The organism is Lysinibacillus sp. GW821-FHT14F06 (assembly GCF_058803665.1).
In genome coordinates this window covers 1-115343 of sequence record NZ_JBXAPF010000003.1, presented here as the reverse complement: position 1 = coordinate 115343, position 115343 = coordinate 1, and the positions used below count along the sequence as shown (strand labels likewise).

Annotated in this window: 118 protein-coding genes, 2 pseudogenes, 1 riboswitch and 1 other annotated feature (1 of these 122 running past the window's edge); of the genes and pseudogenes, 95 read left to right on the top strand and 25 right to left on the bottom strand. The window is 35.6% G+C overall.

The features are described from left to right. The 19 genes from alaS to mtnN form a co-directional block, all read left to right on the top strand. Window positions 1-1001 carry the final stretch of an alanine--tRNA ligase gene (gene alaS / locus AC1RNS_RS04310; protein ID WP_492991020.1) on the top strand. It extends 1660 nt beyond the left edge of the window, so 1001 of the gene's 2661 nt are visible here — the last part of the coding sequence; its start codon lies beyond the left edge, outside the window; the stop codon is at window positions 999-1001. Between the two features lie 87 nt (window positions 1002-1088). Beyond that, a complete protein-coding gene (locus tag AC1RNS_RS04305; protein WP_024363117.1) occupies window positions 1089-1355 on the top strand; it encodes an IreB family regulatory phosphoprotein in 267 nt (88 codons plus the stop codon). 2 nt (window positions 1356-1357) lie between these two features. After that, the gene (ruvX, locus tag AC1RNS_RS04300; RefSeq protein WP_492991019.1) at window positions 1358-1774 is read left to right on the top strand and encodes a Holliday junction resolvase RuvX; all 417 of its coding nucleotides are present in this window, start codon (window positions 1358-1360) and stop codon (window positions 1772-1774) included. 19 nt (window positions 1775-1793) lie between these two features. Next, complete coding sequence (locus AC1RNS_RS04295) at window positions 1794-2102, top strand: DUF1292 domain-containing protein (protein WP_492991018.1); 309 nt, start codon at window positions 1794-1796, stop codon at window positions 2100-2102. Window positions 2103-2406: 304 nt separating this feature from the next. Continuing rightward, entirely contained in the window at window positions 2407-2934 is a 528-nt protein-coding gene (locus AC1RNS_RS04290) for a DUF1292 domain-containing protein (protein WP_492991016.1), read from the top strand. A gap of 272 nt (window positions 2935-3206) precedes the next feature. After that, window positions 3207-4016: a MetQ/NlpA family ABC transporter substrate-binding protein gene (locus tag AC1RNS_RS04285; RefSeq protein WP_492991015.1), complete on the top strand. Its 810-nt coding sequence runs from the start codon at window positions 3207-3209 to the stop codon at window positions 4014-4016. Between the two features lie 41 nt (window positions 4017-4057). Continuing rightward, window positions 4058-5137 (top strand): methionine ABC transporter ATP-binding protein, encoded by a 1080-nt coding sequence (locus AC1RNS_RS04280; RefSeq protein ID WP_492991013.1) that lies wholly within the window; start codon window positions 4058-4060, stop codon window positions 5135-5137. Further along, on the top strand, window positions 5130-5732 hold the full coding sequence (locus tag AC1RNS_RS04275; RefSeq protein ID WP_492991190.1) for a methionine ABC transporter permease: 603 nt from the start codon (window positions 5130-5132) through the stop codon (window positions 5730-5732). The genes AC1RNS_RS04280 and AC1RNS_RS04275 overlap by 8 nt, the downstream gene beginning before the upstream one ends. A gap of 14 nt (window positions 5733-5746) precedes the next feature. Beyond that, the gene (locus tag AC1RNS_RS04270) at window positions 5747-6583 is read left to right on the top strand and encodes a MetQ/NlpA family ABC transporter substrate-binding protein (RefSeq protein ID WP_492991012.1); all 837 of its coding nucleotides are present in this window, start codon (window positions 5747-5749) and stop codon (window positions 6581-6583) included. 14 nt (window positions 6584-6597) lie between these two features. Next, window positions 6598-7944 (top strand): LLM class flavin-dependent oxidoreductase, encoded by a 1347-nt coding sequence (locus AC1RNS_RS04265; RefSeq protein WP_492991010.1) that lies wholly within the window; start codon window positions 6598-6600, stop codon window positions 7942-7944. Continuing rightward, window positions 7941-9128 carry an acyl-CoA dehydrogenase family protein gene (locus AC1RNS_RS04260; protein WP_492991009.1) on the top strand — a complete coding sequence of 396 codons (1188 nt, stop codon included), beginning with the start codon at window positions 7941-7943 and terminating at the stop codon, window positions 9126-9128. Before AC1RNS_RS04265 ends, AC1RNS_RS04260 begins: the two co-directional genes overlap by 4 nt. A gap of 152 nt (window positions 9129-9280) precedes the next feature. Then, the gene (mltG, locus tag AC1RNS_RS04255) at window positions 9281-10408 is read left to right on the top strand and encodes an endolytic transglycosylase MltG (RefSeq protein WP_492991008.1); all 1128 of its coding nucleotides are present in this window, start codon (window positions 9281-9283) and stop codon (window positions 10406-10408) included. Between the two features lie 281 nt (window positions 10409-10689). Beyond that, entirely contained in the window at window positions 10690-11322 is a 633-nt protein-coding gene (locus AC1RNS_RS04250; protein WP_492991006.1) for an O-methyltransferase, read from the top strand. 5 nt (window positions 11323-11327) lie between these two features. Then, window positions 11328-12260 (top strand): peptidase U32 family protein, encoded by a 933-nt coding sequence (locus tag AC1RNS_RS04245; RefSeq protein WP_492991005.1) that lies wholly within the window; start codon window positions 11328-11330, stop codon window positions 12258-12260. A 14-nt stretch (window positions 12261-12274) separates the two neighbouring features. Beyond that, a complete protein-coding gene (locus tag AC1RNS_RS04240; RefSeq protein WP_492991004.1) occupies window positions 12275-13555 on the top strand; it encodes a peptidase U32 family protein in 1281 nt (426 codons plus the stop codon). Further along, the gene (udk, locus tag AC1RNS_RS04235) at window positions 13555-14193 is read left to right on the top strand and encodes a uridine kinase (protein WP_427544272.1); all 639 of its coding nucleotides are present in this window, start codon (window positions 13555-13557) and stop codon (window positions 14191-14193) included. The genes AC1RNS_RS04240 and udk overlap by 1 nt, the downstream gene beginning before the upstream one ends. A gap of 186 nt (window positions 14194-14379) precedes the next feature. Beyond that, window positions 14380-14868, top strand: coding sequence for a transcription elongation factor GreA (greA, locus tag AC1RNS_RS04230; RefSeq protein ID WP_492991002.1), 489 nt, complete (start codon window positions 14380-14382; stop codon window positions 14866-14868). A gap of 163 nt (window positions 14869-15031) precedes the next feature. Further along, window positions 15032-15700: a YrrS family protein gene (locus AC1RNS_RS04225; protein WP_492991000.1), complete on the top strand. Its 669-nt coding sequence runs from the start codon at window positions 15032-15034 to the stop codon at window positions 15698-15700. 58 nt (window positions 15701-15758) lie between these two features. Continuing rightward, window positions 15759-16451 (top strand): 5'-methylthioadenosine/S-adenosylhomocysteine nucleosidase, encoded by a 693-nt coding sequence (mtnN, locus tag AC1RNS_RS04220; RefSeq protein WP_492990999.1) that lies wholly within the window; start codon window positions 15759-15761, stop codon window positions 16449-16451. Between the two features lie 468 nt (window positions 16452-16919). Here the strand turns inward: mtnN and sigK are convergent, their stop codons facing one another. Next, a complete protein-coding gene (gene sigK, locus AC1RNS_RS04215; protein WP_283868838.1) occupies window positions 16920-17627 on the bottom strand; it encodes an RNA polymerase sporulation sigma factor SigK in 708 nt (235 codons plus the stop codon). A gap of 86 nt (window positions 17628-17713) precedes the next feature. Further along, window positions 17714-18214: a CDP-diacylglycerol--serine O-phosphatidyltransferase gene (gene pssA, locus AC1RNS_RS04210; RefSeq protein ID WP_492991189.1), complete on the bottom strand. Its 501-nt coding sequence runs from the start codon at window positions 18212-18214 to the stop codon at window positions 17714-17716. A 136-nt stretch (window positions 18215-18350) separates the two neighbouring features. Between pssA and AC1RNS_RS04205 the strand changes: the two genes are divergently transcribed. From AC1RNS_RS04205 to AC1RNS_RS04165, 9 genes are read left to right on the top strand one after another with little or no spacing between them, the layout of a single operon-like run. Then, window positions 18351-19133 (top strand): phosphatidylserine decarboxylase, encoded by a 783-nt coding sequence (locus AC1RNS_RS04205; RefSeq protein ID WP_492990997.1) that lies wholly within the window; start codon window positions 18351-18353, stop codon window positions 19131-19133. A 36-nt stretch (window positions 19134-19169) separates the two neighbouring features. Next, on the top strand, window positions 19170-19691 hold the full coding sequence (locus tag AC1RNS_RS04200) for a YqeG family HAD IIIA-type phosphatase (protein WP_492990996.1): 522 nt from the start codon (window positions 19170-19172) through the stop codon (window positions 19689-19691). After that, window positions 19688-20791 carry a ribosome biogenesis GTPase YqeH gene (gene yqeH / locus AC1RNS_RS04195; RefSeq protein WP_492990994.1) on the top strand — a complete coding sequence of 368 codons (1104 nt, stop codon included), beginning with the start codon at window positions 19688-19690 and terminating at the stop codon, window positions 20789-20791. Before AC1RNS_RS04200 ends, yqeH begins: the two co-directional genes overlap by 4 nt. Window positions 20792-20824: 33 nt before the next feature. After that, on the top strand, window positions 20825-21655 hold the full coding sequence (gene aroE / locus AC1RNS_RS04190) for a shikimate dehydrogenase (protein ID WP_492990992.1): 831 nt from the start codon (window positions 20825-20827) through the stop codon (window positions 21653-21655). Window positions 21656-21660: 5 nt separating this feature from the next. Then, window positions 21661-21963, top strand: coding sequence for a ribosome assembly RNA-binding protein YhbY (gene yhbY, locus AC1RNS_RS04185; RefSeq protein ID WP_492990990.1), 303 nt, complete (start codon window positions 21661-21663; stop codon window positions 21961-21963). Between the two features lie 9 nt (window positions 21964-21972). After that, on the top strand, window positions 21973-22563 hold the full coding sequence (locus tag AC1RNS_RS04180) for a nicotinate-nucleotide adenylyltransferase (protein WP_492990988.1): 591 nt from the start codon (window positions 21973-21975) through the stop codon (window positions 22561-22563). Then, the gene (yqeK, locus tag AC1RNS_RS04175; protein ID WP_492990986.1) at window positions 22532-23104 is read left to right on the top strand and encodes a bis(5'-nucleosyl)-tetraphosphatase (symmetrical) YqeK; all 573 of its coding nucleotides are present in this window, start codon (window positions 22532-22534) and stop codon (window positions 23102-23104) included. The genes AC1RNS_RS04180 and yqeK overlap by 32 nt, the downstream gene beginning before the upstream one ends. Continuing rightward, a complete protein-coding gene (gene rsfS / locus AC1RNS_RS04170; protein ID WP_054771089.1) occupies window positions 23101-23445 on the top strand; it encodes a ribosome silencing factor in 345 nt (114 codons plus the stop codon). The genes yqeK and rsfS overlap by 4 nt, the downstream gene beginning before the upstream one ends. Further along, on the top strand, window positions 23446-24186 hold the full coding sequence (locus AC1RNS_RS04165; RefSeq protein ID WP_492990983.1) for a class I SAM-dependent DNA methyltransferase: 741 nt from the start codon (window positions 23446-23448) through the stop codon (window positions 24184-24186). A gap of 172 nt (window positions 24187-24358) precedes the next feature. On the opposite strand, the gene AC1RNS_RS04160 is transcribed toward AC1RNS_RS04165, so the two are convergent. After that, complete coding sequence (locus AC1RNS_RS04160; protein ID WP_492990981.1) at window positions 24359-26944, bottom strand: polynucleotide kinase-phosphatase; 2586 nt, start codon at window positions 26942-26944, stop codon at window positions 24359-24361. After that, window positions 26941-28236, bottom strand: a complete 1296-nt coding sequence (locus AC1RNS_RS04155) for a methyltransferase domain-containing protein (protein ID WP_492990980.1) — start codon at window positions 28234-28236, stop codon at window positions 26941-26943. The genes AC1RNS_RS04160 and AC1RNS_RS04155 overlap by 4 nt, the downstream gene beginning before the upstream one ends. A 216-nt stretch (window positions 28237-28452) precedes the next feature. On the opposite strand from AC1RNS_RS04155, the gene AC1RNS_RS04150 reads away from it, so the two are divergent. The 3 genes from AC1RNS_RS04150 to AC1RNS_RS04140 all read left to right on the top strand — a co-directional run bounded on the left by AC1RNS_RS04150 (window position 28453) and on the right by AC1RNS_RS04140 (window position 32081). After that, on the top strand, window positions 28453-29100 hold the full coding sequence (locus AC1RNS_RS04150; RefSeq protein WP_492990978.1) for a helix-hairpin-helix domain-containing protein: 648 nt from the start codon (window positions 28453-28455) through the stop codon (window positions 29098-29100). 123 nt (window positions 29101-29223) lie between these two features. Further along, window positions 29224-29793, top strand: a complete 570-nt coding sequence (locus tag AC1RNS_RS04145) for a ComE operon protein 2 (protein WP_492990976.1) — start codon at window positions 29224-29226, stop codon at window positions 29791-29793. A 149-nt stretch (window positions 29794-29942) separates the two neighbouring features. Continuing rightward, window positions 29943-32081: a DNA internalization-related competence protein ComEC/Rec2 gene (locus AC1RNS_RS04140; RefSeq protein WP_492990975.1), complete on the top strand. Its 2139-nt coding sequence runs from the start codon at window positions 29943-29945 to the stop codon at window positions 32079-32081. A gap of 33 nt (window positions 32082-32114) precedes the next feature. Here AC1RNS_RS04140 and AC1RNS_RS04135 read toward each other — a convergent pair whose 3' ends face one another. Beyond that, complete coding sequence (locus tag AC1RNS_RS04135) at window positions 32115-32252, bottom strand: YqzM family protein (protein ID WP_283868825.1); 138 nt, start codon at window positions 32250-32252, stop codon at window positions 32115-32117. Between the two features lie 165 nt (window positions 32253-32417). Here AC1RNS_RS04135 and holA point away from each other — a divergent pair, with 165 nt between their 5' ends. Continuing rightward, window positions 32418-33428 (top strand): DNA polymerase III subunit delta, encoded by a 1011-nt coding sequence (holA, locus tag AC1RNS_RS04130; RefSeq protein WP_492990973.1) that lies wholly within the window; start codon window positions 32418-32420, stop codon window positions 33426-33428. A gap of 105 nt (window positions 33429-33533) precedes the next feature. Here the strand turns inward: holA and rpsT are convergent, their stop codons facing one another. Continuing rightward, the gene (gene rpsT / locus AC1RNS_RS04125) at window positions 33534-33782 is read right to left on the bottom strand and encodes a 30S ribosomal protein S20 (protein WP_492990972.1); all 249 of its coding nucleotides are present in this window, start codon (window positions 33780-33782) and stop codon (window positions 33534-33536) included. A 163-nt stretch (window positions 33783-33945) separates the two neighbouring features. On the opposite strand from rpsT, the gene gpr reads away from it, so the two are divergent. From gpr to AC1RNS_RS04065, 12 genes are all read left to right on the top strand, one after another. Continuing rightward, window positions 33946-34962 (top strand): GPR endopeptidase, encoded by a 1017-nt coding sequence (gene gpr / locus AC1RNS_RS04120; RefSeq protein WP_492990970.1) that lies wholly within the window; start codon window positions 33946-33948, stop codon window positions 34960-34962. A 53-nt stretch (window positions 34963-35015) separates the two neighbouring features. Further along, the gene (gene spoIIP, locus AC1RNS_RS04115; protein ID WP_492990968.1) at window positions 35016-35849 is read left to right on the top strand and encodes a stage II sporulation protein P; all 834 of its coding nucleotides are present in this window, start codon (window positions 35016-35018) and stop codon (window positions 35847-35849) included. Between the two features lie 453 nt (window positions 35850-36302). Continuing rightward, the gene (locus AC1RNS_RS04110; RefSeq protein ID WP_492990967.1) at window positions 36303-38201 is read left to right on the top strand and encodes an acyltransferase family protein; all 1899 of its coding nucleotides are present in this window, start codon (window positions 36303-36305) and stop codon (window positions 38199-38201) included. Window positions 38202-39321: 1120 nt separating this feature from the next. Beyond that, a riboswitch (cobalamin riboswitch) is annotated at window positions 39322-39518 on the top strand. Between the two features lie 178 nt (window positions 39519-39696). Then, on the top strand, window positions 39697-40431 hold the full coding sequence (locus AC1RNS_RS04105) for a DUF4430 domain-containing protein (protein ID WP_492990965.1): 735 nt from the start codon (window positions 39697-39699) through the stop codon (window positions 40429-40431). A gap of 79 nt (window positions 40432-40510) precedes the next feature. Then, window positions 40511-44407: an S-layer homology domain-containing protein gene (locus AC1RNS_RS04100; RefSeq protein ID WP_492990964.1), complete on the top strand. Its 3897-nt coding sequence runs from the start codon at window positions 40511-40513 to the stop codon at window positions 44405-44407. Between the two features lie 69 nt (window positions 44408-44476). Continuing rightward, the gene (locus AC1RNS_RS04095) at window positions 44477-46018 is read left to right on the top strand and encodes an S-layer homology domain-containing protein (protein WP_492990963.1); all 1542 of its coding nucleotides are present in this window, start codon (window positions 44477-44479) and stop codon (window positions 46016-46018) included. A 1-nt stretch (window position 46019) separates the two neighbouring features. Then, on the top strand, window positions 46020-46892 hold the full coding sequence (locus tag AC1RNS_RS04090) for a DUF4430 domain-containing protein (RefSeq protein WP_492990962.1): 873 nt from the start codon (window positions 46020-46022) through the stop codon (window positions 46890-46892). Then, complete coding sequence (locus AC1RNS_RS04085; RefSeq protein WP_492990960.1) at window positions 46889-47770, top strand: energy-coupling factor transporter transmembrane component T; 882 nt, start codon at window positions 46889-46891, stop codon at window positions 47768-47770. Before AC1RNS_RS04090 ends, AC1RNS_RS04085 begins: the two co-directional genes overlap by 4 nt. Then, window positions 47743-49395, top strand: coding sequence for an ABC transporter ATP-binding protein (locus AC1RNS_RS04080; protein ID WP_492990959.1), 1653 nt, complete (start codon window positions 47743-47745; stop codon window positions 49393-49395). The genes AC1RNS_RS04085 and AC1RNS_RS04080 overlap by 28 nt, the downstream gene beginning before the upstream one ends. Further along, window positions 49374-50069: an ECF transporter S component gene (locus AC1RNS_RS04075; RefSeq protein WP_492990958.1), complete on the top strand. Its 696-nt coding sequence runs from the start codon at window positions 49374-49376 to the stop codon at window positions 50067-50069. The genes AC1RNS_RS04080 and AC1RNS_RS04075 overlap by 22 nt, the downstream gene beginning before the upstream one ends. A 133-nt stretch (window positions 50070-50202) precedes the next feature. Continuing rightward, window positions 50203-50407, top strand: a binding site (T-box leader). Window positions 50408-50439: 32 nt separating this feature from the next. After that, window positions 50440-50778 carry a class I SAM-dependent methyltransferase gene (locus tag AC1RNS_RS04070; protein ID WP_492990956.1) on the top strand — a complete coding sequence of 113 codons (339 nt, stop codon included), beginning with the start codon at window positions 50440-50442 and terminating at the stop codon, window positions 50776-50778. A 5-nt stretch (window positions 50779-50783) separates the two neighbouring features. After that, the gene (locus tag AC1RNS_RS04065; protein ID WP_492991188.1) at window positions 50784-50984 is read left to right on the top strand and encodes a hypothetical protein; all 201 of its coding nucleotides are present in this window, start codon (window positions 50784-50786) and stop codon (window positions 50982-50984) included. 514 nt (window positions 50985-51498) lie between these two features. Here the strand turns inward: AC1RNS_RS04065 and AC1RNS_RS04060 are convergent. After that, the gene (locus AC1RNS_RS04060; RefSeq protein WP_492990954.1) at window positions 51499-52251 is read right to left on the bottom strand and encodes an SMI1/KNR4 family protein; all 753 of its coding nucleotides are present in this window, start codon (window positions 52249-52251) and stop codon (window positions 51499-51501) included. 615 nt (window positions 52252-52866) lie between these two features. On the opposite strand from AC1RNS_RS04060, the gene AC1RNS_RS04055 reads away from it, so the two are divergent. Further along, window positions 52867-53643, top strand: a complete 777-nt coding sequence (locus AC1RNS_RS04055; protein WP_492990952.1) for a DUF4085 family protein — start codon at window positions 52867-52869, stop codon at window positions 53641-53643. A 370-nt stretch (window positions 53644-54013) separates the two neighbouring features. On the opposite strand, the gene AC1RNS_RS04050 is transcribed toward AC1RNS_RS04055, so the two are convergent. Continuing rightward, window positions 54014-54220 (bottom strand): helix-turn-helix transcriptional regulator, encoded by a 207-nt coding sequence (locus tag AC1RNS_RS04050; protein ID WP_402758515.1) that lies wholly within the window; start codon window positions 54218-54220, stop codon window positions 54014-54016. Between the two features lie 453 nt (window positions 54221-54673). On the opposite strand from AC1RNS_RS04050, the gene AC1RNS_RS04045 reads away from it, so the two are divergent. The 3 genes from AC1RNS_RS04045 to AC1RNS_RS04035 all read left to right on the top strand — a co-directional run bounded on the left by AC1RNS_RS04045 (window position 54674) and on the right by AC1RNS_RS04035 (window position 55563). Then, the gene (locus tag AC1RNS_RS04045) at window positions 54674-54883 is read left to right on the top strand and encodes a hypothetical protein (RefSeq protein ID WP_492990951.1); all 210 of its coding nucleotides are present in this window, start codon (window positions 54674-54676) and stop codon (window positions 54881-54883) included. 204 nt (window positions 54884-55087) lie between these two features. Next, a complete protein-coding gene (locus AC1RNS_RS04040) occupies window positions 55088-55225 on the top strand; it encodes a hypothetical protein (RefSeq protein WP_492990949.1) in 138 nt (45 codons plus the stop codon). A gap of 5 nt (window positions 55226-55230) precedes the next feature. Continuing rightward, window positions 55231-55563 carry a hypothetical protein gene (locus AC1RNS_RS04035; RefSeq protein ID WP_492990947.1) on the top strand — a complete coding sequence of 111 codons (333 nt, stop codon included), beginning with the start codon at window positions 55231-55233 and terminating at the stop codon, window positions 55561-55563. Window positions 55564-55594: 31 nt separating this feature from the next. Here AC1RNS_RS04035 and AC1RNS_RS04030 read toward each other — a convergent pair whose 3' ends face one another. Next, window positions 55595-56806, bottom strand: a complete 1212-nt coding sequence (locus tag AC1RNS_RS04030; RefSeq protein ID WP_492990945.1) for an HNH endonuclease — start codon at window positions 56804-56806, stop codon at window positions 55595-55597. A 334-nt stretch (window positions 56807-57140) separates the two neighbouring features. Here AC1RNS_RS04030 and lepA point away from each other — a divergent pair, with 334 nt between their 5' ends. Next, on the top strand, window positions 57141-58967 hold the full coding sequence (gene lepA, locus AC1RNS_RS04025; protein WP_492990943.1) for a translation elongation factor 4: 1827 nt from the start codon (window positions 57141-57143) through the stop codon (window positions 58965-58967). A 103-nt stretch (window positions 58968-59070) separates the two neighbouring features. On the opposite strand, the pseudogene AC1RNS_RS04020 reads toward lepA, so the two are convergent. From AC1RNS_RS04020 to AC1RNS_RS04010, 3 genes and pseudogenes are all read right to left on the bottom strand, one after another. Further along, a pseudogene (locus tag AC1RNS_RS04020) lies at window positions 59071-59226 on the bottom strand (tyrosine-type recombinase/integrase); the annotation flags it as partial. 212 nt (window positions 59227-59438) lie between these two features. Next, on the bottom strand, window positions 59439-59912 hold the full coding sequence (locus AC1RNS_RS04015) for a hypothetical protein (protein ID WP_492990941.1): 474 nt from the start codon (window positions 59910-59912) through the stop codon (window positions 59439-59441). A gap of 109 nt (window positions 59913-60021) precedes the next feature. Next, window positions 60022-60366: a hypothetical protein gene (locus tag AC1RNS_RS04010; RefSeq protein ID WP_492990940.1), complete on the bottom strand. Its 345-nt coding sequence runs from the start codon at window positions 60364-60366 to the stop codon at window positions 60022-60024. A gap of 32 nt (window positions 60367-60398) precedes the next feature. Between AC1RNS_RS04010 and AC1RNS_RS04005 the strand changes: the two genes are divergently transcribed. The 4 genes from AC1RNS_RS04005 to AC1RNS_RS03990 all read left to right on the top strand — a co-directional run bounded on the left by AC1RNS_RS04005 (window position 60399) and on the right by AC1RNS_RS03990 (window position 62164). Further along, window positions 60399-60602, top strand: a complete 204-nt coding sequence (locus AC1RNS_RS04005; protein WP_492990939.1) for a hypothetical protein — start codon at window positions 60399-60401, stop codon at window positions 60600-60602. 46 nt (window positions 60603-60648) lie between these two features. Next, window positions 60649-60777, top strand: coding sequence for a CD1375 family protein (locus tag AC1RNS_RS04000; RefSeq protein WP_492990937.1), 129 nt, complete (start codon window positions 60649-60651; stop codon window positions 60775-60777). Window positions 60778-61375: 598 nt separating this feature from the next. Next, window positions 61376-61600 carry a PepSY domain-containing protein gene (locus tag AC1RNS_RS03995; RefSeq protein ID WP_492990936.1) on the top strand — a complete coding sequence of 75 codons (225 nt, stop codon included), beginning with the start codon at window positions 61376-61378 and terminating at the stop codon, window positions 61598-61600. Window positions 61601-61933: 333 nt separating this feature from the next. After that, window positions 61934-62164: a hypothetical protein gene (locus tag AC1RNS_RS03990; RefSeq protein ID WP_492990935.1), complete on the top strand. Its 231-nt coding sequence runs from the start codon at window positions 61934-61936 to the stop codon at window positions 62162-62164. A 354-nt stretch (window positions 62165-62518) separates the two neighbouring features. Here AC1RNS_RS03990 and AC1RNS_RS03985 read toward each other — a convergent pair whose 3' ends face one another. Further along, window positions 62519-63676, bottom strand: coding sequence for a Ger(x)C family spore germination protein (locus AC1RNS_RS03985; RefSeq protein ID WP_492990934.1), 1158 nt, complete (start codon window positions 63674-63676; stop codon window positions 62519-62521). A gap of 580 nt (window positions 63677-64256) precedes the next feature. Between AC1RNS_RS03985 and AC1RNS_RS03980 the strand changes: the two genes are divergently transcribed. The 4 genes from AC1RNS_RS03980 to AC1RNS_RS03965 all read left to right on the top strand — a co-directional run bounded on the left by AC1RNS_RS03980 (window position 64257) and on the right by AC1RNS_RS03965 (window position 66314). Continuing rightward, window positions 64257-64469: a hypothetical protein gene (locus AC1RNS_RS03980; RefSeq protein WP_492990933.1), complete on the top strand. Its 213-nt coding sequence runs from the start codon at window positions 64257-64259 to the stop codon at window positions 64467-64469. A gap of 327 nt (window positions 64470-64796) precedes the next feature. Next, window positions 64797-64964, top strand: coding sequence for a hypothetical protein (locus tag AC1RNS_RS03975; RefSeq protein WP_492990932.1), 168 nt, complete (start codon window positions 64797-64799; stop codon window positions 64962-64964). Between the two features lie 102 nt (window positions 64965-65066). Beyond that, on the top strand, window positions 65067-65441 hold the full coding sequence (locus AC1RNS_RS03970) for an alpha/beta fold hydrolase (protein ID WP_492991187.1): 375 nt from the start codon (window positions 65067-65069) through the stop codon (window positions 65439-65441). A gap of 681 nt (window positions 65442-66122) precedes the next feature. Further along, a complete protein-coding gene (locus tag AC1RNS_RS03965; protein WP_492990931.1) occupies window positions 66123-66314 on the top strand; it encodes a hypothetical protein in 192 nt (63 codons plus the stop codon). Window positions 66315-66760: 446 nt separating this feature from the next. On the opposite strand, the gene AC1RNS_RS03960 is transcribed toward AC1RNS_RS03965, so the two are convergent. Next, the gene (locus AC1RNS_RS03960) at window positions 66761-66955 is read right to left on the bottom strand and encodes a tyrosine-type recombinase/integrase (RefSeq protein ID WP_492991185.1); all 195 of its coding nucleotides are present in this window, start codon (window positions 66953-66955) and stop codon (window positions 66761-66763) included. Between the two features lie 705 nt (window positions 66956-67660). Between AC1RNS_RS03960 and AC1RNS_RS03955 the strand changes: the two genes are divergently transcribed. The 4 genes from AC1RNS_RS03955 to AC1RNS_RS03940 all read left to right on the top strand — a co-directional run bounded on the left by AC1RNS_RS03955 (window position 67661) and on the right by AC1RNS_RS03940 (window position 71824). Further along, on the top strand, window positions 67661-68809 hold the full coding sequence (locus AC1RNS_RS03955; RefSeq protein WP_492990930.1) for a DUF418 domain-containing protein: 1149 nt from the start codon (window positions 67661-67663) through the stop codon (window positions 68807-68809). A 537-nt stretch (window positions 68810-69346) separates the two neighbouring features. Next, entirely contained in the window at window positions 69347-70270 is a 924-nt protein-coding gene (locus tag AC1RNS_RS03950; protein ID WP_492990929.1) for an ABC transporter ATP-binding protein, read from the top strand. Further along, complete coding sequence (locus AC1RNS_RS03945; protein WP_492990928.1) at window positions 70263-70955, top strand: ABC transporter permease; 693 nt, start codon at window positions 70263-70265, stop codon at window positions 70953-70955. Before AC1RNS_RS03950 ends, AC1RNS_RS03945 begins: the two co-directional genes overlap by 8 nt. Window positions 70956-70996: 41 nt before the next feature. Further along, on the top strand, window positions 70997-71824 hold the full coding sequence (locus AC1RNS_RS03940; RefSeq protein ID WP_492990927.1) for a DUF4097 family beta strand repeat-containing protein: 828 nt from the start codon (window positions 70997-70999) through the stop codon (window positions 71822-71824). Between the two features lie 178 nt (window positions 71825-72002). Here the strand turns inward: AC1RNS_RS03940 and AC1RNS_RS03935 are convergent, their stop codons facing one another. Further along, a complete protein-coding gene (locus AC1RNS_RS03935; RefSeq protein WP_492990926.1) occupies window positions 72003-72518 on the bottom strand; it encodes a TetR/AcrR family transcriptional regulator in 516 nt (171 codons plus the stop codon). Window positions 72519-72632: 114 nt separating this feature from the next. On the opposite strand from AC1RNS_RS03935, the gene AC1RNS_RS03930 reads away from it, so the two are divergent. The 4 genes from AC1RNS_RS03930 to AC1RNS_RS03915 all read left to right on the top strand — a co-directional run bounded on the left by AC1RNS_RS03930 (window position 72633) and on the right by AC1RNS_RS03915 (window position 77145). Beyond that, complete coding sequence (locus AC1RNS_RS03930) at window positions 72633-73586, top strand: alpha/beta hydrolase (RefSeq protein ID WP_492990924.1); 954 nt, start codon at window positions 72633-72635, stop codon at window positions 73584-73586. Between the two features lie 408 nt (window positions 73587-73994). Next, window positions 73995-74882, top strand: coding sequence for a hypothetical protein (locus AC1RNS_RS03925; RefSeq protein WP_492990922.1), 888 nt, complete (start codon window positions 73995-73997; stop codon window positions 74880-74882). 936 nt (window positions 74883-75818) lie between these two features. Next, window positions 75819-76253, top strand: a complete 435-nt coding sequence (locus AC1RNS_RS03920) for a hypothetical protein (RefSeq protein WP_492990920.1) — start codon at window positions 75819-75821, stop codon at window positions 76251-76253. A gap of 481 nt (window positions 76254-76734) precedes the next feature. Beyond that, on the top strand, window positions 76735-77145 hold the full coding sequence (locus tag AC1RNS_RS03915) for a VOC family protein (RefSeq protein WP_492990918.1): 411 nt from the start codon (window positions 76735-76737) through the stop codon (window positions 77143-77145). Between the two features lie 599 nt (window positions 77146-77744). Here AC1RNS_RS03915 and AC1RNS_RS03910 read toward each other — a convergent pair. The 4 genes and pseudogenes from AC1RNS_RS03910 to AC1RNS_RS03895 form a co-directional block, all read right to left on the bottom strand. Continuing rightward, window positions 77745-77933: a hypothetical protein gene (locus AC1RNS_RS03910; RefSeq protein ID WP_492990917.1), complete on the bottom strand. Its 189-nt coding sequence runs from the start codon at window positions 77931-77933 to the stop codon at window positions 77745-77747. Between the two features lie 37 nt (window positions 77934-77970). Beyond that, window positions 77971-78435, bottom strand: a complete 465-nt coding sequence (locus tag AC1RNS_RS03905) for an NUDIX hydrolase (RefSeq protein WP_492990916.1) — start codon at window positions 78433-78435, stop codon at window positions 77971-77973. A 210-nt stretch (window positions 78436-78645) separates the two neighbouring features. Then, window positions 78646-78891: a Ger(x)C family spore germination C-terminal domain-containing protein gene (locus tag AC1RNS_RS03900; protein WP_492991183.1), complete on the bottom strand. Its 246-nt coding sequence runs from the start codon at window positions 78889-78891 to the stop codon at window positions 78646-78648. Next, a pseudogene (locus tag AC1RNS_RS03895) lies at window positions 78883-79215 on the bottom strand (spore germination protein); the annotation flags it as partial. The pseudogene AC1RNS_RS03895 and the gene AC1RNS_RS03900, both read right to left, overlap by 9 nt. Window positions 79216-79309: 94 nt before the next feature. On the opposite strand from AC1RNS_RS03895, the gene AC1RNS_RS03890 reads away from it, so the two are divergent. From AC1RNS_RS03890 to AC1RNS_RS03870, 5 genes are all read left to right on the top strand, one after another. Continuing rightward, window positions 79310-80062 carry a GNAT family N-acetyltransferase gene (locus tag AC1RNS_RS03890; RefSeq protein ID WP_492991181.1) on the top strand — a complete coding sequence of 251 codons (753 nt, stop codon included), beginning with the start codon at window positions 79310-79312 and terminating at the stop codon, window positions 80060-80062. A 301-nt stretch (window positions 80063-80363) separates the two neighbouring features. Next, on the top strand, window positions 80364-80702 hold the full coding sequence (locus AC1RNS_RS03885; protein ID WP_492990914.1) for a cupin domain-containing protein: 339 nt from the start codon (window positions 80364-80366) through the stop codon (window positions 80700-80702). Window positions 80703-80786: 84 nt separating this feature from the next. After that, a complete protein-coding gene (locus AC1RNS_RS03880) occupies window positions 80787-81134 on the top strand; it encodes a VOC family protein (RefSeq protein WP_492990913.1) in 348 nt (115 codons plus the stop codon). A gap of 160 nt (window positions 81135-81294) precedes the next feature. Further along, on the top strand, window positions 81295-81603 hold the full coding sequence (locus AC1RNS_RS03875; RefSeq protein ID WP_492990911.1) for a hypothetical protein: 309 nt from the start codon (window positions 81295-81297) through the stop codon (window positions 81601-81603). Between the two features lie 109 nt (window positions 81604-81712). After that, window positions 81713-82705 carry a zinc-dependent alcohol dehydrogenase family protein gene (locus tag AC1RNS_RS03870; RefSeq protein WP_492990910.1) on the top strand — a complete coding sequence of 331 codons (993 nt, stop codon included), beginning with the start codon at window positions 81713-81715 and terminating at the stop codon, window positions 82703-82705. A gap of 63 nt (window positions 82706-82768) precedes the next feature. On the opposite strand, the gene AC1RNS_RS03865 is transcribed toward AC1RNS_RS03870, so the two are convergent. Further along, window positions 82769-83764: a PLP-dependent cysteine synthase family protein gene (locus tag AC1RNS_RS03865; RefSeq protein ID WP_492990909.1), complete on the bottom strand. Its 996-nt coding sequence runs from the start codon at window positions 83762-83764 to the stop codon at window positions 82769-82771. A gap of 301 nt (window positions 83765-84065) precedes the next feature. Here AC1RNS_RS03865 and AC1RNS_RS03860 point away from each other — a divergent pair, with 301 nt between their 5' ends. The 5 genes from AC1RNS_RS03860 to AC1RNS_RS03840 all read left to right on the top strand — a co-directional run bounded on the left by AC1RNS_RS03860 (window position 84066) and on the right by AC1RNS_RS03840 (window position 87764). Continuing rightward, entirely contained in the window at window positions 84066-84830 is a 765-nt protein-coding gene (locus AC1RNS_RS03860) for a formate/nitrite transporter family protein (RefSeq protein WP_492990907.1), read from the top strand. A gap of 220 nt (window positions 84831-85050) precedes the next feature. Further along, on the top strand, window positions 85051-85419 hold the full coding sequence (locus AC1RNS_RS03855; protein WP_492990906.1) for a hypothetical protein: 369 nt from the start codon (window positions 85051-85053) through the stop codon (window positions 85417-85419). A 196-nt stretch (window positions 85420-85615) separates the two neighbouring features. Next, window positions 85616-86041, top strand: a complete 426-nt coding sequence (locus tag AC1RNS_RS03850; protein WP_492990905.1) for a GatB/YqeY domain-containing protein — start codon at window positions 85616-85618, stop codon at window positions 86039-86041. Between the two features lie 136 nt (window positions 86042-86177). Next, on the top strand, window positions 86178-86753 hold the full coding sequence (locus AC1RNS_RS03845) for a TetR/AcrR family transcriptional regulator (RefSeq protein ID WP_492990904.1): 576 nt from the start codon (window positions 86178-86180) through the stop codon (window positions 86751-86753). Window positions 86754-86825: 72 nt separating this feature from the next. Further along, a complete protein-coding gene (locus AC1RNS_RS03840; RefSeq protein WP_492990903.1) occupies window positions 86826-87764 on the top strand; it encodes an SDR family NAD(P)-dependent oxidoreductase in 939 nt (312 codons plus the stop codon). A gap of 76 nt (window positions 87765-87840) precedes the next feature. Here AC1RNS_RS03840 and AC1RNS_RS03835 read toward each other — a convergent pair whose 3' ends face one another. The 3 genes from AC1RNS_RS03835 to AC1RNS_RS03825 all read right to left on the bottom strand — a co-directional run bounded on the left by AC1RNS_RS03835 (window position 87841) and on the right by AC1RNS_RS03825 (window position 92317). Beyond that, a complete protein-coding gene (locus AC1RNS_RS03835; RefSeq protein ID WP_492990902.1) occupies window positions 87841-89547 on the bottom strand; it encodes a methyl-accepting chemotaxis protein in 1707 nt (568 codons plus the stop codon). Then, a complete protein-coding gene (locus AC1RNS_RS03830; protein ID WP_492990900.1) occupies window positions 89522-91165 on the bottom strand; it encodes a pyridoxal phosphate-dependent decarboxylase family protein in 1644 nt (547 codons plus the stop codon). The genes AC1RNS_RS03835 and AC1RNS_RS03830 overlap by 26 nt, the downstream gene beginning before the upstream one ends. Window positions 91166-91600: 435 nt before the next feature. Then, window positions 91601-92317, bottom strand: a complete 717-nt coding sequence (locus AC1RNS_RS03825) for a polysaccharide deacetylase family protein (protein ID WP_492991179.1) — start codon at window positions 92315-92317, stop codon at window positions 91601-91603. 203 nt (window positions 92318-92520) lie between these two features. Here AC1RNS_RS03825 and AC1RNS_RS03820 point away from each other — a divergent pair, with 203 nt between their 5' ends. From AC1RNS_RS03820 to AC1RNS_RS03765, 12 genes are all read left to right on the top strand, one after another. Beyond that, complete coding sequence (locus tag AC1RNS_RS03820) at window positions 92521-93363, top strand: DUF4179 domain-containing protein (protein ID WP_492990898.1); 843 nt, start codon at window positions 92521-92523, stop codon at window positions 93361-93363. A 112-nt stretch (window positions 93364-93475) separates the two neighbouring features. Then, window positions 93476-94627, top strand: a complete 1152-nt coding sequence (gene chrA / locus AC1RNS_RS03815) for a chromate efflux transporter (RefSeq protein ID WP_492990896.1) — start codon at window positions 93476-93478, stop codon at window positions 94625-94627. A 180-nt stretch (window positions 94628-94807) separates the two neighbouring features. Next, window positions 94808-95953 carry a radical SAM family heme chaperone HemW gene (gene hemW, locus AC1RNS_RS03810; protein ID WP_492990895.1) on the top strand — a complete coding sequence of 382 codons (1146 nt, stop codon included), beginning with the start codon at window positions 94808-94810 and terminating at the stop codon, window positions 95951-95953. An 89-nt stretch (window positions 95954-96042) separates the two neighbouring features. Further along, window positions 96043-97071, top strand: coding sequence for a heat-inducible transcriptional repressor HrcA (hrcA, locus tag AC1RNS_RS03805; RefSeq protein ID WP_492990894.1), 1029 nt, complete (start codon window positions 96043-96045; stop codon window positions 97069-97071). Between the two features lie 17 nt (window positions 97072-97088). After that, the gene (gene grpE / locus AC1RNS_RS03800) at window positions 97089-97676 is read left to right on the top strand and encodes a nucleotide exchange factor GrpE (RefSeq protein ID WP_492990892.1); all 588 of its coding nucleotides are present in this window, start codon (window positions 97089-97091) and stop codon (window positions 97674-97676) included. A 75-nt stretch (window positions 97677-97751) separates the two neighbouring features. Next, the gene (dnaK, locus tag AC1RNS_RS03795) at window positions 97752-99593 is read left to right on the top strand and encodes a molecular chaperone DnaK (protein ID WP_492990891.1); all 1842 of its coding nucleotides are present in this window, start codon (window positions 97752-97754) and stop codon (window positions 99591-99593) included. A 201-nt stretch (window positions 99594-99794) separates the two neighbouring features. Continuing rightward, window positions 99795-100916, top strand: coding sequence for a molecular chaperone DnaJ (gene dnaJ, locus AC1RNS_RS03790; RefSeq protein ID WP_492990889.1), 1122 nt, complete (start codon window positions 99795-99797; stop codon window positions 100914-100916). Between the two features lie 21 nt (window positions 100917-100937). Continuing rightward, window positions 100938-101879 (top strand): 50S ribosomal protein L11 methyltransferase, encoded by a 942-nt coding sequence (gene prmA, locus AC1RNS_RS03785; protein WP_492990888.1) that lies wholly within the window; start codon window positions 100938-100940, stop codon window positions 101877-101879. 81 nt (window positions 101880-101960) lie between these two features. Then, a complete protein-coding gene (locus AC1RNS_RS03780) occupies window positions 101961-102698 on the top strand; it encodes a 16S rRNA (uracil(1498)-N(3))-methyltransferase (protein WP_492990886.1) in 738 nt (245 codons plus the stop codon). Between the two features lie 360 nt (window positions 102699-103058). Beyond that, window positions 103059-103865: a CsxC family protein gene (locus AC1RNS_RS03775; protein ID WP_492990885.1), complete on the top strand. Its 807-nt coding sequence runs from the start codon at window positions 103059-103061 to the stop codon at window positions 103863-103865. A gap of 457 nt (window positions 103866-104322) precedes the next feature. Continuing rightward, window positions 104323-105714: a BC_2427 family protein gene (locus AC1RNS_RS03770; RefSeq protein WP_492990884.1), complete on the top strand. Its 1392-nt coding sequence runs from the start codon at window positions 104323-104325 to the stop codon at window positions 105712-105714. 161 nt (window positions 105715-105875) lie between these two features. Then, complete coding sequence (locus AC1RNS_RS03765) at window positions 105876-106643, top strand: CsxC family protein (protein ID WP_492990882.1); 768 nt, start codon at window positions 105876-105878, stop codon at window positions 106641-106643. 1187 nt (window positions 106644-107830) lie between these two features. Here the strand turns inward: AC1RNS_RS03765 and AC1RNS_RS03760 are convergent. Beyond that, window positions 107831-109771: a recombinase family protein gene (locus tag AC1RNS_RS03760; RefSeq protein WP_492990881.1), complete on the bottom strand. Its 1941-nt coding sequence runs from the start codon at window positions 109769-109771 to the stop codon at window positions 107831-107833. 485 nt (window positions 109772-110256) lie between these two features. Beyond that, a complete protein-coding gene (locus AC1RNS_RS03755; protein ID WP_492990879.1) occupies window positions 110257-110631 on the bottom strand; it encodes a helix-turn-helix domain-containing protein in 375 nt (124 codons plus the stop codon). A gap of 143 nt (window positions 110632-110774) precedes the next feature. Between AC1RNS_RS03755 and AC1RNS_RS03750 the strand changes: the two genes are divergently transcribed. From AC1RNS_RS03750 to AC1RNS_RS03715, 8 genes are all read left to right on the top strand, one after another. Beyond that, a complete protein-coding gene (locus AC1RNS_RS03750; RefSeq protein ID WP_492990877.1) occupies window positions 110775-110927 on the top strand; it encodes a hypothetical protein in 153 nt (50 codons plus the stop codon). A 120-nt stretch (window positions 110928-111047) separates the two neighbouring features. Continuing rightward, entirely contained in the window at window positions 111048-111239 is a 192-nt protein-coding gene (locus AC1RNS_RS03745) for a hypothetical protein (protein ID WP_492990875.1), read from the top strand. A gap of 283 nt (window positions 111240-111522) precedes the next feature. Further along, on the top strand, window positions 111523-111819 hold the full coding sequence (locus AC1RNS_RS03740; RefSeq protein WP_492990873.1) for a hypothetical protein: 297 nt from the start codon (window positions 111523-111525) through the stop codon (window positions 111817-111819). Window positions 111820-111857: 38 nt separating this feature from the next. Continuing rightward, window positions 111858-112208 (top strand): hypothetical protein, encoded by a 351-nt coding sequence (locus tag AC1RNS_RS03735; RefSeq protein WP_492990871.1) that lies wholly within the window; start codon window positions 111858-111860, stop codon window positions 112206-112208. 143 nt (window positions 112209-112351) lie between these two features. Continuing rightward, window positions 112352-112507, top strand: coding sequence for a DUF6906 family protein (locus AC1RNS_RS03730; protein WP_492990869.1), 156 nt, complete (start codon window positions 112352-112354; stop codon window positions 112505-112507). A gap of 233 nt (window positions 112508-112740) precedes the next feature. Continuing rightward, window positions 112741-113670 (top strand): rolling circle replication-associated protein, encoded by a 930-nt coding sequence (locus AC1RNS_RS03725; RefSeq protein ID WP_492990867.1) that lies wholly within the window; start codon window positions 112741-112743, stop codon window positions 113668-113670. Beyond that, window positions 113642-114406, top strand: coding sequence for a ParA family protein (locus AC1RNS_RS03720; RefSeq protein ID WP_492990865.1), 765 nt, complete (start codon window positions 113642-113644; stop codon window positions 114404-114406). The genes AC1RNS_RS03725 and AC1RNS_RS03720 overlap by 29 nt, the downstream gene beginning before the upstream one ends. Window positions 114407-114435: 29 nt before the next feature. Next, window positions 114436-115343: ParB/RepB/Spo0J family partition protein (locus tag AC1RNS_RS03715; protein WP_492990863.1), on the top strand; the 908-nt coding region annotated here is incomplete at its 3' end.

Here is a 115343-nt window from a genome sequence, read left to right as displayed (position 1 = left end):
ATGTAGAAGATACTGTGCAAGCAGTTGTTAATCGTGATGATCGTAATTTAATTATTAAAAATCATACAGCTACACATATTATGCAACGTGCATTAAAAGATGTGCTCGGCAATCATGTTAACCAAGCTGGTTCATATGTAGGTCCTGATCGCTTACGCTTTGACTTCTCTCACTTTGGCCAAGTGACGAAAGAGGAATTACAGCAAATTGAACGTATTGTAAATGAAAAAGTGTGGGATGATATAGAGGTCGTGATTGAAGAAAAAGGCATCGATGAAGCGAAGGCAATGGGAGCTATGGCATTATTCGGTGAGAAATATGGGGATATTGTCCGTGTAGTTTCAATTGGTGATTATTCTATTGAGCTTTGTGGTGGTATTCATGTGAAACGTTCTTCTGAAATAGGTTTCTTCAAAATTGTTTCAGAGGGTGGAATCGGTGCAGGTACTCGCCGTATAGAGGCTGTAACAGGAAAAGTGGCATATGAAGCAGTTAAAGAAGAGGAAGCTTTATTAAACGATGCTGCAGCCTTATTAAAAGCAAATCCGAAAGATATTGTGTCAAAAGTACAGGCACTTCAAGCAGACTATAAAGAATTACAACGTGATAATGAAGCACTATCACAAAAAATTGCAAATGCACAGGCAGGGGCAATTGTGGACGCAGCTCAAACGATTGGGGATGTAACAGTCTTATCTACTAGAGTAGAAGCGAAAGACAATAATCAATTGCGTCAAATGATGGATGATTTAAAAGTAAAAATGAATAAAGCAGTTGTTGTTTTAGGAGCTGTTGATGGTGAGAAAGTAATGCTGTGTGCTGGTGTCACAAAAGATTTAGTGGGCGGCAACTATCATGCAGGAAATATTGTAAAAATGGTAGCAGAGGCATGTGGTGGTAAAGGCGGCGGTCGTCCAGATATGGCGATGGCAGGTGCAAAAGATGCAACAAAACTTGAAGAAGCACTACTTTCTGTGTATGATTATGTTAAATCCATTTAATTAATACGCCAAATCGGTTATAATAAAGAGAAATTGGAGATGAGCTTTTTTGCACATCTCCTTATTTCTGAAAGCGAGGTGCTGGTCATGAGTTCATTTGATCAAACAATGAAATTTAATTTTCCAGAAGAATCAATGGAACAGGAAGTCAAGCAGGTAATGTTGAAAGTACATTCTTCATTAGAGGAAAAGGGATATAATCCTATCAATCAGATTGTCGGTTATTTACTTTCTGGTGATCCGGCGTATATTCCTCGCCATCAGGATGCTCGTAATTTAATTCGCAAGCTTGAGCGTGATGAAATTTTAGAAGAGCTTGTTAAATTTTATATTAAAAAGAATAACGAGGGCTAGAAATGAGAATTATGGGATTAGACGTTGGGTCAAAAACTGTGGGCGTTGCAATAAGCGATGCGTTGGGGTGGACGGCCCAAGGTATTGAAACCGTAAAAATTGATGAAGCAAACGGTGAATTTGGAATTGAACGAATAGCCGAGCTAGTAAAGGAGTATGCTATAACAGAATTTGTTGTAGGTTATCCGAAAAACATGAATAATACGGTGGGACCACGTGGAGAGGCATCTGAAAACTATAAAAAGCTTTTAGAAGAGACCTTTTCACTGCCAGCAAAGCTTTGGGATGAACGTTTAACGACAATGGCTGCTGAGCGTATGCTAATTGATGCAGATGTAAGTCGCAAAAAACGGAAGCAGGTCATTGATAAAATGGCTGCTGTGATGATCTTACAAGGCTATTTGGATAGCAAAAATTAATTGATGAGGTGACAAACACATGGCACACGAGCACAACCATGAAGAAGATTTACACGTACAACACATTACAGTGATTGACGAGAACGGAAATGAACAGCTTTGTGAAGTGATTCACGTTCATGAATCGCCTGAATTTGGCAAATCCTACGTATTTTACTCAATGGTAGGAGCAGAAGAAGATGAGGACGGTTCTGTAGAAATATTCGTTTCTTCATTCGTTCCTTCTGAAAATGGTGAAGATGGCGAGTTAACACCTATCGAAACAGAAGCAGAGTGGGATATGGTAGAGAATGTATTAAACGCTTTAGAGGATGAATACGAAGATTAATCTTCTTTCTTAAAGCTTGGAACAAGGATCGCAACTTGCAGTCCTTGTTCTTTTTTATTGGTGGGACATAAAGGAGCTTGTTCAATTATGGAGTGTCAATTATTGGAGAATATAGGAAGACGCTCAGTCAAATCGGATATGGAAGTGATTAAAAAGAGTGAAATCTCACTCAATATTGATATGAAAGTGATCAAAGGACGCCAATCCTGCTCAATTTAAGCCTAACTGCACCACACAAAACAATGACCCCATCTCTCAAAAAACCTTTAACTTTAAACATAATGACTATGAAGGAGGAATTTGGATGAATGAAGAAACACAAGAATTTATGATTATTGGTGAGGACGGCAAGGAACAAAAATGCAGGGTTGTCTTTACCTTTGATGCAGAGGAAAAATCATATGTACTATTTTCATTAATTGACGAAGCGGGTAATGAAATTCCAGGAGATATTTCTGCTATGACATTTGAATACGATGATAACAATGGAGAAATGACCAATTTAATGCCTGTTGTAACTGAGGCAGAATGGGAAATGATTAATGAGGTTGTACTAACACTGCTTGATGAATTTGAGGAGGAGCCACAGTTAATCACAGTTACAGATGAGGATGGAACAGATCAAGTCTGTGAGGTCATTCACACAGTTTCATCTGAGCAATTTGGAAAATCCTATGTTTTATATGTTCCTGCAACAGATGAACCTATTGAGGAACGAGCTATTTTTGCGGCTCAATACCTATCAGGCAAGGACGGCTCTATAGAAGAATTATTACCAATTGAAAGTGATGAAGAATGGGCTTTTGTTGAAGATGTATTGAACGAATTGTAAAAACTCTGGGTGGTTGTGAGCCACTCAGAGTTTTTTATGTTTAATTAATAGAAATTTTCTATCTATGGTCTAAAAGTATTCTATCTGTAAATAAAATTTCTGTAGTTTCGATTGAATTAAGTGATTTTACGAGAAAAAATATGTTTTTTAAAATTTAATTTTCTGAATTTTTGAATAAACAGAAAAAATAAGGCATTGACCAATTCGAAGTAAATAGATAAGATTTGTCTTACATTAAACCAAGTAAATTGATTGACTAAGGAGGTAATAGTATGAGAAAAGGTTGGAAATTATTAATAGGAGCGTTGGTAATAGGCTTGTTGGCTGGCTGCACAAGCAAAGGAGAGGAAGGTGAAGAGGAGGTTGTAACGTTAAAGGTAGGAGCTGCCAATGTACCTCATGCGGAAGTATTGGAGTATTTAGCAAAAGATATTGAAAAGGATGGAGTGAAACTAGATATTTCCATTATAAAAGATGCTGTGCAAACAAACCAACAAACGGCAGATGGTGAGTTGGATTTTAATTATTTTCAACATATTCCGTTTTTAGAACAGACGAATAAAGAAAGTCATTTGGATTTAGTCAGTGTAAAAGGAATTCATATTGAGCCATTTGGTGTGTATTCCAAAAAACTAAAAGAAATTAATGATTTGCCACAAAATGCAAAGGTAGCTGTACCAAATGATGTTGTTAATTTCTCTCGTGCGTTACTACTATTTCATAATAATGGATTGATTGAATTAGATAAAACGAAGAAAGGTGATTATTCAGTCGAAGATATTACGAAAAATGAGAAAAATATTCAATTTATCGGTGTGGACTCACCATTACTTGTTCGGTCATTAGATGATGTAGACGCATCTGCTATTAATACGAATTATGCCTTAGAGGGGGGATATAGCCCTATGGAGGATGCACTGATTATAGAAGGTTCTGATTCACCTTATGTCAATATTATTGCCTCAACAAAAGAGAAAAAGGATGATTCAGCTATCCAGACAGTTGTTAAGTGGTTAACAAGTGAGAAGGCACGTTCTTTCTTTGAAGATCAGTATAAAGGTGCAGTTGTTCCCGCATTTTAAAGCTTTTGTAAACAACATAAATGCTAAGGAGGTAGATGTGCATGATTGAATTTATTGAAACAACAAAAGAGTTTCAGGTAGGAACATCAACAGTAATGGCCCTAAATCATATCAATTTAACGATTCAGAAGGGGGATATTTTTGGTGTTATCGGCTTTAGTGGTGCTGGTAAAAGTACTTTGATTCGAACAGTAAATTTACTGGAGGAGCCAACGTCTGGGCGGGTGCTTGTAAATGGAAAAGAGTTAACAACGCTTACTAAAAGGCAGCTTCGTGAGGAGAAGAAAAATATCGGCATGATTTTTCAACACTTTAATCTCCTCCATTCTAAAACTGTATATGAAAATGTGGCAATGCCTTTAATCATAAGTGGTGTGAAAAAATCGAACTTGGAAGGTCAAGTGAAAGAGGTATTAGCATTTGTTGGCTTAACGGACAAGGCTGATCGCTATATTGACGAGCTATCGGGGGGGCAAAAACAAAGAGTCGGCATTGCTAGAGCACTCGTTACAAAACCGACAATCCTATTATGTGATGAAGCAACTTCTGCTCTTGACCCTCAAACGACCAAATCAATTTTAGCTTTACTAAAGAAGGTCAATATAGAATACGGTATTACGATTTTGATGATTACTCATGAAATGGAGGTTATTCGGGATATTTGTAATCGCGTGGCTGTCATGGAAAATGGAAGAATTATTGAGACAGGTAATGTACTTGAAATTTTTTCTACACCAAGAGAGGAGACAACCAAAAATTTTGTTCAATCGGTTGTTCGTGATGAAATACCATCATCTGTTTATGAGCAATTAAAAAGTATAGATGCTACTAAAAAAATATACAATTTAAAATTCATTGGAGTAGATGTTGGACAGCCAATTGTCTCACAGGTAGCGAAAAAATTTGCAGTAGATGTCAACGTTTTATTTGGCAATATCACAGAGCTACAGGGGATTCCATTCGGTCATTTAATTGTAGAGCTTGTTGGTTCTGATAAGGAAATACAAAAGGCATTTCTATTTATTCAGGCTAAAAATATTCAAATAGAGGAGGTTGTTGCATGTGAAAGTGAGCACACAAATCATTATCGAAGCGGTTCTCGATACGCTGTACATGGTTAACATTTCGTTATTTTTTGGTGCCATTTTAGGCTTTATTTTAGGCGTAGTCTTAGTTGTAACGAGAAAAGGGCATATTCTTGAAAATAAAATAATCTTCTCGATTGTCAATCCGATTGTCAATACACTGCGCTCCATTCCGTTCATTATTTTACTTGTTGCAATTATTCCATTTACTCGATTACTCGTTGGAACTGCAATTGGAACGACAGCTGCCATTGTGCCGCTAGTTTTGCATATTGGGCCTTATATATCAAGATTAATAGAAAATTCATTATTAGAGGTGGATGAGGGCATTATTGAAGCTGCAAAAGCAATGGGAGCCTCCCCAGTTCAAATTATACGAAAGTTTCTATTGCCTGAAGCTTTTCCATCTTTAATCCTAAGTGTCACGACTGCAACGATAGGGCTTATTGGTGCGACGGCCATGGCAGGAGCTGTTGGAGGCGGCGGCCTAGGGGATGTCGCCATTACTTATGGCTATCAGCGCTTTGATAATGCGACGATTTTGGTAACCGTGGTTATCTTAGTTGTACTTGTACAGATTATTCAAAGCATCGGCAACAGTCTTGAACGAAAAATACGCAGAGTTTCTTAAGGGAGAATGTCAACATGAAAAAACTTAACTATTTATTAGGACTTTTTACATTACTATTTTTACTAGTGGCATGTGCAGAAGCAGATGAAAACGATACTGTGAAGGTCGGTATTCGTAGCTCAGAATTGAAAACCTGGGAGTATATTAAGGAACAGGCTAGCGAGGAAGATATTAATCTTGATTTAGTAACATTCTCTGCGCAATATGACCCAAATCAAGCGCTGGCAGAGGGAGAAGTAGATATTAATGCTTTTCAACATGTTGCGTATTTAAATTTATTTAATACGAACAACAACTCAGATTTACAGGCAATTGGCACAACAATAATGGCACCAATTGGCTTATATTCAAACAAATATAAATCGTTAGATGAACTAAAAGAAGGTGCAAAAATCGCGGTACCGAATGATCCTTCCAACTGGGGTAGAGCTTTACTGCTACTTCAGGAGAATGGACTACTAACAGTAACGGACAATTTTGATGGGAATGGTGGAGAAGATCGAATTAAAGATAATCCGAAAAACTTAACAATTTTGCCTGTTGATGGTGCTACAACGCCAAGGGTGATGGAGGACGCCGATTTTGCAGTTATTAATAATGGTGTTGCTGTAGAAGCTGGTCTTTTATTGAAAGATGCCATCATTCACGAGAGTGAAACAGCTAAGCCATTTATTAATGTTATCGTGGCAAAGGCAGAGGACAAAAATAATGAAACATTGAAAAAAATAGTAGAAATTTATCAGCGTGATGAAACAGCTAAATTTATTAAAGAAATATCAAACGGTAACTATATTCCTGTGAAAATGCCACTGGATGAATTAGCAACATGGAAGGATTTCTATTCATATTAGAAAGGGTGTTAACAATGACTAAGAAAAGAGAAATAAAGCTAGCCCTATATTTAATTGGAGCAGGTATGCATATTGCTGCATGGAAGCACCCATCTGCTCAAGCGGATGCAAGCATCAATATTAAAGCATTACAAAAAGCAGCTCAGATTGCGGAAAAAGGAAAGTTTGATATAGCTTTTGTTGCAGACAGTTTAGCCATCAATCATGAATCACATCCGCATATTTTAAATCGCTTTGATCCATTAATTCAAATTACGGCTTTAGCAGCAGCAACTACAAAAATTGGACTTGGTGCAACAGCTTCAACTACATACAGTGAGCCATATGTGCTAGCAAGGCAATTGATGTCCATCGATCATATAAGCAATGGGAGAGTTGCTTGGAATTTAGTGACTACAGCAGATGCTACAGGAGAAACGGCTTTAAATTTCAGTCGTGACAAGCATTGGGAGCACGATCATCGCTATGAACGTGCAGAGGAGTTTATCGATGTTGTTCAGTCATTATGGGATTCATGGGAGGACGATGCTTTTCTCTATGATCGAGACAATAATATTTTTTATGATCGTCATAAAGTGCATGAAACATCATTTAAGGGCAACTATTTATCTGTCAAAGGTCCGTTAAATATTGCTCGTTCTGTACAGGGGCAGCCTGTAATTGTGGAGGCTGGTGCATCTAAACCAGGACAACAATTAGCTGCACGAACAGCAGAAGTTGTATTTGTCCATTGGGATGAAATTGAAAAATCGAAAGAACACTATCGTCAATTAAAGGCACAGCTTGCTCCATTTGGACGTACAGAGGAGGAACTTCTTGTTTTACAGGGAATTTCTCCAATTGTGGGTGATACAGAGGAGGAGGCGATCCGTAAATTTAATGAATTACAGACGTTAATTGATCCATACGAAAGCTTAAAATTTGTTTCTGGGTATATGGGGAATGTTGACTTTTCAAAGTATCCGCTTGATACACCAGCTATCGAAGTGGAATTTCCAGAAGTCAATAGTATTCAAAGTCATTTCTATGAGCACTTAGAGATTATTAAAAAAGAAAATTTAAAAGTTGGCGATTTATATGCGCGCCTATTTGGACCTGCAAAGCGTGATGCTTTTGTCGGAACACCGACACAAATTGCAGATGAGATGGAGCGTTGGGTTACAGAGCGAGCAGCGGATGGCTTTATGCTGCAGTTTCCATTATTACCACGCGATTTAGAGGATTTTGTTGACAAGGTTGTACCGATTCTACAAGAGCGAGGCATTTATCGTAAAGATTATACAGGCACAACGTTAAGAGAGCATTTAGGATTGAAAAAGCCGCTGAATCGTTTTGCTAAAAGTAAGGTGACACAAGGATGATTGATATTTTTATTCGTAATGAACGGGAGCAAAAACTCGTTCAGTATGCTCAGAGTTTAGCAAAACAAATTGAGAAAACGGCTAATCAATATGATGAGAGTGGTGAATTTCCGTTTGAGCACTTTCGGATTTTAGAGGATGCAGGTTATTTTCGATTAACAGTGCCAAAAAAATATGGGGGAGAAGAAATTTCTCTCTATGAAATGTTATTAGTACAGGAGCAATTAGCTAAAGGCGATGCTTCTACTGCATTATCTGTCGGCTGGCATTTATTAACGTTTTTGAATGTTCGTGAGGCGAAAACATGGCCAGAGCCTATATTCGCAGAATTAAGCCGAAAAGCTGTTGAAGAAGGCTCTCTATTGAATATTATTAACAGTGAACGTGGAAAAGGGAATATTTCTCGAGGAAGTTTACCTGGTACGATTGCTAAAAAGGTGCCAGGGGGATATCACATTACTGGTGAAAAGGCATTTGCTTCCTTAGCACCGATTTTAAAACAATTCACCATTATTGCTTATCTAGAAGAAGAAAATCTAACAGCTGAGTTTCTCATTACTAAAAATGAACAGGTGGAAATTGTGGAAACATGGGATGCGATGGGCATGAGAGCGACAGGCAGTCATGATATTATTTTTTATGATACATTTGTACCGGAGAACGCATTGCTGTATAGACATCGTCCAAATGAAGTCAATCGTTTCTTAGCGGATGGTCGTGTCTATTCTTTAGAAATTCCAGCCGTTTACTTAGGAGTAGCAGGTGCAGCAAGAGATTATGCCATTGATTTTGCTAAAAATACGTATTCACATAGCTTAGAAAATACAATCGCTCATGCCAGCCATGTTCAACAAAAGATCGGTGAAATAGAGGTACTTTATCAAACTGCACGAAGAACTCTGTATAGTATTGCAGCGCAGGTAGAACAAAATCCAGCTCTTAAGGAGCAGCTATCAGAGTCTGTAAGTATTGCGAAGTATGTTATTTGCAACCACGCGATAGATATTGTAACAAAGGCTATGCAGGTTGTAGGTGGACGAAGTTTATCGAAGGAAAACAAAATCCAACGCCTATTTAGAGATGTTCAATGCAGCCGCTTTAATCCTCCAGCAGATGATGTGGTTATTACTCAACTTGCCATGGGATTACTGATTGATAAGAAGCAAGGAACTTTTCAATTATAGTATGAACCGTGAAAGACTTCCAAAGAGATTATCTGCCAGCAAAAATAGTTGGCAGATTTTTTGCGTGAGCCATTTCTACTGAATTGTCGATTTCTGTTTGTCGTGAAAGTTGATTTCTAGTATGATATTGGATAGTGATAGGGGGGAAACCCGTGAATAACGGTTCAAAAAAACAAGAAATGTTTTCAAAAATGCAAGAAAGAAAATCTGAGGTAAAAATCGTGAGAAAAATCGTTGCTATTATAGCTATTGTTTTTGTTCTACTATTAGTGATTGTTGGTTTCCTTGGCTACAATTATGTAAAGAGTGCCCTCAAACCAGTGGATCCAGATGCAACAAAAACAATTGCCGTTGAAGTACCAATTGGCTCAAGTTTAAGCTCTATTTCTGCCTTATTAGAGAAAAAAGGCGTTATTAAAGATGCCCAAGTATTTAAATATTATGCAAAGTTTAAAAATGAATCTCAGTTCCAGGCAGGAAATTATGATTTAACAAAGGCAATGACGCTAGATGAGCTAATCAAAAGTTTAAAAACAGGAAAGGTATATCGTAAGCCAGTCTTTACGATGACAATTCCTGAAGGCTTAACGCTTGAACAAATCGGTAATATAGTGGAGAAGAAAACGCCATATACCCAGAAGGAATTTATGGACTTAGTAACAAGTGATGCATTTGTTCAACAGATGATGGCGAACTATCCTGAGCTTGTGACAGATGCAGTTTTAGCTGACAATATTCGCTATGATTTAGAAGGCTATCTTTTCCCCGCAACTTATTCTTACTTTGAAGAGAAGCCATCATTAGAATCAATCATAGAAGAAATGATTGGGGCAATGAATAAGGTTGTGAAGAATTACAGCGACCTACTTGCAGAAAAACAGATGTCTGTACATCAATTAGTAACATTTGCTTCATTACTAGAAGAAGAAGCTACTGCTCAAACAGATCGTGAAACTATTGCAAGTGTATTCTATAATCGTCTCGATCAAGGAATGCCGCTTCAAACTGATCCAACAGTTTTATATGCACTTGGCTCTCATAAGAATCGGGTGCTATATGAAGATTTAGAGGTAGAAAATGCTTACAATACTTACAAAAACAAAGGTCTGCCACCTGGTCCAATTGCAGGTGCAGGGAAGTCTTCTATTGAAGCAGCACTGAATCCAAGCAGTACAGATTATCTCTACTTCTTAGCGGATAAAGAGGGCGTAAACCACTTCTCTAAAACCTATGATGAACATTTGCAAAAAGTGGAAAAATATTTACGAAAGACAGAGTAATGACTCGAAAATAGAAAAAGTATGTAGTATACAATGGATAGAAGGAAAGAAAAATAGCTTTCCTTCTATTTTCGTGCTATCATAAATTGTGATTTTTGATAAATCCGTTCATTTATACGGGACAAATATGCGTGGTGGCAATTGTTTGCTTATCAAAACAATTGCTCATTTTTGTATGGCAAAGTACCAAGACATCACGTTTGGTCTTTTTCTTTTTGGTGTAAATGATGAAGTACAGACAACGGCGAAACGCTTGTTGCCTTTTAAATGAGGGTGAAACAATGGAATTATCAGAGGCATATATACAATCATTTATTCAACCACGTAATGAACTGCTTTTAGAAATGGAAGCATTTGCGGAGGAGAATCATGTACCGATTATGCAGCTTGCAGCTATCGATGCACTGAATCAACTGCTACGTATTCAAAATCCGTCAAAAATTTTAGAAATTGGTACTGCTATCGGTTATTCTGCACTAAGAATGGCAGAGGCTTTGCCAAATGTGAATATCGTTACAATAGAGCGGGATTCAGAGCGTGTGACAAGGGCCAAAGCTTATATTAAACGTTCAACCGTATCAGATCGAATTACGGTCATTGAAGGCGATGCTTTAGAGGTAGACGATGAGGCTATTCAAACAGCATTTGATGCAGTTTTTATCGATGCAGCTAAGGGACAATATCAGCGCTTTTTTGAAAAGTATGCCCCACTAGTGAAATCAGGGGGAGTCTTGTATATAGATAATATGTATATGCATGGCTTATCTGATTTAGATTTGAAGGATGTTCCACGTCGTAAGCGTACAATGATTCGCAATTTAAAAAACTTCACGGAATGGATAATGGAGCACCCCGATTATACAAGTGCTTTTTTACCAGTCGGTGACGGTTTATTACTATGTTTGAAGAGGTGACTACTATGAAAAAACCGGAATTGCTTGTGACACCACAATCATTAGAACATATAAAAGCACTTTTAGAAGCTGGAGCAGATGCTTTTGTAATTGGTGAACAACAATTTGGTCTACGTCTAGCAGGAGAATTCTCTGTTGATGAAGTGGAAGAAGCAACGAAGCTTATTCACGCAGCAGGTAAAAAGGTTTATGTTGCAGTCAATGCACTTTTCCATAATGAAAAGATAGACGCCCTTGCTGACTATTTAAAAGAAATGCAGCGTATCGGTGTGGATCGTTTAATTTTCGGCGACCCAGCTGTATTAATTATTCGTCGTGAGCAAGGAGTAACAATTCCATTACATTGGAATCCAGAAACGACTGCTACAAACTGGTTTACAGCAAACTATTGGGGGAAACGCGGCGCAACTCGCGCAGTACTTGCACGTGAACTTTCACTAGATGAAGTGTTGGAAATAAAAGAAAATGCTGAACTAGAGATTGAAGTACAAGTCCATGGTATGACATGTATGTTCCAATCAAAGCGTCCATTATTGGGGCATTACTTCTTATATCAAGATAAAGTAATGGAAATTGAAAATCGTAATGAAAATCGTAACATGTTCCTACATGACGATGAGCGAAATAATAAATACCCAATTTATGAGGACGTTAATGGAACACATATTTTCAGTCCAAATGATATGTGTATTATTGATGAACTAGGTGAATTATTTGAGGGTGGCATTGATGCTCTGAAAATTGAGGGTGTACTGCAAACACCAGAATATGTGGTGACAGTAACAGAAGCCTATCGCAAAGCCATCGACGCTTATTTTGATGAGTCAGAAGAAGCATATGAAGATATAAAAGATGATTTATTAGCAAAAATTGAAGAGGTTCAGCCAGCCATCAGACCACTGGACACAGGCTTTATCTTCAAGGAAACAGTTTACTAAGAGGGGGGCAAGACATGGCATTAACGTTAGTACAAAATGACAAAATCCGTGAGATTGTCGATGGTAAACGTGTCATTACAAAAAAACCAGAGCTGCTTGCCCCAGCAGGTAGCTTAGAGAAATTAAAAATAGCTGTTCATTATGGAGCAGATGCTGTATTTATTGGCGGGCAAGAATTTGGTTTACGTTCAAATGCAGATAATTTTTCTATTGAGGAAATGCGTGAGGGAGTAGCATTCGCCAATAAATACGGTGCGAAAATTTATGTTACGACAAATATTTTTGCTCATAATGAAAATATGGGTGGCTTAGAGCAATATTTAAAGGATATTGAATCAGCAGGTGTTACAGGTATTATCGTAGCAGACCCTCTGATCATTGAAACATGCCGCACAGCTGCACCAAAGCTTGAAATTCACCTTTCTACACAGCAATCGCTTTCAAACTGGAAGGCGGTACAGTATTGGAAAGAGGAAGGTTTACATCGAGTAGTGTTAGCCCGTGAAGTAGGCGGCGAAGAAATGCAGCTGATGAAGGAAAAGGTTGATATTGAAATTGAGGCATTCGTACATGGAGCGATGTGTATCGCTTATTCTGGTCGTTGTGTGCTTTCCAATCATATGACTGCTCGTGACTCCAACCGCGGTGGCTGCTGCCAGTCTTGTCGCTGGGACTACGATTTATATGAATTAGAAGATGGCGAAGAAAAAGCGCTATTTGATGACAACCATGCACCTTTTGCTATGAGTCCAAAAGATTTAAAGTTAATCGAAGCTATTCCTCATATGATTGAGCTTGGCATTGATTCGTTAAAAGTTGAAGGTCGCATGAAATCCATTCACTACGTGGCTACAGTTGTTTCCGTGTATCGTAAGGTAATTGATGCCTATTGCGCAGATCCTGATAATTTCAACATTAAACGTGAATGGCTAGAGGAGTTAGATAAATGTGCAAACCGTGATACGGCTGAGGCATTCTTCCATGATGCACCTGGCTTAGAGGAGCAAATGTTTGGTGTTCATGGCCGTAAAACAACATATGAATTTGCTGGTTTAATTTTAGACCATGACTTAGAGTCAAAAATTGTCACAATGCAGCAACGAAATTATTTTAAGCCTGGTGATGAAGTAGAGTTCTTTGGTCCTGAAATCGAAAACTTCTGTTTAACAATGGGAGAAATATGGGATGAGGACGGTAATAGCTTAGATGCAGCCCGTCATCCATTACAAATTGTTAAATTTAAATGTGATACACCATTAAAACCGCATAACATGATGCGAAAGGAGAATAATTAATGGCAGCAAAGCGTCCAGTCGTCATCGGAATCGCTGGTGGCTCATGTTCAGGTAAAACGAGTGTGACACATGCTATTTATGATGTTTTCCGAGATCATTCAGTGGTTGTAATTGAACAAGATTTTTATTATAAGGATCAAAGTCATTTAACGTTTGAGGAACGTTTAGGTACAAACTATGACCATCCGTTAGCATTCGATAATGATTTGTTAATTAAACACATAAAAAAATTGTTGGCTCGTCAATCCATCGAAAAGCCAGTATACGATTATGTACAACATACAAGAGCAAAAGAGGTTATTCATGTTGAACCTGTAGATGTTATTATACTAGAAGGTATTTTAGTGCTAGAGGATGCCGATTTACGTGATCTAATGGACATAAAGCTATTTGTTGATACGGACTCAGATTTACGAATTATCCGTCGTATTATGCGCGATATAAAGGAACGTGGACGTACAACAGATTCTGTCATCGACCAATATTTAACGGCCGTTCGTCCAATGCATAATCTTTTTATTGAACCAACAAAACGTTATGCTGATATCATTATTCCAGAAGGCGGAGATAATGAAGTAGCCATCGATTTAATGGTAACGAAAATTAAAACTATTCTTGAAACCGGCAACGTATTGTAATAAGATAGAGTGGTATTGACAATATTTACATGCTTATCGGTGCATATTTCTGAAAAGCATGCATACTATTAGGTCAAAGCGTAATTTGAAAAACGTTTAAAAATAATAAAATTCGATTAAATGCTTGTTATAGGCATTTAGTCGAGTTTTATGTTTTTATATTGATGAAATAAGGAGTGAAGGACTTTGGCAAATGAAAAACAATACCCAATGACTGCTGAGGGTAAACGAAAATTAGAAGATGAATTAGTGAAATTAGAAACGGAAACACGTAAGGAAATCGTAGAACGTATTAAAATTGCACGTGATTTCGGAGACCTTTCTGAAAATGCTGAGTATGATTCAGCAAAAGAAGAACAAGCCTTTTTAGAAGGACGCATTTCTACATTAAAATCAATGATTCGTAACGCGGTAATTATTTCTGAAGATGAAACTGACAACAGTGTAGTATCACTTGGGAAAACGGTTACATTTGTAGAAATCATTAATGGTAAACCATCAACTGAAGAGGAATCATATACAATTGTAGGTTCAGCTGAAGCGGATCCAATGGAATTCCGTATTTCTAATGAATCACCAATCGCAAAAGGCTTACTTGGCCGTGCTGAGGGTGAAGAGGTTGCTGTACAAACACCAGGCGGCGAAATGAAGGTTAAGATTCTTTCTATAAAATAATTATATATGTACAAGCAGTTAACTTCTCTTCTAAAAGAAAGTTAACTGCTTTTATTTTATAAAGATTAGTGTTTCACAGGATATGGAAAGCAAAAAATAGACACAAATATTTTGCATGTGCTGTCGAAATTGATAAAATATTGGCTAGAGAGGGGGAGAATTCATGAGTGAACGACAAACTCGAAGCAGTCGTCATTTGCAGCCATCTCATAATAAAAAGCTAGATAAACTATTGAATGTATTAATTGGTATAGTTGTAGTATTAATTATTATCACAGCTGTCTATGTGTTTAAATGGCAAGATGATGCAGAAAAAGCCGTGAAAGATGAGCCAGCACAAGAGCAAAAGAATGACGATAAGGAGGTTGAGGAAGAGCCTTCTAAAGAAGATAATAAGGATGCTACCACAGATGATAACGAACCAGCAAAGGAAGAACCTGCAAAAGAAGAGCCTACTGAAGAAGAATCAACATCTGAACAGGGCAATGCTCAGGAAACTACGTCTGATAATCCAATTGTAGACAAGGTTGTTACCAATAAAAATTGGAAGCCTACTCCTACGACACAAACAGGTCAGCATGTGTCTTCATACGATAATACTTCTGTAGACTGGGCAGAAAAGGTGGCAACGATTACAGCCGCAACAGGCATTGAAAAGGACAATATGATTATTTGGCGTATTCAAAATAACGGTAGCGCTAATACGGCTATAGCAACTGTTTCAACGAATGATAAAACAGCAATGTATAGAGTTAGTATGGAATGGGTTGACCAAGAGGGCTGGTTACCAGTAAAGCTTGAACAGTTAAATACATTAAATGGCGCCTATTGACGAAAGTAACTCTTTTGTTTATTTTTAATAGAGTATAAAGAAGGGAAGAAATATATCTATGAAAATTGCAGTAATTGGCGCAATGGAAGAAGAAGTAGAGCTACTACGAGCATCATTAGAAGATGGAAAAAGTACAACAATTGCAGGTAGTGAATATACAACAGGAATCTATGATGGCAAAGAGGTTGTGTTATTAAAAAGCGGCATTGGTAAAGTAAATGCTGCGATGTCAACTACGATTCTCTTACATGAATTCAAACCAGATGTAGTCATTAATACTGGCTCAGCTGGAGGTTATGATGAGGCTCTTGAAGTAGGAGCAGTTGTCATTTCAGATGAGGTTCGTCATCATGATGTAGATGTGACAATTTTCGGCTATGAGATTGGACAGATGGCTGGAATGCCAGCAGCTTATAAATCAGATGAAAAGCTAATGAAAGTGGCGGAAGAGGCTGTAAAGGCAGTTGGAGAGCATCAATTTGGTATTGGGTTAATTTGCTCAGGAGATGCTTTTATGAATGATCCAGTGCGTGTAGAAGCTGTACGTCATCATTTCCCACAAATGAAGGCAGTTGAAATGGAAGCAGCGGCTGTTGCGCAAGTGTGTTATCAGTTCGGGACACCATTTGTAGTAATCCGTGCTTTATCTGATATCGCAGGGAAAGAATCCAATATTAGCTTCGATGAATTTTTACCTGTAGCTGCAAAACATTCAACACAAATTGTCTTAAAAGCAATTGAAATGTTATAAGTTGCTTTACTGAATAGGAAGACTCATAAGCGAGATAAATTACACATAATAGACACAATGTATAAATAGTGGTGTGAGAAAAATCACAGTTAAAAAATTTAATGAATGCTACACTGTCATTAATTAAATCTCTTCATATTTGATTGGGAGGTATTCATGATGTTATTTTTAACAGCTGGTGTAGTTATTATTACAACTTTACTTGGTTCACTTATTTCAGCAGAGCTCTCAGAAACTGTATAGTAATGTGAAGAAAAGCTTCCTTGCGATATTTATTATCGCAAGGAAGTTTTTTCTGTATTGGTGCTAAAATTATTCGGATGATTTACATACATATTTTTTTCTTCTTTCGTGATACAATTTCTAAAGCTAATTTCATGATTGGTATTTGTAACAAAAAATACAAGAATACAAGTCGTGCATATCGTAGATTTTATTGCTATTTTCGAAACATCAATTTACAATAAATTATTCAATAGTCTTTTGGTCTCGTTTATACAATTGATAGAGCTTGATTAGTGCCCGCTTTTCTATGCGCGACACATAGCTGCGCGAAATATTTAAGCGTGCCGCAATTTCCTTTTGTGTAAGAGCATCCTGCTGGTTTAAGCCATAGCGAAGTGTCACAATTTCGAGTTCACGTTCGTCAAGCATGTGCAAATAATGATAGAGCTGTGCAACATGTTCCTTATGCTCAATTTTTTCTGTGGCGCTTTCCTCATCACATTGTAAAAGATCGCGAATTTGTAGCGCATTGCCATCTTTGTCTGTGCCGATTGGCTCGAATAAGGAAACATCCTTTTGCACCTTTTTTTGTGTCCTCAGATGCATTAATATTTCATTTTCAATACAGCGTGCAGCATAAGTGGCCAGACGAGTTTTTTTGTCAGGTGTATAGCTTTCTACAGCTTTCATAAGACCAATAGTACCGATGGAAATATAGTCATCTAGTTGTTCGTGCTTTGGGTGGAATTTTTTTACAACGTGTGCAACGAGTCGCATATTGCGCTCTATTAAATCAAGACGCGCTTGCTCATCACCGCCTAAAAATCGTTCAATACAAGCAGCTTCCTCTTCTTTTGAAAAGGGTTTATGGAATGTTTGCCCCTTTAAATAGCCAAGTAACGCTGGGATTTCAAGCCATAACTGCAACATAGATGTAAAAATTCCGCTCATTGAATGATTTCATCCTTTCCCCATTTTTCGACAGTATATGTTAGGAAACTGTGTTAAATGAAAAAAGTGCAACAGCAAATGTGCTGTTACACTTTTTTTAACGTGAATGTACTAATCATCAATAGAGCTAGTATTGGAAAAAGGAAAAGATAAAATGCTGGATGGAACGCAGTAGATGCAAAATACGTTAAAGTTAAGAGAGTACCTGCAGCTGTAATTGGTAACCCTGTAAAATAGCCGTTTGGTTCACTAATATTAAAGCGAGCTAATCTCATCGCACCACAGATGATATACAGTACGGTCATCATCATACCGACGTAACCAAAGTCTACTAAGACCACTTCATACATTAATAATGCAGGCGCTACACCAAATGATATAATATCACTCATAGAGTCTAACTGTTTACCTAAATCAGACACTTGTCCGAGAGCTCTGGCTACCTTCCCATCGTAACGATCTAGAAGGGCAGCAATAAAGATAAATAAGACACTGTAGCTATAGTATTCATGTAATGTAGCCATAATGGCTGCGCCACCACAGGACATATTACTGATTGTAATGAAGTTTGCTGCTTGCGATTTCATTTTCTTAACCGTGGTATCCACCAACTTGTGATAAAAAAACAAGGGGGATCACTCCTTTACACTTAAGATATTGTACCATTATACTTCGAATGCGAAAAAATTGACAGTCTAAATTAATCGATAGGGGTTTTGTTTTATGAAAGAAAAATTATATCAACGCTTGATTGAATTAACAAATGGCAAGCAATCCTCTCAACTTTTACAAACGATTGCAAAAGCTAAGTGGAGTAAACGTATAATCCCTAGCTATATGAAGGTATACGATATTAACCTTGAAGAAGTTTCAAAAAAACCACAACAATTTTCAAGTTTACATGATTTTTTTACAAGAGAGCTTTTGGAGCATGTCAGACCAATTGAACAAAATCCGACTACTTATACAAGTCCTGTTGATGCAAAAGTGGAATCTTTTGGTCGTATCGAATGGGATATGACGTTTCTTGTAAAGGGGAAGCCGTATGCATTAACAGATTTACTTGGCAATAACGAACGTGCCGCACAATATGCTGATGGCCATTTTATTGTGTTTTACTTAAGTCCTGCTGACTATCACCGTATTCATAGTCCTATTGATGGATTAGTGCTAAGACAATATACACTTGGGCAAAAATCGTTTCCTGTGAATCAGCTTGGTCTTTCCTATGGGAAAAAACCGATTTCCCATAATTACCGTCAAGTAACAGAGTTGAAGGTGGCTAATAATCAGCAGGTAGCGTTTATAAAGGTAGGAGCTACTTTTGTTAACTCTATAGTTCTGACGAATACTACAACAAAGTGGCATAAAGGTGAAGAAGTAGGTTATTTTTCATTTGGCTCAACGGTCGTTATTTTATTTGAAAAAGGAGCAATCGAATTTACGGATAATGTAGTACAAGGAAGCCCAATTCGAATGGGTGAAGCATTTGCAAATATGCTATAATGGTCGAATAATACGTTTAGATTAGGGGTCGCTATTTTGTATAATTTTTTATTACCAAATGAATTTGTGACGAGTATTTTTGAAATTACACCAGAAAAGCTTCAAGACTTAGGCATTAAAGGAATTATTACAGATTTAGATAATACCCTTGTGGAATGGGACCGTGCTGATGCAACGGAAGAGCTGATTATTTGGCTTCGTATCATGAAGGAATCAGGTATTCGTGTTATTATTGCGTCAAATAACAATGAAGCACGTGTCAAGCATTTTGCTGAGCCATTAGGTATTCCTTATATCCATAAGGCAAAAAAACCATTTCGTAATGCCTTTTATAGTGCCATTGTTCAATTAGGGCTACGTCCAAATGAAGTGGTTATGGTAGGAGATCAACTCTTAACAGATGTAATGGGTGCCAATCGCTTAGGTTTGCATACGGTACTTGTAAAACCTGTTGCACAGTCTGATGGGCTCGTAACAAAATTCAATCGATTCATTGAACGACGCGTGTTCAATGATTTAAAACGAAAAGGAATTATAACTTGGGAGGAAAAAGAATGAACGAAATGCCAAATTGTATTGGCTGTGGTACAACAATTCAAACAGAAGATAAAACAGCAGTTGGGTATGCCCCTCCATCATCATTAGAAAAAGACGCGGTCATTTGTCAACGCTGCTTCCGTTTGAAAAATTATAATGAAATTCAACCAGTGTCATTAACAGATGACGATTTTTTACGCATTCTTAATGGTCTTGGAACACAGCAAGGCTTAATCGTAAAAATTGTTGATATTTTTGACTTCAATGGGAGCTGGCTGCCAGGACTTCATCGTTTCGTTGGGAAAAATCCTGTATTATTGGTTGCGAATAAGGCTGACTTATTACCGAAATCAGTAAAGCCGAAAAAAGTAATTAATTGGTTGAAACGTGAGGCAAAGGCTCTTGGTCTGCAACCTATCGATGTGCTTTTAGTAAGTGCCCATAAAGGAAAAGGAATGGCTGAAGCAATGGAAGCCATCGATGAGTACCGCAATGGGAAAAATGTTTATGTTGTAGGTTGTACAAATGTTGGAAAATCCACGTTCATTAATCGCATCATTAAACAGGCTACAGGTGAGGGTGAGGTGATTACTACCTCTCATTTCCCAGGTACGACTTTGGATATGATTGAAATTCCATTAGATGATGGTAGTGCATTATATGATACACCAGGGATTATTAATCATCATCAGATGGCACACCATATTGATGCAAGTGAATTAAAATATATTATGCCGAAAAAAGAAATAAAGCCGAAAGTATACCAACAAAACGCTGGGCAAACTTTATTTATTGGTGCACTAGCGCGTTTTGACTTTATTCAAGGAGAACGTTCAGCATTTACGGTCCATGTAGCTAATGACTTACCAATTCACCGTACAAAACTGGAGAAGGCAGATACATTATATGCAGAGCATAAGGGAGAGTTACTTGCACCGCCGACTAAGGATTTTATTGATCAGTTGCCGCCATTAGTGCGTCATGAGTTTTCGATAAAAGAAGGGAAAACAGATGTTGTATTTTCGGGTCTTGGCTGGATCACGGTGCAGCATGAAAATGTAGTTGTTGCAGCTTATGCACCAAAAGGTGTACAAGTTTCAATTCGTCCTTCACTTATATAAATCGAAGGATAATAGTAGAGAGAGGGCTAGAGAATGAAGAAGTGGTTTGCAGTGATGGGTGATCCAATTGAACATTCAAAATCACCAGCCATGCATAATGCTTGGTTCGAACATATGTCAATTGATGCGACATATATTCCTTTACATGTATCTGCTGATCAATTAGAGTCAGCAGTTGCTGGTTTGAAAACATTAGGAGCAAGTGGCTGGAACGTTACAATTCCTCATAAAACAGCAATCATCCCATATCTAGATGAACTAGATGAGCTGGCACAAAAAATGGGAGCAGTGAATACAGTCGTACGAACAATAGATGGAAAGTTGAAGGGCTATAATACAGATGGTATCGGTTTTGTTCGTTCACTAGAAGAAGCAGTTGGTGTGTCTCATAAAGACAAACCTGTGTTACTTGTTGGTGCTGGTGGCGCTGCTCGTGGCATTGCCTTTGCCATGCAGCAGCAAGGCTATTGCAATTTGACCATTACCAATCGTACAGTGGCGAATGCCCAAGCTATTATTAATGAAATGGGAATGGGGCGTGCAATTTCATTAAAAGAAGCAGAAGAGACATTAGCCGATTTCAGCATAATTGTGCAAATGACATCGGCTGGGCTTGCTACGGGCAATTTTTCTATGCCATTTTCACTTGAACATCTTACAAAGGGCGCAATTGTTGCGGATATTGTGTATAATCCATTAATGACCCCTTTTCTTCAAGCAGCGGAAGTAAAAGGAGCAACCGTTGTCACAGGACTTGGAATGTTTGTTCATCAAGGGGCCATCGCCTTTGAGTATTGGCTAGGTGAATCCCCAAATACAAATTCAATGATTGCGCAATTAAAGGCGCAATTAGGAGGATACTAATTTTTATGTTAACAGGTAAACAAAAACGTTTTTTACGTGCAGAAGCACATCACTTGACACCAATTTTCCAAGTAGGAAAAGGTGGCGTTAATGACGAAATGACGAAGCAAATTCGTGAGGCATTAGAAGTACGAGAACTCATTAAGGTCCGCATTTTAGATAACTGTGAGGAGGACAAGCATGAAGTTGCAGAAGCGCTAGTAAAGGGTGCGCATGCAGAACTTGTGCAATTAATTGGATTAACAGTTGTTTTATATAAAGAATCCCGCAATCAAAAAAAGATTGTACTACCGAAAGCAGCGAAATAAGGTGAGACGATGAAACGGATCGGTTTATTGGGAGGAACATTTAATCCGCCACATAATGGTCATTTAATGATGGCAAATGAAGTACTTCATGTATTGGATTTAGATGAAGTACGCTTTATGCCCAATGCGCTGCCTCCACATAAGTTTGCTCGTCATGATGCTAGTGATAGGGAGAGACTTGAAATGGTCAAGCGTGCTATAAGTCCATATCCACATTTTTCTGTGGAGTCGTATGAGGTTGAGAAGGGCGGCGTATCCTATTCATATAAGACTCTTTCTGCATTGTGCATAAGAGAGCCAAATGTAAAATTTTACTTTATCATTGGAGGCGATATGATTGATTCCCTTCATTCATGGTACTGTATTGATGAGCTGGTGAAGCTTGTGCAGTTTGTAGGGGTGAAGCGTCCAGGGACAGAGGCTATTTCAGAGTACCCTATTCTAATGGTGGAAGTTCCTCAAATCGATTTATCGTCCACACTAATTCGTGAACGTCTCGCCACTGGTGGAACAGTTACCTTTTTATTGCCTGAGGCGGTAGAGACGTATATACGAGAGGAAGGTCTTTATGGAACGCGAACAGTATTTAGCAGCGATTAAGCCTCGTATGCCTGAAAAGCGCTATATTCATACCGTTGGGGTAATGGAAACAGCTATTGAATTAGCTAAAAAGTATGGCGAGGATGAGAAAAAAGCAGAAACAGCGGCTATCCTCCATGATATTGCAAAGTATGCTGATATTGAATGGATGGAGAACATTGTTCGAACTGAAAGATTAGACGCTCGTTTGCTTGGCTGGGGCAGTGAACTGTTACATGGTCCAGTAGGTGCATATATCGCTGAAAGTGAATTTGAATTCACAGATGAGGATATGCTTAATGCTATTCGTTTTCATACAACAGGGCGTGCTGGTATGAGCCGTTTAGAAAAAATAATTTTTGTAGCAGATATGATTGAGCCTAATCGTAAATTTGATGGCGTCGATCGTCTGCGCAAAAAGGCAGAAAAAGGTTTGGATAAAGCGATGAGTGCTTGTGTACGTCATACATTGGCTTTTCTAATTGACACAAAGCAGCCAATTTATCCATTATCAATAGAATGTTATAACGATATGATGAAAAGAGAGGACAGTGAAGGATGACTTCAACTTTATTACAAGCAGCTTACAAAGCAATTGACGACAAACATGGGGAGGACATTGTCGTTTTAAATATGCAAGGTATTTCACTTTTAGCGGATTATTTTATCATCGCTCATGGTAACTCAGATCGACAAGTGCAAGCTATTGCGCGTGAATTACAAGATGTAGCTGAAAAAGAGGGCTATGAAATTCGTCGTGTCGAAGGTTTCGATGCAGCTCGCTGGGTTCTTGTAGACTTAGGAGATGTAGTGGCACACGTATTCCATAAGGATGAGCGTGCTTATTATAATTTAGAGCGTCTATGGGGCGATGCACCGCAGCTAGACATACCAGAGGCTTAAGTGAGCAGCTACGAACGCTTTGCCCATGTGTATGATGAGCTACAAGTCGATATCCCCTACAATACGTATGTGGAGTGGGTTTTGCAGCATGCACCATGTAATCAATTCCCTAAGCTTTTAGACATTGGCTGTGGTACAGGTGTGCTGGGTCTATTGTTTGCAAGGGCTGGTTATAGGGTGAGTGGAATTGATCTATCTGAAAATATGCTCTCAATTGCCGCAGAGCGATTTGCTGATGAAGGATTACATGTTCCCCTGTTTTGTATGTCTATGGATGAATTAGAGGGCTTTGAGGCGCTTGACGTTGTAACAATTGCTATTGACTCAATAAATTATGTCGTACAAGAAAAAGCAGTTTATGCCACATTAAAACGAATTTATGATGCGCTAAAAGATGGTGGTCAACTATTTTTTGATGTGCATTCACTATATAAAATGAATGATATTTTTTTAGATAGTCCATTTACGTATGACGATGGCGACATTAGCTATGTATGGCATACAGAGCCAGGTGATTTTGAGCACTCTGTTATCCATCAAATGACGTTTTTTGTCAGAGATGCTACAAGTGATCTGTATGAACGCATTGACGAGGAGCATATTCAACGTACATTCCCAATTGAGCAATATATGACATGGCTTCATACAATTGGCTTTAAGCATGTGGAGGTAACCGCAGATTTTACAGATGATGCCCCTGAATATGAAAGTGAACGAATTTTTATCCGTGCGGTTAAATAAAAAACAGCTTGTTGGTATATATCCAGCAAGCTGTTTTGTTCTTTATGGCCTAAGAGAAACCGTAAATAGGTGGATAGAAGAGTAAAAGTGATGGATGGAATCCACGAATCAGAGGATAGAACAGTCAAAATAATGGATATAGTTGACAAAATAGGCGTATTAATACTAACTATTAAAGTCTTGGGTCAACAGGGTCGCTTTCAAGTGCTAATGTGCCTAGCACACATTCATGTATGCGGGCGGTTGATTCGCCTCTGACAAAACGCTCAATCCCTTCTAATCCAAGTGCGAATTCACCTAATGCATACCTCATTTTTTTACTTGGGTTGCGTTCCTTAAGTTTTACTAAATTTGAAGTCTGTAAATAATCCATGCCATAGATGATGCGCAAATACTCTCGCCCACGTACTTTAATTGCTGGCTGAATTAATTTGCCTTTATATGTTGTTACAAATAGTTCAGGTTTAATTACAACACCTTCATGACCAGCAGCAGTCATTTCCTCCCACCACGCAATTACCTCCTGTTCAGAGGCTTCATCATGTATAGTTTTATAGTCTGTTTCAATAAAGATTGTAGAATCTTTGGCAAACAATCGATTCATTTCCATATGCCATGTATGTGGTTTGTGGAAAAACGTTTCAGAGCTATGTGCTAATACATGGAAGGGAGCTATTTGAATAGCTGACGTTTCTTGAACCTCCCAGCAGTAGTTTTGATAAACTGTTGAAAATTGTTGTGCATTGTTAAGTAAATATTGATAGTCTTGAAGCCATTCTGATACATTGATTTGTGTTGTATTTTGTAATTTCTCTACAAGCTTCGAACGGTCCATCAGTGCTTGTTCAGCTACATGTGCATATTGCTGATCAATTAGCTGCTGTGCTTTTAAGTTCCAAGGTAGAATCTCTGCATCGAGCAGAACAAAATTCGTATTAAATTGTTCAAAGTAGTTTTTCCCAAGCAGTTCAGAATGAAGCTGTTGAACAACTTTATATTCCATCTCTTTATCAAAAAAGCGTCTGCCTGTTCTAGTAGTCAAAATACCGAGCATTTCCGTATCCATATATTCTTTAGCAACATGTGCATCCTTAAATAATAAAACTACTGCACGACTCCCCATGTGTTTCTTCTCGGCAATCATTGTTTGCACGCCATGTTTTTTATAATAAGCAAATGCTTCAGCAGGATGCTCTAAAGTATTGTCAAGAGCAGAAGTTTGCGGGGTAGGGCTCATAGTTGGTGGTATATAAATAAGCTGCTCTAAGGGTACTGTATAGTGAGAAACACTGTCGATAGCGGCTTTTGCCTGAGCACCACCAATTTGTATTGCGCCCAAGTACGGGGTTTCAACAGCAAATCCCGCTAGAAATGCCGCAATGTTCGGTGGCTCGAATCGTTTTGCTTTTGCTTCGAGTAAGGGGTTATTTTGAGTACCAGCATAGTTTTTATAGGCATTTACAGACATAATGGTTTGTTCAGGATATCGAAATGCGGTTAATTGACCACCAAAAACAACACCCTGATCGATATTCAAAGTATGATTCTGTTTAAGAGGATTGATTTTTGGGTCATGCCCCCAAATAATTAGCTGGGATGTTTGATGCTCAGTAAACCAATCATTACGTATAGGCTTGCCAGAAATACCTAGCTCTTGTACATCTCCATAGCGACAGAAATCTGAAATTCTAGCTGATTGCTTGCCTATATAACGGTCACGGATTCCTGCATGCGTGACAACAGCGGATGCAAGACCTTTATTCATCAGCACATAATGGGCGGGTGCGGATAGTAAACATTTTGCTAGTCGAGCTTTTAAGGCTGCTGTTTCCGCCCCTCCATAGTTATTTTCATAATCCATAAATTCTGCTTCTACCAGCTCATCCCCATGATGCAATGATACATTACGTCCATCTAACCAACGAGCGATTTTCCAGCCATGATTACTATCGGTCATAAAGGCAAGCCCGCGCTCGATATGACGTTCAAAAAAGTCCATGGTTTTGATTGATTTTGGCCCTCTACTCATAATATCGCCCACTGAAACAAAGCGTCGACCTTGTGGGTGAATATAGTAACCCTCCTTATTTACTTCGTATCCTAGCTTTTCAAGTAATTCAAGTAATTCGTCAAAGCAGCCATGAATATCACCAATAATATCAAGCCCTGCATCTACATTTAGATACAAAGGGGACTCTTGTCTAGTTAGCGTTAGCTCCTCTACTTCTTTTACAAAATACGTTTTCAAAAATGACTCTTTTTTTATCAATCGTTTTTCTGATTTCAATAATCGTGCCTGTTGTTTAATACGTTTATTTCCTCTTGGGTCATTACGCATCGTATCACGTAGTAGTAATTCTTCTAGGGGAACATCCAGTACAATCGCACAAACAGGAACATGCAGTTTTTTACCAAGTAAAATGTATTGTTGGCGTTCTTCTGATTTTAGGTGAGTTGCATCGACAAAGGTGCATTTATTTAACGTGCATCTTGCTTCTAAAACGCGCTCCATAACAGCAAATGCTTGCGTTGAGATTGCGAAATATTGTTCATATAAAAGATCTGCTTCTTCCTGTGAATGGCCCTGAAAATTTATATAATTCGAATCTGAAACTAGTGTCCGATATGTATCAGAACTAATGATTTCTGAAGGAGAAAGGATGCCTGTATTTACCCAGTGTTGTAAAAGTGTAGATTTCCCACTATTAGATGGACCAATTAGCAGAACAATCCCTGTGCTTGGTATGGTAATGTTCATATAATCATCTCCTTTTTCCTGAAAATACACATTTGTGTAGGTTGTCCATATAGCTCGTGCTGATCACCAATGCCTGTAAATGAAAGCTCATATTGTCCATGTGTATTCATCGCATGACACCATTTTTGGAATTGATCTCGGGTCCATTCAAATCGGTGGTCATTATGACGCATAACATCCAGTTCATAAACTTTGTTATATTCTGCATTTGGGGTTGTTAGAATTAACGTTAGAGGACTGTAATGAGTTAGCAATAATGCCATAATCTTAGGAAGACGTTCCTCATCAATATGTTCAATGACTTCACATAATACGATGACATCCTTATGCTGTAAACGTGCATCATAATAGAATAAAGAACCCCATGTAGGTGTAGGAGATACATACACTCCCTCTAGCGCTTCAAAACGCTTGAGCGCTTTTTTCATAGCTATTTCACTTGGCTCAACAGCAAGCAGCTCTTCAACGCCTTTCACATAGGCGAGTAAACTTGAAAGCTTGCCCTCACCAGAGCCTAAATCCACAATAGTCGATTTTCGTGGCAGTTGTTTAATCGTTTCCACTATTTTTTCATAACGTAATGTATTTAGAGAAATAGTAGAAGGTTTTGCGGTTGTACTCTTATTATATAGATGTGAGAAGCGAAGCGCTTTTTTATAAATAATTTCTTGCATAGGGTGTGTAGGTAACCAGCCCTCTCCATAGCGATTAAGCTTATCTACCTCTAATTGGTCAATAAAATAGTGCTTGTAATCATCTAACACTGGGATGAGCACAAAAAGATGTTGCAGTGCTTGCTGAAGCGTGATGTCCGCTGATAATTTTAGAAAACGTGCACGTTGCTGATGATGTATAGCTTCAATGCTGACTGTATATCCTAGAGGCTCAAATAGACCCTTTATCTCCTCATTTGTCATTGTGGATGCAATGGGTCCCACTTCAAATTCAAATGCAAATGAATGTAAGACCCATTCCGAATACTCCTCTTTTGGCTTACCATTTAATGCTGTACCTAAAGCAGAGCGGATAAGGGATAAAAAAATACTGCTTGCGGCGAATTCGCGATCATTAATATAGTGTGTTATATCAAGTGCATTGTCATTTTGGACAAGTGCAAGCGGATTTGGTGTAACAAAGATTGTCACAGATAGATTTGTTTCAGTGAGCTCATGATAGACAAGTCGAACTAAATGATCCTTGACTCTTCGTTCGTATAGATTATTAGGATTTTTTGAAAGTAAATAGGAGATAGCTTTCACATTTTCTCCCTTTGCCCGTATTGTTAGTTGCATTGTCATCCTCCATTTCAGTACGCAAAGGTTTGATGTGTCTCTTTAAAAGCATAACATAATTTTGCATAATAATGTCAGAGTCATATAAGGTTCCGATTCAGTCAATCAAAAAGATATATCATTTTATTGTTGAACTATCTTTTCAATACCAGGATGATATTGTAAGATGAAATAGACTCCATATGATTACCTTTTGCAAAAGAAAGGATGTAGAGAATGCTCCAATCTTTATGGCAAAAGTATAAAAAGAGTATGCTGCTCCCCGCCATACTTGTAATCAGTGGACTTTGTTACTTCTTTTTTTCGAGTTCCGACTCTTCATCTCCCCAGAAAGAGCTCGTCGAAACAATCCAACCAATTGAACAGATTGAACAAGATGAACCTGCTAAAGAAGCGGTCATACAGCAGGTATTTGTGGATATAAAGGGTGCTGTTATGTATCCAGGTGTGTATGAGTTACAAGTCGACCAACGTATTATGGATGTAGTGCAGCTGGCAGGTGGCTATACGCAGGAAGCTGATCCCCAACTTATTAACCATGCCCAGAAAGTTCAGGACGAAATGGTCATTTATATCCCTGTTAAGGGTGAAAAGCTAGATGAAATCACGGCTTCCATTCTGTTGATGTCTACTAGTGGAATATCATCCAGTGAAAGTAATCAAAAAAATCAAAAGGTCAATTTAAACAAAGCAGATGAAGCAGCCCTGTCAACTTTATCAGGGATTGGTCCGTCTAAAGCACAAAGTATTATCTCCTATCGTGAGGAGAATGGTAGCTTTACAACCATTGAGGATTTAAAAAAAGTAAGTGGAATTGGTGAAAAAACCTTTGAGAAGCTGAAGGATTCTATTACAGTAAAGTAATAGCTACAAATTTTGTCATATTGACGACTCTTTTCAAAAAGGGCTACACTATAGTAGAAAAGTGATATGATAAAAAGTCAAATTTTAAAGTGATTAACATTAAATTATTTTGGAGGTAGTCATATGGAGCGAATTACTTGGGATCAATTTTTTATGGCACAAAGCCATCTTCTTGCGTTACGTAGTACATGTACAAGACTAGCCGTTGGCGCAACTGTTGTGAGGGATAAACGAATTATTGCTGGAGGCTATAATGGCTCAATTACAGGTGATGAGCATTGTATTGAAAAGGGGTGCTACGTTGTAGACAATCATTGTGTACGTACGGTACATGCTGAGATGAATGCACTTCTACAATGTGCTAAATATGGTACGCCTACGAAGGGTGCAGACCTATATGTGACTCATTTTCCATGTCTCCCATGCACAAAATCTATAATTCAAGCGGGTATTGAGCGTGTGTATTATGCGACGGATTATAAAAATAACCCGTATGCACAGGAGTTATTTGAGAAAGCAGGTGTGGAGGTCGTTCACGTACCTTTTGATGAGCGCAAAATTGATTTTTTAAGCGACGAAAAATTAGCCTTGTACATAGACATGCTAAATGAGCTTCGTGAGAGTGGAATGCCTGCTGAGAAATTGCGCCCATATGAACAGAAGGTGAGTGCATTATTTGGCAAAAATCTTTAAAGCATAAATGGATTCACGTAGCATTAGCTGTACTTGTAGCCTCCATAGCAGCACACAAGTCAGCTTGGCTATTGTCCATTCTCCTACTTATTGTCGTTTGGCTTTACTTGAAAGGTGAACCGCATTTTACCTCAGCTCTGGTAATCGGCATGGGACTGCTTAGCTATCTCTTCCTTGCTACATTTCAACTGACGAAACCCTCCCCGCTGCCGTCAACATTTCAAATTACTTGGACAAGTGAATATAAAATAAATGGTCAAAACCTTCGAGGCTTTGCAAAAACCAAGACAGGTGACAAACTGTATGTAGTGTATACTTTTTCTTCAGAGCAGGAGAAATCTTATTATGAAAAACCCTCATTAACAGGCTACATCTACCTTGTACAGGGCGAATTAGGTACACCCCTTCCACCAGCACATCAATATGCATTTTCGATGGAGAAATACCTACAAAGCAAAGGCGCAATTGGAATAGTTGAGATTTCAGACTGGACGTTTGTAGGAGAGAAAAAATCTATTCAGTCTTTTCTTGCAAAGCAGAGACACACAATAAAAAAACATATTGAGAGAACGTTTCCACAATCGCTCGTTGCAGAGGCCCAGGCACTTCTAATTGGTTTACAGGATCAAGTAGATAACGAGCTTCAACGAGCCTATCAAAAGCTTGGTATTACACATCTTTTTGCGATTTCTGGACTACATGTGGCTCTTGTATCATGGTTGTTTTTTGAAGGTCTCTTACGGATAGGGGTACGAAGGGAAATAGCGACTATAGTGCTTGTCATTATTTTACCTATATACGGGGTATTAGCAGGTGGGGCGCCCTCTGTTTGGCGTGCAGTATCTGTCGTGGAGCTAATTTTACTAATGCGTCATGCTAAGTTGCAGCTACCTATCGATGATGCGCTTGCTTTAAGTTTTATAGGCTTTGTCCTCCTTGAGCCGGGTGTTATTTTTCAAATTGGCTTTCAATTATCCTATTTAGCTGCTAGTAGTCTTATTTATTCTGGTACCATCCTTAGGCAATCAACGACTACGCTGATTCAATCCTTTCTCATTACGCTTGTTTGTCAGCTACTGGTTTATCCATTATTACTACATCATTTTTATGAAATATCTATTTCTTCATTTATTGCAAACATTATTTTCGTTCCACTATTTTCTTTTATTATTTTACCCATTAATATTCTCCTACTTGTACTAACATTTATATCCTTACCTGTCGCAAAACTTTTCTTTGCAATCTATGAGCCACTTCGAGTTTGGCTTACAGAGTTTATCCTTTATAGCCAGCAGTGGCCTTTTCAATTATGGTCACCAGGAAAGCCGTCTTTTTGGCTAAGTTGTGTGGCATTGGGTAGTGTAATAGTGGGCTTATATTTTTTAGAGAAGAAACAATATAGTAAATTTGCAGCTGTGCTTCTGTTACCTGCAATTGCTATTCATCTGTCTCCAATGATGTTTAACGAAACCAAGCTTACATTTTTAAACGTTGGACAAGGGGATTGTACAGTAATTGAATTACCGTTTAGAAGGGCTGTCTATGTCATTGATTCAGGAGGATTACTGCGCTTCGAGCAGGAATCATGGAAGAGAGCAGATAATCCGTTTGAAGTCGGGAGGCAGATTGTTGTACCGTTTTTAAAAGGAAAAGGGATTCGAGATATAGATATTTTTATCGTTACCCATGCAGATGCGGATCATGTAGAGGGGGCTGAGGAGGTTTTACAGGAAATTAATATGCAGGAAATTCATGTTACTCCTGGTTCACTTGCTAAGCCTGTGATGTATGATTTATTAAACGAAGCTAAAAAACGAAAAATTCCAGTAAAAGAAAAAATGCAAGGGACAGCTTGGCAAGCGGGGAATACTAGCTTCCACTATCTCTGGCCACGCGATACTCACTATGAGGGAAATGATGATTCAATTGTTCTGTTCATGCAAAAGGGAAGCTTTCGTGCACTGTTAACGGGTGATTTAGAGGAGTCTGGTGAACATCAACTAATTAATCTATATAAAAGCCAATTAGCGAATATAACGTTACTAAAAGCCGGACATCATGGTAGTAAAACATCCAGTATAGAACAGTTTGTGGAGCTACTGCGACCTGAAATCACTATTTTTAGTGCAGGCCTTCACAATCGATATGGACATCCACATGATGTAGTAATGGAGCGATTTTTCAGCCGAAATCTCCCTACATTGATTACTGGTATAGATGGTACGATTGAAGTGCGCATTCATGGAAGTATATGGTCAGTGCAAAAGGAAAAAGACCTTGTCCAATGAGCAGGGTCTTTTTCCTTCGTACATTATGTTCGATTATTTAGATACGAATTCTACTACAGTTGCGATGATAAACATTAGTGTAAACACTCCAAATGATACACCGAAACCAACGCCAGAATCGATTGCATCATTGCGGCGACATTGTATGTTTTTTCCTTCAAATGGATTCATTGTTATCCCTCCAATTCTGTTATTTATTATAAGACATCATTTTCATAAAAGCTATATCGAAAAGGATAATTCACGCTATGGCAAGGAATCGACACAATTCAGTCAAAGTCACATAGGGAAAATAAATGATGTATACTAATAGTATTGCTAGATGGAGGGAAAAGTATGATTTCAACGGTTTGGAACAATATCAAAAAAGCACAGCTCTCACCTGTTTATTTACTTGTTGGTGAAGAAAACTATTTTATAGATGAAACGGTTAAACGAATAAAAGAGGCAATGGGGTCAGAAGAAGAGCTAGAATTGTCTACATTTGATTTAGAGGAAGTGCCAGTCGATGCTGTGATGGATGAAGCGGACACCATTCCTTTTTTCTCTGAGCGTAAGCTTATTATAGCCAAAAATGCCTCTTTTTTAAAGGCGACTGAAAAAGGGAAGGAAAAAATCGACCATGACGTTAAGCGATTAGAGGCATGGCTGGCGAATCCCTCTGATTTTTCGATAACTGTATTTATCGCACCCTATGAAAAATTAGACGAACGTAAAAAAGTAACAAAAATGATGAAGGAACATGCACTATTAGTACAAGCTGAGACACCAAAAGAACAGGATTTAGCCGTATGGATTCAAAGTGTTGTTAAAGCAGAGGGCAATAGTATTACACAGAATGCTATTGAGCAGCTTGTAGCGATGGTTGGACCAAATATGCTACAGCTGCAAATGGAAATCGAGAAGCTAAGTCTATATTTAGGTGATGGTGGGGAGATTACAACTTCGTTAGTCGAGGATTTAGTTGCTAAAACATTAGAGCAGGATGCCTTTAAAATGTTAAATGCTTATTTTGCAAATGACTCTGTCGCGGCATTGACTATTTACCATGATTTATTGCGTCAAAAGCAAGAGCCTATCATGCTTGTCGGATTGCTTGCATCAAATGTACGTACGATGTCCAATGTATTTTATTTATTGAAAAAAGGCTACCATCCGCAGCAAATTGCAAAAAATTTAAAGATACATCCATATCGTGTTAAGTTAATGGTTGAGCAGCGTAATCGTCCATCGGAGGAGAGCCTATTGAAAGCGTTGTATCAATTAGCAGAAGTAGATTTACAGTTAAAGTCGACTGGTGGAAATCGTGAGCGTTATTTGGAACTTTTCTTATTGCGTCAACTCTAATATATAATAGAAGAGCTGTCCAGCATTATAATGGACAGCTCTTATTTGTCTTTACAAATAAAAAAGACCAGCTACTCTTATCGAGTATACTGATCCTTTAAACAATTACGCTTTTTTAGCAAGGCGAGACTTTTTACGAGCCGCCGCGTTTTTGTGGATAAGTCCTTTTGAAGCTGCTTTATCTAAAGATTTGTAAGCTGCTTGTAAAAGTTCTTGTGCGTTTTCAGCATTAGCAGCAACAGCGTTTTCAGCTTTTTTCACTGTAGTACGCATTGCAGATTTAGCTTGAGAGTTAGCAACGTTAGCTTTTGCGTTAACTTTTACGCGTTTAATTGCAGATTTAATGTTTGGCATATCTTTCACCTCCTAAAATAGGTACGAGATGATATCTTCTCATTGATTTCTTGTGTCAATACAACAAAAATCATTTTAACAAACGCTTGACCAAATTGCAATAGATTTATGCAAAGAATATTTACTTGACAGTTTGAACAAACTACAGATTGAGGTGAACTGTATGCAAAATTTAAATTGGCAACGTACGGATTTAATCGACGAATCTGAAGAGGTAGTGTTACATCAAACGAAAGAGCAGAAAGAAACACTGGAACAATCGAGTGGCATTCAAATTGAAGATCGGACTGCTGGTCGAGTAAAAATTACTGATGTGTTAGTGAATGCAGAAGGGGAAAAGCAAATTGGTAAAAAGGAAGGTCAATATATTACCCTCTCTGTACCAACCCTGAGGCTAGATGATCACGATGGTTTTGACCAGCTTGAGAATGAGTTGCTTGAGAATTTTCAAAAAATGCATGAAGCAATATCATGGAATAAAGAAGACAAAATTTTAATTATTGGATTGGGTAATCGTACCATTACGCCTGATGCAATAGGGCCATATCTTATTGATCATTTGCATAGCCTTGATGTAATTGATGAAAAATTTGTCATGTATGCCCCTGGTGTAACAGGACAAACAGGCTATGAAACAGGAGAATTTGTAGCCGCTATAGCAGAGCGATTAAAGCCTAAATTAATTATTGTTGTCGATGCATTGGCGACAAGAGCCAGCAATCGATTATGTAAAACAATTCAGTTAACGAATACAGGTATCCATCCAGGCTCTGGCGTAGGAAATCAGCGTAAGGAAATTTCCTATGAAATGCTGGGTATTCCCGTAACAGCAATCGGTATCCCTACAGTTGTGGATGCGCCAGTATTAATTGCAGATGCTGTTGAGCTTATGCTACGTTCAATAGCTGCACGGGTTGCAGAACGGAGTAAGCCGTCATCCAAATTGTCTTTGTCATCTTGGCAGCCAGATATTCATAAAGAATTAGATATGTCTTTAGTAAAACCAATTTTTGGTGAGTGGGCAACTTGGTCAAAAGAGGAGCGTCAACAATTGTTTGAAGAGACGTTTGCAGGCTCACATACACAGCTAATGGTGACGCCAAAGGAAGCAGATTATTGGATAGATAGCTATGCAAAACTCGTTTCATCTATGCTGATGAAATGGGCAAATAAACTCTAATTTTTTTTCGTTCTAAAAGGTGCACCCCCTCCATACGATAAGGGGAGGAGGGTGTGACTTTGCTAAAAAAACTACAGTGGTCATTTGGTTTATTATTGTTCTTCTTCGTATTACCTGTCATTGCTGGGCAACTTCCGTTCAACAAGCAAGCATCGACTCCGATTAAACAACCCGAGGATAAGCAAGTCGTGTTTGCCGCTACGAATTTAGCTGAACAAAGTGCACTAGAGCAAACAGAAGAATCGAATCCTTTTAACGTATTATTATTATTTACGCATTCTCAAGAATCCTATCAACCAATGGTGAAAGCTGTCAGTGGGAAAGCAGAAGTTTATGATGAGAAAACAAATATTTATAATTTACAAGGTGCTATTTCTAAGCATTTTAGTATGAATGGTATTCAAACGGATGTTTTAGATGTTGATGTTATGAAGGTAATGAAGCTTGAGGGGAAAACTTTTCCAGATGCTTATAATACGGTGCGACCTTATTTATCTAAACGTTTGCAAGAGCAAACCTATGATTTAGTTATTGATTTGCATCGAGATTCTGCTAAGAAAAATGCTACAACGATTACACACAACAATGAGTCCTATGCTCGAATTGCCATTGTTGTAGGAGCTGAGCATAAAAATTATAGATGGAATACTGCTTATGCAGAAAGCTTATCGGCTGCTATGAATGAAATTGTGCCGAAAATCTCTAGAGGTGTGATCTCTAAAAGCGGTGACAATGTAGATGGACGCTATAATCAGGATTTAACGAAAGAAATGATTTTAATTGAACTAGGTGGAATAGATAATACAGAAGATGAATTGAATCGTACAATTGCGATAATTGGGAAAGCCATTGCCAAATCCTTTATTACAGAAAACCAAGATTCATAAAGCATAATGAAATTGCCTTCTTTTTGCAAATTAAAAGAAGGCAAAATCATGTTTTGGACAAAGTATGAAAAATGAACGTATCTTAGCAAAATTACCAAAAATTTATTTAGAAAAACATAATGAAAAGCCTTTAAATTGTTTATTGCTTGTCTTATAATTTTCGAGTTAGCTAAAGATTTGAGTTGAAAATTATGGCATATGCACTGGGCGATTACGTTTTTGAAGCATCTACCATTAATGGAGATGCTTTTTTGAATGAACATACATATAATTTTTTTTTTGCACAAAAAGACGAATTTAAATTTTACGAAGATAGCACTTATTATTAACTTTTTAAGTGCCTTATTCGTCATTATATAAGTGAACATACAAAAGGAGACGATGTTTGGCTTTATTATTTTTTTACATTAAACATGGTGAAAAGGTTTATAAATTATTGGGAGAAGGAATTTTATGTCAGGCAAGTCATTCAATCATCGTTATATCCCTGGACTCGATGGGATTAGAGCATTAGCAGTATTAGCTGTTATAGCTTATCATTTCAATTTCAGATGGGTCAGTGGGGGATTTTTAGGAGTCGATATCTTTTTTGTTTTATCAGGGTATTTAATTACCTCAACTATTTTACCTTTAAAAGGAAGTCAGTTGTCTGTTGGATTGAAGAAATTCTGGTTAGGACGATTTAGACGCTTACTGCCAGCTGCCTATGTCATGATTATTGTAACATTTGCATGGGCGACTCTATTTCATAAGGAGCTACTTCATACACTACGTGGTGATGCGATTTCCTCTATTTTTTATTCAAGTAATTGGTGGTTTATTTTTCACAAACTCTCCTATTTTGATAGTTTTGGTTCCCCTTCGCCATTAAAGAATTTATGGTCGTTAGCCATTGAGGAACAATTTTATTTATTATGGCCAGTTCTTTTAATGCTCGGACTTCTGATTGCCAAAAAGCAAAATAAGCTCGCTATTTTTGTTTTTCTGGGGGCACTTGGTTCTGCAGTGCTAATGGCTATACTATATCAACCAGGAGCAGATCCCAGTCGTGTCTATTATGGAACAGATACGCGTTCTTTTGAATTACTAATAGGTTGCTGGTTGGCTCTTATCTGGCCGATGAAAAGACTTTCAACACAAAAAATCTCTACTAATCATGTCTATCAGTTAAATATTGTAAGCTTAGTAGCTTTTAGTATTTTCATTATCGGTATTTTGTTGGTGGATGAATATCAATCTTTCCTATATCGAGGAGGGATGTTTGTATTTTGCTTAAATGCAGCCATCTTAATAGGCTGCATATGTCACCCAGTTAGCTTTTTAGGAAAAATACTTTCTTGGAAACCTTTGCGTTGGATTGGTTCAAGATCATATGGGATTTATCTATGGCATTATCCAATTATTGTTTTAGGTACTCCAGTACACGAAATAGGCAATCCAGCTTATTGGCGAGTTGCTTTACAGCTGATGCTTATCTTTACAATTGCAGAACTATCCTATCGTTTTATTGAAATGCCGATTCGTAAGGATGGGTTCCGCTGTTATTTTAGACAGTATTTTATATTCAATAAACACAAATGGGGAAGCTTCACGCTTGCTAGAAAAATTTCAACCACGCTCATTCCACTTTTCCTTCTAGTATTTTTTACTGGAATGACAGGGGTTGTAGGTGAAGAGAAAATAGAATCTATTGAGTCACGGCCTACGAATATTAAAATAGATGGTGGAACACAGCAGCCTTCAACCAATCATGATTCCGAAAAGGAGCAGGAAACATCTCAGCAGGAGTCATTAATTGATGAAGAAGAGAATGTTGATTCAAATACGGATCAATATGCAGTAGAGCCTGAGCAGGAGGAAAATGAGACAGAAGTTCATGAATCGTATAATGGAATATTGGCCATTGGCGATTCAGTAATGATAGATATTGCTAAGAGCTTACATAACATCTATCCTAGCATTACCATAGATGCAAAAATTGGTCGCCAATTTTCACAAGCCGTTAAATTAGCTCCTAATTATGCTAGCTTTAATCAACCAGATAAAGCAGTCATCATTCAGCTCGGAACAAACGGCTACTTTACCAATGCTCAAATTGATACCTTATTAAAGGCTTTTTCTAATGCTGATATTTATCTAGTGAATACGCGTGTACCACGTTCCTGGGAGGGGAAAGTAAATCAAGCATTACAACAGAAAGCGCAGGAATATGATAATATTACTTTAATTGATTGGTATGATAGTGCGATCAACCATCCTGAGTTTTTCGCCCCAGACGGCGTCCATTTAGAGCAAAAGGGGATTGCTTCTTTAACAAATCTAATTCAACAAGCTATAAATCCTGTCCATTGATGTAACGAATAGCCAATTTATGGTAGATGGCTATTTTTATGTGAGAAAAAATTTTAAAAAAAATTTAGTTTAGGTGAAACCTTTTTTATGACTGTTCGTATTACTACTATACATTTTTAATTAATTGCATTAAAAAAGGAGAAATACATTTTTGAATCATTGAACAAAACAATTACTTTTTGTGATTTATCTAATTACGATTGCTGATGCATATTACTCAACGTTATTTATTGAACCAAAAGCGCCACCACAGCACCAGACGATTAAAGCAGCTGGAATGACGACCATTCAAGTGCGGTAGCAAACCTTATAAAAATAAACGAACAGCAAGAAGCTTGAAGACTACGGTGCTTCAGCCTATTAAGCTATTTCTACAGAGCACTAAGAATATCAAAGAAAAAGCCCATCATTATAAAGCTTTAATGGTTAGATTAAGTGATAGACACAGAAAAACGAGAGAATCACCGTTTATCATGTATCATAATCACCGTTTACGTTGCTGAAAACAGATGAAACAAAAAGCTGCAATTAACCCTGCAGCTTTTTTATTTTGTGTAATATAGTAAATGAGGCTAGCTTAGTTCGAATATTTCCAATGCCAATGCTCTGTAAAAGTATTAATAAGCTGAAGTTCCGAACTATAAATTCGATTTCCTGGTAGTATTTCAGCTATAGTAATGGCAATGTTAATAAGATGATGCTAAGCTTATCACATATTTGGCTTGTATTTGCTGTATACACGGTTCTAAAAATTTAATTGAACCGTTTTATCAATCTAAATTTTGAAGCTCCTAATGACCTATATACGGCTTTAAATGCAATCGATTAATATATTCTCCTTGGAGATGGACTTGTTCCTTTTATTTTTTATAATTCCATTTAAATTATCTAGCTATTGTGTGACAGTTAGATTATCAATTTCTATATTTTTTGTTTTACCACGCAGCGTTGAAGACCTTACTTTCACTATGGCTTTCAATGCTGCTTTTAGTGAGAAAGTAATATGGACACTAGATGCTTACTTTCTCTTTTAAAGCTTACTATATCTAAAAAATATACTTCTTTTTTATTTAACTATTTTGAAAAATAGAAATATATGCTAAACTTAACAGTAAGTGAATAAGAATTGCAGATTAAAGGTGCTCTTTTAAGAGCTTAATAGGGAATTCGGTACAAAGCCGAAGCTGTTTCCGCAACTGTAAGTGTAGATGACTACAGAAAATACCACTGTCAAACGAGGAAAAATGCCTCCAGTAGATGGGAAGGTTCTGAATAGGATACACGAGCCAGGAGACCTGCCTTTATTCCATCGTATTAACTCTCTTCGGAAGCTAGGAGAACTTACGGCAAATAGACGGACAGGCAAACTACGTTTTAGCGCCTTTTTTCTGTTTTCCATTAGATTAGATGCTTCCCCTTTTTGGAGAAGCATCTTTTTATTTTCGAGTTAATTGCAAGAACATTCACGAAATAATAAAAATAGGAGGTTTTACAAATGGTTCATTTCAAAAAATGGTGGCAATTCGCGTTAGTCCTGCTTTTAGCATTTTCGCTCGTGTCACCAACAGCAAGTGCAGCATTATTACAGCCCGTAAGTCAGGAAGCACAAACAGCAGATTTTGATGTTCAGTTATCAGCGACTGGTTTATGCGGTACTGGTTCATGTGATGAAATTTTAGCAGGAACAACTGTGAATGTTCAAGAAGGAACAACAGCGCTAGAGCTTGTAGAGCAAGTATTTGATGCTGAGGGTATTCCTTATGTAGTGGTTTCTACTCAATATGGTCCATATCTTCAATCAATTGATGGACGTGCTGCGGGCAGCTTAAATGGTTGGGATGGCTGGGTATACACTGTAAATGGTGTTAGTCCTAACTATGGATTAGCTGAGTATCAATTAGAGGCTGATGATGTCGTTCATATTTATTACACTACATGGGCTAAATTAGAAACGGCAAGTGCAATTGCTGTAAATGATAACAATCCATCCGTTACGGTAAATTTAACTGGTGATTTATTTATAACACCAGATGCCTCTAATTTAGCAAACTGGACAATTAACACAGGGACAACAGCATTAACAGCTCAGTCGATTACTGTGAATACAAACCAACAAGCTGTTATTACATTTGCGGGTCAGGCACAAGCAGGTACTATTACCATTACAGCCTCTGCCAATGCTTTATTCGGTAGCTCAGCAAGTGAGCCAGTTGAAGTGAAAGTACAATAGCTAGATAAATTGATACTGACGAGATGAATTAATTCAGCTTGTCAGTATTTCATTATGTATAAAGGAAGTGAGTTTTTCTATGACTATATGGAAAAAACAGCTACATATAGCAGTTATTTTTATTTTAATTGTATCGCTATTTTCTCCAGTCACTGCAATTAAGGCACAGCATTTTGAAGGGGATTTACTCGATCCTCCTACAGACATAAATGGTATTGAACCTGATGATTCAGAAAAGCAGGATAATGCTCTAGGGTTGGATAATGAAAAAGAAGAAGGGGATTCAACAGAACAGGAAAATGCACTGCAATCTGATGATGAAGCTGAATTAGATGATCTTACACATTTAGGGGATACGACGGAGGTAGCTCCTAACGTAGAAGTTGCGCCCTTTGCCATTAGCGATATTCAGCTAAATACGGAGGAACCTTTACTATTATTAGCGGGAGAAACATTTCAACTTACTGCTACTAACTCAACAACAGGTGATAGTGCCACAGTCACATGGTCTTCAAGTGACTCAGGAATTGCAACCGTTGACACTAGTGGGAACGTAATAGCTCAGACAATCGGAGAGACAGTCATTACCGCTCAATTAGATAGTGGAACTAAAGCAGTTAAAGTATATGTTATTTCACCAGAAGCTCGAGAGGCAATAGATTTTATTATTGCTCTACCTACAATCGAAAGAGCCGATGAAGCAACATATCAGCTACTACAGCAAGCACGAGTACTAGATAGTAAAGTAAAAGCACCTGCTCGTACTCTTTTAATATCCGATAATAAACTACCTTATTTTCTCCAGTTACTAGAAAAGGAAATTGCATATTTTAGATACTATATGCAAGACCCTAACAACGCTATACCTGCACCTGAAGGGATTATTTCTTTAAGTGATGAATGGGATAAGAAGTTAGATACAGTTCGTGAAAAATATAATTCTCTGATTAAAACATCTGGTTATCGAGATCTAAAAAAAGTAACAGATCCTGCAGATATACTAGCATTTAATCAAGAACTTGCAGCAAAAGAAATTAAATATGTATTTCTTGTTATCGATGCGCTTCCTAAAATAGATGATTTAACAATTGATTCAGCAATAAAAGAGCAACTCGATCATGCAAGAAAAAAATATGCAGCTATACCAACAGCAGAACAAAAAAAAGTAGCAAATAAGGGTGACCTTTTTGCAAAAGAAGTTCGGTATGTTGAACTGTTAATTGATGCTATTAATATAAATAGCCCACTAGCGGAAGAACAATTAAAAACTGCAAAAGAAGCTTTGAAAAAGTTAGCTAACCCAAACAATATACCTGGTGGCTCCAAAGGGGTATCAAACTATAACGACCTCCTTGAAAAGGAGAAAATGATTAATGCAGAGGATGATATTAAACAAGTTATCGAAAAAATTGGTGTACTTCCTACTGTAGAAGCACTTATTTGGGCTGATCATTTAAAAGTTCTTGAAGCACAGCAAGCTTATGATAAGTTATTACCTGCACATCAAAGCAGGGTAACAAATTACACGCATCTAGAGGCTTTACAAAAGCGCTTAGTTGAACTACAACCGACAACAGTTGAAATATACAATGCTGTCGCTAACTACTTAACGAAAGGTTCATATGAGCCCGTTTATGGGTCTGAATGGACTATATTAACATTAGCTCGTGGTGATAATACTGCCAAATATGCAACTTATTATGATAAATATTATCGCAATCTCGTTAATCATGTAAAAGCAACAAATGGGGAAATAGGCACTCAAGCAACGGACTGGGCTCGAGTTATAATAGCTCTCACAGCAATTGGGAAAGATCCGAGAGATGTAGCTGGCTACAATCTAGTTGAAAAGTTATCAGATTTGAGTTTTGCTACAAGCCCTGGTGTCAATTCGTCTATCTTTTCATTAATTGCACTGGATACTTGGGGATTTGAATTACCTAAAACGGCGACAACAACGCGTGATAAACTAATTCAAAATATTTTATCAAAGGAAATAAAGAATGGTGGCGGATTTGCATGGAGCGGTACTGATCCTGATCCTGATATGACAGGGATGGTACTGCAAGCATTAGCACCATATCAAAGTAATACACAAGTAAAGGCTGTCACTGATCGCTCAATCGCTAAATTAGTAGCCATCCAATCAGCTAAAGGTGGCTATATTTCGACAGCGGGTAGCCCAGAAGCTGCTGAAAGCGCTGCCCAAGTTATAACCGCACTTGCCAGCTTAGGCATTGATGCAAATAAAGATAAACGATTCGATAAAGTCATTGCTAATATTATGACATTTAGCTCTGGTGACGGTGGCTTTAAACATGTTCAAAGCCAAACAAAAGCAGATGGTATGGCGACAGTTCAAGTTGGCTATACACTAGCAGCTTACAACCGTCTTTTAAGCGGACAAACACCGCTCTATAATATGTCAGACACGAAAAACAAGCCGACTAAGCCTAGTGGCGAGGACGGTAGTGATGGTGAGGAGCCTTCTTCTCCTGGTAACAATGGCAATCAGCCTTCTATTCCTGCTGAAAAAGAGGAAATTGGCTATACAACATTCTCCATTCGAATTTCGTCTTCTGAAGTGCCGTTAAATACAACAACAACAAAATTATTTGCTGGTGAAACTGTTTTTGATGTTTTACAACGAGTAACAACAGAAAACGGTGTTGCACTAAGCTATCGTCAAACAGAATACGGAACATATATTGACGGAATTGCTGGTGTTTATGAATTTGATCGTGGGCCTTTAAGCGGTTGGATGTACCGTGTAAATGGCGTATTCCCTTCATATTCGGCTGCGAATTACACATTGTCTCCAAACGACTCCGTTGAATGGATATACACGCTTGATTTAGGAAAAGATATTGGCGGTTATGTTGAAGATGTAGAGAAAACTCCTGAAAAGGGCAAAGACCCCTTAGATGAAAAAAATAAAGAAGAAGAAAAAGAAAACACGGTCAAGGAAGAAAATAAAGACGATAAAGTTATCGAAGAAAACGAAGTAAATTCTGAAAATGGTAAAACTGAGATAGCATTGACACTTGAAGATATACAAAAGCATCTTGAAAATCAAAGTAAAACAATTGTTGTTCAAGATGAAAACGGCAATAAAATAGACATTCCAATATCTGCTCTGTCGGACGTTGAACTTGCAAAAAATGAAAAAATTATTGCCTCTATTACAACACATGCTGAAGGTAATCGATTTACTGTTAGCTTTGCAATTGAAGCAGCTAACGGTAGATTTAAACCACTTTCCATACAGCAGGATTACTTAAAGGTTACTTTAGCGGCTTTCGAAGTAAAACCTAACACTGTGGTTATTCAGCTTGTTGGTGATGAATACAAGCCAGTACCACATAAAATTGTGAACGGCAAAATAGTTCTATTCTTAAAAGGAAGCGGCACATTCATAGTAACTGAAAGAACAGTCACATTTAATGATATAGCACATTTAGCAAATAAAGAGGAAATTGAGTTTTTAGCGAGCCGCACTGTAATTCAAGGCACAACCTCAGAAACCTTTGAGCCAAATAAACCAATTACTCGTGGACAATTTGCGGTATTAATTAGCCGTGCACTTGGATTACAAGCAACAGGCGAAAATCCGTTCAATGATACTGAAGGCAAATGGTATGCGGCAGAGATCCAAGCTCTGTACGAAGCTGGTATTACGAAGGGTACCACCGCTTCAACATTTAATCCTGATGCACCAATTACACGTCAGCAAGGCGCAGCATTTATGGCACGCATTTTAGAATATTTAAATACTGATGTAAAAGCAACTGGCAAGGTTAACTTCAATGATGCTAATAATATTAGTGCTGAATATTTACCTTATATTGAGCTATTAAATAGTCTTGATATTATGACTGGAAAGCCAAATGGTTCATTTGATCCACATGCTTCGTTAACGCGTGGGCAAACAGCGAAAATTTTAAAACGTACGTTAAATATCGCAGACATTATGTAACTTTTCGAACTAACCTAAATGCTTAATGTATTTGGGTTAGTAGCTTTTTATAGAATGGAGGTTGTTCGAATGAAACAAAGATTATCAATGCTTATCATGCTACTTGCGTTGTTGTTTATTGCGGCTCCAGTTTCTGCACAGCAAGTATCTACTGTTGATGCCTATCATACAACAGGGCAGTTTTTAGTAAATAAAGCTCCGAATCCCTCTTTTGGTGATGAGTGGTTTATTATTGCACTTGCACGTGGTGAATACAATGTTCCGAATGGCTATTACGATAAATATTATGAAAATGTCGTGAAGCATGTACAATCAGTAAAAGGTGAATTACACAAACGTAAATATACTGAATACTCACGTTTAATTATTGCGCTCACTGCTATCGGAAAAGACCCTACAAATGTAGGTGGCTACAATATAGTCGATAAATTAAGCAACTTTGACAATGTAGTATGGCAAGGGCCGAATGGTGCTTATTTCGCATTAATTGCTTTAGATACTTGGAGCTTTGAGCTTCCTAAAACAGCCACAACGACACGTGAAAAGCTTATTCAGCACATACTAGCAAAGCAATTGCCTGACGGTGGATGGGATTTATCAGGAGAGAAAGCTGATCCCGATATGACAGCAATGGCTATTCAAGCTCTTTCAACTTATAAAGATAGAACGGACGTAAAGGCATCTATTAATAAAGCACTTAAAACACTAGAAAACTTGCAAGGAGCTAATGGTAGTTACAGAAGCTGGGGAACAACAAACCTAGAAAGTGTTGCACAAGTTATTACAGCACTTACTAGCTTAAATATTGATATCAACAAAGATCAGCGTTTTAATAAGTTATTTGAAAGCTTTTTCACCTTCTATAATGCAAAAGATGGCGGCTTCAAGCATGTATTAAGTGAATCTGTAGCTAACGGCATGGCAACAGAGCAGGCTTCTTATACATTAGTAGCGTATAACCGACTGCTTGCGGGCAAAACAAAGCTATATGATACATCAGATAAAAAGCCAAACAATAAGCCATCAAAACCAGCTCAGCCAAATCAATCTACAGTTCCTCCTGCTAAAGTGAGCTTTAAGGATATTCAATCTCATTGGGCAAGGTCTGATATTGAAGCTGCAGTAGTTAAAGGATTATTAAAGGGCTTTGAGGACAATACATTTAAGCCAGATAACAATTTAACGCGTGTACAGGCTGTATCGATTTTAGTGCGTTCTCTTCATTTAACAAGTTCCGGAAATACACCTTTTACGGACATCAACTCATATAAAGAGGAAACTAAACGAGAAATTGCCGCTGCTTACGATGCTAATATATTAATGGTAAAGTCTAATAAATTTTTACCCTCCTCACCTATTTCGCGTGAGGAATTAGCAGTTATGCTAGCTAATGCCTATTCACATAAAACAGGTAAGCCTTATACATCAAAAACGATTGCACCCTTGAATGATATTGCGAAGCTTTCAAAGGAATCTCAGCAAGCAATTACTTTCTTATATGATTTTGAAATTGCCCAGGGCTCAAACGGCTCGTTTAATCCTACTAATTTTATAACACGTGCACATGCAGCTAAAATGTATGTCAACTTCTTAAAGGTAGTTGAGGAATAATATGAAAAAAAGTTTACACATCTTAGTAATATCGCTACTAGCTATATTTTTATCAGCATGTAATATTCAAACAGTTGAGAAATTCGAGCAGATGCAGGAGCAAGAACGAAGTGTTAACCCTCAACCTACTACTGAGCAAGAACAAACCTCCTTAGTAGATAATGAGACTGCTGAGGACAAGCAGCAATTACAGGAGACAGAGGGAGAGGACAAGGACCTACTCAAGGAAAATGACAAAGAACTCCAGCAAACAGAAGAGCAAAAAGCACAGCAAGAAGCAAATGAAGTAAAGCAAAAACCAAAACAAGAAGATGAGAAAAAACAAGAAGTTACAAAATCACCCAGTTCAAAAACTGAACAAACAACGACTAAACAAGCTGATGATAAACAAAAAACAAACACAATTACGCCAACAACAGAAAAACAGCAACAGCCAGCACCTCAAAAACGTACTGTAACAATTGCGATTCGTGTTGATACATTACTAAAACATTGGGATAAGCTAGACCCTTCCTTACAAAGTGAGAAATATGTACCCAAGAACGGGGTCATTTTAAAGGCAACAAAATACGAGCTGCTATCAGAGAAGGAAACTGTTTGGGATGTGCTGCAGCGTGCAACAAAGGAGCATAAAATTCAAATGGAATACCAAGGCGCCAACGAAAATATTTATAACAGTGTTTATATAGAGGGTATTAATCATTTGTATGAATTTAGTGCTGGTGAATTAAGTGGCTGGATGTATAAAGTAAACGGGGTTTATCCGAATTATGGCTGTAGCCAATATGTATTAAAAGATGGCGATGTCATTGAATGGAACTATACAGTCGATTTAGGTCGCGATTTAGGACATTATTGGGATGGTAATGAATGAAGTCATTTGAAACATTTCACCCTATCGTCCTTTTTTCTTTTTTTGTCGCTGCTATCGGCTTATCCATGTTTTTTATGCACCCAGTCTATTTAGTTATTACCATTTTTTCAGCGATAAGCTTAAATATAGCCTTACGCAGACAGCCTTTTTTAAAGGACTGGAAGCTATATGTACCTCTGTTTTTCTTAATGGCGATTATTAATCCAATGATTAGTCATAATGGGCAGCTTGTATTGCTTTATATAAATGGCAATGCACTTACTGTAGAGGCAATTATGTATGGAATCGCAATTGCCACAATGATTGTCGCTATTATGCTATGGTTTAGCTGCTATAATGTCATGATGACATCAGATAAGTTTATTTATTTGTTTGGGAAAGTGTCACCAGCATTATCGCTAACATTGTCGATTTCATTGCGTTTAGTTCCGCGTTTTAAGCATCAGCTAGCGCAAATTGTCCAAGCACAAAAGGTAATCGGCATGGATTATACAGCTGGCTCATTATGGCATCGTATCAAATGTACAGTGCGTATTTTATCTATTTTGATTACTTGGGCATTGGATAATGCCATTGATACGGCTGATTCTATGAAAGCTCGTGGCTATGGTGTCAAAAAGCGAACCGCCTTTTCACTTTTTATTTTTGAGCGTCGGGACGGCTACATTTTGGCAATCATTATCTTGCTTTTTCTTAGCAATTTAGCTGCAAGTGTAATTGGCACAACAGCATTTTATTTTTATCCAACTTTCGGAGTGATTAAATGGGATATCGTAAGTATTCTATTTTATAGTAGCTATTTCATTCTACTCTCTATTCCATTAGCAATCGAAATCAGGGGGGCATTAAAATGGCGATCGTTAAAATCAACAATGTAAGCTTTACTTATCCTAACGAAGCAAATCCAATATTAAAAAATATTAATCTCACTATTCATCAAGGTGAGTTTATAGTACTAATAGGACAATCAGGCTGTGGGAAAAGTACATTACTGCGCCATTTCAAGCGAGAATTGCGCCCACATGGAGAGATGACAGGTACTATTTTCTACAAAGACTGTGACTTAGAGCAGCTAAATGCTGAAGTGGCTGCGGCAGACATTGGTTATGTATTTCAAAATCCTGATAACCAAATTGTTACAGATAAAGTATGGCATGAGCTTGCTTTTGGACTAGAAAGCCTAGGGATTGATTCACCAACCATACGACGCAGAGTAGCCGAAATGGCCAATTTCTTCGGCATTCAAAAATGGTTTCATCATAAAACAACCGAGCTTTCTGGCGGACAAAAGCAATTATTAAATTTAGCATCTATTATGGTGATGCAGCCAAAATTGCTGTTGCTAGATGAGCCAACATCGCAATTAGATCCAATAGCGGCATTGGAGTTCATTCAAACACTGCATCGTTTAAATAAAGAACTAGGCATTACGATTATTTTAATTGAGCATCGACTCGAGGAAGTGCTCACACTCGCAGATCGTGTATTTATTATGGAGGAGGGTAGTATTTTATTTGATGGTCCGCCTAAGGAAACTTTAAAGGCTTTACCAGAAAATCACGCCATGATTACAGCACTACCAACAACTACGAAAATTTTCCATCTGCTGAACGGTATAGGGCCTGTTCCTCTTACTATTCGTGAGGGACAACGCTGGCTAAGAAATCAGCGATATACCTTTTCTTCTTCGCACACAATTCCTACAATATCCCAAACTAAAACAGATATTGTATTAGAGGCAAAGGATATAGCTTTTCGTTACGAAAAGAACGGCATGGATATTGTCCATCATTTTAATTTGCAGGTGAAGGAGCAGGAATTTATAACGATAATCGGGGGAAATGGCACTGGAAAATCCACAGTTCTTGCTATTTTATCTGGGTTACAAAAGCCTTATCATGGCAAGGTATTTTTATTCAATAAGGCAATAAAAAGCTACAGTAGTAAACAATTATACCAACAATATTTAACCTTATTACCGCAGAATCCGAAAACATTATTTGTACAAAAAACGGTGCATCAAGAGCTAGATGACATGGCTCATTTACATAAGGTGTCAGAAGCAAAAATTCAAGAAACTGTTCAATTGTTTAATTTAACTCATTTATTAAATCGACATCCGTATGATTTAAGTGGGGGTGAGCAGCAAAAGCTAGCACTCGCAAAGCTTTTAATAATAGAACCTAAAATTTTGCTGCTAGATGAGCCGACAAAAGGTCTTGATGCACATGCAAAAGAAGAACTCGGAGCAATATTAAAAGATTTACAAGTAAAAGGCATGACAATCATTATGGTGACACATGATATTGAATTTTCTGCACAATACAGCAATAGATGTGCTCTGTTTTTTGATGGTAGTATCGTCTCTGAGGGAGAGCCTCGAGCATTTTATAGTGGAAACAATTTTTATACAACTGCTGCACATCGAATATCAAGAGATCTATTAAGCAATGCCATTACATGTGAGGATGTAGTATCACTATGCAAAGAAACATTCGTTTAATTATGTCACTCATTGTTATCCTAGTTTTAATTCCACTTACTTTATATGCGGGTATTACAGTATTTGCTGACCGCAAATATTATTTTATTTCAATTGTCGTCATGATTTTAGCGTGTGTCCCATTCTTCCTATCATTTGAGCGTAGGAAGCCACAGCCACGTGAAATTTTAGTGATAGCAGTGATGTCAGCTATTTCAGTGGCAGGTCGTGCCTTATTTGTTGTTACGCCTGGCTTTAAGCCAGTAGCAGCTATTACGGCTATTACAGGGTTTTCACTTGGCGCGGAAGCAGGATTTTTAACAGGGGCAATGTCTGCATTAGTTTCGAATATGTTTTTTGGACAAGGTCCTTGGACACCGTTTCAAATGTTTATGTGGGGAATGATAGGTTTTATTGCGGGCTTGTTAGGTAAAACAGGGATGATGCATAAAAAAATCCCCCTTATTGTATTTGGTATTTTTGCAGGGATCTTCTTCTCGTTTGGTATGGACATTTGGGGAACAATATCCATGTATGGTGTTTTCAGCTGGGAAGCCTACGCACTGGCACTAACTTCAGCAGTGCCCTTTATGATAATCTACGCTATTTCTAATGTAATTTTTCTACTATTTCTTGCTAAACCGATTAGAGAAAAGCTAGATCGAATAAAAAATAAATATGGGATATTACAATAGACCTTTGTAGACAAAAGCTGATTATCTTAGTTACAAAAAAGTAGTTAAAATCTTTGTAAAATATTTATCTTACTTAATTAAACTAAATTTGACAATAGTTGGTTTTTGGATTAATATAATTGAAAATTTAAACTTAAATACTTTGAGTGGAAATAGTAAGGGTTCGTTACTTTGTAGAGAGCTGCTGTATGCTGAAAAGCAGTAGGTATATCCCTGAACTCATCCATGAGTAGTTGTACCGAAATAACATTAGGTATAAACGGCAGCTACCGTTATAGCTTCAAGTGAGCCTTTAAAAGCTAATTAGAGTGGTACCGCGAATATACTTCGTCTCTTATTTGAGACGGAGTTTTTTTATTTATAAGGAGTAATGGAAACAACATGGCAAAGAGAAGATGTTACACAACATTATTTAGAGCAAGTAAGAGGAGATATTCCATTTGGAGCGGAACAAGCTGGTTTAATGTTACAGATTGTTGATCACTTCGTAAAAGAGCCTAAAACGATAATGGATTTAGGATGCGGAAATGGTCTTTTAGCAAAAATATTACTTCGTACGTACTCTATTGCAAATGTAATTTGTATTGATCATTCTGCACCAATGATTGAACAGGCAAAAATAAACATGGCTTCTTATCAAAAACGTTGTGAGCTCCATGTAGGTGATTTTAGTCAACAAATTGACGTTATGCAGAAGCAAATAGTGTAGATGTTATTGTTTCTGGCTATGCTATTCACCACTTACCTCATAATATGAAAAAAGCATTATATACTGACATTTATAAGTTACTAAAACCAAGTGGTATTTTTATAAATATTGAACATACTGCTTCAGTAACAGAAGAACTTGAAAAACTGCACGATAAGCTATTTATTGATCATTTAACAGCCTTTAATAAAGGAGATAGAGAATGAAATAGCTTTTGAATATTATAGTCGCCCTGATAAAGTGGATAATATTTTAGAACGTGTTGATACTCAAGTGAACTGGTTAAGAGAAATTGGTTTTAAACACTCAGATTGTTATTTCAAATGGATGGAACTCGCTATATTTGGTGGAGTAAAATAATTAACTTTTGGTGTACGTAACTAGAAGTAGCTGACTCACGAAATATATTAAAAAAACTAATTCCATAATCGAATTTAACACAGCTATATATCGCATCTCTACAAAAAAGCATCCGCTCCAGTTGAGTAGATGCTTTTTATGTGGATATACTTTGTTTTTTATAACTAAAATTTTTTGATATTTGCAAAGGCAGTTAAAGACGGCATCATTCAGGAATCTCATTTGAAGGATTTACAGAATGGGAATAACCTTAAAAAAATCCAGTCCCTTTATTAAGAATAGGCTTAAGCTGTTTATATTATATTATCATAATGACATCCCTTTCTTGTAATTTTAACCACTAGCTCCGCCCTAGATTAACTATGACAAAAATTCATCCAAACTGATTTTATACATTTCATAGTCTGCTTCAATTCTTTTTAATTCATCTTCAACTCCCGCAGCACCTAACTCAATCCCCTTATATATTAGTAAAGGCGTTGCATCCAAATGGGATTTCGCTTGTGAATAGTCGCAGGACAATGTTTTTTTGATAAACAACAATGTTTTTATCCTATCTTTACCTTCTCCTGTAATCAATATTTTATAGTAATCGTACTTGATATCTTCAGCTTTTTCGGAATCATTGAAACTAGGAGGTATTAAGGCACTATAAAGAAAATCAACAAGATCATCAAAAGCAATTGAAAAATCCCAAGTACCAGTACCGTGCTCAGCAGTAAAAATAACGGTATCTCCTCTTGTAAGATCAATGCAATAAGGGTCACCTTCATCTGAAGCTATAACTAAATAATTGTCCGGCCAATTTGAAATATCTTCATTCGTAACTGGATTATAGTTGTAACCCCATTGACCTTCCAGTATGTCTTTAGCACCATAAATATCAAGATTAATATACTCATCCGTACTCCAAGAAACCGCTTCTGGAGCATAGTACTTTAAAAAATACAAATATTCATCGGGTAATTGCCAGTTTTCAGAAGCATTTTGTATAGCTTGTTCTTCTGCCTCGTTCTTAAGATACATAGGGTATTTGCTATAAAATTCAGGATCTTGTCTCTGAATCTTTTCTAAAGCAACCTGCATCTTCTGTACAACGATATCTATTTCCATAAATTTATTCTGCAAATTTAATCACCACTTTTATTTAATCAATTTATTTGTTCAAAGAATTTGCTATGAAGCAACTTCCGTTTACTTCCACCTTTACATTGTTATAAAAACGCCTTTTATATTTTGTACTATCTCCCACATCTATAATATTGAAGTTTGCTAGAAATATCAAAAGAGCAGTATTTGCAGGGACGTATAACAAGGCTGTAGAGCGTTTAAATAGTAAGTCGTTTAATTCATCAACTGTGGAGGACAAAGCGCACAGAGAGCATCCAGTGCCTTTCTATAATTGGTTAAATGAGCGTGATAACCTCTCACAATCAATAGTTTGGTGAACCATCGTTAGATAATTGGCTGGAGTGGTAAATGGAAATAGATATCCAAATGAAAGTCTTATGAGGTACTATTAAATTACAAAGCAGATTAATGGATGTAAGGTCTGAGAGGGAACTTGTGTATGAAGCGTTTAGTTATAGGCATTGTAGTAATTTGGTTGATTTTATTGGCTATGTGGTTTTTAACTACAGACTCACCAGGTTAGGGTGTAATTGGATTATTAGGCTAGCGAGGCAGGTTAATGAAAAATTATCTACTTAGAGAGATGAGGGTAATAAAATGAAATATTTTACTGAAGAATGGCATGAATTGTGTCAAAAAAATAATATCCATCTGCATTTAGAGGAAGAAAAGCAAGCTGAAACATTCTCAGAAGAATATTTTCAACAACTTTACCACATTGAATTAAATAGTTGGCTTACTTTACAAGAAGAAGCAAATTTAAGATTAAAATCTAACGAAACAGCAAACAGAGATGATGATAATAACTATGAACCTTTTAATAAAGAAAAGGGAATAGAACAATTTCATGATATTTTCATACATAATCATATGTATTTAAAAAAGCAATTACCAAAAACAATAGTAAAACAGATTGCAGATATAAGGGTGTTTGCTTTAGATAAGGCAACTCGTAATATAATAAATGCTGTAACTCAATTTTGCGAGGAAAATGACAGAATTGTAACCACAGTAATTGAAGATTACAAAAGATATATAAAAGAAAACTCAACATTACTGGATATAGAAATTGATGGGGATTTTAGCTTCCATTATTGCAAAATTATAAAATCAATTAAGAATGATAAATCCTTAAAATTACTCATTGATAATAAAGGGAGTTATACAAATATAGATGAGGTCATATTTGAAAATTTTAATATTATCAAACAGGATGATTTGTTAGAAGATTCATGGTGGCTGTATGAGGAAATATATAAAGTGAATGACAAATATGAATTTCACGTCTTGCTACAAAATGAAACGATGGATTTAATTGATTTTATTATATCAGCTGAACAAATTTCCTTTAAAAGTAATAAAAATAATCTTTGATAGTAAACTGAGGCGTTTTTGTATTAAGTCGAAGCGAAGATATTTAAAAAATAAAGGGCCTTATTAAGCTAACGGGAGCTTTAATAATTCGTAAAAAGACCAATCCGTGAGGTCTTAATTTGTTATTATGCTATTAATGTCCCACCACAATGTCCTACCGTAAAATGTTGAAACACCATGTGGCAGTAAGGATGAACACATATAATTTGGATCTTAATCATTAATTCTTTTAATCTTTTAAAACAAGCTATTAATAATTAAATATATATAGTCAAGCAGCTGCAGAAATGTGGTTGCTTTTTATATTGGACAAAAGAAAAACACTTTCAGCTGCGATGAGCAAGAAGTGTTTTTTTGTTGGTGTGGGTCGTTAAATTTTATCCCCATTCTCCAAGAAGAAGAAACCTTCAAATTTAATTTCCAATACATTTGCTATTTCTACAAGTTCTTTTTCACTAAAGTTATCTCTTTTAAATTTCTTGTATAGATTTTGTGGAGTTGTCCCTAGCAATTCCGCCAATTGTACAACATTCATTCCCTTTTTAACCAAAACCATTTTGATTTTAGTTCCCATCATAAAATATCACCTCTTTAAAATTATATACTTAAAGAGAACATTAATAAACCTTTTGGTTACAAAATGATATTAAAAAATATTGTTTGATGTTGATTTTTAAAAATATTGGTTTTAGAAATTAGAATCACTAGGCATTATCAAGAAACAAAGAACTACAAAGGAAAAGGGAGGTCGAGGCGCAAACATCTATATTATTTTACCTGTCCAATCTAAAACATGTGAAAGCTATTATGAGCCTACTGAGGTTGTTCCATTACAAGTTGCCTATAACACAACAAAAGCTGAAAAAGAAACATGCAAAGAGTTTATGAATGAGTACCAGCAAATGCTTTATGATTTCATGCATTCGCTACCACTTTCGGACATTTTCAAAGACGAGCTGCATAAAGTGGTATTGGCATCTAATGTAAGTAGTATTCAGGAATTAATAAAAGCCAAAGATATCATTTTTAAATGGCCAACGATATTAGAGACGGTATGCTGACAGTTACAAAGACTTTACGTGCAGTATACGTAGGAGCCTACAACAAAGCAGTACAGCGCATAGGTAAGTATCCAACGACAAACACAACATATATGAAGAAAAAGCCTGTAAATGTACGTCCGGTACCTTTCTACAATTGGTTATCAGAACGTAATGAACCAACAAAAGTATTTTATTAAGAAAGGAAGTGAATGCAAATGAAAGTAACGGTTAAAGAATGGCGTGTAATGTCTGATCGTAACAAACAATTACTTTTGAATGCAGTCGCAACTAAATAAAACATAGACAAAAAAGGGGAATGAAAACATGCAGCAACATGCACAACACACATTAGAAACAGTTGTTCAAGAAATAATCACAGTGTTTATGGATTATCGGCGCAAATGATTCAGTTAGAAGTTGTACAAGGTGCTGTAGCGAAATTATTAGAACGCATTGACGATATTGTTCACAAAGGCTGGCATGAAAACAGTGGAATGGCTTATATGTCTATTTACAAATTCAAGATACAGTTCGTTTAATTGATATGGCTTTTCATCCATTGTTCAAAAACATTACAGAAGAAGTTAATACCCTGAACAGTCATGCAGAAGAATTGTATCAGACAGTAATTAAAAGTGAATCAGAGCAATCGCCTGATGCAGCTACTAAATTTGATAACAACAGTAAGGAAGGTTGGAACGCTTTTACCATGGAAGGCAACATAAAAACATTTATCAAAGAATTTGGTAGAGAACCAGATAGCTTTGAGGAAGTGTTAACGTATATAACTGAAACCGTAGTGAAAGTTGTGGGTAAAGGCGAGGAACATAAAAAAGCCACTACTGGAACAGTGACTAAAGAAAATATTGAAAACTGACTATATCAGATACAACGAGCGGCTTCAACTTTTATTGGGGTTGTTCGTTGTTTTTTGACATGCTATCTAATAGATAAGTGGTTAATCTTTTGAATTTATTGAATGTGTAATTTTTAAAATCACACTCTTGGTTTAATAATGTAGATAGATATTCAGGATAAAAGTGTATTGTTCTTATTCCTGTAGATTCACAAAGTGAAGGCGTTGATATCTTATAAATTTCTTTTCTTAAAATATCATCTTCTTGATTTAGATAGAAACTTGTTGACATTCTTATTTCTTTCAAATTTTGTGCGTTTATTATTTTGGAACAATCACGACGAGATAATCTATTCGATAAATAACTAATCATATCTTTTTCATAGGGCTCTTTTTGTATAGCTATTTTAATATCTTTATTGAGTTTCTCAATATCTAAAGTGGGTTCAACATTGTACATGTTAGCTAAAATATGAAAATCTTTAATACTAGTGGGATTAAGAATAGGGACGGATCTGTCAATTTTTTCGATTAATTGAAGATATGAATGATGTATACTTTGTCCTGACCATTCTTCTGAAAGAATCACATAATGTTGAAACGTGTTAAAAAGGTCAATGAAACATACCAAGACATTTTCATGACTGAAAAGAATTAAATTATGATAAAGCTCTATAGTCGTTTCAAGTTCTAGGAAAGTATCTAAAGAATTTAATGGTTTAAACGGAACAATTGGTGCGTTAAAAGAGATTTTCTTTACTTCTTTGCCTTGTTTTTGAACGTTAATCAACTTATTAATTTGTTCAATCGGAATATTATTATGTAAAGCATAATTAACGGCAATTTTAGTTAATCCATTTTTAAACCTTTTATTTTCCAGGTTGAAATTATAAGTCAAGATTTTAAAATCTTTGTATTCATTATCCGTAAAATTTTTTCTATATGAACGTTTTGCATCGATGCAGTCAATTACTTTTCCATTTTTAATAGTAACGTTGTAAGACTTTCCATCTTTTTCGAACAATGCTTGCCCACCACAAGTGGGTAAATTCGATTTATTGGTTTTCTTAATTGAAGGTAAACTTGTTAAAATAGGTGAAAATATTTTGCAAAATTCATTATCAATACTTTTCTCAACTAGATTATTACACTTGTCACAACAAATATTAGTTGATTCTAGTAGGCCTCCTAGAGCATTTTGAATAATGTGTTCTTTGCTATTATTTGATACATTGAGCTGTTCATTACAGTAAATACATTCCATAGTTAAGCCACCTCGATTTTTAAATAGAATATATGCTAAAACTCTATTATCTGGTAAATATCTACATATATCAAATGAAAAAGATTGAAGCAATTAGCCTCAATCTGTTATAACTCACACATTCCTGTACACACGCTCGCCTTATTTTTATTAGCCCCAATCTAGCCCCAAATAGCCCCAAAATCATGCTGTAATATACATTAACTTGCAAAATCAAAAAACCGCATAAAACACTTACAAGTATTGATGTAATAGGCTTTCTAGTCTAGTTGTTGTTGTACTTTGCATATCTTTCATAGTATAATTCATTATAGTTTAATTAGGAGTGGAAAAGATGAACCGAGAAGCACGTTTAAAACGACAAGAGAATATACGAAATTTCTCTATTATTGCACATATTGACCACGGAAAATCAACGCTTGCTGACCGTATTTTAGAGCAAACGAAATCATTAACTTCCCGTGAAATGAAAGCACAGCTCCTTGACTCAATGGATTTAGAGCGTGAGCGAGGCATTACGATTAAATTAAATGCAGTTCAATTAAAGTACGAAGCGAAAGATGGCGAAGTGTATACATTCCATTTAATCGACACACCAGGACACGTCGATTTCACATATGAGGTATCACGAAGTTTAGCTGCTTGCGAGGGTGCCATTTTAGTCGTGGACGCAGCGCAAGGTATTGAAGCACAAACATTAGCAAATGTTTATTTAGCGCTTGATAACGATTTAGAAATATTACCAGTAATCAATAAAATCGATTTACCAGCAGCAGATCCAGAACGCGTACGTCAAGAAGTGGAAGATGTAATCGGTTTAGATGCATCTGAAGCGGTATTAGCTTCTGCCAAAGCGGGAATCGGTATTGAGGATATTTTAGAGCAGATTGTAGAAAAGATACCTGCACCAACAGGTGATCCAGATGCACCTTTACAAGCTCTTATATTTGACTCAGTTTATGATGCATACAAAGGTGTTATTATTTCTATTCGAGTAGTCAATGGAACTGTCAAAGCTGGCGATAAGATTCGTATGATGGCGACAGGAGCAGAATTTGAAGTAGTTGAAGTTGGGGTACATACACCTAAGGTTGTACCACAGACTGAATTAACAGTTGGTGACGTAGGTTATTTAACAGCATCCATTAAAAATGTGGGCGATACTCGAGTGGGGGATACAGTGACATTTGCTGCTCGTCCAGCAGCTGAACCATTAGCCGGTTATCGTCGTTTAAATCCAATGGTTTATTGTGGTTTATACCCGATTGATACAGCTAAATATAATGATTTACGTGAAGCATTAGAAAAACTAGAGCTGAATGACTCTGCATTACAATATGAACCAGAAACATCTCAAGCACTAGGCTTCGGTTTCCGTTGTGGCTTCTTAGGGCTTCTCCATATGGAAATTATTCAAGAGCGTATCGAGCGTGAATTTAACATTGATTTAATTACAACAGCACCTTCCGTTATTTATCATGTGCATATGACGGACGGTACATCAATTAATGTTGATAATCCTTCATTTATGCCAGATCCTCAAAAAATTGATCGTGTGGAAGAGCCATATGTAAAAGCAACAATTATGGTACCAAACGATTATGTAGGAGCTGTTATGGAGCTATGTCAATTGAAGCGTGGCAATTTCATGACAATGGATTATATCGATACATCACGTGTGAGCATTATTTATGAAATGCCATTATCAGAAATTGTTTATGATTTCTTCGACTATTTAAAATCGAATACGAAGGGCTACGCTTCATTCGATTATGAACTTATCGGCTATCAACCTTCCAAACTTGTGAAGATGGATATTTTATTAAACGCAGAGCAAGTCGATGCACTGAGCTTTATCGTACACCGTGACTTTGCATATGAGCGTGGTAAAGTCATCGTTGAAAAATTAAAAGAATTAATCCCACGCCAACAATTTGAAGTGCCAATTCAAGCAGCAATTGGACAAAAAATTGTAGCGCGTTCTACAATTAAAGCAATTCGTAAAAACGTATTAGCAAAATGTTACGGTGGGGATATTTCTCGTAAACGTAAACTTCTTGATAAACAAAAAGAAGGTAAAAAACGTATGAAACAAGTAGGCTCAGTCGAAGTCCCTCAGGAGGCGTTCATGGCTGTGTTGAAGATGGATGATTCGAAATAACGTTGGTAGAACAGCATTTATAAGGATTTTAAATGTGTGTTTTTATATCAGTGTGGAGGAGATTGCCACCGATTTGCCACCGCTTTAAAATTGTGCCAGCAATTTATAAATCTTTTGCGATGGAATCAAAAATATCGGCAGCATCTCTTGCCATCTTTTGAGTTAAATGGACATAGCGGTCTTCAGTAGTTGCTGATCTGCTGTGTCCTAATCTTTTTTGAACAGTTTTTACTGGTTGTCCAGTTTCAATCAACATCGTTGCATGAGTATGTCATAAAGAATGGTAATTGAAATCGATACTTAGTTTTTTTCTTATTAAATCCCTTGTTTGATACTTTATAACAGCAGGAGTGTAATGTTCCCCATTTTCTTTTTTACAAACAAAATCGTGATCAGAATCTTGAAGATAAAATTCTTCATACTTTAATCGATTTTCGATTTGTTTCTTTTTTGCTTTCTTTAATATCTCCATTAAGGTTTTACCGACTGGAATAGTACGATAACCAGATTTAGATTTTGTTGTAGCAACAACTCATTTAAAATATTCCTTTCATTTTCATCTATAATCTTTTTATTAATCAATTGTTGTTCAATTTCTACTGCCATTTCATCAAAGTTAATATGCTTCCATTCAAGTCCGCATAATTCTCCGACTCGAACTCCACAATGAAAGCCAATATGAAATGGATGATCCTCATTTATTTTTTCATTCATTAGTCTTAATTGCCAAAACATTAAAAAATCATGTAGAGTCATTTCGAATGGTTTAAATACAGTACCTGCTTTTTCATACTCTAATATTTTTCTTCTTAGTACAGATTCTGCTTCAGCTTTAGTTTGAGCACCTTCAGCTGTGTGTTCAATTTTTTTACGTTTGCCATCAACCATACCTAAATCAAAATAGTAGTACCACTTATTTCCTCGTTTCCTAACTCCGCCTTGCATAAAATTTTCTCCTTCCAAAATTGATTATTTATTAATTTATTTAATAAACCACCTCCTTAAAGGGAATGTATGTTCTGCTTAAGGGTAAAAAATTTTATGTATGAATCACTTAAAAAGGTATGTCATCAGGGTCATAATTCCACTCTCTAAGAAACTTTTTACTTAGAAACGTAGAAGGATTTCCACAGTTATGACAATAACGAGCATTTCCTGATAATTTTGTTCCACAAGATTGTCTTTCAATTACTTCCTCATCATTGTTAAATGGATTAAAACCATATTTATTATCACATTCATTTACTAAATAAGCAGAACAAACATTACAGTAATCTCCTTCGTAATCTAATTCTTCATTTTGACAATTATGGATACGTTCTATTATGAGGCAAATGAGCCTAAAAATAATATCATCTTGAAGCTTGAGACGTCTCGTGAGACTGTAGACATCAATCACAAAATCCACTTAATATCGGGGGTTGTTGAGTAATGGCGATAGAGTATAAAGTGCGTGATCAAAGTGGTGGTTTAGGTGCACCGAAAAAGGCTGGCACAGATGAAACAGCAGAGGAAAGAGCTGCACGTTTAGAGCAAGAAAATAAAATATTAAGGCTACAAAATCAAGCTAACACAGAGCACATGTATTTCATGGAGGACCTGATTGCAGAAATTGCAACCAAAGTGTATAAATGATGCGCTTTTTACAATGGTTTTTTTGTATTTGAATGGAGGTGAAACCATGATGACTATGTTTTTTGCACAACGAGTAATCTTAGAAAAAACAAAATGTAGTGAAGTACCTTCATCCTTAAAAGACGGTGTTAAAGAAATCTTAGAGGAATCAGGAGTAGGTTTCTTAGCTGAATAATCAATATTCCTAAGCGCTTGGGAATTTGCCTTCCACAGATAATAACTTGTGGAGGGCTTTTATTTTAGTGAAAGCAGGTGTCTGTCTCATGAGTGATGATTTAGTAAGAGATGTTTATGAACGTTTTATATTTGGCTATTAGGAAAACTTGCAAAAGATGCTGGCATTCCTATTGTGTTAGATGGTGCCAGTAATGGTATAAAGTCACATCGATGGATAACAAACAATTTAGGTGGAACTACTCATATTGATCCTTATTCGTATTTACAGAGTATGGGAATCTCAGAGGCACAATTTAAATTGGACATAAAGAATGGGCTTAGTATAGAAAATAAAACAAAGGAGGAAATCAAAGTGACTCAAGCATGGAATCAAGGTTCACCTACTATGAAAAAAAACTGAAACTGAAAACTTTATTGCACGTGCAGTATAAGATGGTATAGCACTTAAAGGACTTACAGAATGGTACAATGACCACTGATCGATTAATTGGGTTGTATATTACGATTCAGCAAAGACGAAATAAATATATTGGTAACAGTTGTCTCTACGTTTGCATAAAATAGGAGCATGTATGCAAAACAAGGAGGATATGTTTATGGTAATGCCTTCATATAATCAAAGAATTTCACCACAACAAGCAATGCAGATTGCTGTGCAAAGAGTACCTGGACAAATCATACATTATGGAATGGATATGGAAAACGGTACTTTAGTATATGAAATATTTATATTGACGTCTCATAATAGAATTTACGAAGTAGAAGTAAATGCAAAGACAGGTGTAATTCGTAAAATTGAGGAAGAGAATGATTTCGATTAAAATACTTTATAGGTAATGAACCAACCTTTGTAGTATACGGTGGAAAAACTTGGATAGATGAAATAGAACATGTTTACACAAAATGGGGTAGCACCAGAAAAAAGCGGATTTACAACGCTAAGTGAAAAATCTTCCAAAACGACGCTTTGGGAACTTTAAGTTTCAGCATTTTAATACGTGATTATGTAAAATTTTTGATTAATTATTATTTTCACAGGGTATTTTATATACTAAAACGCACTTGAATTAACACAAGGTTTATTGTTATCTTTGTAGAATCTAATTACTATAATAAATTGCGGTAAAATTCAATTATATAAAGGGAGTGTAAAGGTGGACCTATTACTTTGGATAACTATTGGTTTCATAATAATTGGATTTGTTGTTCTCACTTCTATGAAAAAAGGTATGGAAAGTAAGGTCGCTTTTATAAAAGCAAATATGGAAGACGGGGGAAATTCATCAAAAGCTAAATCCGTAATTTGGTGGATATGGAGTACCACTGCTTGGGGGATAGTGAGTATGTTTCTTGTTGTTTGGTGTTTTCATTATCACTTTAGATAACTGTTGGCTTCAAATTTCCTTAAAAAAACAGGTACTTTTGTATTAATTGTCTGAAGTATTACTGTAATGTCTATTCTTGAATAATAACTACTATATACATTATAAATTCAATAAACGTTCCCAAATGATTACTTGGAAATGACTTTAAAAGCCACAAATATTGTTAAATCAAAGTTTCGTGGCTTTTCTTATGAACATTGTTTATACGTCTTTTTTATGCAGATGGCGTAAACGGTTGATATAGCAGTATTTTTACTTATTTGGTTTATTCTTCACTTTGCATAAAATACTATTAAGCCATATAAACAAGTGACCAGGACTCACTTCAAAATGAGTGCCTGGTCTTTTTTGTGTTTATTCTACAATTGTTTCTTTAAATGTTTTCCTACCTGGATTTACTTTATTTACATAAACATTTAATTTAATTGACTCTTTAGTCAAGGGTATTTTCCCATTTTTCTCTAGCTTCTTCCATATTTTTACTTTGTCTCGGTACAGGTATTCAGATAAACGGTAAATATCAACGTCTATTTTCAATCCCTCTTCATATGTTGTTTTTATTTCTTCTTTTACTTTTTTAATAATACCTTGTCTTATCTCATCTGAAGTTGCTTTAGTTTTAAAACCATTGATTGTAGCGTCAAATTTAATATCTATTTCAAATGTCACCTGATTGTTTTTTACAATTGGTTTAACATCAAGTTCTATTTTCTCTAAATCAACTGTCAAGTAATCTCTTTCGCTATTGTCTAATTTAAAGGTTAAGTCTCCTCGATTCTTTTTAGCCAGCATCCATTGGTCTCCTCTTGCAGCTTCACCTTTAATCGTTCCTTTAAATCCATCTTTTGAAAGGATGCAGAGACCATTTATGGAAGTTTCCTTTGATGGCTTCTCATTTTTCGACTCCCAATTTTCGGTGATTGAAACTAATGACAAAGACATTTCATGACTGGGTTCATTTAATCCAATAATTAAACTTCTTAAATCCACAGGCTCAATAAATGTTTCTAAAGCTTGTGTTTTTAATGGATTACTTAGTTTTGAATTTGTAAGTGGTTTATTTAATAAAGGTGTTATCAGAAGAGTCTCTTCTATTGGGCTCTGTGTACAGTGGACTAAAATCTGATATCTTGTTTCTCTAAAACGTATAAAACTATCTATAATAGAGATAGCATGTTCACTTTTTAAAGCTTCTTCAGTTAATATAACATAGTTCATATGCCCCCAAAATATTTCTTGGTCAACTGAGCGATATATCTTATAAATAGCTTCTTCCATGGTAACCCCTTTAGCATGTCCAATTTCTGAAGGCGTCGTTTGGGGATTGGGCGTTTCAGATTTTGCAACATCAGAAAAGTTAATTAATTGTATATAAACTTCATACTGATTATCTTTAAAATCTACACCGACTCCGTGGACATAATACATTCTTTGGGGTTCAGAGGCATCCCAACATCCAGAGAGTAACAGTGTCATGGTAAAGCAAATAGTTAAGATAATTTTTCTTTTCAATTTGTCATCCCTACTTTTAGAAGTTTGTATTTGAAAGTTGGTGCTGTAAGTTTAGACAAAAATATTTATAGTTATAAGAAAAAGGATATTTTTTTAAAAAAGGGGGTTCTAAAAGGATTCTAATTAAATTGGAAATGTGGATTTATACGTAAAAAAAGCCACTCATTTGAGTGCCCTCGTGATGGGTAGTCTCTTTTTGTGTTTGTAATTATCTGTGATGCAAAGTACAAGGAGAACGTCCAGTACCTTTTTATAATTGGTTAGGGGAAAGGGAGAGCCTCCTACAATCAATATTTAATAGACATGGTAATTTAGATAATTGGCTGGAATGGTAATCGCTATCAACTATAGGGAGTGATTAAAAAAACGGAGTTAATCAAACTAATGTTCATAGCGATTCCTCTTAAAATATTTTAGTATTCACTCAATAAGTTTAATCTATTCAATCAATTATTTCTAAAAGAAGATATGTAAATGACTCGAGATACAAAAAACAAACCAAAAAATGTTCAGTATAGTATTAGCATGATTTCCAATACTAAACCTGTTTCAAAAATACTTAGGAAGGAGGCTTTTATTAGTGAGATTTTTTACATGGGGTGTAATTGGAGCTGCTATTTTAGGTGTAGCTAGAGGGTTGCAAAATGGAACTCTTCAGCAATTCACGAAAAATATTTCGAACAAATTAAATCTACAGAACACACAACAAATGATGCAGCCACTACAACAAATGACACAACCATTGCATCAAATGACTCAGCCTTTACAACAGATGAACCAATCACAACAATAAATAAATCAATCGTCGCAACAGATGAAACAACCTTTACAAGTAGTGGCGAATAATTTAACAGGTAATTCATCAAAATAGTAAGGATATATGTACAAATTTTTCTACTACTATAGACCTGAACAGATATTGTTTTGGTCTATAGATTATTAACCAATCGCTATGACTTTGGGGGAGTCTGGAAAGTTCGGATTTCATAGCGATTGGTAATACGTAATAAAGTATTTACACTGGTAGTTTCGTTTATACTTGGTAAATCTTTGTCGATTAAAAAATCGTATACGAAAAATAATTTGGATAAAAATAAAATCTTCTTAATGAGGTGAATACATGAAAAAAATAATTTTAGGTACTTTTACGGCAGTACTTTCTACAGGATTATTATTTGGATGTGGAACAGCTAATGATGAAACTGAGCTAAATTCAACTGAAGCACCTTCTGAACAACAAGAAGATTTAAATCAAAATGATAACAAAAATGAACATAATAAAGAGTAGTATAAGAGCCTGTAGTTTCATCACGTTTGAATAGTGTTTCATGGATCAAGATAGAATTAGATACTTGGTCTCTTGTTAAATTTGAGGTGATTAGAAGTGCCAATGTTAGATGTAGAATGTGGCAGCTTATATTATCAGGTAAAGGGTGTGAGGACACCAATTATCTTCATTCATCCTCCATTACTGACAAGCACAAATTTTGTTTATCAATTAGAACAATTATCTAAAACCTATAAAGTGATCACCTTTGATATTAGAGGTCATGGAAGAAGTTTCAAACAAACAATCACCTACTCACTCATTGTAAATGATGTTCATTTATTGGATTATTTAGGTGTAAAGAAAGCATTTATTTGTCATTATTCAATTGGTGGTTCGATTTTATTAGAGTTTTTATTGATGTATCCCAATAGGGCATTGGGAGGCATTGTAATTAGCGGAATGTCTGAAGTGAAAGATTTTTATTTAAAGCAGTGAATTTCTTTAGGAGTTAAGCAAATAAAAAAACCTTTTCAGTTCTTACACTTGCGATTTCTTGGGGAAATTCCAAGACACGACAAATATTTAGAAATTTGTATAAAGAAGCATCCTATGGAGATGTACAGAATATCCAGCGGTATTATCGTTTTAGCCTACATTTTACAAGTCGACTACAAGTTATAAATTCGCCCATATTGCTTGTTTTTGGTGAGAAAGACAAATCATTTCATAATATGCCCTTATTCTACATGAAAATCTAACTCAAAATGAATTAACAATTTTAGAAAAAGAAAATCATCAATTTCGGACGAAAGCAGCCTTTAAATTAAATGAAAAGATTGATGAGTTTATCCAGAAACATTCTGTTATAAATTAGTTACAATGAATAAAACTTACAAAGATCTCAAAAGTATAGAGATTCCCTATATGATGTAGTTTTAAAATTGGGGAATATTAAAAAGAAGTGCTATTTAAAAGATCACTCCATCATGGGTGGTCTTTTGTGCTTAATAAATACCTGTGGAGCGTCCAAAATAGGATCCTTTAGGCAGGCTTCCTTAAAATTGAGGAGGTCTCAATTTGATCGATCGAAGGTAATGAATGTTAATATAGATAAATGCGTAGACTGTCAATCCTTACATAGCATAATCTATACCGAGATGGAAAGGAGAAAAAATAATGCGAAATTATTATGAACAGTATGATAGAGATGACAGATATGATGATGACTATGACTATGACAGTTATGGAAGACGTCGTAGAAGAAGACGCCCACGTTATCAATACCCATTCTACCCGTTCTACCCATTTTATCCACCGTTCTATCCACCATACTATCGCCAACCATACAACCGTCCATACGGGTACTAATATAAATAATCTGCTCTTATTTAAAAACAGAAACGACAGAAACTTTATTTCTAATAATTTCTAAAATTGTGTGTGAGTATTTCTTTCTTCTACTCCAATGAATGCAAGAATTAGATTTATAATGCATGTACAATTAGTGAAAAATAGTTTCCCGACATTTTTCCTACGATAATTTAAAATCTATTATATTTTCTAAAGATTTATTTTGATGTAAAAAGTTTTATCAGAGCCTTATAAAACAAGGGATTGGGAAGTTTTTTTGTAACGAAAGAATTTAAAAAAACACAATAAAATTTCTTTATTAAACAGGAAGCATTCATGGCTGTGTTGAAGATGGATGATTCGAAGTAATTAGGTATATTAATGGTAGGTGGCATTTTCCTAGTGAAATAAATATGAGCTTTTAGGAATTTGCCACTCGTTTGAAATTTATACTCATCTGGCACCTAAAGGTCTTGAGCAAATGAATCAAAGATGTCTACAGCACCTCGAGACATTTTCTCTGTAAGATGGACATAGCGGTCTTCGGTAATAGATGACCTGCTGTGTCCTAATCTTTTTTGTACAGTTTTAATAAGTGTACCATTCTCGATTAATGTTGTTGCATGTGTGTGATGTAAGGTATGATAGTTAAATCTAATGTTTAATTTTTCCAGTATTATATATTTGATGACGCTTGGCGCACGATGCTAACCATTCTAGCAAACAATATAAAAGTGTTCTCTTTTGAGAATGCTTTATCTTTATTCAGCAGAAGACTCCCACCTCTACAGATGGTGAGATGAATGCGGTAGCCAAACACCTACTGAATGAAGATAAAGCCCCTGGCGGATGTCACGGATTTTTTAGTGTCAAATAGAAGAACATTATTTAAATAACGCCTAGTACGTTTCTACAAGTAGTTAAAAGAAAAAGATAGCTATCTAGGGAAACGGGGATACATTTGATTCCCAAAGCCTGGAGAAAATGGTCTCATACCTGGGAAAAAGGGGCTTCCAACTGGAAAAAACGGGTTTATACCTGGGAAAAACGGACTCTAAGACACAAGTTTGAGATTTTTGCAAAGGGCGATTTTTAGGTAGTTCAACAATGATACGTAAACCCTACACAGCTACATCTTAAAAGGTGTGGTTTTTTATTGTAAATGTTTATAAAAATCAAAAAATTAGGTTAATAACTTAAAGAGGAGAAATTAGTTTTGAAGTATTAGGAAGAAACCAGGTTTTTATAAATTCTAAAATTAGATCATAAATTAATTAGTATATATAACCTTTTTTTACAATAACTACGAAACTATTCTTGACTACATTCGTATAGTAATTAATGACGTAAAAGAAGGTGAGAAATTGAAGGTAGAACGTGTGGAACTGATGGACGCATTGAGAGGTTTTTCGCTAATCGGAATTTTAATAGCAAATATGCTGTATTTCCAATTTGGTTCATCAGGAGTAGAAATTATTGAATCGGCGAGTGGGCTTAATAAAGTAAGTTATTATTTTGTGAAAATTTTTGTAGAAGGGTCATTTTATCCGATTTTTGGTTTTGTATTTGGTTATGTTTTGATAAAAATGATTGAATCACGCGAGGCTTTGGGGGTAAAGTACAAAAATATTGTGTTTCGACGGGCAATTGGTCTATCTGTATTAGGGGCTATACATATTGCACTTGTATGGGAAGGAGACGTTTTATTAACATATGGCTCCACTCTTTTCATGTTGTTATTATTTTTCTTAAAGCGTCGTGTGAAAACATATTTTGTGTGGGGCTTTATTTTAACAGTAATCCTTGGAGTGGGGACTTTTTTTGGCAGCAGTTTTATACAGCTCGTAAAGCCTTTAACGGCAGCGGAAATCATGATATACCAAAATGGTACATATGCAGAAATACTGACGCAACGATTAGGTGAATTTATTGTAGAGGGTGGTGGCTTTACACTATTATTTATCCTACCAATTGGCTGGCTTTTCTATGTTGGCATAAGCTTTCTTGCAGTTGGTCCATTTGTATTATTTGGAATGGGAATGGCAAAAAGGGGTGCATTTTATCAGTTAGAAAATAGCACTAAGGCATATAAAAAAGTGGCGCTACTCATACCCGTGGGGCTATTGCTGAAGGGGATCATTATTTTTGAAACGCCGTACAGCTTATTTATTTTTTCGGCAGGGACATATGTGTTAGCGATTGGTTACATTGCCTTATTTGCATGGCTATTTAGTCGCTATCAAACGCAAATGAACCATTATTTTTCCCCAATTGGAAAATTATCGCTTACAAACTATTTAATGCAATCGATCATTTGTACAATTATTTTTTATGGATACGGTTTTGGGCTGTTTGGGAAATTGGGTATATTTGTTGGAATCCTTTTATCGGTCATCATTTATGGCATTCAGCTAAAAGCAAGTCAATACTATTTAAAGCGTTTTTCACTCGGTCCAGTAGAAACAATTTTAAGGTGGTTCGTTTATTTTAAAAATCCTAGGAAATTGGATTAAAATTGCGCATCAGATGGAGCTATGATGGTACTGACCACCTAGATTTCCTCAGGGGATACAAATAGGAAGTGCAATCTAGAGAATAGACTGAATGAGAATTGAAGGAGTTTCAGCAAACTATTGACCCAGCCTATAAATTAAATGTTTGGATTGATGGCAAAACATACAATGAAATCATAAAAACAATTAATTTTAATACGAATGAACGCAATTAATATACATTACTCAAAGAAGAACGAGGTTTTATGTCACTTTCTTGGTCTGTTACTTGTAAATAATCAATAACTGTAGCCATCTAACGGTGTCAAATTTGGTAAATGAATATGCATAACAGTAAAGCCAAGGTTTTGAGCCTAGGCTTTTTGTTTTCACTTCATTAAAAACCACTTTATCCCTTAGTAGTATATTTATAACCATCAAAGAATTTTCCAACAAAATAATACGCCCATATGATAAATTAAGATTTTTGTAAGAAATGAGAAAGAAAATAGATATTTTTAATGGATAAAATAAAAACATGGAAGAAGGAGGAAAAACATGACATACATCATTCAAACAAATAATTTAACAAAGATATATCAAGAAAAGGAAGTGGTTTCAAATGTGAACATGCATGTAAAAAAAGGAGAAATTTATGGTTTCTTGGGTCCTAATGGTGCGGGCAAAACAACTGTTATGCGAATGGTTATGAATTTAGTTAAACCCTCCAGTGGAGAAATTGAAATTTTTGGAGAGAAAGTGAATCTTTATTCCTATGAAATGCTAAAGCGTATGGGAAGTATCATAGAACATCCTGTTTTTTATGACAAATTAACAGCACAGGAGAATTTAGATCTTCACTGTGAATATATCGGGTATTATAACAAAGATGCAATCAGATCTACTTTAGATTTGGTACAACTAAAAAATATTGAAAATAAGGCTGTAAAGGATTTTTCTTTAGGAATGAAGCAACGCCTTGGAATCGCTCGTGCAATTTTAACGAAACCTGAAGTATTGATTCTGGATGAACCAATAAATGGTTTAGATCCATTAGGAATAAAAGAATTTCGGAAACTTTTTCAGTTGTTAAGTAAAGAATATGGCATGACATTGTTAATATCCAGTCATATTCTCGGTGAAATGGAGCAGATTGCTGATACAATCGGTGTTATTAAGGATGGAAAGCTTATTGAAGAAGTATCAATGGAGAAGGTTCGCCTTCAAAAAACAGAGTATATCGAATTGAAAACAAATAATGTTAAAAAAGCCGCATATGAACTCCATAAAACGTTAAATATCACTAATTTCAAAGTGCTTAATGACACAACGATTCGTATTTATGATATGAAAACGTCCCAAGGAGAATTATCAAAAACGCTTGTTTTAAACGGTGTTTTAGTCGAAGAAATCAATAAAAAAGACTATTCGCTGGAGGATTACTTCTTGAAGATTATCAATGGGGGCGAGATTCATGTTTAAACTCATTGATCTTGAGATTAAGAAATTCAAATTGTTGAACTATTGGAAAGGAGTGTTTATAGCAAACCTCGGATTCATTGCATTCCTTTGTATGATTTATATACTGGAAAAAAATGATGGTGTTATTCCTTTCGAGGATTTTGAAATGGCAGCGAATATTATTAGCTCTACAGTACGTGCAACATTCACTATTTTTGCATCAGTTATCATTGTTAAATTAGTGATAGATGAATTTAAAAATAAATCAATTGACATTATGTTTACATATCCGATTAGTCGCAAAAAAATAATGACTGCCAAGTTAATAATTGTTGTTGCTTTCACTTTTATAAATGTGTTGTTGTCTACATTATTTATTGAAGGACTGTTCTATTTAGCAGATGAATTATTTAATATTTTACCAGGAAAAATTAGAATAGATGAAATTTATAGGAATATATTGATAACTTTTGTTAACTCTCTGGCTACAGCAGGAATGAGTCTTATTCCACTTTTATTTGGGATGATTAAAAAATCTGCATCCACTACAATTATCTCGTCAATTTTTATTGTTGCTTTGACAAGCACGACTAGTAGTAACTTTACTTTGTTTTCAATTATTGCAATACCTATTTCTCTTGGATTAATTGGTTTACTTATAGGATATTTGTCGATCAGAAATATTGAAAAACAAGATTTAGTCTAATTTTTTACATAAAATGTTTTATTTAAGGGCGGTAATAATGGATGAAAAAAGTAATTATAGGCGTTATATTGATTTGCATCGTGGTTTTAATGGGTTACTTATTTATGGGACCAGGGTATGCAAAGGTAACAGTAAAAGAAGAAAAAGAGATTGATATCAAAAATATTAAAGTAATTAATTTTGAAACTACTGCTGCTGATGTTGAGATTAAACCAGGTCCGACTAATAGTATGACAGTGAAATTAGAAGGAAACATCCAAAAGAAACTTAAAGATAAATTTCGTTTAAAGATAGTAAAAGAAGATGACCTTCTAAAAGTTTCATACATGACAAATGAAAACAGATTAGGTTTTAAATTAGGGAGCGAAAAAAATGTTACCTTACAAGTAATTTTACCTGAAAGGATTTATAGAGAATTGTCAGTGTATACAACCTCTGGAGATATTGATATGAGGCAGATAACAGCTGAAAATATTAAGTTAAAAACGACCTCTGGAGGTCAAAATATTGAAAAGATTAAATCACAAAATAATATATCCATAAAATCTTCTAGTGGAAATGTAGATATAGAAGAATTAGGCTCTCTAAACGGACAGATAAATACAAAATCCGGAAAAGTTACGATGATATTAGAAGAAATGATAAGTACACTTGATATTGTAACAACAAGCGGGGATGTTAAGACAACTTTCAGAAAAAATCCTAAATCACTCAAAATCGATTTTAAAGGAAATTCTGGGAAGCCAGACATTAGGCTGAAGAATATCATGTATGAAGATAAAGATGAAAATAGTGTTATTGGAGTAATAGGGAACGGTATGAATACATTAATCGTTAAAACCTCTTCTGGTGATTTAACAGTAAGATGAAACCTTATTGTAAAACGAGTGAAATATTACATCAATACTTATGAGTAATGTTGTTACAAAAATAGATAACCAGGCACTCATTTAAAAGTGAGTACCTGGCCTTTTTGAATATTTTTGAGAATTAAATGTGTTTAAAAGTATTTCCGATTCAAGGTGTAATGATCTGCTTTTAGTTTTCCTATACACTGTTTTGTAAAAACTGTATACATATACTTGCTAATTCAGCGGGAGATTCTTTTGCTCCATTCTCTATCCATGTGTAAAGAATTGACCAAAATATTCCAATAGTAAACGCATTTGCATAAATTGCAGTGATAGGTTTAAATTCTTTGTTAGTTAAATAATTTTGATTAAGCTTAGGAACATACTTTTGATATTGCTTAAAAATATATAACATTAGTTCGTTGTTATACATAAGTTTAAGAAATGTTAAATGATTACTCCAAAATAAAAAATGATTATGAATTAGCACTTCATATTTAGAAGAAAAATAATTTTCTTGAAAGGAGGAGTACTCTAAGAATAACAAATTTATAGATTCCTCAAGCACTTCTTCTTTATTTTTAAAATATCTATAAAAGGTTTTTCTTCCTACGCTAGCTTCCTGCGTTATTTGGGTAACAGTGATTAGCGTAAACTTATATTTTTCCATAACGGAAAATAGACCATTAATTATATCTTCTTTTTTTCCCATCTTTTCTCCTGACACACTTACTACCAATGTGTTTCCATTGATTGCAAATCCATTATTTCATTTATAGACTATACTTATATGACACATCTGTGTCAACGAAAGTAGGGAGAAAAAATGTATAATTATAGCAAATGGTATTCTATAAATGGTGTTAACCAATATGTTCAAGTAGTAAGTACTAATTTGGATAATCCTATTTTAATATATTTACATGGCGGGCCTGGTGATGCGGCACTACCTCTTGTTGAGTATTTTAATTCAGATTTATCTGAAAACTATACTTTAATCATTTGGGAGCAAAGGGGTGCTGGAAAATCATATTATAGGTTTATAGAAGATGAGCATATTACGATTAATGACTTTATTCTTGACTTGAAGGTCTTAATTGAAAAACTTCTTGTTGAGTTCAATAAAGAGAAAATATGCTTATTGGGGCATTCTTGGGGAAGCATTATTGGCATGAAATTCATTATTTCGTATCCAGAATTGATACATTTTTATATTGGAGTTGGACAAGTTATTTGTTCCCAAAAAATGTTTGAAAAAAGTAAAAAATACATTGTGAGTCATATTGATAATCATCGCCTTAAAAACAGAATTACTTCTCTAAACACAAAGTTTAATCAAGATAATTGGTATGGTGATTTAATGTTTTTTATGCGTCAACTAATCAAGCAAGGTGTTTCTCTATATGGAAAAAGTACGTATTTATCATTATATCGCTATTTTATTTTTTCCAAAAACTATTCATTTATGGATTGTATAAAACGACTAAAGGGTTCTGAACAGTCCATCGTTAAGCTATGGCACGAAGTATCAGAAATTGATTTTTCTGCTTATAAAAATTTTAAGGTTCCAATAGCTTTTATCGAAGGTGAGTATGATTATCATGCTTCCTCCGAAATAGTCTTTGATTATTATCGAAGTATTAGATCTTCTAAAGTCTATTTCAGTATAAAAAATACCGCTCATTTTCCCCAGTGGACAAGGTCTGACACCTTTAATTCGATAGTAAATTCTTTGAATAGTTCTAGTTTTTCAAACAGTAATGAGATAATGGAATTCTAGTACTTTATTCAAATAGGTAATACTTAGCTACTCAGGTATTTCATAAATAGATATATTAAAGATAATCTAGACTTACCTAATAACTATGGTGGAAATTTGAATGCATTATGTGATTGTGTTACGTGAAATGGATATTTTGAAACTAACTTGACTATCAAACAGATTTTGATTTAAGTAAAGTACATCAATCAGACAATATAAAAAATGTATTACCTAGTTTAGTTAAAGAAATTATTAAACTTCTTGAAAATGCTAAAAATGAAAATGTATTTGATTGAATATGATTAATACTAAAAGCAATCCAGATTAATTTTTAAAGTGTCTTTTTTACCTTGTTTAAACATCTCAGTTAGGATAAAACCAAAAGAAGTTGTTAAATATCCTTCTTTGATTTTTGGGGGATCTAGTTTGAACCATGTATTAATAGAAAGGGATGAGAAAAGTATAGATAAAGTAGAATTACCTGAAGAGGGAAAAATGAAGAAAATGGTAGAGAGAAGAAAAGTAGAAATTGATATTGATAAACAATATGAAATTGATAAAAACAAATTGGCTTTTAAAACAGATCAAAATGGAGAAATTAAGGGGTCATATAAACTAACTCATAGTACTCAGAAAGATGAGAAAAAAATAATTTATGCTTTTTTAGAGGATGATAATAGCCCAATATTAATTGATATTGGTGGCCAGAAAGAGCAGTATCATATAATTGAAGTCCCTAAAAATAGTGAAAAGAAGGTCAACTTTACACTAACAGGTATCCCTTCTGGGGAACATATAGTTTACATATTCGGTGAAAAGTATTTAGAAAAGGATATTCAAGATGAATTAGAAATTAAACAGACACAAGAAGCTGTTACACAAAACTATTTTGCTTTAAATGTTTTAAATAAAAGAGCTAAATCTTCAACAATTGAAGGGAATTATACCCTGCTAAAAAAGGTAGGAGAGTCTATAACAGGTATAAATATTTTGGAATTGTACGAAGATAAAAGTTTATCAAAAGAAGTGGATATCATTGATAATAATCAAGAATATTATTTAGCCATTAATAATCCAAGTAAATATAATTTAAAATCACATTTAAAATTAATTACTGAATATGGGATCGAAGAGTTAAAAAAAGCAATAGTTCTTAAAAATTCCAAGATGATATTACCCATTACTTTAGAAAGAATAAGCGATATAGGGACTGTCAGATTTATTTTGGTAGGTAAACCAATGGAGGATATTGATGTTACATTTCCTGCTAGAATAATCGAAAAATCAAATCGATACTTTGTTAATAAAAAATAATTTGGCGTTATGTTGTATTCACTCTGTCAAATTCCGCCACATTAATTTTTAATTGGATATAATTCATTCGCTTAATTTATGAATGGGATTTTTGTAATGAATCTAGAATGTTTTTTTGTACATTAAAATGTGAGGACCATATTTTGTGAAGTTGTTGAGATGTTTTAATTAATTTGCATAGTGGAGGTCGTGTATGAAAATAAAAGAAGATGGCTACAAAGTAATAATTGATAACTTTGTATTTGATGGGCAAGTTGAACAAGATAATTTTTGCACTAAATGTAAGTTCAATCTAGTTTATTATGATGATTTTGATGCTTATTTCTGTCCGAAGTGTAATAGTTGGATAGAATCAAAGTGTAGTGACTCGAAATGTAAATACTGCTTTAAACGACCCGAAAAACCTTTACCCAACAAATAATGAAAGATAGAAAAAAGAGACAGACTCGTTTTTTTGTTCAAAGGTTGTTTAACAGGATTTGAAATTACATAATATTAATATAAGAATTGGTTACATTTAGTTAAAAATGTATATTATTCAATACAATAGAATTATATTTCTTTTTAATCCATTTGTTGGATACAATTATATTTTCTAAATGGGTATACTGTTTTAGATGCATCTTTTCCCTTCTGCACAAAGGGTTAAGGTGTGGAACATCACTTAAATGATTAAGTGGTGTTCTTTTTATTTTATGACCCTAAAATTACTTGTAAAACATCAGCGGGCAGCAATATCTATGATAATTATTTAGTAAGTACTACATTGCATTGCAAAGAGTAAATTATACTAAAAGGTAAATTTGTCGTAACAAAAAGGATAGGTTTAGCAGATATATCATTTTACTGCCAATCTATCCTTCTTCTTTTGCCTTTAAAATGTTTGATATTTAATAATTATAAAAAAGAGTCAATAATTTTATGGAGGAATACTCAATGTTTCAATCATTTATTCAAAGATTAACAATCTCTATTATTTCTGCAATAATTTTTTCTTGGATCTTAAGTTTATATTTTGGCTATACCCCGATGGAGGGGGAAATAAGTGAAACAAGCGGGTATTCATCTAAAACATTATTCTGGATGTTTATTGGATATTCATTTGTTATCTATGGGATTTTGGGAGTTATTATTTCTTGGATCATCGACACTAAAATTCAAAAACAATTAAACCAAGTAGTACTCTATTGTGTGAGCGGAGCAATCATAGGAGGAATAGTATACTTATTAACTTCTGCTGTTATGTATATGAATAGACTTCTTATTTTTATTTTGATTGGAATTTTTGCAGCACTTTTATACTTTATACTTCTGAAAATATTCAATTTGATAGTTTTCCAAATGACGAAACTCGACCTCTTTACAAAATAAATATGAGTTAGCAGGAACTTTTTGAAGGGAAACAGAATTTAGTATCTAAGCTAGATTAATCATTTAAAACTACAAAATGAAATTATAAAGGAGACATTGTTCATTTAGGTAGTCTTCCTAAGCTATTACTGAAAAAGGAAAGTCATATCAAAGTGTATGCTCATCAACCGTATAAACCTAAAATTCCAAGGAGAAGTACCTCTGAAAAAGATGGACATCTTGAGAACCCTCCTAGGGGCAAGTTGAATGAAACCTTAAAAGATGGGCAAGAATTACCGTATTGTGATGGAATTCATGTTGATTGCTGGGGTTTCAATGTATAGTATCAATGGAGTAGTTAATGAAGCTCAGCTTTCTTTAAAGAAATTCCTAGATTTCGATAAAGAATCTGGGATTTGTTACCACAGAGGTCTATCAAGGGAAATATTAAGGAACAAATTCAAAAATAATTTGATTTATTCAATTTTGGAGGTGTGGAAAAATGGCTTTTCAATCAAAAAATATTTTTATTAATTTACCTGTAAAAGATTTAAATAAATCTATACAGTTTTTTCGGGAGTTAGGTTTTGAGTTCAACCAGCAATTCAGTGATGAGACTACAGCCTCTATGATTGTTAGCGAAAATATTTTTGCATTACTCATGATAGAAAACCGTTTCAAAGAATTTACTAAAAAGGATATTACGGATACCTCAACTTCTGCAGAAGCGATTTTTTGTTTATCAGCTGAAAATCGGGAGCAAGTGGATATGCTAGTAAATCAAGCAATGGCGTCTGGTGGAACATTCTATAGTGACCCTCAAGATCATGGATTCATGTATGGATGGGGTTTCCATGATTTAGATGGACATATCTGGGAAGTAGTTTATATGGATGAAAGTGCAATAAATTAGAAAAGAGCTCGGTATTTTTAAATCGACTAAATCTTGAGAGTTTTAAAAGGCAGCAGAGTAATATGGATTGAGGATTTTTAGGCTATCAGGATGAATTTCTAGAAACCTTCAAAACAAAAAGAAAGCGTTTAGGTCGTAATTAACGGTTAGGATATGCAAATCGAGGTATTATTAAGGCCAGTTTGCATCCTAACCATTTTCAGTTAAAAACAAGATGGTCTCAACAAATTTGATGACTTTGTATATCTAATTTTTTGACTTAATATAAATAAATATTTTTTTGCTATAGGTTAAAAACATATAGATTAGAAAGACATTGATAAAAAAATAGAGCATATGAAAATGAGTTTGTGTAAAAATAGTTGGTGTAAAGAATGACCATGCTGATTGTATTTCTTGTTGCCCCTTATAGCTGACCCAACGAATTGGTCCTCCAAAATCATTAGATGGATAAGATACGAGAAATATAGAAAAGATGGTTAAGCAAATACTAGTCCACAATAATTTCTCTTTACTGGTTATTTTCATTTTAACACCTAATTTCATATTATTTATTATTTGAATCTATTGGTGGTGCTGAAAAAAGCAGGTGAGATTAATTAATTCTCCTTCTCATCCTTCCGCCCTATATAAGATTTACAATAAACTGGTATTAGGACTATAATAGCAACTATTAAAATTAGTTTAAGTGTATATTGATTGGAAGGGTCTCTATTATTGCCCATAAAGAGAAAACCAACCGTCAATCCAATAATAGTACTTAAGCTACTTGTTAGAATGTTTCTCAATTTATATACACCTCCTCTGTATTAATTGAAGGTCCTTTTAATTGATAATAGGTAACCTCGCATTTTTTACCCAATCCATAATAAAATTTTCTTGTCGAGGATTTAACTTAGAAGGTAGCTCATTTCTAGCAAAAAATTTATGTTCTCTGCATTCCTCTGATTCTTGTAATAATTCACCTTTAAAATCCAATGCTTTAAAAATAATTTGAACACTATAAACTTTATCTTTATTTGGATATTCTACAAAGCAACCTTTACCAGAATAAATTCCAAAAAGCTCTAAATTATAAACCTCTAAACCAGTTTCCTCAAAAACTTCTCTAATAGCTGTTTGTTGAAATGTTTCACCTAATTCCATTAAGCCACCAGGTATACACCAATTATCTACGTCTAGTCGATGCTGTAGTAATATTTTATGATCCCTTTCAATAATGACACCACAGCCTATTGTCATTAATGTTTCATGTCCAATAAAATTCCTCATAAATTGTATATAATTCATAGTTATAAAACCTTCCCATAGTAAAATAATATAACAACTGTATCAAATTTCCTGTTTCATGTCATCGGAAGTCTCCTAAAAAGGATAAGGTATACGTTTTTAAATAAATTTTATTATCACAAAAAAGAACCTACTAACTTTTTGACTTAAAAAGTAGCAGATTCTATGATGCTTTCATTTACTAGAAGTGATTCGTTTATACAGATAAGCTTATTTTAGTATGCCAGTACTTATAATCGATGTTTGTACATGAATATCAATTTCTAGATTTTTTAGAATTTTATCTGTTAATTCATTTGTCCATTGCCCATGATAATTCTTACGGAAATTTTCACTTAATCCGATTGGATCGATATTTTGTTCAATTGTTTTTTGAATAAAGTTTCGAATCTCTCGTTCAAATTGGTTACTAACATCTTTTTCAAGCTTTGATAATGTTAATGCTGATATATACATCAGTGTAATGATAATTGTTAAGAAAAAACCGAAAAAGCGTAGAACTCGCAGTAATGATGCTGTTGTCCAACGATTATAATAGTCCTCAATTAAAATGAACATTTCAAAAAAGGATGTTGGGCATATAATTGCTGATTGACTATTATCCATATAAACAGCGATTCTTCCATCAATTAGATACTGACTAACACTATCTGGTCGGACAGTCATATAATATTGTGGAAAAGGTGACAAAGGGTTGTCCTCTATTAATTGTTTCAATATAGAGATATCAGTAATTGAAGGGTAATTAATATTGTTAATGCGATGTTTAAGATTTTCTAAATTCTTGTGATTAGGGAATTAAAGCCAACTAATTTTCGTTTGGTATAATACTAGAAGACAGGATAGTTTAGGAAGAATAGAGGTGAATAATAAAGTGGAGTATATTCAAATGACAAGCAATCAGATTGAACAGGAGCATATATGCTGTGCACTTGGCGCTAAGCAATACGAGCAAGCAGTAAAGGAAAAGAAAAAATGGTTAATGGACCGTATAAACGATGGGTTGGTTTTTTATCGATTAAATGAACGTGCGAAGGTTTTTATTGAATATTTACCTGCACAGCATGCTTGGGCTCCTATTGAGGCACCGAATTATATGTATATAAATTGTCTATGGGTTTCAGGTAAATATAAAAATCAGCATCATGCTAGACGACTACTCGAAAGGTGTATAGAGGATGCACAAGCGCAGGGAATGGATGGGATTGTCCATATCGTAGGAAAGAAAAAGCTTCCTTTTTTAAGTGATAAACGTTTTTTTGAGCATTTAGGATTTAAAATTGTAGATCATGCAGCACCTTATTTTGAGCTAGCTGTCTATAAATTTAACGATGAGGCTATTGAGCCATCATTTAAATTACATACGAGCAATCTAAAATCTCATTATGATGGTATTAGCATATACTATACGGCTCAATGTCCCTTTGCTGTAGGTGTTATAAATGATTTAAGGGATACTGCTGAGAAAAATGGCATTTCCTTTCATGCTTACCAGCTAACCACAAAAGAAGAAGCACAGAATGCTCCTATTATTTGGACAACCTTTGGATTATTTTATAAGGGGCAGTTCGTGACACATGAAATTATGAGTGTCAACAAATTTGAAAAGTTTTTAAAAACATTATGAGTAAGTATTTACGCCCTTTTCAAGAATAGTAATATCACAGCAAAAACACAAATACCTAACAAAAACCCGAGGCTAATTGACCAAGAAAAAAAATCAAAAAAGATATATAAAAGAATTGTTGTAAACAAAAAGCCGAGAGCGATACCAGATAACTGTTTTTTGACATTCATTTCTATCTCTCCTAACATAATAAAAATTGCTCATAGTACTGTCTATATTATAGAGTATATCCATAATTTTGGGTAATTGGTAGAGAATGCGTTATATACATCCATATGTTTATAGGAAGGTGGTAATCATTTTGAAAATAAGCAAACAAAATGCAGAGCATTATAGTTGGGGAGAGTTATGTGATGGCTGGCATTTAGTTAAAAATAATGAGCTTAGCATTATTCATGAGCGTATGCCAGCTAAAACAGCAGAAATTAACCATTATCATCAACATGCACAACAATTTTTCTTTATGCTATCTGGCACCGCAATAATCGATATTGAGGGTGATTCTATTATTTTACAAAAAGGCGAAGGAATTGAAGTTCCACCGCTAACAGCGCATCAAATGCGAAATGATACAGGAGAGGATATAGAGTTTTTAGTTATTTCACAGCCTAATAGTAGAAGCGATCGTATTCCACTATAAGATGATGTTCATTCTTTTGCATGAGGTATTCACTTCCTGAGTCTATTATAGTAAATGAGACAAAGGGTAGGGGAGATGCTTACAATGAAAATTACTAGAATAAGGTTATACGCATATGATTTACATAAAATGAAGGATTATTATAGTACACAATTAGGATTTACATTAATAAAAAATACAGATGCTTATTTTACTGTTGCCGTTGGTGAAAGTGAAATCACGTTTGAAAAAATCCCTGTTTTTGTACAAAAGCAATATCATTTTGCTTTAAATATTCCATGTAATTTATTTCAACAGGCAAAAGGTTGGGTAAAAGAGCATGCGGAAATACTGTTTTCAACTGAAGAAGATGAAGTATATTTTGACACCTTGAAGGCCTTTTCCTGTTATTTTTATCTTCATTCAGTAGGTGTACAAACACCTACTGAATGAAGATAAAGCCTCCGGCGGATGTCACGGATTTTAAAAGGAATGAATTGTGCGGGCACAATTCAAAATCCGGACGCAATTACGCCAAGGCTAAATTGATAACCCAGAAGAAAATATTATAGAGCTTATTGCAAGACAGGAAGTAAATCCTAAAATAGATGCCATGTCTTTTTCATCGGAGCATGTGCTAAGCATCGGTGAAATGAATATCCCAACAGATACTATTCATTTAGTAGCAAATACATTAAAAGAATATGGGATTATACCAATGAATAATAATGAAATCCGCGCTGATAGTCTTACGTTTATGGGAAATTATGAGGATGGAGCAAATTTATTATTAGGACCAAGTGAACGTGTATGGTATTTTTCGAATAAAAAAGCAATAGTCAGTCCAATGGAGATAGAAATTAACAATCAACTACAACTACGTATGAATGAGAAAGCTGAGTTTACAATTACGCGACTATAAAAACATTGTCTACTAGATTAGATAACAAAAGCACTTATATTTGAAGCGTGATCCCAATGCCTGGATATGAGGTTATTTTATGAATAGTTGAATAAAGGAGTCCTATTTATTGAAAGCAAAAAGTGTTAAACTGTATGAATTTGGAAATCCTCTGGAGGTTTTAAAGTTTGAAAATAAAACGATTAAGCCTGCACAAGCACAAGAAATTCTCGTTCGAATGCTAGCACGACCTATAAATCCATCTGATTTAATACCAATTTGGGGCAAGTATGCTCATCGAATTTCTTTACCTACTATTCCTGGTTATGAGGGAGTAGGAATAGTAGAGGATATAGGTCCATCTGTTTCTCAAAATCTTATCGGTAAACGTGTCTTACCTTTACGAGGAGATGGGACTTGGCAGGAGATTGTTCAAACAAGAGCAGAATTTGCTGTACCAATTCCAGATTCAATAGATGATTTTACTGCAGCTCAAATGTATATTAACCCCATGACGGCTTGGGTTACTTGTGCAGAAGTACTAAAACTACGATCAAATGATGTTTTATTAGTGAATGCCTGTGGATCTGCTATCGGTCATATTTTTGCTCAGTTAGCAAAAATAATTGGTTTTCAGCTTATTGCGGTAACGAGAAATAATAGATATACAGACGATTTACTTCAGCTTGGCGCTTCCTATGTCATAGATACCTCTATCACACCGCTCTATGAGACAGTGATGGAAATTACCAATGGCAGGGGTGCTGATGCTGCTATTGATTCCATTGGAGGAGTAGTTGGTAACGACCTTGCTTTCTGTGTAAAACCTGGAGGAGAATTTTTAGCAATTGGTCTATTATCAGGTGTACAAGTGAATTGGCAAAGTATTGTGAAGGAGGCTAATGTTAAGGCCAATATGTTTCATTTAAGACATTGGAATAAGCAAGTCTCGGTAGAAAGATGGCAAGATACATTTCATCAATTAATAAGCTTAGTGAATAGTGGTATGTTAAAAATGATGGCAGTTGATTCTCATTATGATTTGTTAGATATCCAAAAAGCAATAAAGGTTGTGGAATCGTCCAAAACAACTAAAGGAAAGATTTTTCTAACAAGCTATTAAAATCTTGAAAAGAAACGAAGGGCAAGTTGCTATACCCTTCGTTTTTTATTATCAATGTATTTCTTAAAATAAATCCGTTGATAAATAACGAAGACCAGTATCAGGAAGGATGACCACTATCCTTTTTCCTTCGTTCTCAGGACGTTTTGCAAGAACTGTAGCAGCGAATAAGGCAGCACCTGATGAGGTACCTACTAAAAGACCATCTGATTTCGCTACTGTACGAGCGGCTTCATAGGCTTGAACAGTTTCTACTTCAAGCACTTCATCAATGATCTCTAAATGAACATTCGATGGAACGCGTGCCGCTTCAGCGTCAGAGAAGCGGTGAACACCCGTGATTTCAATAATATCTGGATTATCGACGGTTGCAATGGAGTTAATAGCTGGCTCTACACCTATAATTTGAATATTGGGATTTTTAGATTTTAAGAAGGCGCCTGCACCACTTATTGTCCCACCTGTTCCTATTGAGGCTACAAAAATATCAATATCACCGTCCGTATCATCCCAAATCTCAGGACCTGTTGTTAGCTTATGAATGTTTGGGTTGGCCTCATTGTCAAGTTGATTGAGAAATACTACATTTTCCTCTCGATCAATGACGGTTTCTCTAAAAACTTTAATTGTTTCCACAAAATCACCATCTGTTTCCTCAAAGGCTGCTACCATTTCTGGAACATCAGAAAATGGCACTACCTCAGTTCCATATGCCTTCACAACCTTTGTACGCTCCTCACTTACCCCATCCTGCATGTAAATCCGCAGCTTATAACCTTTTGCGGCTGCAATTGCCGCTAAGCCAATACCAGTATTTCCACTTGTCGTTTCAATAATTGTTTTGTCCTTTGTTAAAACACCACGAGCTTCAGCATCCTCGATCATAGCTTTCGCAATACGATCCTTCACACTATTAGCTGGATTAAAGTATTCTAGTTTCACAATTATTTCGGCTTCTAGCTGTTGCTCTTTAACATATTGATTTAAGGCCAAAAGTGGAGTATGCCCAATTAACTCCGTAATGGATTGCTTTATTTTATTTGCAATTACTTGACCCATCCGATCCACTCCTTTTTACCTACTTAACAAACTTGAATTGTAGGAATTAAACGAATCTTATCATTTGAAACTTTTTTGAGCAATGATATTCCTAATAGAAAGATTTAAAAGGCTGATAGAAATAATTAATGTATTCGTAATATCAACTTTTTAATTATGCAAATTCATTTTTGAAAAATGTAGGTAAAATTTGGTGAAAATTTTCTCGCTGCTTAAAAATAAAATCCTTACATTGGTATTTTTGGAAAGCCCATAAATCAGTTATGATAAATATAGTTGATGTTTGCATGGGAGGAAAGAAATGAAAGAGACAATATCTGAGATTTGTATAACTGCGGAAACAAAAATAACAATGATGAAGCAAAGACCTGTCAATTATTTATTGCAAGCAATTTTAGGTGGTCTTTTTATCGGCTTTGGCATATTGCTTATTGTTACAATTGGTGGTTTGTTTGATCCTGCTGGTGTACCAAGTATGAAGGTTGTACAAGGTTTATCATTTGGCGTGGCGCTTAGTATGGTTATGATGGCTGGTGCAAATTTATTTACGGGGGATAATTTAGTTTTAACGATTAGTACATTATCCAAAAAATCTACACCCCTAGAAATGATAGGTATTTGGACATTTAGCTACATAGGAAATTTTTGTGGCTCCCTATTAAGCGCTGGTTTATTTTTTTATGCAGGGCTTGCGGTGGGAGACACAGCTGCTTATATTGAGAAAATAGCGGCTGTTAAGATGAATGCTGGATTTATTGCACTTTTATGCCGAGGAATCTTGTGTAATCTGCTTGTCTGCTTAGCAGTATGGTGTGCCTATAAATTAAAAACAGAAATTGCGAAGTTAGTCATGATTTTTTGTTGTATTTTTCCATTTATTACGGCGGGTTTTGAGCATAGCATCGCCAATATGACATTGTTTTGTCTTGCTCTTTTTATACCTCACGGTGAACTTGTATCGTTTGCGGGAGCCATAGCCAATTTAGTACCTGTCACAATTGGAAATATAATTGGTGGAGCAATTATTGGCATTATTTATTGGATAAATAGTAGAGAAAGATTTTAAAATAATGAAATTTTAGAATGTCGTTTATAAAAGTAGTAGAGAAGTCTATTATGATTCTATAGCTAGGACTCGTTCTTTTGATATTTTGACTTTAAAATAAATCCTAGATAGAATGGAAAGAAGAGTGGTATATGTAATACTACTTTCTTTTCCTACAATGATAACAATGCTAAGAAATTTATAGATAGAATGAAGAATGATAGAGAGGAGGAGGACAAAAATGGGGCAGGAAGTGAACCAACATACCATTCTTCAAGCAATTTTGGAGCTGTCTACGCAAATGCAGATTATGAAATCTGATCTTCAGCATCAAATTGAAGCGGTGGAAGTTAGATTAGTAAAAAAGATTGATGCGGTTGAAAGAAGATTAGAAGAAAAAATTGATGCGATTGAAAGAAGATTAGAGGAAAAAATTGATGCAGTTGAAACTAGATTAGAAGAAAAAACAAATTTACTGCAAAGCAGATTAGATTCAGTAGAACAAAATTTAAGTCAGAAAATAGATAGTATGGATACGAAGATGGAAATATTATCTCTTGAATTACTTGACACAAAAGCGGATGTACGTATGCTGAAGCGAGCAAAATAAATTTTAATTACCGTATCCTTCGAGGCTACGGTTTTTTTATCTACATGAACAGGCAACTCCAGGCCTTTACTCCAGAATTAGTGTAGTAGAAGGTGTATAAACAGGAGTATAGCCTGCACTTAGGGATGAGAAAACATCTCTAATTCACTTTATGGTATAATTTTTTTGAAATACATGGTCTAGAGGAGTGACAACATTGTTAAAAACAGAGGTATTTGAACAATTAAAAAAGGCGATGAGAGAAAAGGATGCATTGGCAAAAGGCGTATTGTCGCTTTTGAAATCTGCCTTAGATTTAGCGGAGAAGGAAAAGGGAGAGGTTTTATCCTCTGAAGAAGAAATTGCTATTATCAATCGCGAGGTCAAACAAACAAATCAGGCTTTAGAGGGTGCCCAAAATGCAGGTAGAGCTGATTTAATTGAAAAAGAGGAAGCGAAATTAGTGCTATTAAAATCATTCTTGCCGAAGCAATTAACGGAAGAAGAAGTTGCAGAAAAGCTAGCAGCGGCTGGAATAGTAAAGGGAATGGGCATGGGAGACGCAATGAAAATTGCAAAACCTTTGTTAACAGGCCAAGCTGAAGGTGCTGTTATTTCAAAAGTTGTGAAGAGTATTATTTAATTTAACAAAGAAACGAATTTCCTATTGGATAGGGAAATTCGTTTTCTTTTATAATAGGATTTTAATCCAACTGTTGCTAATTAAAAAAAATAAGAGTACACTATTAATTAACCACTGGTTAAATTAGGAGGGTAATATGTCACCGCGCAAACCATCAACACAGGAATTAACAAAAGAAATGATTATACATGAAGCACATAAACAATTTATCGCGAAGGATTTTCACCATGTATCGATGCGCAGTATTGCAAAGGAGATTGGCTGTAGTCATGGGGCGATATACTATCATTTTAAAAATAAAGCCGAAATATTTTATGCTATTTTAGGTGATTATTTTTCAGAATTAAATACTACATTAGATACTACAGTGAATGGTCCTGAAGATAGTTCTACTAAATTGAAGCATATTTTTGTAGGCTATATGGCATTTGGTTTAAATAATCAAAGTCAATATGAATTAATGTTTATGGTGAGGGACAAAGAAATTGACGGACTCTCTCAAGAGGCAGCCAACCTTAGTTATGAAAAATTTGCACAATCCGTACAAGCTTTAGCAGAAAAGGAACTGCTGCTTTCAGATATCCATTCTACATTTATTGCGCTGCATGGATTTGTAGCACATTACCGTCATTATGTTAAAAATTATGAGGAAGCAATGACAGCAGTAGATGTACATGCAAGATTTCTTCTCAAGGCATTAATTAATGATTAGTTCTAGGTACAATTATCTAGAACTATCTTTAAGTTCTTATTTGACCAGTGGTTAATTAAAGGGGGAATTATAATGAAAACAGCTTTAGTTATCGGAGCATCTGGTGGAATGGGTTATGCTCTTGTAAATGAATTAGTAAGCCGACAAGTAAAGGTGAAGGCATTTGCACGACGCAAAGAAAAACTAGTTGCATTATTTCGCCATTCCAGGAATGTTGAAATCATTGCAGGTGATATTTTTAATGAACAAGATATTAGTCAAGCATCAAAAGGAGTGGATGTTATTTTTCATGCAATAAGTTTTCCATATCAGGATTGGGAAAAGCTCCATATACCGTGTCTGGAGATGGTGTTAAAAATAGCTGAAAACCAAGGAGCGAGGATTGCACTTGTCGATAATATATATGCATATGGGAAACAATCGCTCATTGGTGTTACTGAGGAGACAGAGAAGAGCCCACATTCAAAGAAGGGAAAAATTCGGTTGGCTATGGAAAATAAATTAAAAGAGAGCCATGTACCTTCCCTAATTGTTCATTTCCCAGATTTGTATGGACCAAATGCAGAGAATACCATACTGTATGAAACATTAAAAAATGTTGTACAAGGTAAAAAAGCTAATTTTGTTGGAAATATGCAGGTGAAGAGGGAATTCCTTTATACTGTTGATGGTGCAAAGGCTATGGTTGAACTAGCGTTAAGAGAAGATACATACAATCAAAATTGGAATGTGCCAGCTACACATACTATTTCCGGGGTACAATTAGTAGAAATTCTAAGCGAATTAACAGGTTACAAGAAAGGGATCCGAACTATATCTAAAGGAATGATACAATTAATCGGAATCTTTTCTCCGTCCATGAAGGAAGTGGTTGAAATGTTTTATTTAACAGAAGAGCCAGTCATTTTAAGTGGACAAAAATATGAGAGAGAAATTGGTCCTTTACCACGTACTTCTTATAAAGCTGGTCTAGAAGAAACCATTTCATGGATGCAACTGAAGAAAGGATAATACCAACAGCCATAAAAAATCCGCTATATTTCTGAGAAAGTATAGCGGATTTTATGATGAAGAACGATTTTAGTTTTTATAACTGAAATTTTTGTATGATATGACGAAGCTGTTGAGCCATCTCCGCTAAATTATTTGAAGATGCAGTAATTTCTTCGATGCTGGCAGATTGTTCTTCAGATGCTGCTGCTACATTTTGAATATTTCCAGATGCCTGAACGGCTACTACGCCAACTTCTTCTACAGAATTAGCAATGCTATTCACGCCTTGATTCATATTGGTAATGATCGTATTGACATGATTCATTTCCTGTGTTAGCTCCAGAATATGTGCATTAATTTCTCCAAAGGCCTCACCAGATGCATGAAAGGTTGTTGAGCTTTCCACGAGATTACTGCTGCTAATTGCCATAGATTTTACAGCCTGTGTAGACTCCTCTTTAATGGTTTCAATACGTGTTCGAATACTGTTAGTTGCTGCTAATGATTGGTCAGCAAGCTTACGTACTTCTTCTGCAACAACGGCAAAGCCCTTACCATGTTCTCCAGCTCTTGCTGCTTCAATAGATGCATTTAACGCGAGTAAATTGGTTTGGTCCGTAATTTCGTTAATTAAGGTCACGATATCACCAATTTCATTCGTGTATGTACTTAAACGTTCCACGACTACTGAAGTCTCTTGAATAGCAGTAGAGGTGATAGCCATTTTCTCAGTCGCACTTTGAATTGTTGTATTGCCTTTTTCAGAAATAGTGGATGCACTGACAGCCTTTGCTGCCACATCATTAACGCTTGAAACCACTTCAGCCATCTTTGTAGAGATTGTTGAAATATGATTTTCTACCTCTTCAATGGAGGAGGTTTGCTTTTCTGAACCAGCTGCAACTTCCTGCATGGAAGATGTAATTTGCTGTATGGATGCACTTGTTTGCTCAGAGCTTGCTGTTAATTCCTCTGACATGGCAGCTACTTGCTCAGCATTTTCAGCGATTTGCTGAATAAGTAATCTTAAATCTTCTGTCATATTTTCGATGCCCGCAGAAAGCTGTGCGATTTCATTGGACCCTTTCATTTGTAGAGGTTCAACAGCTAAATCTCCCTTGGCTACCCTGCCAACATAACCAGTTATTTTTTTTATTGGTTTTGTAATACCAATGCTAATGAAATAAGCGACAATAATCCCTAATAAGATAAAAATCACAGTCATAATGATACATATCCAAAGTGTCTCTGTTTGCAGCTTAGAAATAAAGGAAGCATCCATATCTATACCGAATAAAATATCTGTGTTTTTAAATGGTATGAAAATGGATTTATGAATACCATATTCATCTTGATAAATATCGCTTGTTTGTGTAGAAGCAGAGTCTATAGCGACATTCATTTTTTCATCGAAAACATAATCTTCTTTGTAATTATCTTTATTGCTTAAAGCGACAATATGCTCCTTTCCATTAGAGCGGGAAAGGATATACGCATTTTCAATATCGTATTTTTTAACTGTGCCATTTAATTGCTTTAGTAGTTGTTCATATTTTTGAGGATTCCCGTTGTCTGCAGCAATGACATCATTTTTTTCTATATCTTCAAAAATAGAATTAGACACAATTTCTAATGATGACTCAAACTGTGTAATAACAAAATTATCGATAATTCGATAAGACGTTATGAATAGTACCACACTAAATATGATAGAAATAAGAGCAATGGGAATGGTAAAACTTGCAATATATTTATAGAGTAAAGAACCCTTTAATTTATTTATTATATTCAACTTTGGCATCCTCCAATACTTGCAGCTTTTGTTGCAGGAAATGAATCATATCACGAATATGTTCTGTTTCAGTATAGGGAGAAATAGCAAAGAATTTTGCTGCTGCAACTGGCATTTGTTGATTTGTATCACTTGTGCTGACAGTGCAAACACGTGTTGTATCACCGAAAAATACTTCGTCTCGATCCTCTCCTATGATCTCAAATAAAGAGGCATTCATCGCATTTATATATTCAATTTGGTCTTGTCTATAACCACCTGCCTGCTCGGTGTGCCAATTATAGCCTTCTGGATATAAACGAAAGGCTGTAACGGGTCCAATATTCGTTTCATTCACTACTTGCAGCATAGGTGCATGCTCAGCTAATTGTGCACGGAATGCTAAATTAACACGCACATAATTGGCTAATATTTGTTGATAACCTTCTTTACCAAATGCCTGTAAAGCTGCATAAATAGCTATCGAACTTCCCATTCGTGAGCACTCTAATGTATAACCTGTATGGTAGGAGCCATAACCGCGATTGCCGACGTATGGTGTATCAAAGTCCTCAATATCAAGTAACTGTAGACTGTTACCTTCTTTTATTAAGAATAGACTTGTTAAATACGGTGTCTGACCAAGTTTTTGGAAGTCAAAGCATAGACTATCTGCGATTGCTAGATGCTGCATACGTGTACGAATATTTGCTAGTTCCTGTAATACATCTGCCTCTAATTGAAGAGGATTTGCAGTAAAGTCGTAATCGTTGAAAAATGCGTAAAAGCCTCCCAGAGCGGAATCGGCATGGATATGTATTGGTTTTAAAGCATATTTCTTCTCAAGCCCATTAGTGACCTCTTTAATGGCTTGTACATCATCAATAGCAAATTGATCCGTAGCACCTGTCGTGGCTACTATATAGACTGGAATTCCACCGTTTTCGATAACCTCTGTCATTCGATTCTGTAAATCATTGATATCCATGGAATGATCTTTTCCAGCTTTTACACGAATTAAATGTTTGCTTCCTATACCTACTGCTTCCACAGATTTTAATAGGCTATAATGTGCATTTTCTGATGCAAAGCAATATAAATTATTTGGAATACCATCTTCCTTTGCCTGTGGAAATTGCTTAGCAATGGCAAGACGAAGACCACTAAATACAGCCCCTTGACCACCCCAAGTTGTATAGCCAAAACTTTTAGTATAATCATAGCCTACTAACTTCGACATCATTGCTATAACTTTTACTTCGCACTCTGCGGCAGCAGGTCCATATACATCCCATAGATTGTTACCGTTCAGGAGGGCATTTGTAAACTGACCCAATATACCGGGGATGCTGGCCATTGGTAAAACATTCGTGACAAAATTACGCGTATGATAAGGATGTCCTTGCATCAATTGTGTAAGCTCTTCTACAACCTGATCGAGTCCAACACCTGTATTTGCTATTTGATTGTCTTGCATTAATTCTTGGTAAAAATTAGAGGAGCGCTCTTTCATTGGTCCAAGAGACGTTTTATTAGGATTTTTTAATGCATCTAGAGAGGAAACAATTTTCTCTAATAGCGATAAAAATTTTTCCCTTTGCTGGATATTTCCATCTTCACTTTGGAATAATTGTTGGATTTTTTTCATATTCATCATCCTTTGTAGTTCATATTTCCTCTATTTTTTGTTCTTCAAAAATAGGTCGTTTTTCTAAAATTATAATAACATAAAATAACAAAAAATGAATTTATATTTTCCTAGAAAAATATTATTTTACATTTCTGAATAATCCGATTTGTTTTGGAGGAAATATGAAAATTATTATTAAGATGTATGATTTTTAAAAAATATATCTTTATAAGGTTTTTTAGACCGTTTATAAGCAGATTATTACAAAAAATGAGGAAAAGAGATTTTTATGAAGATGAATGGAAGTTATTGAAATTACTATTTTAATAATAGTTTTGAAATGAAATAATAATTAGAAAATTGTAATACTTTTAGACTATTTATCATAAAGATTGATAAATAGAGCGACACACTTTAAATAGTAATCTGCTATTCATGAAAAAAGAATCTGCATTACTTGTGCAGATTCTCTGATTTGTCCTGAAGCTCTTTGATGGTGACAAAGCGGTAACCATCCTCAGAAAGTGATTGCAAAATACCTTCAATCGCTTGCAGTTCATTGTCTGTATTGTCATACATGGGATGCATTAAAATAATCGAGCCAGGTTGTATATACTCTTTCACATAGTTAATTTTTTCATCAGGCGTTGAATAGAAGGAGTCAGGCTCCGAATTCCACGTTATTGTATCACGATTTGTTTTACTTAAATAAATCGGAAATCCCAATAACTTTTTCCCATATGGCGGTCGAACAGGTGGGATTTCTGAATAGCCAATACTTTTTATAAGCTCATCTGTTTTTTCTATTTCATTTTTGTAAAAGGTAGAGCTTTTAAAGACCATTCGCTTATGAGAATAGGTATGATTGCCAATTTGATGACCAGCATTCACAATTTTTTTGCCCTCTTCTAAATTTTTTTCAATATCCTTTCCAATTAAAAAAAAGGTTGCTTTAGCGTCATAGTCATCCAGTAATGCTAAAATGGCGCTGACATTTTTAGCTGGGCCGTCATCAAAGGTTAGTGCTACAACCTTGTCTGTAGTGTCAAGATGAGAGGTAATTTTGCCAAAAAGTTGATAGTCTCTAGCATTCATTAACTTATAGGCACTAAATGCCAAAACAACAATGATTATAATAACAATTCCTACATAAGCAATTTTCTTTTTCAGCGTTAATCCCCCTTGCTATTTATTTTATTTCGAAAAAAGTCTTACATATATTTCTGAAAAATTGCTACTGATCAATACTCATTGTATGAGGAGACATGGTGTGACAATCATTCAGTCGTGCAGGTTATATAATGTTCATCTAATAACTACAATAAATAAAACGCATTTGTGTATATAACTTTCTAAAAAATGAGGTGTACATGATGTCTAATGATATGCTTCTAGCTGAAGGTCAGTCAAAGGGTAGTCGATTGCGTAAAATATGGTTTGTTGTAGTGTTATTGTTTATATTAGTGACTGGCGTTATTGTACTTTACTATTTATTGAATAAGGATTTAAATTTTGAAACCTATAAAACAGTTGTCGGTAAAACCACTGAAAACAGCCTTGGAAGCTTGACCTTAAATGAAGTAATAGTGGATGACAATCAGGTTTTATTAAACGCTACCTTTAAACCAGAAAAGGATACACATTTCGAATATCAAATTTTCTTCTTTCCACAAGTTTTGATTAATGGAAAAGAGTTTACCGTAAGGAATGGAGGGCAGTCCATTGCACAATCGGATAAAACCTATACCATTTACAGCAGCGTCAAATTAAGTGAATTACCAAAAGATGAAACATTAAATTTAGATATTCGCTATAATGACTGGAACGGGAAAAAGGCGATTGACGAGCCATGGAACTTTCAAGTAGAAGCATCACAGAAGCAATTACAAGAAGATAGGAACGTTTTTTCAGTGAAAAAAAAGGTGAAGCTAATAGATGGCCAACAAATAACGATTGACAAGGTTGTTTCTACTCCAATATCAACAACAATTTATTTTCATTCTGACACAGCCCTGAATGATGCTATACAATTTAATATTCAATCTAGATCAGGAGAATTATGGCGCATTGACGCAGCGTATCCATTAAATGAAGGCTATACAAAATGGGGAGTTCGACTCGATTCCCTATATTTGACAGAAAAAAATTATCATTTAATTCCAATAGCTACAGGCGGAAATGACCTTGGTTCAAAAATTAAAATTACAAAAAAATAAGAAATATTTAAAGCTCTGCTGGATCATTTTTTAATCTTTACAATACTTTAATCTAAAAGTACGATTCCACCATGTAAGATAATGATATATTACATGGAAAGTAGTGAGGCTGTTGCGAAGGTTATGGGAGATCTTTTTAGTTTCCTTTAAATTAGGCTGTACTTCCTTTGGTGGACCAATTGCACATTTAGGTTATTTTCAAAATGAGTATGTTGAAAAGCGTAAGTGGTTATCAGCAAATGATTACAGTCAACTTGTAGCGCTTAGCCAATTTCTACCTGGCCCAGCATCGAGTCAAGTAGGAATGGGTATTGGCTTAGTAAGAGGGGGAATAGTTGGGAGTTTAGCGTCTTTTATTGGCTTTACATTACCGTCAGTTTTGCTGCTGATTGCATTCGCATATTTTTCGACGCAGATAGAGATGGGCTGGGTCCATGGCTTAAAGTTAGTGGCTGTTGCGATTGTTGCACAGGCAATTTTGGATATGTCCAGGAAGTTGATTGCTAGCAAATGGCATTTAATAATAGCCTTGTTTGCACTTGGAGCAGTCCTTTTATGGATACATCCATTGTCACAGGTAATGGTTATAAGTCTTGCTGCCCTTATAGGCTTTCGATTTATTAAAATAACAGGTGAAATGGATCATCATGTAACAGGTGTACCTATTTCCAAAAAAGTGGGATTCATTTTATTAACATTGTTTTTCATACTCCTTATTGGTTTACCGGCTGTTAGTCCATTTCTGCAGCATGAATGGTTTATGTTGATCGAAAAGTTTTATCTATCAGGTGCCTTAGTATTTGGGGGCGGTCATGTAGTATTGCCCTTGTTAGAAGTTCAATTTGTACAAAGTGGACTGATGAGTTCTTCTGATTTTTTAACAGGTTACGGAATGACCCAGGCTGTCCCAGGTCCATTATTTACGTTTGCCTCTTACATAGGTATGATGATTGCTGGAGTACCGGGGGCCATTATAGCAACAATAGCTATTTTTCTTCCTGCTTTTTTACTTATAGTCGGGGCAATGCCATTTTGGCTAACACTTAATCAATTTCCTAGATTAAGAGGGGCAATAGCAGGTGCAAATGCAGCGGTTGTGGGAATATTAGCGGCAGCTTTTTTTCATCCTATTGCTACAGAGACAATTGAAAATGGGTTAGATATTGTGATATCAGCCATTTTTTTATGGTGCTTAATGCGATGGAAAATGCCACCTTATTTACTGGTGCTCATTGGACTTTGCATAGGAATCATACGTTATTAAGAATACACTTTCAAAATCAAAACCATGAATCTTAGTGGTTTTGATTTTTTTGTGATAAAAGGACTCTTTGAACGGTCATTCAATACACATACTTTTCTTAGATGGATTCATGGCGTTCTATTCTTTGTTTGTTTATAATGTAAAAATGGAAAAAGACTTTATTAGAAAGAAGGGATAGCTATGGCACGAGGTGTTTACATTCATATTCCTTTTTGTCATCAAATCTGTAATTACTGTGATTTCAATAAATTTTATTTTAAAAATCAACCTGTTGATGAATATATAGAAACGCTGGGCAAGGAGATGGCGCTTGCCCTACAAAAATATCCTGACCATTTTAAACAAATCGAAACCATCTTTCTCGGTGGGGGAACACCGACTGCGTTATCTCCTAAGCAATTAGAAAAACTTCTTGAGCTTATTCATGCGTATATTCCTATGAACAGTGTGACAGAATTTACATCAGAGGCTAATCCAGACGAGCTGTCAGAGGCGAAATTGCAGGCATTGTTTGCTGGAGGTGTCAATCGTTTAAGTATGGGGGTTCAATCCTTTGATCAGGCGTTATTAAAGAAAATTGGACGTACACATAGTAACGATCATGTTTATGAAACAATTACCTTGGCGAAAAAGGTAGGTTTCCACAATATAAGCATTGATTTAATGTATGGTCTACCTGGGCAAACAATGGAGCAATGGGAGGATTCCTTAGGAAAGGCCTTCGCCTTGGAGTTACCACATATTTCTGCATACTCATTAATAGTGGAGCCAAAAACGATTTTTTATAATCAATACACAAAGGGGAAGTTACATTTACCAACTGAAGATCTTGAAGCGGATATGTATGGTGTATTGATGAATCAGATGGAAGCTCATGGGCTGCAACAATACGAAATTAGTAACTTCGCGCAATCTGATTTCAGTTCCAGCCATAACAAAATTTATTGGGAAAATGATGAATATGCAGGCTTTGGTGCTGGTGCGCATGGATATGTAGCTGGTGTCCGCTATTCCAATCATGGACCATTAAAAAAATATATTGAGGCAGTAAATAAAGGCGAGCTACCAATTGTCTATGAGCATATTGTGACAGAGAATGAAAAACGTGAAGAACAAATGTTTTTAGGTCTGCGAAAAACAGAGGGGGTATTACACCATATATATGAAGAAAAATTTAATGAAACGATGTTTACTCGATATCGTCATGTTATCGAAAATCTAGTATCAGAAGGTCTTTTGGAACACGATCCGATTGGAATTCGTCTTACACGAAAAGGTCGTTTTGTAGGTAATGAAGTATTTCAACAATTTTTGCTAGAAGATTGAGCGATATCGTTGACATAAAATGTGGGATTTGATAACTTAATAATAGTATTAGCACTCCTCTTAGCTGAGTGCTAACAGAGGTGATAATCATGCTAACCAATCGGCAATTACAGATATTGCAAGTCATTGTAGACGACTTTATTATGTTTGCACAGCCGGTAGGTTCTCGCCAAATCTCCAAAAAGCAAGAGATTACATTTAGTCCAGCCACAATTCGAAATGAAATGGCGGATTTGGAGGAATTAGGTTTTTTAGAAAAAACACATACTTCCTCTGGTCGAGTGCCTTCGGAAAAGGGTTATAGATTTTATGTAGATCATTTGTTGAGTCCACAGGGGATTAATTCTAGGGATATTCAGCAAATCCAATCAATTTTTAATGATCGCCTAGTAGAAGTAGAGCATATTATCCGAAAGTCAGCCAATATTTTATCAGAGCTGACATCTTATACATCGATTCTTTTAGGACCTGATGTACAGAGACATCGTGTTAAACGATTCTCAATTGTGCCGCTCTCTAGTGATACAGCAGTAGCGATTATCGTAACGAATAACGGGCATGTGGAAAATCGTATGTTTAGTTTACCTCCTGGTTTTACCGCTTCTGAATTAGAGAAGATGGTTAATATTTTGAATGAACGCTTAATCGGTGTGTCATTAGAAGACCTTCATACAAAGCTTGAGGCTGAAGTATTAGCGGTTTTACAGCAGCATGTGAGATCTGCGGATGACTTTATCCACTCACTTGTTACAGCCACGATGCATAATTCGGAAAGTAAAATTTTCTATGGTGGAAAAACGAATATGTTCAATCAGCCCGAATTCCACGATTTAAATAAAGTCCGGATGATTTTGGACTTAATGGAAAAGAACAGCCAAGTGCAATCGCTTTTCCATCCCAATGAATCGGGCATTCAAATTCGTATAGGCTCAGAAAATAAACAACTAGAAATGGAAAACTGTAGTGTCATTACGACCACTTATTCAATTGGTGAAGATCAACAAGGGGCTATTGCGATTATTGGTCCAACACGGATGGATTACAAACGTGTTGTTGCTTTACTAGACGTATTGCGCTTGGATTTAACACAGGCCTTTACGAAGAATCGTAGTGATTGATAATGAGGAGGATTCAAGTGACTGAAACAACTGATAACAAGGATCTTGTACAAGAAGAAGTACAGGATGAGAAAAATGTACAAGCTGAAAATTTATCGACAGAAGAAGATGTAGTAGTACAACAAGAAGTAGAATTGACAATCGAAGAGCAGTACGAAGCAAAGCTAGTAGAGTTACAAGCAAAGCTAGACGACGAGGAAAATCGTCATCTACGCCTACGCGCTGACTTTGATAATATGCGCCGTCGCCATCAACTAGATCGTGAGTCGGCTGAAAAATATCGTGCTCAAAGCTTATTATCAGATTTGCTGCCAGTATTAGATAATTTTGAACGTGCCTTACAAGTTGAAGCAACATCTGAAGAAGCTGCTTCTATTGTAAAAGGCATTGAGATGGTCTATCGTTCTCTGATTGAAGCAACAGAGAAGGAAGGTCTGCAAGTAATTAAGGCTGAAGGTGAGCCATTTGATCCAAATATTCACCAAGCTGTGATGCAGGAACAAGATAGTGAAAAAGACACTGGTGTTGTATTACGCGAGCTGCAAAAAGGGTATATCCTAAAGGATCGTGTATTACGCCCAACAATGGTATCTGTGAACGAATAGTCATAGCACTATTTAGTCAATTAAAATCAGTTAGAAAACGCATCCCTTGCGTTGAAATAATAGGAGGAAATTTTAATGAGCAAAATTATCGGTATTGACTTAGGAACAACAAACTCTTGTGTTTCTGTACTTGAAGGTGGAGAACCAAAAGTAATTCCAAATCCAGAAGGCAATCGTACAACACCATCTGTTGTTGCATTTAAAAACGGTGAACGTCAAGTTGGTGAAGTAGCAAAACGTCAATCAGTAACAAACCCGAACACAATTATTTCTATTAAATCAAAAATGGGTACAGCTGAAAAAGTAACAGTGGAAGATAAAGACTACACGCCACAAGAAGTATCTGCAATGATTCTTCAATACTTAAAAGGCTATGCAGAAGACTACTTAGGGGAAAAAGTAACAAAAGCAGTTATTACAGTTCCTGCTTACTTTAATGATGCGCAACGTCAAGCAACAAAAGATGCTGGTAAAATCGCAGGTCTTGAAGTAGAGCGTATTATCAACGAGCCAACTGCTGCTGCACTTGCGTATGGTTTAGACAAGCAAGACCAAGATCAAAAAGTTTTAGTATTTGACCTTGGTGGTGGTACATTTGACGTTTCTATTCTTGAATTAGGTGATGGTGTATTCGAAGTATTAGCAACAGCTGGTGATAACAAACTAGGTGGGGACGATTTCGATGATGTGATTATCGATTATCTAGTAGCTGAATTCAAAAAAGAAAATGGCATTGACTTATCAAAAGATAAAATGGCGATGCAACGCTTAAAAGATGCAGCAGAAAAAGCGAAAAAAGATTTATCTGGTGTAACTTCAACACAAATTTCTTTACCATTCATTACAGCAGGCGAAGCAGGTCCATTACACTTAGAAATTTCTTTAACACGTGCAAAATTTGACGAAATTACATTACCATTAGTAAATCGTACAGTTGGTCCAGTACGTCAAGCATTATCTGATGCAGGTCTTTCAACAACTGAAATTGACCAAGTTATTTTAGTTGGTGGTTCTACTCGTATTCCAGCAGTACAAGAAGCAGTACGTAAAGAAACTGGTAAAGAGCCTCACCGTGGAGTAAACCCTGACGAAGTTGTTGCGATGGGTGCTGCTGTACAAGGTGGCGTATTAACTGGTGATGTGAAAGACGTTGTTCTACTTGACGTAACACCACTATCACTTGGTATTGAAACAATGGGTGGCGTGTTCACAAAATTAATTGACCGTAACACAACAATTCCAACATCTAAATCACAAGTATTCTCTACAGCAGCTGACAATCAACCAGCAGTAGATATTCACGTACTACAAGGTGAACGTTCAATGGCAGCAGACAATAAAACATTAGGTCGCTTCCAATTAGCAGATATTCCACCAGCACCACGTGGTATTCCACAAATCGAAGTAACATTCGATATTGATAAAAACGGTATCGTATCTGTTAAAGCGAAAGATCTTGGTACAAACAAAGAACAAACAATTGTAATCCAATCTGATTCTGGTCTATCTGAGGAAGATATTGAACGCATGGTAAAAGATGCTGAAGCAAATGCTGAGGCAGATACTAAACGTAAAGAAGAAGCAGATCTTCGTAACGAGGCAGATCAACTAGTGTTCCAAGTAGACAAAACAATTGCTGACTTAGGTGAGCAAATTACAGAAGACGAGAAAAAATCTGTTGAAGATGCTCGTGATGAACTGAAAAAAACGCTTGAAGCAGGCGAATTAGAAGGCATTAAATCTGCTAAAGAAAAACTAGAAGGCGTTTTACAGCCATTAGTAATGAAAGTATATGAACAAGCTGCAGCAGCTGCTCAAGCAGCTCAAGGTGGCGAAGCAGGTGCAGATGCTGGCACTGGTAAAAAAGATGACGGTATCGTAGACGCTGACTTTGAAGAAGTGAAAGACGATAAATAATAGCTAGTAGCTCAGTGAAGAAGCCAAAGACCGCTTGCGGCTTTGGCTTTTCTCTTTATTAAAAGCGGTACGTCAAGCTCTATATGATAACTGAGAAAAATATGTTTATTTTATTAATAAATAATTTACAACAAAAATAGAGGCAGTTTATTAAACTGCATGGTACAATTGATTTTATGCAAAAAGAGCGGAGTGTGAATGATGGAAAAACGCGATTACTACGAGGTGCTTGGTTTAACCAAATCTGCTTCAAAAGATGATATTAAAAAAGCATATCGTAAATTATCAAAACAATATCACCCTGATTTAAATAAAGAACCAGGTGCTGATGAAAAATTCAAAGAAATCGCTGAAGCTTATGAAGTGCTGAGTGATGATCAGAAGAAAGCTCGCTACGATCAATTTGGTCATGAGGATCCAAATGCAGGCTTTGGTGGTGGCTTTGGAGGAGGAGGCGGCTTTGGCGGCTTCGAGGATATTTTCAGTTCGTTCTTTGGTGGCGGTGGTCGCCGTCAGGACCCGAATGCACCACGCAAGGGTGATGATTTACAATATCGTATGAATATTAAATTTGAGGAAGCGATTTTCGGGAAAGAAACAGAAATCGAAATTCCAAATGATGAAACCTGCGATACTTGCCATGGTTCAGGTGCAAAAGCAGGTACTAATCCAGAAACATGTTCAACATGTAATGGTGCTGGTCAAGTAAATCAAGCAGTGGATACTCCATTTGGCCGTATGATGAATCGTCGTACTTGTTCAACATGTCATGGTACAGGTAAAATCATTAAAGAAAAATGTTCAACATGTCGTGGTGAAGGAAAAGTTCAAAAACGTAAGAAAATTAAAGTAACAATTCCGGCAGGGGTTGACGATGGCCAACAAATTCGTGTATCTGGTCAGGGTGAGCCAGGTATAAATGGAGGACCAGCAGGAGATTTATATATAATGTTCCGTGTGCAGGGGCATAATGAGTTTGAACGTGATGGCGACGATATTTATTATGAACTTAAGCTAACGTTCCCTCAAGCATCTCTTGGTGATGAAATTGAAGTACCAACTGTTCATGGAAAAGTAAAATTACGAATCCCATCAGGGACACAATCAGGTGCTCAATTCCGTCTTAAAGACAAAGGTGTAAAAAATGTACATGGCTATGGTACTGGTAATCAATATGTCACTGTAAAAGTGGTTACACCAGAAAAATTAACAGAAAGACAAAAACAGCTACTACGCGAATTTGCTGAAATTAGTGGTGATATTCCTGAGGAACAAGGAAGCTCACTATTTGATAAAATCAAGAAAAAATTCCAAGGCGAATAATTAGAGGAGCTGAAGAGCTACGTGAAGTGGTCAGAGTTATCCATTCATACCAAGAATGAAGCGGTAGAGGCAATTTCGAATATTTTGCATGAGGCTGGGGCAAGTGGTGTTGTTATTGAAGATTCTGCTGAATTTGCTAAGCCTCGAGAAGATCAATTTGGTGAAATTTATGCACTAAATGAAGCGGATTTTCCTAAAGACGGTGTTATTGTCAAAGCCTATTTATCAGAGTCTAGTTTTTTAAATGAAACAGTCGAAGAAATTAAAGCGGCTATCACAAACCTAACGAATTTTAACATCGATATAGGCGAGAATGTTGTCTCGATTGTAGAAGTAAACGAGGAAGATTGGGCAACAGCTTGGAAGCAATATTATCATCCTGTGAAAATTTCTGAACGCTTTACAATTGTACCTACCTGGGAAAATTATACACCAGTATCAACAGATGAATTAATTATCGAATTAGATCCTGGTATGGCATTTGGTACTGGAACACACCCAACAACTGTAATGTGCCTGCAAGGGCTTGAAAGGGTTGTAAAAGAGGGAGACACAGTTATCGATATTGGTACGGGTTCTGGTGTTCTTTCCATTGGTGCAGCATTGCTTGGAGCTAAAAGTGTTCATGCTCTTGATTTAGATGAAGTAGCAGTACGCTCTGCACAAGAAAATGTTGTGTTAAACAAAGTAGAGAATACAGTATCTGTATTTCACGGAAACCTATTGGAAACAGTAAAAGAACCAGCTGACGTCGTTGTGGCCAACATCTTAGCAGAAATTATTATGTCCTTTACTGAAGATGCATTTTCAATTGTCAAACCAGGTGGATTATATGTTACTTCAGGCATTATTGGTGCAAAGCGTGATGATGTCAAAGCAGCACTAGAAGCTTCAGGCTTTGTCATTGAAGAAGTATTACTGATGGAAGACTGGGTCGCAATCATCGCCCGTCGTCCACAATAAATGGACTGAGAAAGCGCCTAATTATGAGCCGAGTGCTTGTAATTTGGCGTTTTCTCTTCTCTATGGAAAGGAATGTGAATCATGCAGCGTTATTTTATTGAGGCGTCTATTGAAAAAGCACGAATAAGTGGAGAAGACGCACACCATATTGAACGAGTAATGCGAATGAAAGAAGGAGACAAAATTGTAGTTGTGGCTCAAGAGAATGCCCACATTTGTACAATTGCAGCCTTTGAAGGAGATGAGGTAGTTATACAACCTACAGGGGAGACTATTCCTTCTCCAGAGCTGCCTGTTCAAGTCACAGTGGCCTGTGGATTGCCAAAAGGTGATAAATTAGAGCTTATTACACAAAAAGCTACAGAGCTTGGCATGTTTGCTCTATTACCTTTTGAAGCAGAGCGTTCTATTGTGAAATGGGATAAAAAGAAGGGTGTAAAAAAACAAGAGCGTCTGCAAAAAATTGCAAAAGAGGCGGCTGAACAATCTCATCGTACACATATTCCAGAAATTTATGAACCTATTTCTTTTAAACAGCTAGTAAATCAGGTAGACGATTTTGACGCAGTGTTTATCGCAGATGAAGAAGATGCCAAGGCCGAAAAACGTACGAGGTTTGCGGAGAAGTTAAAAAACGCTTATGATAAAAAGTCGAAATCAATTCTTATTATCTTTGGTCCAGAAGGAGGCATTGCTAGAAAAGAAGCGGATGCTCTGTTGCAAGCTGGAGCTCAAACTATGTCTTTAGGACCCCGAATTTTACGGGCAGAAACAGCGCCACTTTATGCACTTTCTGCCATATCTTATGAATTTGAGTAAAAGAAGTGTCTAGCCTTGTTAATAGTGCTGCACATACACAAGCTATAAGTGAATACTGTAAGGACGAGGCTCAGGAAAACCCACTAAAAATGACTATTTTAAGTGGGTTTTCCACTTCTATAGTATCAAATACAGTTATACAGCAAATTCAATCAGTAATATTGTACAAAACATGGTGTAAGAATTATTACAACAAACCCGATTCAGTTATGAAATTCAAAGAATCTAGGGGAAATTTAACTACTAGTTCATTAAAATATGGAAATGAACAAGTACAACGTCTATACATAGATGCTATTGATACATATTCTAACGATAGGAGAGCTCTCTAATACTATTAAATGAAAAGAGGGAATTATTTTGAGTGATCAATTAGATAATCAGATTCTACCTTGCCCTGTAAGATCAACTGAGCAAATCCCATTAACAAATGCTGTTACTCCTGTAGTTGCTACACCAGTTGCAGCTCCAACTATTAAAGTTCCAGTTGTACTTGCCGAACCAACACTTCAAATCGTTGTGGAGTCGGATATTACGCTTAATCCTGCTGCAACTGAAATCAAAAGAGTGAAGAAAAATGTATTCCTAAATCAAGTGAAACTAGTACCAGTTAGCTTTGCACGTATAGGCAACACAGACTTTTTTAGAGTAACAAGAGCTAAATTATTTGTAGCAGGACATATTCGTAAAAATATCGAATATGCTTCATCAGCATGTAGTGGGGCACTTCGAGATAGAATTGCCGATGTTGCATTTTCTGGTTTCACAGACCTTACTTTCCCACAAACAGCTGGAGGTCCTACTCCGATCTTAGGCATTTCAGAGTTTGCTGAAGCGAACTTCCTAAATGAAGCTACGCAAATAGACGCTCGATTAGATAAGGCTTTCTTCCAAAATCTCGTTAAATACAATGAGCAACCATTTGGCGAGTTAGTAGCAGCGAACTTCTTTGAACTTGATTTTTCACCAAATATGGCATCACCTGAAGGTACTTTCTGTACACTACGTGAAAAAATCGTACTAGATCTTACTGTAAAAGTACTACAAGTTCAACAAGTCCGCCTTGGCACTGGCAGTAGTGTAATAACTCCTGTTCTTTCAGGGCTTACACCTCCAGCTAGTCCTACTATCGATCCTCCTATTATTCCACCCACTGACCATTGTTAATTTCTTATTTTTAGGGGAGCAAAATAGTTAAAAAAGATCATTCGAGGGCACTGATAAAAATCCAATATTTGAATTGGCAGCTGATGGTTCGATTCTGTCGAATGTTCAGCTGCCTTTTTGCTTCTAACTTTTAAAATTAAGGTTGATTTTACATTCGGAAACTCGTCTTCATAAAATTGTCAGGAAAACAGATAGTTCTTTACTAAGCCATCGTCTTTCAACGGATTAGTATCTCAATCCTGCTAAGATTTGGATTGTGCTCAGTGACAAAAGTAAAAATAAAGCATATTGTAATAATAAGTGCAGTAAAAGAATACGGGTTATATAACTAGTTTTTCCAGAAAAAACGAGCTTTGAATATGTCTTCACAAAAGAACTCATAAACCCCTAACAAAAAAACATCGGATTTAACAACCGTTGCACTTTATTTGTCAAAACATTTTTTAGGAGTGAACTAATGAAAACTCCGTGGATAAACTTTAGAGGGATGAAGGAAGTATCCTCCAAGCAAAATAAATACACAAATTGGACCTATCAAACTACACCATCTCATTCTAGTGAAAATAATTTACTTGATGTAGAAAAAAAAGATGAAATTAGGTATGTGGAGGAACTTGATTTAGCAGTCCATATAGATTCTAATCGTGAACTACTAAATCTTTCAAAAACTAATGTTGAAGAAGAAACTAAACTACTTGCTGATTCTGAAGAGGTAAGTGAAGTGAATCCAGAGGATGAACTTGATTTAGCAGCCATTTTAGATTCTAGTCGAGAACTATTAATTCCTTCAGAAACTAATGTTGAGGAAGAACTTGATCATTTTTCTGATACCAAAGTGGTAGATGAAATGAATCCAGAGAAGAACCTAGATTTAGCGGCTATTATAGATTCCAATCATGAACTAATTCCTCCAGAAATAAATATTGGGGAAGAAGAAGTCGATCCTCTTCCTTATACCGGAGGGGCAGATGAAATTAATTCTTTAGAAGAACTACAAGTAGACTCTAATTGTCGTTCTGAATACGATATTGAGAACAAAATTAATACAGAGGAATTGACGGAAAACCTTTCTACAAATTGTGTTAATGATTGTCCTGAACCTGTACATGGAGAAGTATGTTCTATAGCCCAAAATATCCCTTTTTCTACATATGTAGAAATTAATGATTTTCTCCATGCTCCTATCTGTGGTGAAAATGTTCAAAATAAATTTGAATTTCTTGATTTAAACAATAAATTAATTCCCCAATTTGAAACCAAGCTATTTAATTCTATAACGGATTATCCTGAACAGCCAGATTGTCGATTGGCTCGCTCAAAAATTAATAAAATTATATTTTTAATGAGAACTGATACTTATGCTAAAAATAATCAGAAAAAAAATCCGCCGAAATCAGCTGTAGTTCCCTTACATAAGTCACAATCAATTAAAAAAGGAGAAATAAATAATCATTCTTATAGTACCAAAGATTTTATGCATATTAGGGTTCCGGTTGTAGTAGGGGAATATAAAATCGAAATATGTCTTGAAGAATATGTTGAATTTGAAAAAGGAATTGTGGGGATTAAAGATATCTCAAGTAAGGCAGTGCTAACCAATTGTAAATTTGTACCTAAACATTTTTCCAAAACATTAGGCAATGGAACATGTACAGCATTAAAGGGAAATTTATTTATAGAAGGCTATATTCATCAAAATCTGGAATATACAAATTCTTATACTGGGAATGAAGTACCTGTACAAAATAAGTCATTTATTCATTCAAATCAATTGTGCCAAAATATAGTATTAGAGTTAATCATCCATATGTTACAAGTACAGAAAATTCGAGTTAGTTATGACAAATAAAGGCCTGGAGGATAATTGAAACCTTATCTCTTAGCTCAAAACCCCTTTTTTCTAATCAGCAAATTACTAGTATATACGTCCATACATAGATTTAATTGCTACATATTCTAGCAATATAGAGAGCGCTCTCTAATACTACAAAAATGAAAAGAGGGAATTTTTTGAGCGATCAATTAGAAAATCAAATGCTACCTTGTCCAGTAACATCAACTGAACAAATACCATTAAATAATGAGGCTACTCCATTAGTCGCTACACCGCTTACAGCTCCAACTATTAAAGTTCCAGTTGTACTTGCTGAACCAACACTTCAAATCGTTGTGGAGTCGGATATTACGCTTAATCCTGCTGCAACTGAAATCAAAAGAGTGAAGAAAAATGTATTCCTAAATCAAGTGAAACTAGTACCAGTTAGCTTTGCACGTATAGGCAACACAGACTTTTTTAGAGTAACAAGAGCTAAATTATTTGTAGCAGGACATATTCGTAAAAATATCGAATATGCTTCATCAGCATGTAGTGGGGCACTTCGAGATAGAATTGCTGATGTTGCATTTTCTGGTTTCACAGACCTTACTTTCCCACAAACAGCTGGAGGCCCTACTCCGATCTTAGGCATTTCCGAGTTTGCTGAAGCGAACTTCCTGAATGAAGCTACGCAAATGGACGCTCGATTAGATAAGGCTTTCTTCCAAAATCTCGTTAAATACAATGAGCAACCATTTGGCGAGTTAGTAGCAGCGAACTTCTTTGAACTTGATTTTTCACCAAATATGGCATCACCTGAAGGAACGTTCAGCACTTTGCGAGAAAAAATTGTACTAGAACTTACTGTAAAAGTACTACAAGTTCAACAAGTCCGCCTTGGCGCTGGCAGTAGTGTAATAACTCCTGTTCTTTTAGGTCTTACTCCTCCTACTAGTCCTTAATAAATTTAGTTTTAGAGGAACACATCAGTTAAATATATTCTAACATTAGTAGTGCAAATCAAGGCCAGGTTTGTACTACTATTTTTTTATGAGACTAAAAAGTGTCCTTGAAAGACCCACTATTCCTCACAGGCTTATGTGAAGCAGTTAATAATGTTTGTTGGGATCGTGTAATAGTAGAGAGTTAATGATGGCCTAGCATATGCCCCTCTTGTGAAAGAGCTGAACTTTATATGATTTTTTACTCCTTATAATTTTTTTCAAATACTTCATCCACTAATACTTCCTCATTTGCACGCCTTTTTTTTGATTTGTTCAAACTTTGAGAGAAAACGCTTGTTGTTAAACTGATATTATGAAAGTGGGTTTGGATGGTTCATCTGTTGTTAGTGGATTGCAGACAGGCAATATCGGTATGTCTAATAAAAACAATAAAGGCTCTATCAGTACTAATACGAGCGCAAAAAATAGCGTAGCAGTTATTTTTAGCTGTTCACCTTTTAGACCAAACATGTCAAATGGTACATTAAAAAATTTTTCGAATGACTCAACTTGATTAAAGCTAAGTTAAAGAAATAATTCTGATAGCAAAATTATTAGACGATTTTTTGATAAAATATAATGAATACAAAGAATAAGGCCTAAATAGTTTGGGATTTTTTAATCTGTTATGAAAATTTCAAGTCTGTATGTAGACGAAAAATATAAATTAAAGTGTTTAGTTCGTTATTTATGTGATGTGATGAAGTGTATCTAGGTCTTGCTATTACCAATGTACTTTAGAAAAATCAGCGCAGAAGTTTAATCTATATCGCTACTTGTAGAAGAATAGGATTTACTCTCTAAATTTTGGGGTTTGTGTAGTAAGGAAACTTGGTTACTTCGTAATGTATAAAAAATATAAAGCCTGATGCTTCACCCTAGCCAAAAAGCTAGGCTCATTATATTTATTTATGTTATCATAAGTCACGTATCTAAAAATAAGTACATCAAAAAATAATTAATAGTTAAGAAGCAAAGTGTAATTGAGATGTTGAAAGGATGATATATATTATGAGTAACGAGCGATCAAAAATCGTGAGTTTCCATACTCTAGGTTGTGGGGAAGTATATAGAGATATGATTGCGTAGGAATGCAGTGGTATCAAGGTTTCAACTGCTTGGCAAAATCACTTAAAATGGCGGTTTTAAGTGATTTTTTCATTGAGATGATAGCGTGTTGATACTGATTGTCCTGTTTTTACAATAAGATCACGCTCAATTAATTCTGCTAATAATGTAAAGATGCCATCGCGAGAAATGTTAGTAGCTTTTTGTAAATCGGCACGAGAAGCGGGTCCGTTTTCTTTCAGGTAATCTAATACTGTACTTTCATAATTTTTGTATTGCATCCGAGTAGGTGCAGCGGATTTACTTTGTAATAAAGTTTTATAAGCAAATACATGCGTGATGCCGTTCTTAAATGTAATTGATTGTACACGCTTATCTAAAACAACAATTTTATCAATTATCGTATGCATGAAATCAGATAGTGCTTCTCGTCCTATTGTTTCGGACAATTCGCGATAATCAACTTGTCGAGCTTGTTGCATTTCCTTAGTAATTAAAAAGTGCTGAGCATTATCAACAAATACATCACTGGTCTTTTCCTCATCTTTTTGTTTCAATTTATTGATTTCCTCATCTATTTCCTCCAAGCGTTTTTGAAAATCACGCTTTTTAAAAATATAATCCTTTTGGCTTATACTATCTTCATTTTCACCAAAATAATACAAATCATCTAATTTAGTGAGTGCTCTTTCATACTTGGCTTTTTCCTTTTGTAACCGTTCAGTATCAAAATCTAATATGTTACTATCATCTTTTGAAACGATGGAATATTCTTGGTCTGACATGCTGTTGGTTAGAGCAAAATATGTTTCTTTTAAGGATTCGTTATCAACGCCGACAACATCAATAAAAGCATTGCCACGAAGTAAAGCTCTTTCCATGTCACGTAAGGAGTGTTTAGGTGTTATGCGTTCTTGTAACCTAATTAAATTCGATACGTAATTAAAGATAAAGGGTCCAATGATAATATCACTAACGTAATTGCTACATCGCTTTGCGCCACCAGATGTAACGCATGTATAACGAGAAGGACGATAGCCGTCTTTTCGAGCCACATCTAAGCCAGAGGTAAGTAGTGCATTACATTTACCGCAGTACAGCATTTTAGAAAAAATATGTTTATGAATATCTGCACGCTGGACATCAGTTAAGCCCCTGTAGTTATCCGTTAGTAACCTATTGACTCGATCGAATTGATCCTTTTCAATAATGCCAGGATGATTATTTTCAACTACAATCCACTCTTCTTTATTTTTAAATCGTCTACTGCCATCACTTTCGCGCATATTGTAGCGGTATGTGCCGATATAAAAAGGATTTCTCAAAATGTCTCGCACTGTTTTTGCTGTCCATGTTCCATTTCGTTTTGTTGCGATATTTTCTTCGTGTAAACAATATGCCACTTTCAAAGTGGATCGTAAGGATTCGTACAAATTATAAATGTATCGCACAATCTTTGCTTCCTCTGGTTCAACAATAGGGAACTTTTCTTCATCGGACCATACATACCCAGTAGGTACCGTTGCACCATTCCATAATCCTTTTTCTGCACGAGACAACATAATAGAAAATACACGTTCTGCTGTTATTTTGCGTTCTAATTCCGCGAATACCAGGATAATTTTTAACATTGCTTCGCCCATTGCTGTTGAGGTGTCAAATTGTTCGTTTTTAGAAACGAATGTAATCCTATATTTTTTTAATTCTTCATACATTTCAGTGAAATCCTTTAGGTTTCGAGAAATGCGATCAATCTTCCACACTAGTAAATGTGTAAATTCACCATTTCTGATTCCCTGCATCATTTCTTGGTATTTTGGACGGTCAGTATTTTTAGCTGAATAACCAGCATCTTCGAAAATTACATAGCTATCAGTGCCAAGCATATACTTGGCGTAATTTTCAAGTTCTTGACGTTGGAATGGCAAAGAATCTTTGTCAATTTGGTGCATTGTACTAACTCGTACATAAATAGCTACTCGTGTGACATTGCGAGCTTTTATTTCTTTTGATACCATTTCAAATCTCCTTTCTTTGCAGTAAAAAAGAACAATGAATCTAACTTGTTCTTTATATGAGTATATTAATCTCGAAATAGACTATTTTTCAACTTTAAATAGTAAAATGGAATTAATTTCATTTTGTCAAATTTCTACATAATACGACAAGATATAAGGGGATTGTAACGGAGAAAATGTATAACGAGGGAAATATTTCTTCATATGTCGAAGGTAGTCGCACAAAAAAATTGGGATTATTAAGTATTTGAATATAAAATATTATTAATACAAAAATGTCGAATGTTGTCATTATTGGATTGTATTTAGGGAAATATCTATAATTAAATAAGAACACAAGTTCTTTACATAATGATTAAAGAGGTGGTCAGAGTGAAAAAAAGTTTAATAAAAATGATTGAAGATTTAAATGATGAAAAAGTAATACGAAGGCTGTTTTATCTGGTCAAAGCAGCAATAAAAAAAAGTAGCTCTGATAAATAGAGCTACTTTTTTGCTTGTTTCTCAAGCATACTGTCAATTAGTTGATGAAGCATTTTCAAATAATCCTCATCAAGTTCCACAGCTTTGGTGATAATCTCCTTTATTATGTCATTTTCTGAAGAGAGAATTTCCCCCAATTTTTCTGAGAAAAAATCATCCTCTGTGATTGCCTTGTACATATCGCCTTCTCCAGTTTGTAACCAATCCTCACTAACCCCAAATTTCATACACAAGTGGTTAAGGAATAGCTCAGGAGGTTCAACCAGGCCATTCTCGTATTTAGCTACTACATTTCTAGTAACAGATAACCGTTTAGCGAATGCCTCTTGAGAAAGGTTACTACTTTTCCTAATTATTTGTATTCTTTCTCCAATCATAAATAATATCACCTCTTCTATATGGTACAAGAAAAGAATTGTTCCCGCAAGAACGAAATATGTGGAAAAAGATATTTTTGTTCTTGAAAGAACGATATAAAGATGGTATATTGTTCTCAAGAGAACGAAACGGAGTGATTAAAATGGGTAAAGAGCAAGAAATTGTAAAAATGTTAGAGAAGTTAAGAACACTGAACGAAGAACAACAAATGTATATCGTTGGTGCAACAAACGCATTTTACTTAACTCAACAATTGAAAAATAGTAAGGAGAACAATGTCAAGGTTATTTCTTAATAACTGTTTGCAATAAAAAACAAATGCGCTGTGATACCTAGCCAACGAAGGTATATATCCAAATTTATAGCTAATACGACGGTAGCAACGTCAAATCATTTTGGGAATGAGGCAAGAAAAATGAGAACTACAACAAAGCAAAGATCAAGTGATGTACAAGTGGAAAAACTTAAACAGGCTCTAGCTAAGCATGGGATTTACAATGAGGAACAATTAAACGAAGCCATTCGCAATATGAAGCCTTTAAATATCGGATGCATGGTTTCTCCTGTACCTTCTAGAACTGCATCTAATGAAGATGCTAAATGCTAGTAACATGAACAAATTTGTACAAGCACAAATCAGGCGTTTGCGAGTACGAAAAAAAGCTCGCTCACGTCAAGCAGTTTGTAAAAGTAAAGGTTGGTTAGCCTAGCCCTCTAAGTAGGAAATTTACAAGCTGCTTGATGTGAAATCCTTACATAAAGAACATCTTAGAAATTTCACATACATAAAAAAACGAAGCGCTGTGATACCTAGCCAACGAAGGTATATATCCAAATTTATAGCTAATACGACGGTAGCAACGTTAATTATGAGTATAGGAGGCATTTGATTGAGAAGTGTAATTTTTGACGTGACACAAGAAACTGTTCAAAAAGTAGCTGGTCAAATTAAAGAAAATAATCCTGATAGCTTATTAGTATTAGCTCCAGTATCAGGTAACTTTTCGGTACATGCACCAAGCAAGACAGGTAAGAGCAAAGGGTATCACCGTATCAAATTAGAAGTGTGGATTCCGGAAGATGCGATAAAAGGAGAAAGTGCATTACATGATTTTGGATTAGTAACTTTATTACATTTGCCTAAATCAAGAGTGCAATCGCATTTGATTCGCAAAGAAGATGAATAATCGTTTTAAAAAATATTCAGAAAAAAGGTGGAACAAGAATGATAGAACAACTACAGCAAGCCTACACACAAGTTTTAAAAAACGTAGTATTCGTAGATTTCAAAAGTAATACCGTTATTGGAGACACAATGACATTGAGCTTAGAGATCAGAAAGGAAAGAGCCTGTGGACAAGACTTAATAACAGCTATGAATCTACATTTTTACAACGAGGATTATGATTCAGCACAAGAGTGTGCAGAGGTTTTACTAGATAGGATAGATTACATCAAACGCCTAGAGGGTCAAATAAAAGAGCAGCGTCGCAATAAATTATTTGATACTGCCAACCAATTAAAAAAACAAGGCAAATTCGGAGAGGTAGTGAAGATTGGTGCTAATCCGAGTTAAGGGCATAAAAAAACTGCTTAATCGCACCACCGATTAAACAGCAAGGCAAAAGCCTAAGAAAATTTACTAATCCGATTATAACAAGAAGCGGATTAGGTGTCTAGCAAAGTATGTCCATTAATAGGGGAAGGGGGTGTCATCCAGTGAAACAAGGTCTTAGTTTAACAAGAAAGCAAAAAATTCATATTGCTAGTTTAAGGTTAAACCCTGATAACTGGCTGATTAGTAAGAAGTTACCTAATAGTTGGTTGCTTATCCATCGTAAAACAGGAAAACCACGCACCATCAAAGCACCATAATAAAAAGCCTTTGTGAATAATCGCAAAGGCTTTGATTTTAACAATAAAAAAAGCCGTACGAACTCTGACCAGTAAGCACGGCTCGTTTGACTAATGCCAAACACCTTATAGCTAGAATAACAGCTTTCATGGCAAATAGTCAATTAGCGTCCTTGTAATGGATATTAGATTTACGACGAAACTCGAAAATTAACAAGGATACTAGATTATTAACACATCGGGAGAGAGTAGCCATGAAGAATAAACAGCATAAGGTGAAACATGTTTTAGCAGCATATGAAGAAGCATTTTGTGAGTCAGAATTAACTAAAATGCATGAGGATAGCTTACTGGATAGAGCTATTGCTGGATACCGTGTGAAAAGTATTTGGTGTGGATCAGTTTTAGAGGTGGAGGCGTATCCATATTGGGAGATACCTCAAAAGAAACGTGTAAAGACTGATAAAAACAGTAGTAAGGCACAAGAAAAGTTAAATGAAAAGAACAGGCAAAAACATGTAGTGAGATTACTGAATACAAATTTCCGTTCATTCCACGATTTATACATGACATACACGTATTCGGACAAGTATGTACCTAAAGACTATGAGCAAGCCAAAAAAGATATGTCAAATCTAATAAAGCGTATGAAATATTGGCTAAAGAAACAGGAGAAGTATGTAGATTTTGAGTTGAAATATTTATACACAACAGAGCATACACGAAATGGCGAAAAAGTCCGAGCGCATCATCATATGGTCACAAACTTTCCAGATAGAGAAGTAGCCGAAGAACTGTGGAATAGTGGGCGAGCTAGATCAGAACGTTTAGTAGATGATGATTTAGGTTTTAAAAAGCTAGGAGAGTACCTAGTTAAAGAAAAAGGAGAAAAGACAAGAAAAGGATATACACCATCACGCAATTTAGATAAGCATACTAAAGTGACGGTTTCAGATACAAAATTAACACGTAGACGTGCTGCCAAAATTGCGACAGAAGAAATTAGTGCGCAAGAAATCTTTGAAAAAATGTATAAAAATTATCAGTTTAAGCAAATGGATGTGTCATTTTCTGACTATGTAAGTGGTGCATATTTATATGTGCAAATGAAGCGGATTGACACACCAATAAATCGCAAAAGGAGAAAAACAACATATGAAGATGAAGACGATCAGCATAATTAATTTAAAAGGCGGGGTAGCAAAGACAATTTCTGCTATCAATATTGCCTACACATTAGTAAAGGTGCATGGAAAAAAGGTGCTGTTGATTGATAACGATAAGCAGGGGAATACCTCTAAATTTTTCGATTTGCATAATTACGAGGATAATACTTTAGCAGATTTGTTGACTGATAGAAATTGCGACATCAATAGCATTATTAAGCCGACTAAATATGAGGGTTTAGACATCATTCCAGCAAATATGAATCTGCTACATGCTAATAAAGAAATATTGATAGATGTATCACGCCCACAACAGACGCGATTACGTAAAGCCCTTTCGCAATTAAATAACGAATACGATTACTGCATTATCGACAATGCTCCAGACATTAATATGACTGTCCTTAATGCGCTTGTTGCTACAGATGACGTATTAGTACCAATCAAGGTTGATAAGTTTGCATTTGATGGAATGCAACAATTATTAGACCAGATAGAGAATGTCGAAGAATTTAACGAAAACATTGTATTCAAAGGCTGCTTTATCACGATGTATCAAAAAAATGGTGTAAATGTGCAAGGGAGCGAATATTTGGCTTCATCCACAAGTTATCCACTTTTCCACACTGTCATTAGGAAAACGGTAAAGGTAGATGAAACAACATTCGTTGGAAAACCACTCTTGGACTACAAAAAATCAACTGCTGGACAAGACTATGAAAAATTGGTCAAAGAGTATTTAGGAATGTGCTAGTTTCGGACACAAAAAGGAGGAACGAACACATGAAATTCAATCTTACTCAGTTGATGAATGATAAATCCAAAGAAGCGGTGGCAAAAGAAGGACTTGCCTTCAAAATAGAACACATTCCAATCGAGAAGCTAAATCCATCTGAAATGAATAAATACACTGTCCATGATGTAGCAGAGCTAAAAGCCAGTATTGAATTAATGGGGCTTCAACAAAATTTATTGGTTCGGGAGCAAGAGAACGGCTTTGAAGTAATAAGTGGTCATCGAAGATTAAAAGCTATGAAAGAGCTATATGCAGAAGGTAACGAGCAGTTTAGTCGAATACCATGCAAGATCATGAAATCAATGGACGATATTCAAGCTGAGTTACAACTCATATTAGCCAATTCTACAGCTAGGGAATTAACCGATGCTGAAAAGACTTATCAAGCAGCACGACTCCAAGAGTTATTAACTGATCTAAAGAAAAGCGGTATTCAATTCACTGGACGTAAGCGTGACATAGTTGCAGACCTCATGAAAGTATCTCCTGCACAGGTGGGGCGTATGGACAGCATCAACAAAAAACTAACACCTGATCTAAAAGAGGAATTTAGCAAAGAAAATATTAATTTCACGACTGCTTATGAATTATCAAGGCTTCCAGAGGAGCAGCAACAAGAAGCGGCTCAAGAATACAAAGAGGGAAAGCCACTATCACCATCCGTTGCAAAAGAAAAGCGGCAGGAAGTTACAGAGTCAGAGCAAAAAGAAAAGCCCATGACGCATGAGTTGGACAGCTATATTGACCAGTTCGATGACATAGTAAAAGGCTTAAAAACATTTATGTGTGGTTTTGATAATAGGAGCTTTCGAGTAGGCGATAAATTAAAAATTAATGAATATGATCCAGATAAAATTTTGCATACTGGTAGGTTTGTTGAAGTGAAGGTCACTTA

Bases quoted from the DNA above. Each gene is read 5' to 3' on its own strand.
- AC1RNS_RS03935 (WP_492990926.1), bottom strand. From the start codon at position 72,518: ATGGGAAAAAAAGAAGATATAATTAATGGTCTATTTTCCGTTATGGAA.
- AC1RNS_RS04180 (WP_492990988.1), top strand. From the start codon at position 21,973: ATGAAACGGATCGGTTTATTGGGAGGAACATTTAATCCGCCACATAAT.
- AC1RNS_RS03780 (WP_492990886.1), top strand. From the start codon at position 101,961: ATGCAGCGTTATTTTATTGAGGCGTCTATTGAAAAAGCACGAATAAGT.
- AC1RNS_RS03940 (WP_492990927.1), top strand. From the start codon at position 70,997: ATGAAAAAAGTAATTATAGGCGTTATATTGATTTGCATCGTGGTTTTA.
- AC1RNS_RS04155 (WP_492990980.1), bottom strand. From the start codon at position 28,236: ATGCAACTAACAATACGGGCAAAGGGAGAAAATGTGAAAGCTATCTCC.
- AC1RNS_RS04070 (WP_492990956.1), top strand. From the start codon at position 50,440: ATGGAAACAACATGGCAAAGAGAAGATGTTACACAACATTATTTAGAG.
- AC1RNS_RS04055 (WP_492990952.1), top strand. From the start codon at position 52,867: ATGAAATATTTTACTGAAGAATGGCATGAATTGTGTCAAAAAAATAAT.
- aroE (WP_492990992.1), top strand. From the start codon at position 20,825: ATGAAGAAGTGGTTTGCAGTGATGGGTGATCCAATTGAACATTCAAAA.
- AC1RNS_RS04105 (WP_492990965.1), top strand. From the start codon at position 39,697: ATGGTTCATTTCAAAAAATGGTGGCAATTCGCGTTAGTCCTGCTTTTA.
- AC1RNS_RS04160 (WP_492990981.1), bottom strand. From the start codon at position 26,944: ATGAACATTACCATACCAAGCACAGGGATTGTTCTGCTAATTGGTCCA.
- AC1RNS_RS04305 (WP_024363117.1), top strand. From the start codon at position 1,089: ATGAGTTCATTTGATCAAACAATGAAATTTAATTTTCCAGAAGAATCA.
- AC1RNS_RS03975 (WP_492990932.1), top strand. From the start codon at position 64,797: ATGAAAAAAATAATTTTAGGTACTTTTACGGCAGTACTTTCTACAGGA.
- AC1RNS_RS04290 (WP_492991016.1), top strand. From the start codon at position 2,407: ATGAATGAAGAAACACAAGAATTTATGATTATTGGTGAGGACGGCAAG.
- AC1RNS_RS04260 (WP_492991009.1), top strand. From the start codon at position 7,941: ATGATTGATATTTTTATTCGTAATGAACGGGAGCAAAAACTCGTTCAG.
- AC1RNS_RS04250 (WP_492991006.1), top strand. From the start codon at position 10,690: ATGGAATTATCAGAGGCATATATACAATCATTTATTCAACCACGTAAT.
- hemW (WP_492990895.1), top strand. From the start codon at position 94,808: ATGGCACGAGGTGTTTACATTCATATTCCTTTTTGTCATCAAATCTGT.
- AC1RNS_RS03880 (WP_492990913.1), top strand. From the start codon at position 80,787: ATGAAAATTACTAGAATAAGGTTATACGCATATGATTTACATAAAATG.
- AC1RNS_RS03820 (WP_492990898.1), top strand. From the start codon at position 92,521: ATGTCTAATGATATGCTTCTAGCTGAAGGTCAGTCAAAGGGTAGTCGA.
- AC1RNS_RS03950 (WP_492990929.1), top strand. From the start codon at position 69,347: ATGACATACATCATTCAAACAAATAATTTAACAAAGATATATCAAGAA.
- AC1RNS_RS03845 (WP_492990904.1), top strand. From the start codon at position 86,178: ATGTCACCGCGCAAACCATCAACACAGGAATTAACAAAAGAAATGATT.
- AC1RNS_RS03755 (WP_492990879.1), bottom strand. From the start codon at position 110,631: ATGATTGGAGAAAGAATACAAATAATTAGGAAAAGTAGTAACCTTTCT.
- dnaK (WP_492990891.1), top strand. From the start codon at position 97,752: ATGAGCAAAATTATCGGTATTGACTTAGGAACAACAAACTCTTGTGTT.
- holA (WP_492990973.1), top strand. From the start codon at position 32,418: ATGATTTCAACGGTTTGGAACAATATCAAAAAAGCACAGCTCTCACCT.
- AC1RNS_RS03840 (WP_492990903.1), top strand. From the start codon at position 86,826: ATGAAAACAGCTTTAGTTATCGGAGCATCTGGTGGAATGGGTTATGCT.
- AC1RNS_RS03830 (WP_492990900.1), bottom strand. From the start codon at position 91,165: ATGAAAAAAATCCAACAATTATTCCAAAGTGAAGATGGAAATATCCAG.
- AC1RNS_RS04015 (WP_492990941.1), bottom strand. From the start codon at position 59,912: ATGCAAGGCGGAGTTAGGAAACGAGGAAATAAGTGGTACTACTATTTT.
- AC1RNS_RS04090 (WP_492990962.1), top strand. From the start codon at position 46,020: ATGAAAAAAAGTTTACACATCTTAGTAATATCGCTACTAGCTATATTT.
- mtnN (WP_492990999.1), top strand. From the start codon at position 15,759: ATGAAAATTGCAGTAATTGGCGCAATGGAAGAAGAAGTAGAGCTACTA.
- AC1RNS_RS03965 (WP_492990931.1), top strand. From the start codon at position 66,123: ATGCGAAATTATTATGAACAGTATGATAGAGATGACAGATATGATGAT.
- AC1RNS_RS04270 (WP_492991012.1), top strand. From the start codon at position 5,747: ATGAAAAAACTTAACTATTTATTAGGACTTTTTACATTACTATTTTTA.
- AC1RNS_RS04075 (WP_492990958.1), top strand. From the start codon at position 49,374: ATGCAAAGAAACATTCGTTTAATTATGTCACTCATTGTTATCCTAGTT.
- AC1RNS_RS04005 (WP_492990939.1), top strand. From the start codon at position 60,399: ATGGCGATAGAGTATAAAGTGCGTGATCAAAGTGGTGGTTTAGGTGCA.
- AC1RNS_RS03970 (WP_492991187.1), top strand. From the start codon at position 65,067: ATGTTAGATGTAGAATGTGGCAGCTTATATTATCAGGTAAAGGGTGTG.
- hrcA (WP_492990894.1), top strand. From the start codon at position 96,043: ATGCTAACCAATCGGCAATTACAGATATTGCAAGTCATTGTAGACGAC.
- AC1RNS_RS03920 (WP_492990920.1), top strand. From the start codon at position 75,819: ATGTTTCAATCATTTATTCAAAGATTAACAATCTCTATTATTTCTGCA.
- AC1RNS_RS04225 (WP_492991000.1), top strand. From the start codon at position 15,032: ATGAGTGAACGACAAACTCGAAGCAGTCGTCATTTGCAGCCATCTCAT.
- gpr (WP_492990970.1), top strand. From the start codon at position 33,946: ATGCAAAATTTAAATTGGCAACGTACGGATTTAATCGACGAATCTGAA.
- yhbY (WP_492990990.1), top strand. From the start codon at position 21,661: ATGTTAACAGGTAAACAAAAACGTTTTTTACGTGCAGAAGCACATCAC.
- AC1RNS_RS03995 (WP_492990936.1), top strand. From the start codon at position 61,376: ATGGTAATGCCTTCATATAATCAAAGAATTTCACCACAACAAGCAATG.
- lepA (WP_492990943.1), top strand. From the start codon at position 57,141: ATGAACCGAGAAGCACGTTTAAAACGACAAGAGAATATACGAAATTTC.
- AC1RNS_RS04100 (WP_492990964.1), top strand. From the start codon at position 40,511: ATGACTATATGGAAAAAACAGCTACATATAGCAGTTATTTTTATTTTA.
- AC1RNS_RS04295 (WP_492991018.1), top strand. From the start codon at position 1,794: ATGGCACACGAGCACAACCATGAAGAAGATTTACACGTACAACACATT.
- AC1RNS_RS03855 (WP_492990906.1), top strand. From the start codon at position 85,051: ATGGGGCAGGAAGTGAACCAACATACCATTCTTCAAGCAATTTTGGAG.
- AC1RNS_RS03735 (WP_492990871.1), top strand. From the start codon at position 111,858: ATGATAGAACAACTACAGCAAGCCTACACACAAGTTTTAAAAAACGTA.
- AC1RNS_RS04265 (WP_492991010.1), top strand. From the start codon at position 6,598: ATGACTAAGAAAAGAGAAATAAAGCTAGCCCTATATTTAATTGGAGCA.
- AC1RNS_RS04135 (WP_283868825.1), bottom strand. From the start codon at position 32,252: ATGAATCCATTTGAAGGAAAAAACATACAATGTCGCCGCAATGATGCA.
- AC1RNS_RS04095 (WP_492990963.1), top strand. From the start codon at position 44,477: ATGAAACAAAGATTATCAATGCTTATCATGCTACTTGCGTTGTTGTTT.
- AC1RNS_RS03945 (WP_492990928.1), top strand. From the start codon at position 70,263: ATGTTTAAACTCATTGATCTTGAGATTAAGAAATTCAAATTGTTGAAC.
- AC1RNS_RS04045 (WP_492990951.1), top strand. From the start codon at position 54,674: ATGGCCAACGATATTAGAGACGGTATGCTGACAGTTACAAAGACTTTA.
- AC1RNS_RS03725 (WP_492990867.1), top strand. From the start codon at position 112,741: ATGAAGAATAAACAGCATAAGGTGAAACATGTTTTAGCAGCATATGAA.
- AC1RNS_RS03770 (WP_492990884.1), top strand. From the start codon at position 104,323: ATGAAAACTCCGTGGATAAACTTTAGAGGGATGAAGGAAGTATCCTCC.
- AC1RNS_RS04205 (WP_492990997.1), top strand. From the start codon at position 18,351: ATGAAAGAAAAATTATATCAACGCTTGATTGAATTAACAAATGGCAAG.
- AC1RNS_RS03915 (WP_492990918.1), top strand. From the start codon at position 76,735: ATGGCTTTTCAATCAAAAAATATTTTTATTAATTTACCTGTAAAAGAT.
- AC1RNS_RS04080 (WP_492990959.1), top strand. From the start codon at position 47,743: ATGGCGATCGTTAAAATCAACAATGTAAGCTTTACTTATCCTAACGAA.
- AC1RNS_RS04035 (WP_492990947.1), top strand. From the start codon at position 55,231: ATGGCTTTTCATCCATTGTTCAAAAACATTACAGAAGAAGTTAATACC.
- AC1RNS_RS04000 (WP_492990937.1), top strand. From the start codon at position 60,649: ATGATGACTATGTTTTTTGCACAACGAGTAATCTTAGAAAAAACAAAA.
- AC1RNS_RS03835 (WP_492990902.1), bottom strand. From the start codon at position 89,547: ATGCCAAAGTTGAATATAATAAATAAATTAAAGGGTTCTTTACTCTAT.
- AC1RNS_RS04285 (WP_492991015.1), top strand. From the start codon at position 3,207: ATGAGAAAAGGTTGGAAATTATTAATAGGAGCGTTGGTAATAGGCTTG.
- AC1RNS_RS03860 (WP_492990907.1), top strand. From the start codon at position 84,066: ATGAAAGAGACAATATCTGAGATTTGTATAACTGCGGAAACAAAAATA.
- sigK (WP_283868838.1), bottom strand. From the start codon at position 17,627: ATGAGCGGAATTTTTACATCTATGTTGCAGTTATGGCTTGAAATCCCA.
- dnaJ (WP_492990889.1), top strand. From the start codon at position 99,795: ATGGAAAAACGCGATTACTACGAGGTGCTTGGTTTAACCAAATCTGCT.
- AC1RNS_RS03865 (WP_492990909.1), bottom strand. From the start codon at position 83,764: ATGGGTCAAGTAATTGCAAATAAAATAAAGCAATCCATTACGGAGTTA.
- AC1RNS_RS04110 (WP_492990967.1), top strand. From the start codon at position 36,303: ATGTCAGGCAAGTCATTCAATCATCGTTATATCCCTGGACTCGATGGG.
- AC1RNS_RS04050 (WP_402758515.1), bottom strand. From the start codon at position 54,220: ATGATGGGAACTAAAATCAAAATGGTTTTGGTTAAAAAGGGAATGAAT.
- yqeH (WP_492990994.1), top strand. From the start codon at position 19,688: ATGAACGAAATGCCAAATTGTATTGGCTGTGGTACAACAATTCAAACA.
- AC1RNS_RS04085 (WP_492990960.1), top strand. From the start codon at position 46,889: ATGAAGTCATTTGAAACATTTCACCCTATCGTCCTTTTTTCTTTTTTT.
- AC1RNS_RS03930 (WP_492990924.1), top strand. From the start codon at position 72,633: ATGTATAATTATAGCAAATGGTATTCTATAAATGGTGTTAACCAATAT.
- AC1RNS_RS04040 (WP_492990949.1), top strand. From the start codon at position 55,088: ATGATTCAGTTAGAAGTTGTACAAGGTGCTGTAGCGAAATTATTAGAA.
- rpsT (WP_492990972.1), bottom strand. From the start codon at position 33,782: ATGCCAAACATTAAATCTGCAATTAAACGCGTAAAAGTTAACGCAAAA.
- AC1RNS_RS03760 (WP_492990881.1), bottom strand. From the start codon at position 109,771: ATGGTATCAAAAGAAATAAAAGCTCGCAATGTCACACGAGTAGCTATT.
- AC1RNS_RS04275 (WP_492991190.1), top strand. From the start codon at position 5,130: ATGGTTAACATTTCGTTATTTTTTGGTGCCATTTTAGGCTTTATTTTA.
- pssA (WP_492991189.1), bottom strand. From the start codon at position 18,214: ATGAAATCGCAAGCAGCAAACTTCATTACAATCAGTAATATGTCCTGT.
- AC1RNS_RS03875 (WP_492990911.1), top strand. From the start codon at position 81,295: ATGTCTTTTTCATCGGAGCATGTGCTAAGCATCGGTGAAATGAATATC.
- AC1RNS_RS04145 (WP_492990976.1), top strand. From the start codon at position 29,224: ATGGAGCGAATTACTTGGGATCAATTTTTTATGGCACAAAGCCATCTT.
- AC1RNS_RS04280 (WP_492991013.1), top strand. From the start codon at position 4,058: ATGATTGAATTTATTGAAACAACAAAAGAGTTTCAGGTAGGAACATCA.
- AC1RNS_RS04245 (WP_492991005.1), top strand. From the start codon at position 11,328: ATGAAAAAACCGGAATTGCTTGTGACACCACAATCATTAGAACATATA.
- udk (WP_427544272.1), top strand. From the start codon at position 13,555: ATGGCAGCAAAGCGTCCAGTCGTCATCGGAATCGCTGGTGGCTCATGT.
- AC1RNS_RS04240 (WP_492991004.1), top strand. From the start codon at position 12,275: ATGGCATTAACGTTAGTACAAAATGACAAAATCCGTGAGATTGTCGAT.
- AC1RNS_RS04030 (WP_492990945.1), bottom strand. From the start codon at position 56,806: ATGGAATGTATTTACTGTAATGAACAGCTCAATGTATCAAATAATAGC.
- AC1RNS_RS03900 (WP_492991183.1), bottom strand. From the start codon at position 78,891: ATGTATATATCAGCATTAACATTATCAAAGCTTGAAAAAGATGTTAGT.
- yqeK (WP_492990986.1), top strand. From the start codon at position 22,532: ATGGAACGCGAACAGTATTTAGCAGCGATTAAGCCTCGTATGCCTGAA.
- AC1RNS_RS03750 (WP_492990877.1), top strand. From the start codon at position 110,775: ATGGGTAAAGAGCAAGAAATTGTAAAAATGTTAGAGAAGTTAAGAACA.
- AC1RNS_RS04140 (WP_492990975.1), top strand. From the start codon at position 29,943: ATGGGACTGCTTAGCTATCTCTTCCTTGCTACATTTCAACTGACGAAA.
- AC1RNS_RS03745 (WP_492990875.1), top strand. From the start codon at position 111,048: ATGAGAACTACAACAAAGCAAAGATCAAGTGATGTACAAGTGGAAAAA.
- AC1RNS_RS03720 (WP_492990865.1), top strand. From the start codon at position 113,642: ATGAAGATGAAGACGATCAGCATAATTAATTTAAAAGGCGGGGTAGCA.
- AC1RNS_RS03905 (WP_492990916.1), bottom strand. From the start codon at position 78,435: ATGAATTATATACAATTTATGAGGAATTTTATTGGACATGAAACATTA.
- rsfS (WP_054771089.1), top strand. From the start codon at position 23,101: ATGACTTCAACTTTATTACAAGCAGCTTACAAAGCAATTGACGACAAA.
- AC1RNS_RS04060 (WP_492990954.1), bottom strand. From the start codon at position 52,251: ATGGAAATAGATATCGTTGTACAGAAGATGCAGGTTGCTTTAGAAAAG.
- ruvX (WP_492991019.1), top strand. From the start codon at position 1,358: ATGAGAATTATGGGATTAGACGTTGGGTCAAAAACTGTGGGCGTTGCA.
- AC1RNS_RS04150 (WP_492990978.1), top strand. From the start codon at position 28,453: ATGCTCCAATCTTTATGGCAAAAGTATAAAAAGAGTATGCTGCTCCCC.